At 74.5% G+C, this 110,604-nt stretch carries 107 protein-coding genes, 1 pseudogene and 1 CRISPR repeat array (1 of these 109 only partly in view); of the genes and pseudogenes, 53 read left to right on the top strand and 55 right to left on the bottom strand.

The genetic code is table 11. The features are described from left to right. Positions 1–2,852: the 5' portion of an ABC transporter permease gene (locus tag ACH5AR_RS16365; protein WP_396302078.1), read on the bottom strand. The gene continues 472 nt to the left of window position 1, outside the view; only the first 2,852 of its 3,324 coding nucleotides appear in the window; its start codon is at positions 2,850–2,852; its stop codon lies beyond the left edge, outside the window. Between the two features lie 539 nt (positions 2,853–3,391). Here ACH5AR_RS16365 and ACH5AR_RS16360 point away from each other — a divergent pair. From ACH5AR_RS16360 to ACH5AR_RS16350, 3 genes are read left to right on the top strand one after another with little or no spacing between them, the layout of a single operon-like run. Further along, positions 3,392–4,885, top strand: a complete 1,494-nt coding sequence (locus ACH5AR_RS16360; RefSeq protein WP_396302077.1) for an amidase — start codon at positions 3,392–3,394, stop codon at positions 4,883–4,885. Next, positions 4,882–6,087 carry an MFS transporter gene (locus ACH5AR_RS16355; RefSeq protein WP_396302076.1) on the top strand — a complete coding sequence of 402 codons (1,206 nt, stop codon included), beginning with the start codon at positions 4,882–4,884 and terminating at the stop codon, positions 6,085–6,087. The genes ACH5AR_RS16360 and ACH5AR_RS16355 overlap by 4 nt, the downstream gene beginning before the upstream one ends. A 49-nt stretch (positions 6,088–6,136) precedes the next feature. Further along, a complete protein-coding gene (locus ACH5AR_RS16350; RefSeq protein ID WP_396302075.1) occupies positions 6,137–6,829 on the top strand; it encodes a FadR/GntR family transcriptional regulator in 693 nt (230 codons plus the stop codon). A gap of 67 nt (positions 6,830–6,896) precedes the next feature. On the opposite strand, the gene ACH5AR_RS16345 is transcribed toward ACH5AR_RS16350, so the two are convergent. The 12 genes from ACH5AR_RS16345 to xylA form a co-directional block, all read right to left on the bottom strand. Then, positions 6,897–8,738 (bottom strand): complex I subunit 5 family protein, encoded by a 1,842-nt coding sequence (locus ACH5AR_RS16345; RefSeq protein ID WP_396302074.1) that lies wholly within the window; start codon positions 8,736–8,738, stop codon positions 6,897–6,899. Positions 8,739–8,744: 6 nt separating this feature from the next. Next, the gene (locus ACH5AR_RS16340; RefSeq protein ID WP_396302073.1) at positions 8,745–9,089 is read right to left on the bottom strand and encodes a sodium:proton antiporter; all 345 of its coding nucleotides are present in this window, start codon (positions 9,087–9,089) and stop codon (positions 8,745–8,747) included. Further along, positions 9,086–9,826, bottom strand: a complete 741-nt coding sequence (locus ACH5AR_RS16335; RefSeq protein ID WP_396302072.1) for an MnhB domain-containing protein — start codon at positions 9,824–9,826, stop codon at positions 9,086–9,088. The genes ACH5AR_RS16340 and ACH5AR_RS16335 overlap by 4 nt, the downstream gene beginning before the upstream one ends. Beyond that, positions 9,823–10,095 carry a Na(+)/H(+) antiporter subunit B gene (locus ACH5AR_RS16330; protein ID WP_396302071.1) on the bottom strand — a complete coding sequence of 91 codons (273 nt, stop codon included), beginning with the start codon at positions 10,093–10,095 and terminating at the stop codon, positions 9,823–9,825. Before ACH5AR_RS16330 ends, ACH5AR_RS16335 begins: the two co-directional genes overlap by 4 nt. Continuing rightward, positions 10,092–10,379, bottom strand: coding sequence for a monovalent cation/H(+) antiporter subunit G (locus ACH5AR_RS16325; protein ID WP_396302070.1), 288 nt, complete (start codon positions 10,377–10,379; stop codon positions 10,092–10,094). Before ACH5AR_RS16325 ends, ACH5AR_RS16330 begins: the two co-directional genes overlap by 4 nt. Then, positions 10,379–10,636: a monovalent cation/H+ antiporter complex subunit F gene (locus ACH5AR_RS16320; RefSeq protein ID WP_396302069.1), complete on the bottom strand. Its 258-nt coding sequence runs from the start codon at positions 10,634–10,636 to the stop codon at positions 10,379–10,381. The genes ACH5AR_RS16325 and ACH5AR_RS16320 overlap by 1 nt, the downstream gene beginning before the upstream one ends. Next, positions 10,633–11,079 (bottom strand): hypothetical protein, encoded by a 447-nt coding sequence (locus ACH5AR_RS16315; protein ID WP_396302068.1) that lies wholly within the window; start codon positions 11,077–11,079, stop codon positions 10,633–10,635. Before ACH5AR_RS16315 ends, ACH5AR_RS16320 begins: the two co-directional genes overlap by 4 nt. A 177-nt stretch (positions 11,080–11,256) precedes the next feature. Next, positions 11,257–11,433, bottom strand: a complete 177-nt coding sequence (locus tag ACH5AR_RS16310; protein ID WP_396302067.1) for a hypothetical protein — start codon at positions 11,431–11,433, stop codon at positions 11,257–11,259. Between the two features lie 5 nt (positions 11,434–11,438). Then, positions 11,439–11,612: a CsbD family protein gene (locus tag ACH5AR_RS16305; RefSeq protein WP_396302066.1), complete on the bottom strand. Its 174-nt coding sequence runs from the start codon at positions 11,610–11,612 to the stop codon at positions 11,439–11,441. A gap of 108 nt (positions 11,613–11,720) precedes the next feature. After that, positions 11,721–12,320, bottom strand: coding sequence for a DUF6328 family protein (locus tag ACH5AR_RS16300; RefSeq protein WP_396302065.1), 600 nt, complete (start codon positions 12,318–12,320; stop codon positions 11,721–11,723). Between the two features lie 76 nt (positions 12,321–12,396). Further along, a complete protein-coding gene (locus ACH5AR_RS16295; RefSeq protein ID WP_396302064.1) occupies positions 12,397–12,720 on the bottom strand; it encodes a plasmid stabilization protein in 324 nt (107 codons plus the stop codon). A gap of 170 nt (positions 12,721–12,890) precedes the next feature. After that, on the bottom strand, positions 12,891–14,063 hold the full coding sequence (xylA, locus tag ACH5AR_RS16290) for a xylose isomerase (RefSeq protein ID WP_396302063.1): 1,173 nt from the start codon (positions 14,061–14,063) through the stop codon (positions 12,891–12,893). A 95-nt stretch (positions 14,064–14,158) separates the two neighbouring features. Between xylA and xylB the strand changes: the two genes are divergently transcribed. Both xylB and ACH5AR_RS16280 read left to right on the top strand, forming a co-directional pair. Next, complete coding sequence (xylB, locus tag ACH5AR_RS16285) at positions 14,159–15,589, top strand: xylulokinase (RefSeq protein ID WP_396302062.1); 1,431 nt, start codon at positions 14,159–14,161, stop codon at positions 15,587–15,589. 72 nt (positions 15,590–15,661) lie between these two features. Continuing rightward, the gene (locus ACH5AR_RS16280) at positions 15,662–16,819 is read left to right on the top strand and encodes an ROK family protein (protein WP_396302061.1); all 1,158 of its coding nucleotides are present in this window, start codon (positions 15,662–15,664) and stop codon (positions 16,817–16,819) included. 178 nt (positions 16,820–16,997) lie between these two features. On the opposite strand, the pseudogene ACH5AR_RS16275 reads toward ACH5AR_RS16280, so the two are convergent. From ACH5AR_RS16275 to ACH5AR_RS16250, 6 genes and pseudogenes are all read right to left on the bottom strand, one after another. Beyond that, positions 16,998–17,663: pseudogene (locus ACH5AR_RS16275) on the bottom strand (glycoside hydrolase family 11 protein); the annotation flags it as partial. A gap of 526 nt (positions 17,664–18,189) precedes the next feature. Further along, positions 18,190–19,197 carry a LacI family DNA-binding transcriptional regulator gene (locus tag ACH5AR_RS16270; RefSeq protein WP_396302060.1) on the bottom strand — a complete coding sequence of 336 codons (1,008 nt, stop codon included), beginning with the start codon at positions 19,195–19,197 and terminating at the stop codon, positions 18,190–18,192. A 115-nt stretch (positions 19,198–19,312) separates the two neighbouring features. Beyond that, on the bottom strand, positions 19,313–20,770 hold the full coding sequence (locus tag ACH5AR_RS16265; RefSeq protein ID WP_396302059.1) for a GH1 family beta-glucosidase: 1,458 nt from the start codon (positions 20,768–20,770) through the stop codon (positions 19,313–19,315). 40 nt (positions 20,771–20,810) lie between these two features. Then, complete coding sequence (locus ACH5AR_RS16260; RefSeq protein WP_396302058.1) at positions 20,811–21,668, bottom strand: carbohydrate ABC transporter permease; 858 nt, start codon at positions 21,666–21,668, stop codon at positions 20,811–20,813. Positions 21,669–21,674: 6 nt separating this feature from the next. Beyond that, a complete protein-coding gene (locus ACH5AR_RS16255) occupies positions 21,675–22,649 on the bottom strand; it encodes a carbohydrate ABC transporter permease (RefSeq protein WP_396302057.1) in 975 nt (324 codons plus the stop codon). A gap of 77 nt (positions 22,650–22,726) precedes the next feature. Further along, positions 22,727–24,094 (bottom strand): extracellular solute-binding protein, encoded by a 1,368-nt coding sequence (locus tag ACH5AR_RS16250; RefSeq protein ID WP_396302056.1) that lies wholly within the window; start codon positions 24,092–24,094, stop codon positions 22,727–22,729. Positions 24,095–24,373: 279 nt separating this feature from the next. On the opposite strand from ACH5AR_RS16250, the gene ACH5AR_RS16245 reads away from it, so the two are divergent. After that, positions 24,374–25,405, top strand: coding sequence for a LacI family DNA-binding transcriptional regulator (locus ACH5AR_RS16245; RefSeq protein WP_396302055.1), 1,032 nt, complete (start codon positions 24,374–24,376; stop codon positions 25,403–25,405). 46 nt (positions 25,406–25,451) lie between these two features. Here ACH5AR_RS16245 and ACH5AR_RS16240 read toward each other — a convergent pair whose 3' ends face one another. The 3 genes from ACH5AR_RS16240 to ACH5AR_RS16230 all read right to left on the bottom strand — a co-directional run bounded on the left by ACH5AR_RS16240 (position 25,452) and on the right by ACH5AR_RS16230 (position 30,480). Further along, entirely contained in the window at positions 25,452–27,020 is a 1,569-nt protein-coding gene (locus tag ACH5AR_RS16240) for a cellulase family glycosylhydrolase (RefSeq protein ID WP_396302054.1), read from the bottom strand. Positions 27,021–27,079: 59 nt separating this feature from the next. Further along, complete coding sequence (locus ACH5AR_RS16235; RefSeq protein ID WP_396302053.1) at positions 27,080–29,065, bottom strand: glycoside hydrolase family 6 protein; 1,986 nt, start codon at positions 29,063–29,065, stop codon at positions 27,080–27,082. Between the two features lie 407 nt (positions 29,066–29,472). Continuing rightward, positions 29,473–30,480, bottom strand: a complete 1,008-nt coding sequence (locus ACH5AR_RS16230; RefSeq protein ID WP_396302052.1) for a LacI family DNA-binding transcriptional regulator — start codon at positions 30,478–30,480, stop codon at positions 29,473–29,475. Positions 30,481–30,686: 206 nt separating this feature from the next. Between ACH5AR_RS16230 and ACH5AR_RS16225 the strand changes: the two genes are divergently transcribed. From ACH5AR_RS16225 to ACH5AR_RS16210, 4 genes are all read left to right on the top strand, one after another. Beyond that, positions 30,687–31,976, top strand: a complete 1,290-nt coding sequence (locus ACH5AR_RS16225) for an ABC transporter substrate-binding protein (protein ID WP_396302051.1) — start codon at positions 30,687–30,689, stop codon at positions 31,974–31,976. Next, entirely contained in the window at positions 31,973–32,869 is an 897-nt protein-coding gene (locus tag ACH5AR_RS16220) for a carbohydrate ABC transporter permease (protein WP_396302050.1), read from the top strand. Before ACH5AR_RS16225 ends, ACH5AR_RS16220 begins: the two co-directional genes overlap by 4 nt. Beyond that, positions 32,866–33,687, top strand: a complete 822-nt coding sequence (locus ACH5AR_RS16215) for a carbohydrate ABC transporter permease (protein WP_396302049.1) — start codon at positions 32,866–32,868, stop codon at positions 33,685–33,687. Before ACH5AR_RS16220 ends, ACH5AR_RS16215 begins: the two co-directional genes overlap by 4 nt. Before the next feature lie 83 nt (positions 33,688–33,770). After that, positions 33,771–36,092: a beta-glucosidase gene (locus ACH5AR_RS16210; protein WP_396302265.1), complete on the top strand. Its 2,322-nt coding sequence runs from the start codon at positions 33,771–33,773 to the stop codon at positions 36,090–36,092. Between the two features lie 423 nt (positions 36,093–36,515). On the opposite strand, the gene ACH5AR_RS16205 is transcribed toward ACH5AR_RS16210, so the two are convergent. From ACH5AR_RS16205 to ACH5AR_RS16185, 5 genes are all read right to left on the bottom strand, one after another. Next, on the bottom strand, positions 36,516–37,178 hold the full coding sequence (locus ACH5AR_RS16205; protein ID WP_396302048.1) for a transglycosylase family protein: 663 nt from the start codon (positions 37,176–37,178) through the stop codon (positions 36,516–36,518). Between the two features lie 310 nt (positions 37,179–37,488). After that, positions 37,489–39,186 carry an immunity 49 family protein gene (locus ACH5AR_RS16200; protein ID WP_396302047.1) on the bottom strand — a complete coding sequence of 566 codons (1,698 nt, stop codon included), beginning with the start codon at positions 39,184–39,186 and terminating at the stop codon, positions 37,489–37,491. A 166-nt stretch (positions 39,187–39,352) separates the two neighbouring features. Next, positions 39,353–39,838, bottom strand: coding sequence for a universal stress protein (locus ACH5AR_RS16195; RefSeq protein ID WP_396302046.1), 486 nt, complete (start codon positions 39,836–39,838; stop codon positions 39,353–39,355). Positions 39,839–39,843: 5 nt separating this feature from the next. Next, a complete protein-coding gene (locus tag ACH5AR_RS16190; protein WP_396302264.1) occupies positions 39,844–41,100 on the bottom strand; it encodes an SLC13 family permease in 1,257 nt (418 codons plus the stop codon). 154 nt (positions 41,101–41,254) lie between these two features. Next, complete coding sequence (locus tag ACH5AR_RS16185) at positions 41,255–41,758, bottom strand: hypothetical protein (RefSeq protein ID WP_396302045.1); 504 nt, start codon at positions 41,756–41,758, stop codon at positions 41,255–41,257. A gap of 525 nt (positions 41,759–42,283) precedes the next feature. Between ACH5AR_RS16185 and ACH5AR_RS16180 the strand changes: the two genes are divergently transcribed. Genes ACH5AR_RS16180 through ACH5AR_RS16155 form a run of 6 tightly spaced genes read left to right on the top strand, consistent with a single transcriptional unit; the run spans position 42,284 to position 45,331 of the window. Continuing rightward, positions 42,284–42,628, top strand: coding sequence for a methylated-DNA--[protein]-cysteine S-methyltransferase (locus ACH5AR_RS16180; protein ID WP_396302044.1), 345 nt, complete (start codon positions 42,284–42,286; stop codon positions 42,626–42,628). Between the two features lie 49 nt (positions 42,629–42,677). After that, positions 42,678–43,169: an RNA polymerase sigma factor gene (locus ACH5AR_RS16175; protein WP_396302043.1), complete on the top strand. Its 492-nt coding sequence runs from the start codon at positions 42,678–42,680 to the stop codon at positions 43,167–43,169. Continuing rightward, positions 43,166–43,783 (top strand): methylated-DNA--[protein]-cysteine S-methyltransferase, encoded by a 618-nt coding sequence (locus tag ACH5AR_RS16170; protein ID WP_396302042.1) that lies wholly within the window; start codon positions 43,166–43,168, stop codon positions 43,781–43,783. Before ACH5AR_RS16175 ends, ACH5AR_RS16170 begins: the two co-directional genes overlap by 4 nt. After that, positions 43,780–44,547, top strand: a complete 768-nt coding sequence (locus tag ACH5AR_RS16165) for a 2OG-Fe(II) oxygenase (RefSeq protein WP_396302041.1) — start codon at positions 43,780–43,782, stop codon at positions 44,545–44,547. The genes ACH5AR_RS16170 and ACH5AR_RS16165 overlap by 4 nt, the downstream gene beginning before the upstream one ends. Further along, entirely contained in the window at positions 44,544–44,810 is a 267-nt protein-coding gene (locus ACH5AR_RS16160) for a hypothetical protein (protein WP_396302040.1), read from the top strand. The genes ACH5AR_RS16165 and ACH5AR_RS16160 overlap by 4 nt, the downstream gene beginning before the upstream one ends. 5 nt (positions 44,811–44,815) lie before the next feature. Further along, complete coding sequence (locus ACH5AR_RS16155; RefSeq protein WP_396302039.1) at positions 44,816–45,331, top strand: hypothetical protein; 516 nt, start codon at positions 44,816–44,818, stop codon at positions 45,329–45,331. 146 nt (positions 45,332–45,477) lie between these two features. On the opposite strand, the gene ACH5AR_RS16150 is transcribed toward ACH5AR_RS16155, so the two are convergent. From ACH5AR_RS16150 to ACH5AR_RS16140, 3 genes are all read right to left on the bottom strand, one after another. Next, positions 45,478–46,443 (bottom strand): alpha/beta hydrolase, encoded by a 966-nt coding sequence (locus ACH5AR_RS16150; protein WP_396302038.1) that lies wholly within the window; start codon positions 46,441–46,443, stop codon positions 45,478–45,480. Positions 46,444–46,660: 217 nt separating this feature from the next. Continuing rightward, positions 46,661–47,533, bottom strand: coding sequence for a hypothetical protein (locus ACH5AR_RS16145; protein ID WP_396302037.1), 873 nt, complete (start codon positions 47,531–47,533; stop codon positions 46,661–46,663). Further along, complete coding sequence (locus tag ACH5AR_RS16140; protein WP_396302036.1) at positions 47,526–48,038, bottom strand: SigE family RNA polymerase sigma factor; 513 nt, start codon at positions 48,036–48,038, stop codon at positions 47,526–47,528. Before ACH5AR_RS16140 ends, ACH5AR_RS16145 begins: the two co-directional genes overlap by 8 nt. A gap of 236 nt (positions 48,039–48,274) precedes the next feature. On the opposite strand from ACH5AR_RS16140, the gene ACH5AR_RS16135 reads away from it, so the two are divergent. Continuing rightward, on the top strand, positions 48,275–49,039 hold the full coding sequence (locus tag ACH5AR_RS16135) for a hypothetical protein (RefSeq protein ID WP_396302035.1): 765 nt from the start codon (positions 48,275–48,277) through the stop codon (positions 49,037–49,039). A gap of 163 nt (positions 49,040–49,202) precedes the next feature. On the opposite strand, the gene ACH5AR_RS16130 is transcribed toward ACH5AR_RS16135, so the two are convergent. From ACH5AR_RS16130 to ACH5AR_RS16120, 3 genes are all read right to left on the bottom strand, one after another. After that, positions 49,203–50,681, bottom strand: a complete 1,479-nt coding sequence (locus tag ACH5AR_RS16130) for an aminotransferase class I/II-fold pyridoxal phosphate-dependent enzyme (protein WP_396302034.1) — start codon at positions 50,679–50,681, stop codon at positions 49,203–49,205. A 616-nt stretch (positions 50,682–51,297) separates the two neighbouring features. Continuing rightward, complete coding sequence (locus ACH5AR_RS16125; RefSeq protein ID WP_396302033.1) at positions 51,298–51,690, bottom strand: hypothetical protein; 393 nt, start codon at positions 51,688–51,690, stop codon at positions 51,298–51,300. An 89-nt stretch (positions 51,691–51,779) separates the two neighbouring features. After that, on the bottom strand, positions 51,780–52,010 hold the full coding sequence (locus ACH5AR_RS16120; protein WP_396302032.1) for a hypothetical protein: 231 nt from the start codon (positions 52,008–52,010) through the stop codon (positions 51,780–51,782). A gap of 399 nt (positions 52,011–52,409) precedes the next feature. Between ACH5AR_RS16120 and ACH5AR_RS16115 the strand changes: the two genes are divergently transcribed. Both ACH5AR_RS16115 and ACH5AR_RS16110 read left to right on the top strand, forming a co-directional pair. Next, positions 52,410–52,613 carry a cold-shock protein gene (locus ACH5AR_RS16115; RefSeq protein ID WP_388020480.1) on the top strand — a complete coding sequence of 68 codons (204 nt, stop codon included), beginning with the start codon at positions 52,410–52,412 and terminating at the stop codon, positions 52,611–52,613. 323 nt (positions 52,614–52,936) lie between these two features. Next, entirely contained in the window at positions 52,937–53,638 is a 702-nt protein-coding gene (locus tag ACH5AR_RS16110) for a type 1 glutamine amidotransferase domain-containing protein (protein ID WP_396302031.1), read from the top strand. A 17-nt stretch (positions 53,639–53,655) separates the two neighbouring features. On the opposite strand, the gene ACH5AR_RS16105 is transcribed toward ACH5AR_RS16110, so the two are convergent. Continuing rightward, positions 53,656–54,243, bottom strand: coding sequence for a TetR/AcrR family transcriptional regulator (locus tag ACH5AR_RS16105; protein WP_396302030.1), 588 nt, complete (start codon positions 54,241–54,243; stop codon positions 53,656–53,658). A 90-nt stretch (positions 54,244–54,333) separates the two neighbouring features. Here ACH5AR_RS16105 and ACH5AR_RS16100 point away from each other — a divergent pair, with 90 nt between their 5' ends. Together ACH5AR_RS16100 and ACH5AR_RS16095 are read left to right on the top strand one after the other, a co-directional pair. Continuing rightward, entirely contained in the window at positions 54,334–55,593 is a 1,260-nt protein-coding gene (locus tag ACH5AR_RS16100; RefSeq protein WP_396302029.1) for an NADH:flavin oxidoreductase/NADH oxidase family protein, read from the top strand. A 287-nt stretch (positions 55,594–55,880) separates the two neighbouring features. Further along, positions 55,881–56,561: a phosphatidylserine decarboxylase gene (locus tag ACH5AR_RS16095; RefSeq protein WP_396302028.1), complete on the top strand. Its 681-nt coding sequence runs from the start codon at positions 55,881–55,883 to the stop codon at positions 56,559–56,561. A 1,151-nt stretch (positions 56,562–57,712) separates the two neighbouring features. Here ACH5AR_RS16095 and ACH5AR_RS16090 read toward each other — a convergent pair. After that, entirely contained in the window at positions 57,713–58,480 is a 768-nt protein-coding gene (locus ACH5AR_RS16090; RefSeq protein WP_396302027.1) for a helix-turn-helix transcriptional regulator, read from the bottom strand. 124 nt (positions 58,481–58,604) lie between these two features. Here ACH5AR_RS16090 and ACH5AR_RS16085 point away from each other — a divergent pair, with 124 nt between their 5' ends. From ACH5AR_RS16085 to ACH5AR_RS16070, 4 genes are all read left to right on the top strand, one after another. Further along, positions 58,605–59,156 carry a DUF2231 domain-containing protein gene (locus ACH5AR_RS16085; protein ID WP_396302026.1) on the top strand — a complete coding sequence of 184 codons (552 nt, stop codon included), beginning with the start codon at positions 58,605–58,607 and terminating at the stop codon, positions 59,154–59,156. 27 nt (positions 59,157–59,183) lie between these two features. Next, a complete protein-coding gene (locus ACH5AR_RS16080) occupies positions 59,184–59,636 on the top strand; it encodes a hypothetical protein (protein ID WP_396302025.1) in 453 nt (150 codons plus the stop codon). A 577-nt stretch (positions 59,637–60,213) separates the two neighbouring features. After that, entirely contained in the window at positions 60,214–62,706 is a 2,493-nt protein-coding gene (locus ACH5AR_RS16075; RefSeq protein ID WP_396302024.1) for a molybdopterin oxidoreductase family protein, read from the top strand. After that, the gene (locus tag ACH5AR_RS16070) at positions 62,703–63,194 is read left to right on the top strand and encodes a hypothetical protein (RefSeq protein ID WP_396302023.1); all 492 of its coding nucleotides are present in this window, start codon (positions 62,703–62,705) and stop codon (positions 63,192–63,194) included. Before ACH5AR_RS16075 ends, ACH5AR_RS16070 begins: the two co-directional genes overlap by 4 nt. Positions 63,195–63,488: 294 nt before the next feature. On the opposite strand, the gene ACH5AR_RS16065 is transcribed toward ACH5AR_RS16070, so the two are convergent. Together ACH5AR_RS16065 and ACH5AR_RS16060 are read right to left on the bottom strand one after the other, a co-directional pair. Next, positions 63,489–63,665: a hypothetical protein gene (locus tag ACH5AR_RS16065; protein WP_396302022.1), complete on the bottom strand. Its 177-nt coding sequence runs from the start codon at positions 63,663–63,665 to the stop codon at positions 63,489–63,491. 152 nt (positions 63,666–63,817) lie between these two features. After that, on the bottom strand, positions 63,818–64,243 hold the full coding sequence (locus ACH5AR_RS16060) for a DUF2690 domain-containing protein (RefSeq protein ID WP_396302021.1): 426 nt from the start codon (positions 64,241–64,243) through the stop codon (positions 63,818–63,820). Between the two features lie 389 nt (positions 64,244–64,632). Here ACH5AR_RS16060 and ACH5AR_RS16055 point away from each other — a divergent pair, with 389 nt between their 5' ends. Further along, positions 64,633–65,244 carry a hypothetical protein gene (locus ACH5AR_RS16055; protein ID WP_396302020.1) on the top strand — a complete coding sequence of 204 codons (612 nt, stop codon included), beginning with the start codon at positions 64,633–64,635 and terminating at the stop codon, positions 65,242–65,244. 584 nt (positions 65,245–65,828) lie between these two features. Here the strand turns inward: ACH5AR_RS16055 and ACH5AR_RS16050 are convergent. After that, positions 65,829–66,833 (bottom strand): pirin family protein, encoded by a 1,005-nt coding sequence (locus tag ACH5AR_RS16050; RefSeq protein ID WP_396302019.1) that lies wholly within the window; start codon positions 66,831–66,833, stop codon positions 65,829–65,831. Positions 66,834–66,882: 49 nt separating this feature from the next. On the opposite strand from ACH5AR_RS16050, the gene ACH5AR_RS16045 reads away from it, so the two are divergent. Further along, positions 66,883–67,371 carry a carboxymuconolactone decarboxylase family protein gene (locus ACH5AR_RS16045; RefSeq protein WP_396302018.1) on the top strand — a complete coding sequence of 163 codons (489 nt, stop codon included), beginning with the start codon at positions 66,883–66,885 and terminating at the stop codon, positions 67,369–67,371. Positions 67,372–67,615: 244 nt separating this feature from the next. After that, complete coding sequence (locus ACH5AR_RS16040) at positions 67,616–68,866, top strand: serine hydrolase domain-containing protein (protein WP_396302017.1); 1,251 nt, start codon at positions 67,616–67,618, stop codon at positions 68,864–68,866. 108 nt (positions 68,867–68,974) lie between these two features. On the opposite strand, the gene ACH5AR_RS16035 is transcribed toward ACH5AR_RS16040, so the two are convergent. Continuing rightward, entirely contained in the window at positions 68,975–69,727 is a 753-nt protein-coding gene (locus ACH5AR_RS16035) for an acetoacetate decarboxylase (RefSeq protein ID WP_396302016.1), read from the bottom strand. 156 nt (positions 69,728–69,883) lie between these two features. On the opposite strand from ACH5AR_RS16035, the gene ACH5AR_RS16030 reads away from it, so the two are divergent. From ACH5AR_RS16030 to ACH5AR_RS16005, 6 genes are all read left to right on the top strand, one after another. Continuing rightward, positions 69,884–70,765 (top strand): 3-hydroxyacyl-CoA dehydrogenase family protein, encoded by an 882-nt coding sequence (locus ACH5AR_RS16030; RefSeq protein ID WP_396302015.1) that lies wholly within the window; start codon positions 69,884–69,886, stop codon positions 70,763–70,765. A 240-nt stretch (positions 70,766–71,005) separates the two neighbouring features. Next, positions 71,006–71,770 carry a hypothetical protein gene (locus ACH5AR_RS16025; protein ID WP_396302014.1) on the top strand — a complete coding sequence of 255 codons (765 nt, stop codon included), beginning with the start codon at positions 71,006–71,008 and terminating at the stop codon, positions 71,768–71,770. A 179-nt stretch (positions 71,771–71,949) separates the two neighbouring features. Then, complete coding sequence (locus ACH5AR_RS16020) at positions 71,950–72,555, top strand: TetR/AcrR family transcriptional regulator (RefSeq protein WP_396302013.1); 606 nt, start codon at positions 71,950–71,952, stop codon at positions 72,553–72,555. An 85-nt stretch (positions 72,556–72,640) separates the two neighbouring features. Beyond that, positions 72,641–73,930, top strand: a complete 1,290-nt coding sequence (locus tag ACH5AR_RS16015; protein WP_396302012.1) for a GNAT family N-acetyltransferase — start codon at positions 72,641–72,643, stop codon at positions 73,928–73,930. Positions 73,931–74,241: 311 nt separating this feature from the next. Beyond that, positions 74,242–75,582 (top strand): threonine--tRNA ligase, encoded by a 1,341-nt coding sequence (thrS, locus tag ACH5AR_RS16010; protein WP_396302011.1) that lies wholly within the window; start codon positions 74,242–74,244, stop codon positions 75,580–75,582. A gap of 185 nt (positions 75,583–75,767) precedes the next feature. Beyond that, positions 75,768–76,049, top strand: a complete 282-nt coding sequence (locus tag ACH5AR_RS16005) for a hypothetical protein (RefSeq protein WP_396302010.1) — start codon at positions 75,768–75,770, stop codon at positions 76,047–76,049. Positions 76,050–76,101: 52 nt separating this feature from the next. Here ACH5AR_RS16005 and ACH5AR_RS16000 read toward each other — a convergent pair whose 3' ends face one another. Beyond that, positions 76,102–76,545, bottom strand: a complete 444-nt coding sequence (locus ACH5AR_RS16000) for a VOC family protein (RefSeq protein ID WP_396302009.1) — start codon at positions 76,543–76,545, stop codon at positions 76,102–76,104. Between the two features lie 82 nt (positions 76,546–76,627). Between ACH5AR_RS16000 and ACH5AR_RS15995 the strand changes: the two genes are divergently transcribed. After that, positions 76,628–77,128 (top strand): MarR family winged helix-turn-helix transcriptional regulator, encoded by a 501-nt coding sequence (locus ACH5AR_RS15995; protein ID WP_396302008.1) that lies wholly within the window; start codon positions 76,628–76,630, stop codon positions 77,126–77,128. A gap of 104 nt (positions 77,129–77,232) precedes the next feature. On the opposite strand, the gene ACH5AR_RS15990 is transcribed toward ACH5AR_RS15995, so the two are convergent. Beyond that, positions 77,233–77,871: a C40 family peptidase gene (locus ACH5AR_RS15990; protein ID WP_396302007.1), complete on the bottom strand. Its 639-nt coding sequence runs from the start codon at positions 77,869–77,871 to the stop codon at positions 77,233–77,235. 253 nt (positions 77,872–78,124) lie between these two features. Between ACH5AR_RS15990 and ACH5AR_RS15985 the strand changes: the two genes are divergently transcribed. Continuing rightward, positions 78,125–78,856 (top strand): hypothetical protein, encoded by a 732-nt coding sequence (locus tag ACH5AR_RS15985; protein ID WP_396302006.1) that lies wholly within the window; start codon positions 78,125–78,127, stop codon positions 78,854–78,856. Continuing rightward, on the top strand, positions 78,853–80,157 hold the full coding sequence (locus ACH5AR_RS15980) for a nucleotidyl transferase AbiEii/AbiGii toxin family protein (protein WP_396302005.1): 1,305 nt from the start codon (positions 78,853–78,855) through the stop codon (positions 80,155–80,157). Before ACH5AR_RS15985 ends, ACH5AR_RS15980 begins: the two co-directional genes overlap by 4 nt. 51 nt (positions 80,158–80,208) lie before the next feature. On the opposite strand, the gene ACH5AR_RS15975 is transcribed toward ACH5AR_RS15980, so the two are convergent. Beyond that, positions 80,209–81,483 (bottom strand): hypothetical protein, encoded by a 1,275-nt coding sequence (locus ACH5AR_RS15975; protein ID WP_396302004.1) that lies wholly within the window; start codon positions 81,481–81,483, stop codon positions 80,209–80,211. A 316-nt stretch (positions 81,484–81,799) separates the two neighbouring features. On the opposite strand from ACH5AR_RS15975, the gene ACH5AR_RS15970 reads away from it, so the two are divergent. Further along, positions 81,800–81,982 (top strand): hypothetical protein, encoded by a 183-nt coding sequence (locus tag ACH5AR_RS15970; protein WP_396302003.1) that lies wholly within the window; start codon positions 81,800–81,802, stop codon positions 81,980–81,982. 31 nt (positions 81,983–82,013) lie between these two features. On the opposite strand, the gene ACH5AR_RS15965 is transcribed toward ACH5AR_RS15970, so the two are convergent. The 3 genes from ACH5AR_RS15965 to ACH5AR_RS15955 all read right to left on the bottom strand — a co-directional run bounded on the left by ACH5AR_RS15965 (position 82,014) and on the right by ACH5AR_RS15955 (position 84,450). Further along, on the bottom strand, positions 82,014–82,646 hold the full coding sequence (locus ACH5AR_RS15965; RefSeq protein ID WP_396302002.1) for a peptidase inhibitor family I36 protein: 633 nt from the start codon (positions 82,644–82,646) through the stop codon (positions 82,014–82,016). A 134-nt stretch (positions 82,647–82,780) separates the two neighbouring features. Continuing rightward, a complete protein-coding gene (locus ACH5AR_RS15960; RefSeq protein WP_396302001.1) occupies positions 82,781–83,617 on the bottom strand; it encodes a DUF4389 domain-containing protein in 837 nt (278 codons plus the stop codon). A gap of 200 nt (positions 83,618–83,817) precedes the next feature. Further along, on the bottom strand, positions 83,818–84,450 hold the full coding sequence (locus ACH5AR_RS15955; RefSeq protein ID WP_396302000.1) for a hypothetical protein: 633 nt from the start codon (positions 84,448–84,450) through the stop codon (positions 83,818–83,820). A gap of 156 nt (positions 84,451–84,606) precedes the next feature. On the opposite strand from ACH5AR_RS15955, the gene ACH5AR_RS15950 reads away from it, so the two are divergent. Together ACH5AR_RS15950 and ACH5AR_RS15945 are read left to right on the top strand one after the other, a co-directional pair. Further along, the gene (locus ACH5AR_RS15950) at positions 84,607–86,004 is read left to right on the top strand and encodes a BTAD domain-containing putative transcriptional regulator (RefSeq protein WP_396301999.1); all 1,398 of its coding nucleotides are present in this window, start codon (positions 84,607–84,609) and stop codon (positions 86,002–86,004) included. 136 nt (positions 86,005–86,140) lie between these two features. Next, on the top strand, positions 86,141–87,523 hold the full coding sequence (locus ACH5AR_RS15945; RefSeq protein ID WP_396301998.1) for a M14 family metallopeptidase: 1,383 nt from the start codon (positions 86,141–86,143) through the stop codon (positions 87,521–87,523). Between the two features lie 102 nt (positions 87,524–87,625). Then, positions 87,626–88,322: direct repeats of the CRISPR family, unit length 28 nt; unit sequence GGCTGACCCCCGCGGGTGCGGGGAGGAG. 86 nt (positions 88,323–88,408) lie between these two features. Here the strand turns inward: ACH5AR_RS15945 and ACH5AR_RS15940 are convergent. From ACH5AR_RS15940 to ACH5AR_RS15930, 3 genes are all read right to left on the bottom strand, one after another. Beyond that, positions 88,409–88,876, bottom strand: coding sequence for a nitroreductase family deazaflavin-dependent oxidoreductase (locus ACH5AR_RS15940; protein ID WP_396301997.1), 468 nt, complete (start codon positions 88,874–88,876; stop codon positions 88,409–88,411). Between the two features lie 108 nt (positions 88,877–88,984). After that, complete coding sequence (locus ACH5AR_RS15935) at positions 88,985–89,356, bottom strand: fic family toxin-antitoxin system, toxin component (protein WP_396301996.1); 372 nt, start codon at positions 89,354–89,356, stop codon at positions 88,985–88,987. Further along, positions 89,353–89,595, bottom strand: coding sequence for a plasmid mobilization protein (locus ACH5AR_RS15930; protein ID WP_396301995.1), 243 nt, complete (start codon positions 89,593–89,595; stop codon positions 89,353–89,355). Before ACH5AR_RS15930 ends, ACH5AR_RS15935 begins: the two co-directional genes overlap by 4 nt. Positions 89,596–89,908: 313 nt before the next feature. On the opposite strand from ACH5AR_RS15930, the gene ACH5AR_RS15925 reads away from it, so the two are divergent. The 4 genes from ACH5AR_RS15925 (at position 89,909) to ACH5AR_RS15910 (ending at position 94,468) form a co-directional block, all read left to right on the top strand. After that, positions 89,909–90,652, top strand: a complete 744-nt coding sequence (locus ACH5AR_RS15925) for a ScbR family autoregulator-binding transcription factor (protein WP_396301994.1) — start codon at positions 89,909–89,911, stop codon at positions 90,650–90,652. Positions 90,653–90,993: 341 nt separating this feature from the next. Next, a complete protein-coding gene (locus ACH5AR_RS15920) occupies positions 90,994–91,914 on the top strand; it encodes a BTAD domain-containing putative transcriptional regulator (protein WP_396301993.1) in 921 nt (306 codons plus the stop codon). A gap of 76 nt (positions 91,915–91,990) precedes the next feature. Next, entirely contained in the window at positions 91,991–92,749 is a 759-nt protein-coding gene (locus tag ACH5AR_RS15915; RefSeq protein ID WP_396301992.1) for a TetR family transcriptional regulator, read from the top strand. A 927-nt stretch (positions 92,750–93,676) separates the two neighbouring features. Beyond that, positions 93,677–94,468 carry a putative protein N(5)-glutamine methyltransferase gene (locus tag ACH5AR_RS15910; RefSeq protein WP_396301991.1) on the top strand — a complete coding sequence of 264 codons (792 nt, stop codon included), beginning with the start codon at positions 93,677–93,679 and terminating at the stop codon, positions 94,466–94,468. A gap of 75 nt (positions 94,469–94,543) precedes the next feature. Here ACH5AR_RS15910 and ACH5AR_RS15905 read toward each other — a convergent pair whose 3' ends face one another. Beyond that, the gene (locus tag ACH5AR_RS15905; protein WP_396301990.1) at positions 94,544–94,972 is read right to left on the bottom strand and encodes a PPOX class F420-dependent oxidoreductase; all 429 of its coding nucleotides are present in this window, start codon (positions 94,970–94,972) and stop codon (positions 94,544–94,546) included. Positions 94,973–95,181: 209 nt separating this feature from the next. Here ACH5AR_RS15905 and ACH5AR_RS15900 point away from each other — a divergent pair, with 209 nt between their 5' ends. Both ACH5AR_RS15900 and ACH5AR_RS15895 read left to right on the top strand, forming a co-directional pair. Continuing rightward, positions 95,182–95,628 (top strand): hypothetical protein, encoded by a 447-nt coding sequence (locus ACH5AR_RS15900; RefSeq protein WP_396301989.1) that lies wholly within the window; start codon positions 95,182–95,184, stop codon positions 95,626–95,628. 70 nt (positions 95,629–95,698) lie between these two features. After that, positions 95,699–96,202 (top strand): DinB family protein, encoded by a 504-nt coding sequence (locus tag ACH5AR_RS15895; protein WP_396301988.1) that lies wholly within the window; start codon positions 95,699–95,701, stop codon positions 96,200–96,202. A 59-nt stretch (positions 96,203–96,261) separates the two neighbouring features. Here the strand turns inward: ACH5AR_RS15895 and ACH5AR_RS15890 are convergent, their stop codons facing one another. Then, positions 96,262–97,692, bottom strand: coding sequence for a pyridoxal phosphate-dependent decarboxylase family protein (locus ACH5AR_RS15890; protein ID WP_396301987.1), 1,431 nt, complete (start codon positions 97,690–97,692; stop codon positions 96,262–96,264). A gap of 264 nt (positions 97,693–97,956) precedes the next feature. On the opposite strand from ACH5AR_RS15890, the gene ACH5AR_RS15885 reads away from it, so the two are divergent. The 3 genes from ACH5AR_RS15885 (at position 97,957) to ACH5AR_RS15875 (ending at position 101,772) form a co-directional block, all read left to right on the top strand. Next, positions 97,957–99,327: a cytochrome P450 gene (locus ACH5AR_RS15885; RefSeq protein ID WP_396301986.1), complete on the top strand. Its 1,371-nt coding sequence runs from the start codon at positions 97,957–97,959 to the stop codon at positions 99,325–99,327. A gap of 123 nt (positions 99,328–99,450) precedes the next feature. Then, the gene (locus ACH5AR_RS15880; RefSeq protein ID WP_396301985.1) at positions 99,451–100,449 is read left to right on the top strand and encodes a pentalenene synthase; all 999 of its coding nucleotides are present in this window, start codon (positions 99,451–99,453) and stop codon (positions 100,447–100,449) included. 123 nt (positions 100,450–100,572) lie between these two features. Continuing rightward, on the top strand, positions 100,573–101,772 hold the full coding sequence (locus tag ACH5AR_RS15875; RefSeq protein ID WP_396301984.1) for a cytochrome P450: 1,200 nt from the start codon (positions 100,573–100,575) through the stop codon (positions 101,770–101,772). Between the two features lie 57 nt (positions 101,773–101,829). Here the strand turns inward: ACH5AR_RS15875 and ACH5AR_RS15870 are convergent, their stop codons facing one another. Continuing rightward, on the bottom strand, positions 101,830–102,750 hold the full coding sequence (locus ACH5AR_RS15870) for a transglutaminase-like domain-containing protein (RefSeq protein ID WP_396301983.1): 921 nt from the start codon (positions 102,748–102,750) through the stop codon (positions 101,830–101,832). A 197-nt stretch (positions 102,751–102,947) separates the two neighbouring features. After that, positions 102,948–103,574 carry a hypothetical protein gene (locus tag ACH5AR_RS15865; protein ID WP_396301982.1) on the bottom strand — a complete coding sequence of 209 codons (627 nt, stop codon included), beginning with the start codon at positions 103,572–103,574 and terminating at the stop codon, positions 102,948–102,950. 51 nt (positions 103,575–103,625) lie between these two features. Between ACH5AR_RS15865 and ACH5AR_RS15860 the strand changes: the two genes are divergently transcribed. After that, positions 103,626–103,799: a hypothetical protein gene (locus ACH5AR_RS15860; protein ID WP_396301981.1), complete on the top strand. Its 174-nt coding sequence runs from the start codon at positions 103,626–103,628 to the stop codon at positions 103,797–103,799. 140 nt (positions 103,800–103,939) lie between these two features. On the opposite strand, the gene ACH5AR_RS15855 is transcribed toward ACH5AR_RS15860, so the two are convergent. From ACH5AR_RS15855 to ACH5AR_RS15845, 3 genes are read right to left on the bottom strand one after another with little or no spacing between them, the layout of a single operon-like run. Further along, positions 103,940–104,764: a carbohydrate ABC transporter permease gene (locus tag ACH5AR_RS15855; RefSeq protein WP_396301980.1), complete on the bottom strand. Its 825-nt coding sequence runs from the start codon at positions 104,762–104,764 to the stop codon at positions 103,940–103,942. Then, on the bottom strand, positions 104,761–105,699 hold the full coding sequence (locus tag ACH5AR_RS15850) for a carbohydrate ABC transporter permease (protein WP_396301979.1): 939 nt from the start codon (positions 105,697–105,699) through the stop codon (positions 104,761–104,763). The genes ACH5AR_RS15855 and ACH5AR_RS15850 overlap by 4 nt, the downstream gene beginning before the upstream one ends. After that, a complete protein-coding gene (locus tag ACH5AR_RS15845; protein WP_396301978.1) occupies positions 105,689–106,978 on the bottom strand; it encodes an extracellular solute-binding protein in 1,290 nt (429 codons plus the stop codon). The genes ACH5AR_RS15850 and ACH5AR_RS15845 overlap by 11 nt, the downstream gene beginning before the upstream one ends. A gap of 266 nt (positions 106,979–107,244) precedes the next feature. Between ACH5AR_RS15845 and ACH5AR_RS15840 the strand changes: the two genes are divergently transcribed. The 3 genes from ACH5AR_RS15840 to ACH5AR_RS15830 form a co-directional block, all read left to right on the top strand. Continuing rightward, a complete protein-coding gene (locus ACH5AR_RS15840) occupies positions 107,245–107,961 on the top strand; it encodes a flavodoxin family protein (protein ID WP_396301977.1) in 717 nt (238 codons plus the stop codon). Between the two features lie 345 nt (positions 107,962–108,306). Beyond that, the gene (locus ACH5AR_RS15835) at positions 108,307–110,028 is read left to right on the top strand and encodes an insecticidal delta-endotoxin Cry8Ea1 family protein (protein WP_396301976.1); all 1,722 of its coding nucleotides are present in this window, start codon (positions 108,307–108,309) and stop codon (positions 110,026–110,028) included. 267 nt (positions 110,029–110,295) lie between these two features. Further along, positions 110,296–110,604, top strand: a 309-nt coding sequence (locus ACH5AR_RS15830; RefSeq protein WP_396301975.1) for a hypothetical protein, incomplete at its 3' end; no start/stop codon positions are given.

Genomic DNA, 110,604 nt, shown 5'->3' with positions numbered 1-110,604 from the left:
CGGACGTCCTGGGATCCGGCGACGGCCCGCAGGGCGGCGGCGGCCCGGGCCGGGACGGCGTCGCCCGGCCCGGTGGCGGGCAGCCACCACTCGGCGTGGCCGCCCAGCACCCGGCCCTGCGCGGCCAGCAGCCGCGCGGTGGTGGCGAGGTCGATCACCAGGGCGTCGGGGCCGGTCGCGGGCAGGGCCTGGACCACCCCGGTGACGGTGACCGGGACGAGCGTCCCGCCGAACGGCACCCGGAGGTCGTCGCCGGCGCGGGCGCCGACGAGCTGCAGGTAGCCGGGGGTGGCGACGGCGGACACGGTGGCCGGGGCGTCCGTGCCCGCGATGCGCAGGACGGCGGGCACCGGGCCGGCCAGCCCGGGCTGGGGGGAGAAGCGGACGGTGAACAGCCGTTCGGCGGCGGCCGGTTCGGGCCGTACGGCGACCGGTGAGGGCCTACCGGGGCTTCGGTCCCACCCCGCGGCCGGCCCGCCCTGCCAGGAGAGGCCGGCCGGCACCGGGAGGTCGGTGGCGGGTCCGTCGGTGCTGTCCGAGACGGCCAGCCGGTGGACGGCCAGCGCGCTGTCGGCCCGGGCGCCGAAGGAGACGGTCGCGCCGACCAGGGCCAGCGGCGCGGCGACGGAGCCCCTGGGGGCGTCCACCAGCGCGTCCAGCGGGGCCGAGACGTGCTGCCCGCTGCCGGTGCGCAGACCGGTGAACGGCACCTTGTGGACGTAGCCGAAGCGGTCCCGCAGCAGGAGGGCCAGTTCGGGCGGGGAGAGCGTCTCGGCCTCCTGGTCGACGGTCAGGTCGGCGTCGATCCGCAGGGGGCGGCCGGGCAGCGGCACGCCGGCCGCCGGGCCGGTCGGGGCCGGTTGGGCGAGCCCGCCGAACAGCTTCGCCCGGTCGGCGCCGTCGAGCAGGTCCGTACGGAGCGGGACGCGGTCGGCGAGGGCCGCGGAGTCCACCGCGAGCACCTGCCCCCGGCCGTTCGGCAGCACCTGGTCCTCGCGGTCCACCGGGACCAGCCGGTCGCCCCCGGGCAGTGCGCCGTAGCGGCCGCTCTGGCCCATCAGCGTGCTGTGCGATCCGGAGATGCGCAGGCCGCCGGCGGTCTCGAAGGAGGCCTGGTCGCGCTGGGAGGTGGTCCAGGTGGCGTGCTGGCCGAGCGCGAGGACGCCGGTGGCCACGGCCATGACCAGCAGCAGGACGGGGCCGGTGGCCCGGGCGGGCTGACGGGCCAGCTGCCAGCCGACCATCGCGGGGCCCAGGCCCCTGCCCCGGGCGGCGGCCCGGGCGCCCAGCCGGGCGGCGACCGGCAGCAGCCGCAGCACCAGCAGGGTGCCGGCGCACAGAGCGAGGGTCGGTGTGGCGACGAGCAGCAGGTCCACCCCGAGGCGGCCGGAGGAGTCGACGGACAGCCCGCCGCCGTACTGGTCGAGCTGCTGGTAGGCGAGCACGGCCAGGACGAGCACCGCGAGGTCCCCGCCGTCGCGGACGATGCCGGAGACCACCGCCTGGCGTCGGCCGGCCCGGCGGCGCAGGGCGGCGCCGGCGCCGCGCAGCAGGCGGGGGACGGTGGCCGGCACGATGCAGCCGAGGGCGCAGAGCAGGGCCACCGGCCAGAGCGTCCAGCGCAGTTGGGCGTCCAGGGCGACCTGGTGGGACCGGCCCAGGCCCGCCAGGACTCGGACCAGGAACGGGGCGAGCAGCGGTGCGAGCAGCGCGGCCGGGAGGGTGAGCAGCAGCGACTCCAGGGCGGTGAAGCCGCCGAGCCGGGCCCCGGAGGCGCCCCGGGCGGCGAGCAGTTCGTTCTCCTGCTCCTGGCGGGCCGAGATCAGCCGGACCACCAGCAGCAGGGCCGCCCCGGCGAGGACGGCGAGTTGCAGCGCGCCGATCAGCAGGGTGGACCGGCTGACCAGCAGGCTGGCCGACAACTCGGCCATCACGTCCGGGAGTTCGGTGGTGGCGGCGAGGCCGGAGGCCTTCCGCAGGCCGTCGCCCAGGCTCCGGGCCCGGGTGCCGACGGCCTCGGCCGCGCTCTGCTCGACCCCCGCGAAGTCGGCGTCGAGCAGCCAGCCGCGGCTGCCCTGCGGCAGGCCGCCCGCGGTGAAGGCGCTCTGGTCCACCATCAGCGGGCCGTAGGTGGTGAAGCCGCCGGTCTCGACCTCGTGGCCGCCGACCGGGTCGATCCGCCAGTACGGGGCGAACGGGTCGACGGCCCGGTAGACGCCGGTGACGCGGACGGTCAGCGGCGTGCCGCCGAGCCGCTCGGTGAGCCGTACGTCCGCGGGCAGCGCCTCGGCGGCCAGGCCCAGCCGGGTCAGCGCGGTCAGGGGTACCGCCACCTCCGGGGCGGCGGAGCGGGCGGGCCCGGTGGCGGCGCCCGGCCAGGCGCCGGCGACCAGGCTCACCCGGGTGCGGTCGAGGTCGGCGAGGACCGTCAGGTCGGCCTTGGCGACGGTGGGGCTCCCGACGGTGGGGCTCCCGGCGGCGGGGCTGCCGGCGGTGGGGCTGCCGGTCTCGGGGGCGCCGGCCGCTGCCTGGTCGCCGCCCGGCAGGCCGTAGGAGCGGCTGCGCAGCAGGGTGTCGGTGCGCACCGGCAGGTCGCCGAAGAGCTTCTGCCGGTAGGCGGCGAGCGCCCCCTCGTCCTGCTGCCGCTGGTCGAGGCCGTGTTCGGTGGTCACCACCACGACGGTCCGGGCATGGCCCGCCCCCTGGAGCGCCTGCCGCAGGCCCGCCCGGCCGACGCCGCCGTTGAAGGTCACCAGGGCGGTCAGCACCGCCGTGGTGATCAACACCGTCAGCAGGACGGCCGCGGCCAGCGGCAGTCGCCCACGCAGTCTGCGCACGACGAAGCCGAACATCACATTCCTCCCCCGGTCGGGTCCCCGGTCGCGGAGCCGACCCGTCCGTCGATGCGGCCGGGCGGACCTCGGCCACGGACGGACGCCCACGGGCGCACCGACGCAGTGATCACCGGCAGCAGGTCGCCGGATAGCGGACGATGCTGTCAGATTCGATCCGCGAACGGAAGGGATGTGCGCCCTTTGCGTAAGCGATGAGCGGATTCCCCGAATTGGCCGCGTCCGGGAGGTGGGAGAATCCCCGGAAAGGCCATGGACACTTCACAACTGTGGCCTTATGAAGGGCCGTTGAGCTGGGAATTCCCCTTTCCGGCACATTTCTGCCCGGCCTGTTGAACCCGTGCGGCCGGCTATCCGTTGTGCCGCTCTCCGCGGGCCGCGTTTTCGTCCCGCGAATGCGGTCCGCCGCATCCGGGTGGCGGCTCCCGGGGTGTGGGCGGCCGGGTGCCCGGCGGCTCGGGTAAGGCTTGCCTTGCTTCGCACTCCCGGCCTCCCCTAGGGTGAAGTCCTCAGAGGACCTGAAGACCTGAGGAGTTTCCGTGACCGACCTCCATGCCCTGACGCTCGCCGAACAGGCCGCGGCCGTCCGCCGCCGCACCGTCTCCCCGACCGAACTGGTCGACCACCACCTGCGCCGCATCGACGAGGTGGACGACCTGCTGGGCGCCTACCGCACGGTCGACACGGCCGGGGCCCGCCGGGCCGCCCGTGCGGCCGAGGCCCGGCTGGCCGCCGCCGGGGAGCGGGACGGCGCCGGGCTGCCGCCGCTGCTCGGCGTGCCGCTGTCGGTGAAGGACACCTGGCCGGTCGCCGGGCTGCCCTTCACCGCGGGCTCCGCGGCCTTCGACGACCGGATCGCCCCGGCGGACGCCGCCGTGGTCGGCGAGCTCCGGGCGGCCGGTGCCGTGCTGCTGGGGACCACCACCGCGGCCGAGTTCGGCTGCTCCTCCTACACCGAGACGGCGTACGCCACCGCGCGCACCCCGTACGACCCCGGCCGCGGTGCGGGCGGCTCCAGCGGCGGCGCGGCCGCCTCGGTCGCGGCCGGGCTGGCGGCGGGGGCCCTCGGCAGTGACGGCGGCGGTTCGATCCGCATCCCGGCCGCCGCCTGCGGGGTGGTCGGCCTCAAGCCCGGCCGGGGCCGGGTGACCCCGGCCCCCGGGACGGATGCCTTCGGGCTCGCCACCGCCGGCCCCCTGGCCAGGACGGTGCCGGACGCGGCCCTGCTGCTGGACGCGATGGCCGGGAGCGTCCCGGGCGACGGCAGCACCCTGCCCGTCGTGCCGGCCGACCACTTCCGCTCCTGCGCCGGACGCGAACCCGGCCCGCTGCGGATCGGGGTCCTGCCGCGGACCGACGGCTGGCACCCCGAGGCCGCACTGGCCTGCCGACGCACCGCCGACCTGCTCGCCGACCTCGGCCACCGGGTCGAGGAGGCGCCGCCGTTCGACCCGGACGAGTACGTGCCGGACTTCACCGTGCTGTGGAGCGTCCTGGCCGCCGCCGTGCCCGTCCCGCCGCAGCGGGAGGACCGGCTGCTGCCGCTGACCCGCTGGCTGCGCGCCGAGGGGGCCCGGCACAGCGGGGCCCGGCTCCACGCGGCGACGACCTCGCTGGCCGCCACCGCCCGTTCGCTCTGCCGGCGCTACGACCGCTTCGACGCGGTGCTGAGCCCGACCACGGACCGGCCGCCGCTGCCGGTCGGATCGCTGACCGACCCGGACGCCCCGGAACGGACCTACGCCCGGATGCTCGCCGCCACCCCGCGCACCCCGCTGGCGAACCTCACCGGCCTGCCGTCGATCAGCCTGCCGCTGCACTGGACGCCCGACGGACTGCCGATCGGGGTGATGCTGACCGCCCGGCTCCACCAGGAGGGCCTGCTGCTCTCCCTCGGCGCCCAGCTGGAACGGGCCCGGCCCTGGCACCACCACGCCGCCCGGCAGGCGGCCGTACTGGAGCGGGCCCGGCAGGCGTCCGGGGCGGCGCAGGCCCGTCCGGCGGCGGCGCGGCCCGAGGGGAGCACCCGGTGAAGCGCGGTCGGCTGGCCTTCCTGACCGGCACCCACATCGTCAACGACCTCTACCAGGGCGCCGTTCCCGCACTGCTGCCGTTCCTGATGTCCCACCGGCACTACAGCTACACCGCCGTCTCCGGCATCGCCCTGGCCGCGAGCGGCCTGTCCAGCGTGGTCCAGCCGCTGTTCGGCCTGCTGGTCGACCGCCGCCGGTGCACCTGGCTCATCCCGGCCGGCATCCTCACCGCCGCGGCCGGGATCACCGGCGCCGCACTCGCCGGGAGCTACCCGCTCACCTGGCTCTGCGCCGCCCTGGCCGGCCTCGGCATCGCCGCGTACCACCCGTCCGCGACCAACCAGGCCCGGGCCGCCGGCGGACAGTCCCAACGGGCGATGAGCCTCTTCTCGGTCGGCGGCACGCTGGGCGCCTCGCTGGCGCCGGCGCTGGTCACCCTCGTGGTCGGCTCCTACGGCCTCGCGGGCGGCTGGCTGCTCGCCGTCCCGGCCCTGGTGACCGCCGCGCTCTGGGCCCTGCGGGGCCGGTGGCGACGCCCCCGGGGCCGCGCTCCGGTGGCCCCGCCGGCCGCCCGGCCCGCGGCGGCGAGCACCCACCGGGACGACTGGCGGGCCTTCGGGCGCCTGGTCGCCGCGACCGTCGGCTGGTCCGTCCCCTACGTGACGGTCACCTCGATGCTCGCCCTGCACATCCAGCGCGACCTGCACGGCTCGACGGGACTCGGCGCCACCGCCCTGACCCTGCTCACCCTGGCCGGAGCGGCCGGCACCCTGCTCGGCGGGTGGCTGGGCGACCGCCACGGCCGGCTCACCCCGATCCGCACCGGGTACCTGCTGGCCGTCCCCGCCCTCGCCGCAGTGGCGTTCGCACCCTCCAGCGCGGTCGCCGTGACCGGTGCCGTGGCGTTCGGGCTGGCCATGTTCCTGCCCTTCGCCCCGCAGGTGACGCTCGCCCAGGACTACCTGCCCACCCGGCCGGGGACCGCCAGCGGGCTCACCCTCGGGCTCGCCATGTCCGTGGGCGGCCTGGCCGCACCCCTGCTCGGCCGGCTGGCCGACGCGCACGGCCTGCGCACGGCGCTCGCCCTGGTCCTCGGCGTCCTCGCCGTCGCACTCGGCTGCGCCCTGCGCCTGCGCGACCGGGTGCTGCCGGAGCCGGCACCGGGGCAACTGCCCGAGCCGGTCGGCGGAACCGTGGGCTGAGCTGGGACGGAGCGGAAGGACGGTGTCGGCAGGACGATAGGGTCATGCCATGACTGTTCGCCCGGTACGCCATCGCTCATTGGTCGAGGAGGCCGTCGCCGAGCTGCGCCGGCTGATCGGCACGGGGGAGTGGGCGGTGGGGGCGAAGCTCCCCAACGAGGTCGAGCTGAGCCGGCTGCTCGGCGTCGGCCGCACCACCTCGCGCGAGGCGGTGCGGGTGCTGATCGCCGACGGCCAACTGCACTCCCGGCAGGGCTCGGGCACCTACGTCGCGGCGGCCTCCCCGGTCTCGGAGTTCGACCGGGAGCTGCGCCGTGCGGAAGCCCACGACGTGTACGAGGTCCGTGCGGCGCTGGAGGTCGAGGCCGGCCGGCTGGCCGCCCGGCGGCGCACCGGCGAGGACGTGGCCGCGCTGCGGGCGGCGCTGGCCGCCCGTGACGCGGCCACCGACCGCGTCGCGTTCGTCGAGGCGGACCTGGAACTGCACCGCCTGGTGGTACGGGCCGCACGCAACCCGGTGCTCACCCGCCTGTTCGACTCCTTCGTCGACGCGCTGCGCCAGGCGGCCGACTTCCTGGTGTCCGACGACCGCCTGCACGGCGGTGCGGAGGAGGAGGGCATCTCCCGCGCGCACCACGCCCTGGTCGAGGCGATCGCCGCGGGTGATCCCGACGCCGCGGTCGAGGCGACCCGCGCCAACCTGGACCGCACCCTGGAGGGCTTGCGTCCCCGGGAGGCCTGAGCGGTCGGGCCGGTGCGGCGGGGCCGGCCCGGAGCCGGCCCCGGGAAGCGGCGCTGCGGCGGCGCGGTCAGAGCTGTGCGGTGATCGTCACCACCAGGGCCGCCAGGCCCACGGCGAGCCAGGCCACGTAGTCGCCCAGCAGGCCGGAGTGCAGGCGGCGCAGCGGCAGGACGACGGCGCGGTGGAGGCCGCCGGTGCCGCGCCGGGGGCGGCGGCGGACGGCGGTGGCGGCGAAGCCGACGGCGAGCAGGGCGGAGAGCACGCCGAGCCACGCACCGGCGGGCGTCCACCAGGCTTCGGGAGCCGGCGGTGCGGGGGGCGCGGCCCGTCCGAGGGCGTCGGCGAGGTAGCCGGCGCGGTCGGTGAAGGCGGCGGCGCCCGCGGCGAGCGCCCGGCCGACGCCGGGCAGCACGCCGACGGCCAGGCAGCCGGCCAGCAGCAGCCCGGGGACCAGCACCATCGGCGGGGGCAGCCGCCGGCCGGGCTCGCGGATCTCGGGCTCCTCGCCCTCGCCGGTGGTCGCGGCCACCTCGGGGTGCTCCTGCGGCGGGGCGCCGTACCCGCCGAAGACCCGCAGCGCCGCCCGCAGCACCGCACCGCCGGTGAGCGCCGACACCAGCACGAACACGGCCGGCAGCCAGGGCAGTTCGCGCCCGGCGGCCTCCTCGGCGACGGCCTTGCCGAGGCCGGTGCCGAACGGCGGCAGCCCGGCCAGGGCCAGCGCGCCCAGGACGAACAGCAGCCCGGTGGCGCGCAGTTCGCGGGCCCGGCCGTGCAGCCCGTGCTCGTCCACCGAGCCGTACCGGTCGAGCAGCACGCCGGTGAGGCCGAACAGCGCGGCCTTGGCCCCGGCGTGGCCGGCCACGTACACCGCGGTGCCGGCCAGCCCGGCCGGGGTGAGCACGGCCGCGCCGGTCAGGAACAGCCCGACGTGGCCCACGGTGGAGAAGGCGAGCAGCCGCTTCAGGTGCCGCTGCTGCCAGCACATCACGGCGCCGACCAGGGCCGTCAGCACCCCCGCGGCCAGCAGGGTGTCCCGTACGACGGTGTCCGGCAGGCCGCCCGCCCCCGCGAAGACCACCCGGTGGATCCGGGCGGCGCCGTACACCCCGAGCTCGACCATCACGCCGGACAGCAGCATGCACACCGGGCTCGGGGCGACGGCGTGGGCGTCCGGCAGCCAGAAGTGGAACGGCGCCGCGGCGGCCTTGACCAGCGGGCCGGCCAGGACCAGGACGAAGGCGAGGACCAGCAGGGCGTCCGGGCCGCGTCCGGGGGAGGCGAGGCGGTCGAGTTCGGCGCCGATCCGGGCCAGCCCGAGCTCGCCGGTGCGGGCGTAGAGCAGGCCGATGCCGAGCAGGGAGAGGTAGGCGGCGGCCGAGTTGACCACGCCGAAGGCCATCGCGCCGTGCAGCGGGCGCGGGTCCTCGATCCGGTAGCCGGTCAGCGCGTAGGCGACGGCGCCCATCAGCTCGAAGAAGACGAAGGCGTCGAAGAGGTCGCCGGTGAGCGCGAAGCCGCACATCCCGGCCTCGAAGAGCAGCAGCAGGGCGGGGAAGAGCCCGCCGTGTTCGCCGGAGGGCTCGTCGAAGTACCGCCAGGCGTAGCAGAGCACGCCGAGCACGAGGACGGCGGCGAGCAGCGCGAGGCCGCTGCCGAGGCGGTCGGCGACCAGCACGATGCCCACGCCGCTGCCCGGCGTCCAGCCGCCCAGCCAGGAGACCGCCCGGCCGTCCGGGCCCGTCCGCGTCCACAGCAGGGCGAGGAAAAGAACCTCGGCGGCGGCGAGGGCGGTGGCGAGCGCGTCCCGGCCGGGCCGGGGCAGCCACCGGCCCGCGACGGCGGTGGCCGCCGCGCCCAAGAGGGGGACGGCGACGGCCAGCGGCAGCAGGTCGGAGGCGGGGAGCACCGGTCGTCAGCCCCGCAGCCCGGTGAGTTCCTCCGGGTCCACCGTGCCGTGGCGCTTGCGCAGCTGGATCACCAGGGAGAGGAGCAGCGCGGTGACGGTCGCGCCGACCACGATGTCGGTGAGCGTCAGCGCCTGGACGACCGGGTCCACCACCGGGGCGTCGGTCGGCAGGTCGGAGAAGACGGGGGCGGTGGCGTCGCGGCGGTAGCCGACCGCGAGCAGCAGCACGTAGGTGGAGGACTGGGCGACGGCCAGGCAGCCGACCGCCTGAACGAGGTTGCGGCTGGTCACCAGGCCGTAGAGGCCGGAGAGCAGGATCCACCCGGCGACCAGGTAGGGGAACACGCTCATGCCCGCTCCCCCCGGGGGACGACCTCGACGGCCTGGTCCAGGAAGTGGGCGAGCAGCACCACCACGCCGGAGGCGACCTCCACCCCGACGGCGGCGTTGACGACGGCCACCAGCCCGCTGGAGGAGAGCTGGTTGAAGGTGCCGAGCGGCAGGGTGTTGGCGAGGTAGCCGGCGCCCTGGACGAGGCCGACCAGGCCGAGCGCGGCGAAGGCGCCGGCGGCCAGCGCGTCCGCGACGTCCAGGGCGGCGAGGGGGCGGACGCGTTTGAGCACCCGGTAGTCGGCCGCGACGTACGCCAGGTGCAGGGCGGTGGCCAGGGCGACCCCGCCCTGGAAGCCGCCGCCGGGGCTCAGCGCGCCGTGCGCCACCAGGTACCCGCCGGTCAGGGCGGCGACGGGCAGCAGCGCGGCGCCGAACAGCCGGGTGGTGGGCAGGGCGGGTTCGGCGGCGGCCCGGCGCTTGCGCTCGTCCCGGGCCAGCCGCAGCAGGATGCCCGCGCCGAGCACCGAGCCGAACAGGATGGACTCCTCGCCGAGGGTGTCGAAGGCCCGCTGGTCGAAGTTGACGGAGGAGACGATGTTGGCCGTGCGCCGCTCCAGCCCGGCGGCCACCGCGCGCTCGCCGTACGGGTGGTGGGGGCCGCCGAAGCCCGGGAGCTCGCCGGCGGCGGCGATCAGGGCGGCGGCCAGCACCGAGGCGGCGAGGAGGAAGAGCCCGAGGCGGGTGGGGCGGCTCACTCGGGGCGGTCCGGGCGGTGTTCGTCGGTGTGCTCCTCGCGGCGCACCCGGCGGACGGTCAGCAGGATCAGCAGCGGGGTGATGGCACTGCCGACACCGAGCTGGGAGAGCGCGACGTCGGGGGCCTGGAGCACGGTGAAGAGCAGGGCGAGGCTCAGTCCCAGCAGGGCGAGGACGACGGCCTGCCGGGCCGGATCGCGGGTGAGCGCGGCCGCGGTGGCGGTGGCGGCGGTGAGCAGCAGGGCGGTCACGACCAGGGCGTCGGTCATCGGCGGGCCTCCGAGCGGCGGGTGGCCCGGGCCACGGCCATGGTGGTGACGGTGCCGCCGGCGGCCACCAGCAGGCCGATCACCAGCAGCTTGACCGCCGCCCGGCCGGGCCCGGTGTCCACGGCGAGGGCGAGCGCGACCAGCGGGGCGCCGATCACGGCGGCGGGGGAGAGGGCGTGCAGGCGCAGGTAGCGGCCGGGCAGCGCGACGAGCGCGACGGCGGAGAGCAGCAGCGCGGCGGTGCCCGCCCAGAGCAGCACCAGCGCCACGGCGTGCCGGCCCATCAGCGCTCCTCGCCGGCGAGGAAGCGGGTGAACACCAGTGTCCCGGCGGGCGCCAGCACGGCCAAGTCGAGGGCGAGGTCGGTGTAGGACGGGCGGCCGAAGCCCTGGGCGAGCAGCAGCAGGACGACGGAGGTGGCCACGGCGGCGAGGTTCAGCCCGGCCAGCCGCCGCTGCGTGCGGCCGGACAGCCCGAGCAGCAGGCACGGGGCGAGGGCGCCGACGGCGAGGACGGCCGCGGCCAGCAGCCAGGCGTTCACTCCGCCCCCTGCGCCAACGCCCGCTCCAGGGAGGAGACTTCACGGCCCAGCGTGTGCACCAGTAGGGTCTGGCCGTCGACGTCCACGACGTAGGCGCCGGGGGTCGAGGACAGCAGGGCGGCCGCCCAGGCCGGGCCGGTGCCGGGCGCGAGCCGTACGGCGCGGAAGCCGGATCGGCGGTGGGCGGGGGAGAACACGGCGCGTGCCAGCCGGCCGGTGTCGGCCAGCAGCGTGCCCGGGAAGGCCCGCAGGGCCGGGGCGAGACGGGCGGCGCCGCCCGGGGCGGCGCCGGAGGCGCGCCGGACGGCCACCGCGCCGAGCGCCCCGAGGACGGCGACGGCGGCGCCCACGGCGGTTTCGAGGGGGGTCACCGAGCTGATGAACACGAGGTTCAGCAGGAGGAGCAGCCCCCACCACATCAGGAGTTCGGCCGCCGTCCGCATCTCGCTCCCCTGTCCCCGCCTCGGTACCGCGCCGCGGCTGCGGCGAGCGGCCCAGGTCTACCGTCCGGGCGGGGGCGGCGTCCCGCGCGCAACGCCGTTGCGCGCGGGATCGCCGTGGGGGACCACCCGTTCGCCCGAGTGCGGCGACGGAACCTGTGATGATCGGTCCGGGGCCGCTCAGTCGGGTGGCTCGTGCGGTTCCGGTTCGTGGGCCGGCTCGCTGTCCTGGGTGGCCCCCTCCTCGGGCTTCTGGTCGGACGGCGGAGGCGGTGAGCCCTCGCCGGTCATCCGGGACTCCGGTGTCTCGACCGGCACCGGGGGGTCCTTCGGGACGGGCTGGTCCTGGTCGGTCATCCCGTTCAGTCCTTTCCGGCGTCCTTGACCTTCTCGGCGGCCTGCTTCAGGTCGCTCTTGAGCTGCTTGCCCCGGCCTTCGGCCTCGACCCCGCGGTCGCCGGACGCCCGTCCGACGGCCTCCTTGGCCTTGCCCTGAGCCTTCTCGGCGGCGTTGCGCAGCTTGTCCTGGGCACTCATGGGGTGACTCCTCTCGGTCTGGGCGTTTCGTGTGCTGTGCCTCGTCTGCCCCGGTCCGGGCGTTCCATGCCGGATCGGGACGGTCGGGCGGGTGGCGGCGGGCCCCGCTCAGGGCGTGCGGCCGGCCGGGTCGGCCCCGCCGGAGCCCGAGGGGCGGGAGTCGGGGCCGGGGCCGTCCGGCGGCGGCTCGGAGCACTGGTCGTCGTGCCGGTGCAGGTGCCGGACGGGGATCAGCAGCCAGCAGGAGACGAACCAGAGCATCACCGCCGCGGTGATCCCGGCCGCTGCCGCCGCCGAGCCCGTTGCCGTGCGCAGCAGGAGCAGCAGGGCGGAGCCGATGGTCAGCGCGAGGAGCATCAGCCCGACGGCCACCAGTCTGGCGGCCGCGTCCACCAGTTCGGGCTTCAGCCGGTGGCCGGCGAAGACCCGGTGGTAGGCCACCGGCGCCGCAAGCGCTCCGGTCGCCAGCGCTCCGAGGACGACCGTGGTCACGTACAGTCCCCGGTCGAAGCCGCCGAGCTGGGCGAAGCGCGGCATGAAGACGATGCTCAGCAGGAACCCGAAGAGGACCTGCGAGCCGGTCTGGGCCACCCGCACCTCCTGGAGCAGGTCGGTCCAGCGCCGGTCCGCCCGCTCGTCGGGGGACTCCCGCCGTCCCGTCCGGGGGTGGGGCGCGCCGGCCCCGCTTCCGGTGTCCGGTGCCGCCACGGTGACCGCCTCGCCTCCTGTTCCTCGACCGCTCCGGCCGGTCATGACCGGCCGGAGCGGGTGGCGCCGGGGTGGCTCAGCGGCCGAGCGCGTGGGCCAGCTCGCTCTTGTTCATCGTGGAGCGGCCCTTGATGTTGCGCTGCTTGGCCTCGTTGTACAGCTGGTCGTACGTCGGGCCCTGCGCGCCCCGGTGCGAGCGCTGCCCGCCACGCCGTCCCGAGGAGATGTCGTGGGTGGAGCTCCGGCTGGCGGTCTTCGACTCGCCGTGCCGGGCCCTCTCCTTGTTGACCGTCCGGGCGGCGATCTCCTCGGCCCGCTTCTTGTTCTCGCCCCGGTCGAGCGCGCTCTCCTTGATGTGCTCGTACTGGCGCTCCCGCTTGGGGCTGGATCCGCGAGGCATGCCCGTTCCTCTCGTCCGTGGTCGATACGTGGGCGCGGGTACCCGGCCGGGCGGCGGGAAAACGGGGGAGCCGTACGGATTCCGGCGGTGAGCGCCCGCACGGCTCGGCCCCCGTCGGTGCAGCGGGCGCGTCGGTGCAGCGGGCGCGTCGGGAAAGCGGGCGCGTCGGCTCAGCGGGCGCCGAGGAGGTGCTCCAGGGCGAGCTGGTCCAGCTGCTCGAAGGCCATGCCGCGCCGGGCGGCGGCGTCGACGTCGAACTCCTCGAAGGCGGAGCGGTCCGCGAGCAGCCCGGCCAGGCCGTCCCCGGCCGTGGGCAGCGCCAGCTCGGGCAGCCGGGAGGCGGCGAGCGCCGCGCGCACCTGCGGGTCGGCCCGGAAGGCGCGGGAACGCTCGGCCAGCAGCAGGTAGTTGCGCATGCAGCCGGCCGCCGAGGCCCAGACGCCGTCGAGGTCCTCGGTGCGCGGCGGCTTGAAGTCGAAGTGCCGCGGGCCGTCGTAGCCGGCCGACTCCAGCAGATCCACCAGCCAGAACGCCTGCCGGAGGTCCCCCGCGCCGAAGCGCAGGTCCTGGTCGTACTTGATGCCGGACTGGCCGTTGAGGTCGATGTGGAACAGCTTGCCGTGCCACAGCGCCTGGGCGATGCCGTGCGGGAAGTTGAGCCCGGCCATCTGCTCGTGGCCGACCTCCGGGTTGAGGCCGACCCGCTCGGGGCGCTCCAGCGCGTTGATGAACGCCAGCGCGTGGCCGACGGTGGGCAGCAGGATGTCGCCGCGCGGTTCGTTGGGCTTGGGCTCGATCGCGAAGCGCAGGTCGTAGCCCTGCTGGTCGACGTACTCGCCGAGCAGGTCGAAGGCCTCCTTCAGCCGGTCCAGCGCGGTGCGCACGTCCTTGGCCGCGCCCGACTCGGCGCCCTCGCGCCCGCCCCAGGCGACGTAGACGGAGGCGCCGAGCTCGGCGGCGAGGTCGATGTTGCGGATGGTCTTGCGCAGCGCGTAGCGGCGCACGTCGCGGTCGTTGGCGGTGAAGGCGCCGTCCTTGAACACCGGGTGGGTGAACAGGTTGGTGGTCGCCATCGGGACCTTCAGCCCGGCGGCGTCCAGCGCGGCGCGGAAGCGCTGGACGGTCTGCTCGCGGGTGGCCTCGCCCGCGCCGGAGGGGATCAGGTCGTCGTCGTGGAAGGTGACGCCGTAGGCGCCGAGCTCGGCCAGCCGGCGCACCGTCTCGACCGGGTCGAGGGCGGGGCGGGTCGCGTCGCCGAACGGGTCGCGACCCTGCCAACCGACGGTCCACAGACCGAAGGTGAACTTGTGGGCGGGGGTGGGGGTGAGGGTGTCGCTGGGCATGGAGCGGCTCCGGAACAGTGCGGAGGGGGTGTTTGTCAGGGCTCTCAACAAATTAGTATGCCGGGACCTGAGAAGGAACCCCTCCGGAGGAACGCATGGCTGAGCAGCGTGTCGTGATCGGCTTCGACAGCTCGACGCAGTCCACCAAGGCCCTCGCCGTCGACCTCGACACCGGCGCCGTCCTGGGCCGGGGCCGCGCCCCGCACACCGTCAGCACGGGCGCCGGCCGCGAGAGCGACCCGGAGCAGTGGTGGGAGGCGCTCGGCCTGGCCGCCGCGGCCACGGGCTGGGCGCAGCGCGCGGCCGCCGTCTCGGTCGCCGGCCAGCAGCACGGCCTGGTCACCCTCGACGCGGCCGGCGCGCCGGTCCGTCCGGCGCTGCTGTGGAACGACGTCCGGTCCGCGCCCCAGGCCGCCCAGCTGCGGGCCGCGATCGGCCCCGCGGAACTCGCCCGCCGCACCGGCAGCGTCCCCACCGCCGCGTTTACCGCCCCCACCTGGGCCTGGCTGCGCACCCACGAGCCCGCCGCGGCCGAGCGCACCGCCGCCGTCCGCCTGCCGCACGACTTCCTCACCGAGCGGCTGACCGGGCAGGCGGTGACCGACCGCGGCGACGCGTCGGGGACGGGCTGGTGGGGCCCGGACGGCTACGACGCGGACCTCCTCGACCGCATCGGCCTCGACCCGGCCCTGCTGCCGAAGGTCCTCGCCCCGGGCGAGCGGGCCGGCACGGTCCGCCCGGGCACGGCGCTGCGCGAGGGGGTGCCGGTGGCGGCCGGCACCGGCGACAACATGGCCGCCGCCCTCGGGCTCGGCCTGCTCCCCGGGCAGCCGGTGCTCAGCCTCGGCACCTCCGGCACCGTCTACGCCGTCGGCCCCACCAGGCCGGCCGACCCGACCGGCACCGTCGCGGGCTTCGCCGACGCCCTCGGCGGCTGGCTGCCGCTGGCCTGCACGCTCAACTGCACCCTCGCCGTCGACCGCTTCGCCGCCCTGCTCGGACGCGGGCGCGAGGAGGTCGAGGACGGCGGCACCGCGGTGGTGCTGCCCTACTTGGACGGCGAGCGCACACCGGACCTCCCGGGCGCCTCCGGCCTCGTCCACGGGCTGCGCCACGACACCACCCCGGGGCAGCTGCTCCAGGCCGCCTACGACGGCGCCGCCCACGCCCTGCTCGCCGCCCTGGACGGCGTGCTGCGCGCCGCCGGCGCGGACCCGGCCGACGACGCGCCGCTGCTGCTGATCGGCGGCGGCGCCCGCGGCCGGGCCTGGCAGCGGACCGTGCTGCGGCTGTCCGGCCGGGCGGTCCAGGTGCCCGAGGTGCGGGAGCCGGTCGCGCTCGGCGCCGCCGCCCAGGCCGCCGCGCTGCTCACCGGCGAGCCGGCCGACGCGGTGGCCCGCCGCTGGCGCACGGCCCGCGGCCCGGTGCTGGAGCCGGTGCGCAGGGACGAGGAGGCGCTGGCGCGGATCGGCGGTACCCTGCGTCGGGCCGGGGCCTTGCAGGGCGCTCCGGCCGAGGACCGGTAGGAGGAGCGGCGCGTGACGGTGGTCGGCAGGACGGGCGGGAGCGCTGCGCTCGGGCCCGCGTCGCAACAGGACATGCGCCGGCAGAACCTCGCGGTGGTCCTCGGCGCGGTCGCCGCGCACAGCCCGCTCTCCCGCGCGGACGTCGCCGGGCGCGTCGGGCTGACCAGGGCGGCCGTCTCCTCGCTGGTCGACGAGCTGATCGGGCGCGGTGCGCTCACCGAGGCGGCGGCCACCGCCAGCGGACGCCCCGGCCGGCCCGGACGGGCGCTGGCCGTGAGCGGCCGGGGCCCGGCGGGCCTGGGCCTGGAGATCGGCGCCGGCCACCTCGGCGCGTGCGTGGTGGACCTGCGGGGCGAGCCGCGGGTGTGGCGCCGGGTGGAGCGCGCCACCGCGGGCCGGCCGGCCGAGGACGTCCTGGCGGAGGCCGCCGCCCTGGCCGCCGAGGCGCAGGAGGAGGCCGCCGCCGAGGGGCTGCGCGTCGACGGCCGGATCCTGGCCGTGCCCGGGGTGGTGCCGAACGAGCCCGGCGGACTGGTCGAGCGCGCGCCCAACCTCGGCTGGTCTCGGGTCCGGATCGCCGACCACTGGCCGGACGCGGACACCCTGCCCGAACCGGAGAACGAGGCCAACCTCGGTGCGCTGGCCGAGTACTGGAGCGCCGAACGGTCCGTCGAGACCTTCGTGCACGTCTCCGCCGCGGCGGGGATCGGGGCCGCCCTGGTCATCGGCGGTCGGTTGTTCCGCGGTGCCCGGGGCTTCGCCGGCGAACTCGGCCACCTCCCCGTCCACCCGGACGGCCCTGTGTGCGCCTGCGGTGCCCGCGGCTGCCTGGAGCAGTACGCCGGCGAGGCGGCCGTGCTGCGCGCGGCCGGTCTCGCGCAGTACGGCGGGGGCGACGCGGTCGCGCTGCTGGCCGAACGCGCGGGCGCCGGGCACCCGCCGACGCTCGCGGCGCTGGACCGCGCCGGGCGAGCCCTGGGGCTCGCCCTCACCGCCGCCGTCGACCTCGTCGACCCGGAGGGCCTCGTCCTCGGCGGCGCCTACGCCGACCTCGCCGACTGGCTGCTGCCGTCCGTGCGCGCGGAGTTGGCCGCCCGGGTGACGGTCCGCCCCTGGGCGCCGCAGGCGCTGCGCCCGTCCGCGCTCGGCCGGCGCGGGCCGCTGCTGGGTGCGGCGCTGACGACGGTCCGCCGGATCATGGCGGACCCGACGCTGCTGCCGGCCGGCTGACCGGGCCCTGAGCGTGCGGCCGGCCCCGGGCCGGCGTCCCGTGCTGGGCCCGCGGCCGGTCCCGGGCCCGCGTGCTCGTGCTGGGCCCGCGGCCGGTCCCGGGCCCGTGACACGGGGCGCGCGGGGGTGCCGCGTGCCCCGTGTGGCGGCTCACCCGGGGGTGTCAGTGCTGGTCGGCGCCGCCGGCCAGCGCGGGGGAGGCCACCGTGATGTCGGAGCTGCCGCTGCTCTGGTAGCCCTCGGTGGCCAGGATCTCGTAGTTCATGGTGCCGAGGTTCATCCCGGACCGGGACCACGCGTCGAAGTGGTTCCCGACGGTGATGGTTCCGCCGGTCCGCTTGGCCTGACGGACGCTCCAGTACTGGTTGAAGGTCTTGATCCCCTCGATCGAGGGGGCGTTGTAGCGCGTCGTCTCGTAGATGTCGTAGACGCCGCCGTCGCTGGTGACGGTGCCCTTGTAGGTGCCCGTGGGCTTGTAGGAGCCGTAGTTGTCGACGACGTAGTACTCGACCAGCGGGTTGGTGCTCCAGCCGTAGAGCGCCAGGTAGGCGTTGCCGTTGGTGCTCCACGTGCCCGAGTAGGTCACCGGGTTGCGCGAGCCCCTGCTCCAGCCCTTGCCGGCGACGAAGTTGCCGGCGTTGGTCCAGGAGGTGCCGTAGTGACCGCCGCCGTTCAGCGACATGGAGACGGCGCCGCTGCCCTCGGTCCAGAAGGAGAAGAAGTAGCCGCCGTCGGTGCCGGTCTGGTTCGTGGTCACGGTCGCGGCGTCGGCGGTGCCGGGCAGCAGCAGGACGGCCGCGAGGGCCGGCACGAGGAGGGGCGTCCTGCCGACAGTCCGCCGCAGGCGGCCGGTCTCGCGGCTCTTGGGGTGGGGAGATGTCACGGGGGTCTCCGTCCTGACGGTGCGTGGGGGTGTGGGGTACGGCCCTGCGCCGCCGGTGGCCGCGAGCGGATGGGTGGCGGGGGCGACGCCGTGGCGCGGCGCAGGGGGACGCCGACGGGCCGTCGCCTCCGCTCCTTCCGGGGCGGGTCGGCGACCGGTGGCCCTGGCCCGGGTCCGGACCGGGGGCCGCGTACGTGTCGACGCCCCGACAGTGTTGGTTCGGCCGCATCCGGCTGTCAACGCTTTCGGCAGTGGTGGCGAAACTGTCGGCCGCTCCCGGATCGGTCCGGTCCGGGGAAAGCCCTGGTCATGGGCTCAGGGGAGGGGCCGGCGCGCGGGGAGGCCGCCGTTTCCCGGCGGGTCGGCGGTAAGTTACACGGGGCTGGATCATTCGAAACTTTCGGTGTACCGGCGCCCTTGCCCCGGCGCCCTTGCCCCGGCGCGCTTGCCCCGGCGCGCTTGGCCCCGCGCCCGTGCCCCCGGCGCCTCAGCCCGACGCCCGGACGACCAGGCGGGTCGGCAGCACCACCGAGTCGCCGGGCCCGGGGCGGCGCAGCAGCAACTCCAGGGCGCGGGTGCCCAGTTCCTCCACCGGCTGGCGGACCGTGGTCAGGCCGGGGCGGCAGCGCGCCGCGACGGGCGCGTCGTCGAAGCCGATCAGGGCCACGTCCTCGGGCACCCGCAGGCCGTGCCGCCGCAGGGTCCGCAGAGCGCCCGCGGCCATCTGGTCGGAGGCGGCGAACACCGCGTCCAGCTCCGGCCGTTGGTCCAGCAGCCACTGCATCGCGTGCTCGCCGGAGGCACTGCTGAAGTCGCCGTACGCCACGGCGGGCCGGACGGCGGGCGCGGCCGCCGCCGCCTGCTGGTAGCCGGCCAGCCGGTCCGCTCCGGCCGCGGTGTCCGGCGGCCCGGCGATGGTGGCCACCGAACGGTGGCCGGACGCGCACAGGCGCCGCACGGCCTCCCTGGCACCGCCCAGGTTGTCGGCGTCCACGAAGGCCACCGTGCCCGCCTCCGGCGGCCGGCCCAGGGACACCACGGGGACCCTGGCCGCGTGCAGCAGCCGGACGAGCGCGGTGTCCCCCCAGGGGCCGACCAGCAGCACGCCGTCGACGTGGCCGCCGCAGAGGTAGCGCACCAGCGGGGGCCGGCGGGAGCGCCGGGGCACCGTGAAGACGGCCAGCTCCCGCTCCGCGCCCGGCAGGGAGCGCCGCAGCCCGGCCAGCAGCCGCACCGGGAAGGCGTCCGTGTGGTACTGCAGCGGATCGGCGAAGACGACGACGGCGACCACGCCGGTCACCCGGGTGCTGGGTGCCCGGCGGCGGACGTACGCCAGCTCGCTCGCCGCCCGTTCGACCCGGGCCGCCACGTCGGTGGAGACCCGGGCGGAACGGTTCAGCACCCGGGAGGCGGTCGCGATGGAGACCCCGGCCCGACGGGCGACCTCGGCCAGTGTCGGAGCGGGGGTGCCGCCGCTGGGGAAGGGCAGGGACATGGGGGCCGTCCTGGATCGGTCCTCGACACGGGAACCCCGAACCCGTAGCGCACCGGCCACCCCACCGCTGCCAGCTTCGTCGGCCGGGCAGCCGGCGTCAAGGGATCCGACGCGCTCAGCCCGCCAGGTCGGGCAGCGCGCCCCGGCGGATCACCTCCGCGTACCAGCGGGCGCTGTCCTTGGCGGTCCGCGCCTGGGTGGCGTAGTCCACGTAGTACAGGCCGAACCGCTTGGCGTAGCCGTACGCCCACTCGAAGTTGTCCATCAGCGACCAGAGGAAGTACCCCCGCACGTCCGCGCCGGCGGCGATCGCCCGGCGGACGGCGGCGAGGTGGCCGTGCAGGTAGTCGATGCGCAGCGGGTCGTGCACCGCGCCCTGGGGCGTCGGCCGGTCCTCGAAGGAGGCGCCGTTCTCGGTGACGATCAGCGGCAGCCCGGGGTGTTCGCGGTGCAGCCGCAGCAGCAGGTCGCTCAGACCGCTCGGGTCGATGGGCCAGCCCATGCCGGTGCGCGGGCCCGGCGGGCGGTGGAAGAGCACGTCGGCGCAGCCGGCGAAGGGGGACTGGGCGCCCTCGCCGTGGCCGGCCTCGCTCGCGGCGCCCGGGTCCGCTCCCTCCGGCAGGGCCGAGACCACGGTGGGGGAGTAGTAGTTGACGCCGAGCAGGTCGATCGGCCGGCCGATCACGGAGAGGTCGCCGTCGTGGACCAGCGCCGGCCAGTCGACGAGGTGCTCCGTGTCGGCGAGCAGGTCGTCGGGGTAGCCGCCGTCCAGCATCGGCCCGGTGAACACCCGGTTGCCCACCGCGTCGATCCGGCGGGCGGCCTCGCGGTCGGCGGCGGAGCCGGTGAGCGGCCGTACCTCGTGCAGGTTGAGCGAGACGGTGATCCGCGCGTCCCGGGGCAACGCCGTGCGCAGGGCCTCGACGGCGAGGCCGTGGCCGAGGTTGAGGTGGTGGGCCGCGCGCAGGGCGTCCGTCCAGTCGGCCCGGCCCGGCGCGTGCACCCCGGAACCGTAGCCGAGGAAGGCGGAGCACCAGGGCTCGTTGAGGGTGGTCCACAGGCCCACCCGGTCGCCGAGCGCCTGCGCCACCAGGGCGGCGTAGTCCGCGAACCGCTCGGCGGTGTCCCGGGCGGGCCAGCCGCCGAGGTCCTCCAACTCCTGCGGAAGGTCCCAGTGGTAGAGCGTCACCGCGGGCTGGATGCCGTGCTCCAGCAGCTCGTCGACCAGGCGCCGGTAGAAGTCCAGGCCGGGGCCGGCGGCGGGCCCGCGCCCGGTCGGCTGCACCCGGGGCCAGGACACCGAGAACCGGTAGGCGCCCAGGCCCAGTTCGCTCATCAGCCGGACGTCCTGCCGGTAGCGGTCGTAGTGCTCGGTGGCGCGGTCGCCGGTGTCTCCGCCGGCCGTGCGCCCCGGGGTGCGGCTGAAGGTGTCCCAGATCGAGGGGGTGCGCCCTCCGACGTCGACGGCCCCCTCGATCTGGTACGCCGCCGTCGCGGCTCCCCAGAGGAAGCCGGCGGGGAAGGCGGAAGTGGCGGTGTCGGCCGGGGACGACCCGGTCCGGGTGGAGGTCATGGCTGGCTTCTCCGATTCTGTGCTGTTGGTTGACGGTACGTCAGTTCTTGACGGCGCCGGCCGTGATGCCGCCGACGACCTGCTTGCCCAGCAGGGCGAACACCAGCAGCAGCGGTGCCGTCCCGATCAGCGAGCCGGTGAGGATGACGGCCTGGTCGGAGTCGTACGAGCCGCCGCCGAGGCCGGCCAGCGCGACCTGGACGGTGGGGTTGCTCTGGCTCAGCGCGATCATCGGCCAGAAGAAGTCGTTCCAGGACTGCACGAAGACCAGCATGCCGAGCACGGCCATCCCGGGCCGGGCGATCGGCAGCACCACGCTCCACAGGATGCGCAGGCTGCTCGCGCCGTCCACCCGGGCCGCCTCGACCAGTTCGATCGGCAGTGCCTCGGACAGGAACTGGCGCATGAAGAACACCCCGAAGGCGGCCACCAGGTTGGGCAGGATCACCGACTGGAGCTGGTCGGTCCAGTGCAGGTCCGCCATGATCTGGTACAGCGGGATGACGCTCAGCTGGGCGGGCACGGTCATCGTCGCCACCACCAGGCTGAGCAGGGCGTTGCGGCCGCGGAAGGGCAGCTTGGCGAAGGCGAACCCGGCGAGCGTGGCGAACAGCACCGTACTGGCGGTCACGCAGCTCGCCACCACCACCGAGTTGAGCAGCGCCCGGCCCATGTGGACCTGGTTCCAGGCGATGTCGAGGTTGTGCCACAGGTTCCCGCCGGGCAGCAGGGGCGGCGGGGTCTGCGCGATCCGGCCGCCGGAGGTCGAGGCGCCGACCAGCGTCCAGTACAGCGGGAAGAGGGACAGGACGGCGGTGAGGACCAGCACCGCGTACGTGAACGGTCCGGCTCCGGTGAGCCCCCGGGCTCCGGCGCGGCGTCCGAGTCTGACGGCCATCGGTGCTCAACCCCCGTTCCGGGCGCGGCGGATGCGGACCAGGGCGAGGTTGAGCGCGCCGATGGCCAGCAGGATCAGCAGCATCGTCCAGGCCACGGCGGCGGCCCGGCCGAGGTGGAAGGCGTACCAGCCCTGGTCGTACAGGTACAGCCCGAGGGTCTGGTACTGGTGGGCCGAGCCGCCGCTGTGGCCGGTCGCCCCGCCGCCGAACAGCAGGGGCTCGCCGAAGAGCTGGGTGGCGCCGATGCCGGAGACCACGACGGTGAACAGGATGGTGGGCCGGATCGACGGCACCGTGACGTGCCGGAACTGCTGCCAGCGGCCGGCGCCGTCGAGAGCCGCCGCCTCGTACAGGTCGTGCGGGACGGCCTGCATGGCGGCGAGGTAGATCAGGGCGTTGTAGCCCGTCCAGCGCCAGGTGACGATGACGGAGACGGCGATCTGGGAGCTCCAGGTGCCGCCCTCCCAGTCGACGTGGCCCAGGCCCAGCTGCCCCAGCAGCCAGTTGATCATCCCGTAGTCCCGCCCGAACAGCAGCGTGAAGACCAGTGTCGCCGCGGCGATCGAGGTCGCGTAGGGCGCGAGCATCGCGATCCGGAAGAACGCCCGGCCGCGCAGGCGGTAGTTGAGCAGGTGCGCCAGGCCGAGGGCCATCATCAGCTGCGGCACGGTGGAGAGCACGCCGATGGTCAGGGTGTTGCGCAGTGCGTTGCGGAACAGGTCGTCGTGGAACAGCCGGGTGTAGTTGTCGAGCCCGCGCCACTGCATCTGGTCCGAGGTCTGGAGGTCGACGCTGTGCAGCGACACCCAGCCGGTGTAGAGGAGCGGGAACAGGCCGAACGCCAGGAAGCAGAGGAAGAAGGGCGCGACGTACAGGTACGGGGAGGCCTTCACGTCCCACCGGTAGAGCCGGGAGCGCCAGGTGCGCGGTGGGGGAGCGGGGCGGGGCGGGGCGGTGGCCGGGGCGGCCTGGTCGAGCATGCTGGTGGACCTCTCTGGGGAACGGGGCCGTCCGGGCCCGGCCCGGCGGGGCCGGGGCGGACGGCCGGGGCCGACCGTCAGCCGCTGACCTTGTCGTCGATCTCCTTGACCGCGTTGCTCCACGCCTTGGCGGCGTCGCTCTGGTGCTGCTCGATGCTGAGCAGGGCGCCGTTGGTGAGGGTGTCCTTGACCAGGCCGTCCCACTCGCCGATCACGGTCGGCTGGATGGACTGCGCGGTGGCGGCGTAGATCTGGCCGGTGGGGGTGTCACCGAAGAAGTCGAGCTTGGCGTTCTGCACCTGCGGCTGGTTCAGCGCCTTGAGGTTGGAGGGCAGGTTGCCGACCTTGGCGAAGACCTTCGCCTGCTGCTCGGGCGCGGTGAGCCAGGCGGCGAGGGCCGAGGCCTCCTTCTGGTGCTTGCCGGCCTTCGGCACGGTGAGGAAGGAGCCGCCCCAGGAGCCGGCGGCCGGGGCGGTGGCGATGTCCCACTTGCCCTTGTTGGCGCTGCCGGACTTGTCGGCGACGATGGCCGTCATCCAGGACGGGCAGGCGACCGTCGCGAAGCCGGAGTTGGCGAACGCCTGGTTCCAGGGGGTGTCGAACTGCTTGAGGCCGGCGCTGATCCCGGCCTGGATCGCCCCGGTGGACAGCTCCCAGGCGGTCCTGACGCCGGCGCTGTTCTTGTAGTCCAGCTTGCCGCTGCTGTCGTCGTACTGGATGGGGCTGGAGGAGACCACGGCGTTGAACAGGCCGCCGGCGGAGTCGATGAAGAAGGTCCCGGCGGGCGCCTTGGCCTGGTACTGCCTGCCGGTCTCGACGAACTTCGACCAGTCGCCCTGCCAGAGCTTGGCCACCTGCTCGCGCTCGGTGGGCAGCCCGGCCTGCTGGAACAGGTCCTTGCGGTAGCAGATCGCCATCGGGCCGACGTCGGTGCCCAGGCCGATGGTGCGCCCGTCCGGGGCGGTGGCCTGCTGAGACTTCCACGGCAGGAAGTCGGCCTTGGTGACGCCGTCCGCCGTGCCGAGGTCGACGAACTTGGCCGCCTGCTTCTTCACCACCTGGGCGATCCGGCCGACCTCGACCGCCTGGATGTCGTCGAGGCCGCTGCCGGAGGCGAGGTGGGTCTGCAGGGCGGGGTAGTAGTCGGTCTCCTGCTGGACGCTGTGCTCCACGATGGTGACGCCGGGGTGCGCCTGCATGTACTCGTCGTAGAGCCCGGCCTCCTTGTAGCCGAAGGTGCCGTAGTCGCCGACGGTGAGGGTGATGCTGCCGCCGGAGGCCGCGGCGCCGGTCGAGCCGCCGCCGGAGGAGCAGCCGGCGACGAGCAGTGCGCACAGGGCCGCGGTCGCGGTGCTCAGCAACCGAGTGCCCGCCCGGCGGCGGGCGGGGGGTGCGGAGGGCAGGCTGGCGGCTCTGGTGCCGGGGGCGGTGCGGGTGTTCCGCATGGCGGATCTCCTTGTCCGGGGGTGGTCCGTGGCTGCGGCGCGCGCGAGGGGCGGCCGGGGGTGTGCGGAGCTGGGTGGAGCTACGTGGAGCCGGGTGGAGCCGGGTGGAGCCGGGTGGAACGCCGAGTGGGAGCGCTCCCACTGGATGTGGGAAGATTGCTTCGCCGCGCGGGGAGTGTCAAGGGCGTGCCTCGGCTCCGTTACCGGACCGTGTCGTCCGCCGCTTCCCGGCGCGGCTGCCGCCGTCACCGCCGTCCGCCGTCCGCCGGGAGAAGGATCATGAGCAGAGCCGAGCCGCCGCCCGCCGCCCGCCCCACCCTGGAGGCGGTGGCGGCGCGGGCCGGAGTGGGCCGGGGTACGGTCTCCCGGGTCGTCAACGGCTCGCCCAAGGTCAGCGCGAAGGCCCGCGCGGCGGTCGAGCAGGCCATCGCGGAGCTCGGCTACGTCCCCAACCAGGCGGCCCGCTCCCTCGTGACCTCCCGGACCGACGCGGTCGCGCTGGTCATCCCCGAGAACGTCGCGAAGCTGAGCTCCGAGCCCTACTTCGCCGACATCATCACCGGGGTGTCCGCCGAACTCGCCGAGTCCGACCTTCAGTTGCTGCTGGTGCTGGTGCGCGACGAGCACGAGCGGGAACGGCTGACCCGCTACCTCACCGCCCGCCGGGTGGACGGCGTCCTGCTGGTCTCGGTGCACGAGGACGATCCGCTCCCCGAGCTGCTGGAGCGGCTGGAACTGCCCGCCGTGCTGGGCGGCCGACGCTCGGTGCAGGAGCCGCTGAGCTACGTGCACGCCGACAACGCGGGCGGCGCCCGGGCGGCCGTACGGCACCTGCTGGCCCGGGGCAGCACGGCCATCGCGACGGTGACCGGGCCGCTCGACATGGAGGGCGCCGCGGCGCGCCTGGCCGGCTACCGGCAGGCGCTCGCCGAGGCCGGGGTGCCCGTCGACGAAGGGCTGGTCGCCCACGGCGACTTCACCGAGCGCGGCGGGCGCGAGGGCATGCGGGAGCTGCTCGCCCGCCGGCCCGGCCTGGACGCGGTGTTCTGCGCCTCGGACCTGATGGCGGCGGGCGCGCTCCGGGCGCTGCGCGAGGCGGGCCGGCGGGTGCCGCAGGACGTCGCCGTGATCGGCTTCGACGACTCCGTGGTGGCCCGGCACACCGAGCCTCCGCTCACCAGCGTGCGCCAACCGACCGAGGAGATGGGGCGGTTGATGGTCCAGTTGCTGCTCAAGGAGATCGCCGAGCCGGGCCGCTTCCGGCGGCAGCTGGTCCTGCCGACGGAGCTGGTGGTGCGGGAGTCGGCATGACCGGGCCCCGTCCGGCGGGCGCCGCCGGACGGGGCCCGGTCATGCCCTAGAGGCCGGCCAGGTGGGCGCGGTAGCCGGCACCGAAGGCCGTCGGGGTGCCGTCGTAGGAGCTGATCAGGGCCGGGCCGCTGGAGCAGTTCCAGGTGTTCCAGGTCCAGCCGAGGTAGGAGACGCCGTGCCGGTCCAGCCAGGGCAGCAGGGTGTCCAGGTAGCCGTGCGCGCAGTCGTTCTCGCCCAGCTCCCCGGCCACGACGGGCACCCGGGCCGCCAGCGGGGCGATCTGCGCGTCCCAACAGGAGGCGTTGGCACAGGCGTTGAAGTTGTACGAGTGCCAGGACGCGGCCAGGTTGTGCAGGGGGTCGCTCGGCTGGTAGGCGGCCCACTGGCTGAGGTCGTTGGCGTACTCCAGGCCGCCCAGCAGCAGGACGTTGCTCGCGCCGGTCGAGCGCACCGCGTCCACCATCGCCTGCATGCCGGCGACCTGGTACCCGATCCCGGGGCAGCTGCCGCCGTCCCGCCAGCAGGCCCAGCCGCTGGCCGCGCTGCCGGTGGCACGGGACGGGTACGGCTCGTTGAACAGGTCGAGGACGGTCGCGTCGTCGCCCTTGAAGGTCTGCGCCACCGAGGTCCAGAACGGCAGCGCGCCGGCCGCGTCCGGCATGGGCTTCTGGCAGGTCGCGTTCGCGTCGGAGCAGCCGGCCGACGGCCCGGTGTACGCCCCGTCGCTCCAGTGCAGGTCCAGGACGGCCACCAGGCCGTTGCGGTGCAGCAGGTCGACGTAGCCGCGCACCGCGCCGATGTAGGCCGCACCGGCGTAGGCGGGGTCGACGTTGGCGTGGCCGAGCCAGCAGTCCTCGTTGAGCGGCACCCGGACGGCGTTGACGCGCCAGGACTTCATCGCGGCGACGGAGGCCTGGTCGGCCGGGCCGTCGAAGATGCCGTGGCCCTGGACGCACATGAACTCGGCCCCGGAGCGGTTCACCCCGTGGAGGGCGATCGGGGTGCCGTCGGCCGTCGCCAGCGTGGTGCCGGCGACGTGCACGGCGGGGGCGGAGCCGTTCTGCGGGGGAGTGGAGGTCGCCGTGGGGCTCGCGGTGGCGGTGGGGCTCGCCGAGGGGCTCGCCGAAGGACTGGGCGAGGGGCTCGACGGGGACCCGCAGGTGGTGCCGTTGAGGGTGAAGGTGGTGGGGGCGGTGTTGGTGCCGGTGTAGGCGAAGTTGGCGCTGGTGGTGTAGGAGGCGCCGGGGGCGATGGTGGGGGCGTAGGCGGGGTTGGTGACGGTGACGTTTCGTCCGGTCTGGGTCCAGGTGCCGTTCCAGCCGTTCTGGAGGGTCTGGTCGCCGGTGTGGGTGTAGCCGAGGGTCCAGCCGTTGACGGGGGTGGTGCCGGTGTCGGTGATGGTGATGTCGGCGGTGAAGCCGCCGCCCCAGTCGTTGACGGCGTAGCTCACACCGCAGGAGAGGCCGGCGGCGGGGGCCGCCGAGGCGGTGAGGGGGAGCACCGCCAGGGCGGCGCAGGCGGCGGTGGCGGCCGCGAGCGCCGCGGTACGGGGGCGGGCGGCGAGCAGGCGGCTGCTGCGGGCGGGGACGGTGCGCGGAGGGACGGTACGGGGCATGCCGAGCTCCTCGGAGGTGGGGGGCCGGGGCCGCCGACGCGGCCCCGGCCGGGGGGAGGTCAGCTCGCGGTGCAGGTCAGCGACGGAGCGGTGTTGCCGCCCGAGTAGGTCGCCTGGAAACCGAAGCTGGTGGTGGCGTTCGGCGCCAGGGCGCCGTTGAAGGCCTGGCTAGCGGCCGTCACCGCGCTGCCGCTCTGGCTGGTGGTGGCGTTCCAGCTGTTGGTGATCTGCTGGTTGCCACCCCAACTCCAGGTGACCTTCCAGGACTTGGTCGTCGTGCTGCCGGTGTTGGCGACCGTGACGGCGGCCGTGAAGCCGTTGCCCCAGTCGTTGCCGACCGTGTAGGTGGCGGAGCAGCCGCTGCTGCCGCCGCCCGCTGCCGCCGTGGTGGCGGTCACCGCGGCGGAGGCGGGCGAGACGTTCCCGGCCGCGTCCTGCGCCGTGACGGTGTACTGGTAGGAGGTGGCGGGGGAGAGCCCGGAGTCGGTGTAGCTCGTGCCCGTCACGGTCGCGACCTTGGCACCGTTGCGGTGGACCGCGTAGCCGCTCACGCCCGCCGGGCCGGTGGAGGCCGTCCAGCTGAGCGACACGCTGCTGCTGGTGGTACCGGTGACGGCCAGTCCGCTCGGCGCGCTCGGGCCGGTGCTGCCGGAGCCGCCGAACGCCGGGTAGGCGTTCTGCACCAGCTGCCGGAACTGGGTGGCGAACCACTGGCCGGCCGGGACGTTCTCACCGGGGATCGCGTCGGTGGGGTAGGTGTTGCCGTTGCCGTCGCTCTGGGTGCCGTTCGGGTCGCAGTGCGGGTCGCCGTGCGGGTGCGAGGCGGTCGGGTAGTCGCCGTCCGACTCGCCCGGCGGCTTGACCCAGAGGAAGGCGATGATCGGGTTGCCCGCGCCGTACGGCTGGGCCTGCGGACGGGCGCCGATGCCGGCGCCGTTGATGTTGCACCAGCTGCCCCGGAAGTGCTTCTGGTCGACCTTGTTGGCCGCGACGTAGGCGTTCACCGTGCCGGGGGCGGAGTTGAGCGCGGTGGGCCGGGCGGGGCCGCCCCAGCCGTTGCGGGAGGTGTCGACCAGCATGCCGATGGTGCTCGGGAACCCGTTGGACACCAGGGTGGCGTGCATCGCGGTGTCGTAGTGGTACTCGTCGAACGCGGGGTTGTACTGGTAGAAGTCGGCCGACTTGAGCGGCTGGCCGCCGACGGTGAGGTCGGCGTCGGGCAGGAACGGCTCGGAGAGCGGCGTGGTGTTGGCGGTGTCGCTGACGAAGCCGTCGATGCTGGCGAACCCGGCGGTGGTGGCCCGGGCGACCTTGGCGAACTCCTTGCCCGCCGGCTCCATGTTGTTGGACCAGCCCAGCCAGCCCGCGTGGCCGATGTCCAGGTAGTTGTACACGTTGGGGATGGCGTGCAGCTTGTCGAGCGCGTACTCGACGCCCGCCTCGTAGTACGGGGCGGCGGTGGCGCAGGCCGACTTGGACATGTTGGTCACGGTGTTGGGCAGGGAGTCCGGCTCGATGATCGCCGCGATCCGGATCCCGGCGTACTTCGGGTCGCCCAGGACGGCCGCGATCGGGTCGATGTACTGCGTCCGGTACGTCGCCAACCCGTCGGCCGTGGCAGGGAGTTCGCCGTTGGAGGCGAGCGCGGCGCAGTCCCGCCCCGGCAGGTCGTAGACGACGACCTGGAAGACGACCGGGGTGGATCCCTGCTGCTGGGTGAGCGCGTTGTCCAGGTGGGCCCGGAGGCCGAGGTGGGTGGCGTCGCCGGCGATCGCGCCGATGTGGTCCATCCAGACGGCGGTGGGGTTGGCGGCGACCTGGGACTCGAGGGCGCCCAGGGCGCCGCCGTCGGAGGCGGCCTGGGCGTTGACCTTGGCCGTGTAGTCGGGGTTGAGATAGCCGGTCGCACCGGCGAAGGGGTTGGCCACGTGGACGGTGGCCGCGTGCGCGGGGGTGGCGGCGCCGATGCTCGGCAGCAGGCCGGTGGCGCCGAGCAGCGCGGCGGCCGCCGCCGTGCGCAGGCGGCGCAGAACGGTCCGGGGCACCTGCGGCTCCTTTCGGATGGGTGGGGATTCCTGGCGGGATCGCGGAACTCGGGTGGGAACGCGCCCATATGGCGCGCGGCGATCCCTTTCACATCAAGCCAGGGTGTGCGAAAGGCCGTCAATAGCTGCGGGAGCGCTCCCACGAGCCGCTGTAACTTACACGCCGCCGCGCCGGCCCCGCCGGCCCGCCGCCGCCGGGCGACGGGCCCGGCCCCGGTCCGCTACGGGCCAGAGCCCCGGCCCGCTGGTGCGGACCGGGGCTCTGGCCGTGCGCTGCGGCATCGGGGCTCGTGCCCTGGGCGGCGGCGGGGGAGCCGGTTTCCGAAACGCCGACGAAACCTGCCGCCGCCCGGTGGCGCACCCGGGCCGCGCGGGCGGAGGGCTCGACGGCCCCCGCCGCCTCCGGCTCAGCCGCCCGTGCGCGGCGGGGCGGTGCTGCTGCGCTCGACCAGGCTGGTGGCCAGGTCCACCCGGAGCGTGCCGGGCCGCGCCCCGCGGGCCAGGTCGATCACCAGGCGGGTCGCCGTCTCGGCCATCTCGGTCAGCGGCTGGCGCACGGTGGTCAGCGGCGGGCCCACCCAGCGGGCCAGCGGCAGGTCGTCGAAGCCGACCACGCTGAGGTCCTCCGGAATGCGCAGCCCCAGCTCGCGGGCCGCCTCGTACAGGCCCAGCGCCTGGAGGTCGTTCCCGGCGAACACGGCCGTCGGCCGGTCCGGCAGGCCGAGCAGCTCCAGGCCGAGCCGGCGTCCGGACTCGTGGTGGAAGTCGCCCTCGCGGACCAGCCGGGGGTCGTACGGGATCCCCGCCATGTCGAGCGCCGCCCGGTAGCCGTCGGCCCGGGCCCGGCCGCACATCATCCGGGCCGGGCCGCCGATCAGCCCGATCCGGCGGTGGCCGAGGTCCAGCAGGTGCCGGGTGGCGGCGAGGCCGCCGTCCCAGTTGGTGGTGCCGACGGCGGGCACCTCCTGGCCCGGGTCGCCGGCCGGGTCCATCACCACGAAGGGGATGTCCCGGCGGGCCAGTTGCTCGCGCAGCGAGCGGTCCAGGTCGGACAGCACCAGCACCACGCCGGTGGGGCGCCGGGCGAGCACGCCGTCCACCCAGGACTGGCCCGGGCCGTTGCGTTCGGCGGACTCGGAGAGCACGATGCTCAGGCCCTCCTCGCGGACCGCGTTCTCGACGCCGCGGATCACCTCCACCGCCCAGGCGCTCTCCAGCTCGTGGAAGACCAGCTCCAGCAGCGGGCTCGCCTGGCGGTTGCCGCGCCGCCGGTACCCGTGCCGGTGCAGCAGCTCCTCCACCCGCTCCCGGGTGGCCGGGGCGACGTCGGCACGCCCGTTCAGGACTTTCGAAACGGTCGGTGCGGAGACCCCTGCCTCCTGTGCGATCTCGGCGAGCGTGGCCGCTCTGTTCACGGGTTCCTCCTGCACCGCCCCTGCTGGGCGAACTCCGTCGTGGCTGGCTGTCGGGCACGGCCGCGGGCGGTCCGTACGCACGGATGCTAGCCCCCGGGCGGGCCGGGGCCGATCCCGTCCGCGCTCTTGACGGGCGGTCGGCCCGGCCCTAGGTTTCCCACAACATTCGGCAACTTGCTCGAAACATTCGAAGCAGAGGGCAGGATATGCGATCGAGAATCGCCGCGGTCGCCGCGGTCACCGCACTCGTCCTGGGCACGTCCGCCGCCTGCGGCTCCGGCAGTACCCCCGACGCCGGGGACGGGACGATCCACGTGCTGGTCTACGGGGACACCGGCAACAGGGTCGAGAAGCAGATCGTCGAGACCTTCAACAGCACCTCCAAGGTCAAGGCGGTGCTCGACACCGTCCCCGGCGCGGACTACCAGCAGAAGCTCCAGACCGTGATCAACACCCCGCGGGCGCCGGACGTCTTCTTCAACTGGGGCGGCGGCTCCATCCGACCGTTCGTCAAGGCGGGCCTGCTGCTGCCGCTGGACGGCTTCATCGCCAAGGACCCGGGCCTGAAGGACAACTTCCTGCCCTCGGTCTTCAACTCGGCGGTGATCGACGGCAAGGCGTACGGCGTGCCGATGCGCGGCACCCAGCCGGTGCTGCTGTTCCACAACAGGAAGGTGCTCGCGGACGCCGGGATCACCCCGCCGAAGACCTGGGACGACCTGGTCACCGCCGCCAGGGCCCTGAAGGACAGGGGCATCACCCCGATCGCCCTCGGCGGCGGCGACCAGTGGCCCACCCTGATGTGGTTCGAGTACCTCTACGACCGGATCGCCGGCCCCGGCCTGTTCCAGAGGGCGATCGGCGGAGACAAGGAGGTCTGGGCGGGCGAGGACAGCCGCAGGGCGCTGTCCACCCTCAAGCAGCTCGTCGACGCCGGCGCCTTCGGGAGCAACCACGACTCCGTGAAGTTCACCGACGGCGGCTCCCCGGCCCTGGTCGCCAAGGGCAGGGCCGCCTTCGAACTCATGGGCTCCTGGTACTACTCCACGCAGCAGGACGCCGACCCCGACTTCGCCAGGACCGGCCTCGGCTACTCCGCCTTCCCCTCCGTGAGCGGCGGCAAGGGCGACCCGGCCGACATCGTCGGCAACACCAACAACTTCTACTCCGTGCTGAAGAGGACCAGGCACCCGGAGGCCGTCGCGGCCTTCCTCAAGCTGATGTACTCCGACGAGTTCGTGAAGGCCCAGCTGGCCATCGGCAACCTGCCGACCACCACCGGCACCGCCGACTTCCTCGACCTCTCGGCCAGCCCCGGGTACGCCAGGGACCAGTACCGACTGGTCGAGGCCGCCCCCTCGTTCCAGCTCTCCTGGGACCAGGCCTACCCGCCGAGCGCCATCACCCCGCTGCGCACCGCCGTCCAGGAGTTCTTCAGCGGCAGGACCGACGCCGACGGCTTCATCAAGGCCATGCAGGCCTTGCCGGCCTCATGACGCGCCGCACCCGGCCGGGCGCGGAGGCGACCCGCCCGGGCCTGGTCTGGGCGCTCCCCGCCGCGGTGTTCTTCCTGCTGTTCGCGCTCACGCCGCTGCTGCTGGTCGTCGCGCTCTCCTTCACCAGCTGGGACGGCATCGGCGAGCCGCGGTTCAACGGCCTGGCCAACTGGAGCGCCCTGCTCGACGACCCGGTGATGCTCCGCTCCGTCTGGACCACCCTGCTGCTCACCGCCCTCGGCGTGGTGACCCAGACACCGGTCAGCATCCTGATCGGCGTCTGGGCCGCCGGGAAGCAGCGCAACCGGGCCGTGCTCTCGGCGGTCTACTTCGTGCCGCTGCTGCTCTCCGCCACGGCGGTCTCGGTGGTCTGGCGGGCCGTCCTCGACCCCAACTTCGGCGTACCCGCCCAGCTCACCTGGCTGTTCGGCGACGGCAACCTGCTCGGCACCCGGGCCGGGGCGGTCGCGGTGCTGACCTTCGTCGGCGTGTGGCAGTTCACCCCGCTGCACGCGCTGATCTACCAGGGCGGCGCCCGGGCCGTGCCGCAGGTGCTCTACCAGGCCGCGGCCGTCGACGGGGCGGGCAGGGTCCGGCAGTTCTTCCACATCACCCTGCCGCAGCTGCGCAACACCGTGATCACCTCGGTGGTCCTCATGGTCGTCGGCGGGCTGACCACCTTCGACACGGTGCTGATCCTCACCCAGGGCGGCCCCGGCACGGACACCACCGTCACCGCCTACTACATGTACCAGAAGGCCTTCAAGGGCTTCGACTTCGGGACCGGCTCGGCGGTCGCGCTGGTCCTCGTGGTGGTCGCGACCCTGATCTCGCTCGCGGTGGTCCGGATCTCCGGCTACGACCGGATGCGCGGCACGACGGAGGGCCTGTGACGAACCGACGCCCCAACGTCCTGGCCGGGTTCGGCTCCCTGGTGTGGCTGCTGCTCGTCGGCCTGCCGCTGTACGTGCTGCTGACCGCCACCTTCCGCACCCGCGCCGACTACGCCACCGGGGGCCCGCTGAGCCTGCCCGCCCACTGGACCCTGCGGAACTACCTGACCGACCTCTCCGGCGGCTTCGGCCGGGACTTCCTCAACACCCTGACCGTCACCGGCGGCGTGGTCGCCATCGTGCTGCTGGTCGTCCCGCCGCTCTCCTACGCCGTCGTGCGCGCCCGCGGCCGGGCGACCGGCTGGGTGTTCCGGCTGTTCCTGCTCGGGCTGGCGATCCCCGCCCAGGCCGTGATCGTGCCGATGTTCTACGTCATCAGCAAGACCGGACTGTACGACCACCTGATCGGCGTCGTCCTGCCGACCGCGGCCTTCTGCCTGCCGGTCTGCACCCTGGTGCTGACCGGTGCGATGCGCGACATCGGCCCCGAGCTGTACGAGGCGATGGCGGTGGACGGCGCCTCCCCGGCGCGGGTGTTCCGGCAGCTGGTGCTCCCGCTGTCCAGGGGCGGGCTGGCCTCGATCACGGTCTTCGCCGCCCTCCAGGCCTGGAACGGCTTCCTCTTCCCGCTGATCCTCACCCAGTCCGACTCCACCAAGGTCATCACCCTCGGCCTGTACGACTTCCAGACCGAACACGGCGTGGACGTGCCCGGGCTGCTCAGTGCCGTGGTGCTGTCCATGCTCCCCGTCCTCGTCGTCTACCTGTTCGCCCGCCGCGCCCTCGTCCAGGGCCTGACGGGAGTGGGAGGAAAGTGAACGGCCACCACCCCGAGCCCGCGCCCGCGTGGCGCGACACCACGCTCACCCCGGAGGCCAGGGCCGACGCCCTGATCGCCGCGATGACCCTGCGGGAGAAGACCGCCCAGCTCGTCGGCGTCTGGGTCGGCGCCGACCCAGACGGCGCCGAAGTCGCCCCGCACCAGCACGAGATGGAGCCGCCACCCGACCTCGGAACCCTCCTGCCGTACGGGCTCGGCCAGTTGACCCGGCCGTTCGGCACCGCCCCGGTCGATCCGGCGCTCGGCGCGCTCTCACTGCTGCGCACCCAGCAGCGGATCGTCGCCGCCAACCGCTTCGGCATCCCGGCCCTCGCCCACGAGGAGTGCCTGGCCGGCTTCGCCGCCTGGGGCGCCACGGCCTACCCCGTGCCGCTGTCCTGGGGCGCCGCCTTCAACCCGGAGCTCGTCCGGGCGATGGCCGCCGCCATCGGCCGCGACCTGCGGGCCGTCGGGGTGCACCAGGGCCTCGCGCCGGTGCTCGACGTCGTCCGCGACGCCCGCTGGGGGCGGGTGGAGGAGACCATCGGCGAGGACCCGTACCTGGTCGGTACCATCGCCACCGCCTACGTCCAGGGGCTGGAGTCGGCCGGCGTCGTCGCCACCCTCAAGCACTTCGCCGGGTACTCCGCCTCCCGCGCCGGGCGCAACCTCGCCCCCGTCTCGATGGGCCCGCGCGAGCGCGCCGACGTCATCCTGCCGCCCTTCGAGATGGCCGTCCGCGAGGGCCGGCCCCGTTCGGTCATGCCCGCCTACACCGACACCGACGGCCTGCCCTCCGCCGCCGACCGGGCCCTGCTCACCGAACTGCTCCGGGACGCCTGGGGGTTCACCGGCACGGTCGTCGCCGACTACTTCGCCATCGCCTTCCTCGCGACCCTGCACGGCGTGGCCGAGGACCGCTCCGAGGCCGCCGCCCTGGCCCTGGCCGGCGGGGTCGACGTCGAGCTGCCGACCGTCGACGCCTTCGGGCAGCCGCTGTTCGACGCGGTCGTCCGGGACGCCGTCCCGGAGCGGCTGGTCGACCGGGCGCTGCGCCGCGTCCTCGTCCAGAAGGTCCGGCTCGGGCTGCTGGACGCCGACTGGAGCCCGGTGCCGCAGGCCCTGGCCGGCGCCGACCTGGGCGAACCGGAGGCGCTGCGCGGCCTGGTCGACCTGGACCGGCCCGCCAACCGCGCGCTGGCCGCGGAGCTCGCCGAGCAGGCCGTGGTGCTGCTGCGCAACGACGGCCTGCTGCCGCTGCGCGGCCCCGCCCGGATCGCGCTGATCGGGCCGAACGCCGAGGAACCCACCGCGGTGCTCGGCTGCTACTCCTTCCCGGTGCACGTCGGCGGACAGTACCCGGGGACGCCCCTCGGCATCGAACTGCCCACGCTGCGCGAGGCGTTGGCGGCCGAATTCGCCGACAGCGAGCTGTGCACCGTGCGCGGGGTGACGGTCGACGGGGTGACGGCAGACGGGGGGACGGCCGAAGGGGAGGAGGCCGAGGGGATCGCCGAGGCGGTGTCCGCGGCCCGCCGGGCCGACGTGGTGGTGCTCGCGCTCGGCGACCGGGCCGGGCTGTTCGGGCGCGGCACCAGTGGTGAGGGCTGCGATGCCGTCTCGCTCGAACTTCCGGGAAGGCAGCGGCAGTTGCTGGAAGCCGTGCTGGACGCCGGCACACCCGTGGTGGTCACCCTGCTGGCCGGCCGGCCGTACGCGCTCGGGCGGGCCGTCACCGAGGCGGCCGGGATCGTCCAGTGCTTCTTCCCCGGCGAGGCCGGGACGGTGGCGCTCGCGGGCGTGCTCAGCGGGCGGGTCAACCCGTCCGGGCGGCTGCCCGTCTCCGTCCCCGCCCACCGCGGGGTCCAGCCCTCCACCTACCTGGGCGCGCGGCTGGCCCAGGCCGGCGAGGCCTCCAGCACCGACCCGACGCCCGCGTTCGGCTTCGGACACGGGCTCGGCTACAGCGAGTTCACCTGGTCCGGCCTGGAGGTGCGGACCGCCGAGACCGGCACCGACGGCGCGTTCCGGCTCGCCTTCCGGCTCCGCAACACCGGCGGCCGGGCGGGCACCGAGGTGGTGCAGCTGTACCTCCACGACCCGGTCGCGAGCGTCGTCCAGCCGGTGCAGCGGCTGATCGGCTACCGCCGGATCCCGCTGGACGCCGGCGCGGCCTGCCGGGTCGAGCTGACCGTCCCCGCCGACCTGGCCTCCTTCACCGGCCGCGACGGCCGACGGATCGTCGAACCCGGCGCCCTGGAACTGCGCATCTCCGCCTCCAGCACCGACCCCCGCCTCACCGTGCCGCTGCGCCTCACCGGCCCGGTCCGCCCGCTCGACCACACCCGCGAACTGCACCCGACCGTCACCGTCCACGCCCTCCCGCCGGCCCCCGCGCCGTGACGGAGGACGCCCCACAGGCGGGGACCGCCCTGCTTCGCGCCGGTTCCCACCACCCTGAGCAGCGGCTTCGACGTCGCCGCCGCCGACCGCTGCCTTGGCTGACGCGACCGTCGCCCGGGGCGAGCTTCCGGTCCTGGTCGCCTGCGCCGTCCCCGATCGGGCCGTCCGCGCCGGCCGGTCCGGCGGCGGACCGGGTCCCGGCGCCGACGGTGCCACCCGGACCGTCGCCTTCGCCGGGCAGCAGTGGCATCCGGCCGTCGTCCAGGACGCGCACCCGACTCACCCGTCGGCGGGAGCTGCATGGCTACCGCTCAGGTCGTCGGGACCATGGCCCGGTACCTGGCCGAGGCCGGGGTGAGCGGGGTGCACGCCGGGGCCCTCGGGTCGAGCCGCCGTCGGTACGGCCCGGTCCGCCGCGGGGCGTCAGCGCAGGGCGAGGACCTGGCCGGGCAGGAGCAGGTCGGGGTCGTCGCCGATGGTGTCCTGGTTGAGTGCGTAGAGGGCGGACCAGCCGCCGTGGGTGGCGAAGGCCCGGGCGATGCCGCCGAGGGTGTCGCCGGGCTCCACGGTCCAGCTGTCCGGGCAGTCGCCGTCCTCCGTGCAGAGCGGCGCGGGGGCTTCGGTGTGCGACGGCGGGGTGGCGGAGGTGTGGGGCCGGGTCTGTGCCGGCCGGTGGCCGCGGGCGTGCGCGGCCGGGTGGTCGCCGCCGTGCGCGGCACGGGCCCCGCAGGCCGGCCACGGGGCCAGGCCGCGGCGCTCGGCGAGGTGCTCGGCCACGGCGATCTGCTGTTCGCGGGTCGCCCGGTCCGCGCGCGGTGCGTAGGCGAGGCCGCCGTTCGAACGCCACGTCGCGCTGTCGAACTGGAGCCCTCCGTAGTAGCCGTTCCCGGTGTCGGCGTGCCAGCGCCCTCCACTCTCGCACCTGGCGAGGGCGTCCCAGTCCACTCCCGTCCGGACCCCCGTGCTCACCGCGGCGGCGGACGCCGTCGCCGCGCCGCCGCCGCCGCCGCCGACGACGGCGACGGCGACGGCGAGCAGGGACAGGAGGATGACGACCAGGCGGCGGGCCACACACAGCGGCGACATGAAGGCTCCGTACTCCGGGGACAGGGACCGGGCACCGAAGTGCCCCTCCCACCCATGCACCCGACGGCCCCGACAGCCGCGAACGAAGCGCCGATCTCGTTCGACCGGCGGCGCGACACCACTCGAACGCGCGCCCGGGGCCCGAACCGGCCGCGCGCCCGGGGCGTCGACCGCCGTGGAGCCGGTGCCGGCGCGCGCTTGTGGGCGCGGCGGGGACGGACCGGTGGCGGAGTCTCGTCAACGCCCGGCCACCTACGGGTGTCGCCCGCTGCTCGGCCCCCTGTCGTACGCCGCTGCCGCCGTCGGGCGGTCAGACTGCCGTCCCCGGTTCCCGGACACCCCCTCGGGCACGCCCGGCCGCCCGGAGCAGGCTCGGCGGGAGGTAGGGCGACCGGATGCGGACGGCCCAGCCGCGGCTGCGGCGGGCGTGGCAGGCGAGGCCGAGGACGTGGAGGCTGAGCGCGGCCCCGGGCTCGGTGTCACGGTCGGCGAAGGAGTAGTGGTCGCGGTGGGCTTCCAGGGCGTCCAACAGGGCGAGGTTGAAGCTGGTCTCGTCGCCCCGGACCAGCTGTGAGAAGAGGACGACCGGGGGCGCGAGGAAGCCGTGGCCCCCGGTGCGCTCCAGCTCCTTCAGGGCCCGCTCGGTGGCCGGGAGCGGGTCGGCTCCGCGCAGGTGGTCGTGCAGGGCGGTGCGGTACGAGGCGAACGGGAATCGGTCCTCGACGGCGATCGCCGGACCGGCCAGGACGAGCGGTTCGAGGTCCTCGGGGCTGCCGGTGACCAGGGCGAAGGACAGGGCCGTCTCCCACAAGGCCGGGCCGAAGTAGCTGTCCCGGCGGGCGAGGTAGCGCAGCGTCCGCCCGTCGATCGTCACCTCGGCCTCGGTGCCCGGCTCGGCGAGGGCGGCCCGGAACGCGGCGGCCCCCAGCTGGGAGCCGAGCCGCAGGCCGGCGTGCACGGCCTCGCTGGCGTCGGCGGACTCCGAGGCGTGGGCCGACAGGAGGCGGATCTGGTGCCGCAGGGCCGCCGTGAGCTCCCACGCGTCCTGCGGCTCGCCCTCCTGCGGCGTGATGGCCTCCCGGATGCGCCGCTCGAACGGCTCCGCGCCGTCCGGGCCGAGCGGTCGGGCCGGGCCCGGCCGGTCGAGGTCGACGGGCCCGGCGGCGAGCCGGGCCACGGCGTCGGGGCGCGGGTCGCGGCCCAGTGCCCGAACGCGCGGCCCGGGGGTCTCGAAGCCGGTGACGAGGGCGTGGGGGAGGTAGTCGGTGTCGACTGCCGGAGTCCAGCCGTGGGTGCGGTACGCGAGGGCGGCGAGGGCGATCGGGACGAGCGGCAGGAGGCTCGCCGGCCCGGTGCCGTACGGGCCGTGCTGGAGCAGCGTGAGGAGTGCGGCGTCGAAGGCGTCGCGGTCCCCGTCGGCCAGGGCGCGCAGCGCGCGCAGACCGGGCTGCGGTTCGGTGGAGGCGGCGGGGAGCCCGCTCTCCTCCTCGAAGAAGTGGGCGAGGAAGCCGTCGACGAGTTCGAGGTCGGGGGTGAGCGGCTCGGCCGGCATCAACTGCCGTGCCCAGCCGAAGGCCTCGCCGTGCGTGGGGACCTTGTCGGCGAGGATCGCCAGACAGAAGGCGTCGAGCCACTCACGGGCGGTGACCCGGTGGCGGGGATCGCGTTCCCGCCCGTGCTCGGCGTCGTAACCCATCCCGAAGTTCGGGTAGTCGAGGAAGACGCTGAAGCTGTCGCGAGGGTAGTAGGCGGCGAAGGAGACGGCGCCGGCGGCAGCCTCGGCGGCGTCCTTGAGGACGGCCTTGGCCTCGGCGGAGTCCAGGTCGGGCCGGATGGTGGAGAGGGCGCCGAGGTGGTCGAGGAAGGAGTCGGCGATCAGCTGCCACTCGGCCGTGGTCATCAGGCCGGCCCGGGAGTAGGAGTGGACCTGCCTCCCGATCCGGTTCGCGAAGTCCTCGCGGGCCTGCGCCACCCGCTCCCGGTCCACCTGGTGACGTTCGATCCGCACGGTCCAGCCCCCTTGATCATCGACTTGGACCCAGGGTAGACAACGGGTCGGACAGTGCGGTCCGCCGGGAGGCGCGGTACCTCTCCGGATGCTCCGGGACCCCCGACAGCCCAGGACGGAGCTGGGCAGGAAGCCGCCGGCGCCGACCGGTGCCCGCGGACGGGCCCTACCGGTGGGGCGGGGGCGGGAGGGTGTCGGTGCCCGGCGCCGGCTGCGGCCAGACCAGCAGCACCGGGCAGGGGGCGTGGTCGACGACGAAGCGGGCGGCGGGCCCGAGGCTGTGGGGCCCGAGCCGGGTGCGGTCGCCGTCACGGGCCAGGACGAGCAGGTCGGCCCCCTCCGCCGCGGCGACGACCTCGCGCTCGGTGCGGCCGCTGCGCTCCAGGCGGGTGCAGGGCCGCCCCAGCCGCTCGGCCGCCGCGTCCAGGAGGTGCCGCGCCGAGGCGGCGGCCAGGCCCTCCAGCCGGGTGCCGGGGTCGCGCTCGGGGTGCCCGCGCCCGAGCAGCCCGGCGAAGGCGCCGTGTGCCGCGCCGGGCACCTCCCGCCCGCTGACGTGGAGCAGCACGATCCCGGCGTCCTTCGGCGCGAGCGCGCGGGCGGCGTCGACGCAGGCGGGCCAGGTGCCTTCGGTGATCCAGACGACGACGGTCACGGTTGTCAGCCTCCGATGATCTGCAGGGCCCCCCACAGTGCCACCACGGCCAGCAGCAGGGCGGCGGGCACGACGAGGAGTCCGAGCCGGGTGAACTCGCCCAGGCCGATGTCGGTGTCGTGCTCGCGGACGATGCGCCGCCACAGCAGCGTGGCCAGGGATCCTGCGTAGGTGAGGTTGGGGCCGATGTTCACCCCGAGCAGCACGGCCAGCACCGCGCCGGCACCGGACGGCGCGGCCAGCGGCAGCAGCACGAGGGTGGCCGGCAGGTTGTTGATGACGTTCGCCAGCACCGCCGCCAGTGCTGCCGTGCCCAGCAGCGCGGGCAGCGCGGTGCCCTGCGGGACGAGGTGTCCGAGCGCCGCGGCCAGTCCGTTGTCCACGACGGCGCGGACCACCACGCCGAGCGCCAGCACGAAGGCCAGGAACGGCACGGCGGCCGCGCGCACGACCGCGACCGGGGTGGTGCGCCGCCGGAGCAGGGCGCGGACGGCGAGTACGAGCGCCCCGGCCAGGGCCGCCCACGCGGGATCGATCCCGAGCACGGAGGTGAGGACGAACCCGCCGAGCGTGCCGGCGACGGTGACGAGGGCGAACAGCGGCATCTCCGGCGGCGCCGGGTCGGCCGGGGCCGGGGCGCCCGCGTCCAGCTCGGTGGCGAAGAACCGGCGCAGCACCGCGTACTCGACGGCGATGGCCGCCAGCCACGGCAGTGCCATCAGGGCGGCGAACCGGGTGAAGCTCAGTCCGCTGGCGGCGAAGGCCAGCAGGTTGGTCAGGTTGGAGACCGGCAGCAGGAGCGAGGCCGTGTTCGACAGGTGGGTGCAGGCGTAGACGTGCGGCTTGGGCCGGGCGCCGAGCCGCGCCGCGGTGGCGAAGACCACCGGGGTCAGGAGCACCACGGTGGCGTCCAGGCTGAGGACGGCCGTGATCACCGAGGCGGCCACGAACACCTGCGCCAGCAGCCGGCGCGGCCGCCCGGCGGCGGTGCGGGCCATCCAGGCGCCGCAGGCGTGGAACAGGCCCTCGTCGTCGCAGAGCTGGGCGAGCACCAGCACGGCCGCCAGGAAGCCGACCACCGGCCCGAGCCGCTGCACCTCGGCCAGGGCGTCCGCCGGGGGGATCGCGCCGACCGCGATCACCAGCCCGGCCGTCGGTACGGCGACCACCGCCTCCGGCCAGCCCCACGGCCGTACCACCGCGCAGACCAGGACCAGCACCAGGAGGCCGACGGACAGGGCCTCGGCGAATGACGAACTCAGGGTCTGCTCCTCGCGGGTGACGGTGCCGGCGCACCGGATCGGGGACCGGATGCGCCAGGCCGCGGCAGGTCGGCGGGGCCGACGGTACACGCTCGTCACCTGGCAGGTGCAAGGTACCAGTGGCCCCGCGGGGCACGGCGGCGCGGCGGCCTGGTCACCGCTGGACCTCGGCCCGCGCCCTCTCGTCCGGCGTGCCGATGTCCCAGAAGCGGATGGTGCCGCGCGCCCCGGCGTAGGCGCCCGTACCGCCGGTGACGGCCATGTCGAGCGGGGCGCCCGATCCCTTCGTCCAGAGCGACTGCACCGTCAGGGAGCCGCCCTCGACTTCCACGGTGAGCAGGCACTGCGCCGTGATCCCTCCCTCGACGACCTGAACGAGCTGGCACGACCCGCCCCCGTGCCCGACGCTGCGGCCGTCCTGGACGGTGGTGCCGGAGTAGACGTCCAGATCACCCAGGCTCGGGCCCGCCGGGCCGAGGTCCACAGCCTCGTACTGGTCGTTCCGGACCTTGAGGTCGAGGACCTCGACGCGGCCCCGGCGCGGGGTCTCGGCGTCCGCGCTGCCCACGGCGGCGACCCCGATCGCGGCCGCGGCCAGCGAGGCGGCCAGCAGCCTCCCGACCGTCACGTGCCGGCCGCTCTTTCCCCTGGTGACCATGGTGGACCCCCTCCGTCGTGCACTCGGTGCGTCAACTGCCCCGACGCTACGACCTGCGGGCCGGTCCCTTCCAAGACCGATATCGCTATCGTTCCATGCCCCCGCGGACATGACCGACCCGTCCCGGTCGGCCACGGGGCCCGAGATCCTGCTACGTCTCGGCTCGATCTCCGACACCCGGAAGGCGCGGCCCGGGGCCACCGGCCGTCGGATCCGGCCGGGACGCCGCCCGGCGCTCGCGTCGGGCCCGCCGCCCGTCGCGCGTCCTGGCAGGGTGGTCGGCCACGGCGGGAAGTGCGATCTCACGTTTCGCGGGCGGCGACCGTCTACCGGGTGGAAAGAGACGAGAGGAGACGGAGATGGGCACCCGACACGTCGTGACCGAGACGTACCTCGGGCCGATCGATCGTCGCCAGGGACGGGACGATCACCGGTCGGTACTTCCGGCAGCACGCCCGCCGGCCCGCGCAGGAGGCGCTCGGCCCCGAGACCGGCGACTCGACGGACCCGCTGCTGGGCGAGGCGGTGCGCCGGCTGTGCGACTACCTCGCCGGGCGGCGCAGGCAGTCCGCCCTTCCGCTCGCGGCCGGGGGCGACGCGTTCCAGCACTCCCTCCGGGACACCGTGAAGAGCATCCAGTGCGGGGACACGACCATCAACGGCCGGATCGCCGAGCAGGTCGGCGACCGCGCCCTCGCGCAGCGGGTCGGACAGGCCGTGGGTGCGAACCCGCTGTGCGTCTTCGTCCCGTGCCACCGCGTCGTCGGCTCCACCGGAGCCCTGACCGGGTACGCCGGCGGGCTGAAGCGCAAGCAGGCGCTGCTGGAGTTCGAAGAGCCGCTCGCGGCCGACGCCGGGCGGTTGTTCTGACCGGGCGCCCCGCGTTCGCCACCGCACGTACGTCTTCCATGGGATGGACATGAAACAACCGTTCGAGAGCGTGGTCGCGCAGCACGGCGCGACCGTGCTGCGCGTGTGCCGGGTCGTCCTCGGCCCGCATGACGCGGATGACGCGTGGTCGGAGACCTTCCTGTCCGCCCTGCGCGCCTACCCCGAGCTGCCGGAGACGGCGAACGTGGAGGCGTGGCTGGTGACGATCGCGCACCGCAAGGCGATCGACGTGCTGCGGGCTGCGAAGCGGAACCCCCTGCCGGTCGACGAGGTGCCGGAGGCGCCGGCGGGGCAGGGCGTCGCGGACGGCGAGGCCGCCGGCCTCTGGGCCGCGGTGAAGGACCTGCCGCCGAAGCAGCGCCAGGCCGTCGCGTACCGGTACGTGGCCGGGCTGGCGTACGCGGAGATCGCGGAGATCCTCGGCGGCAGCGTCGAGGCGGCCCGCAGGGCGGCCGCGGACGGGCTGAAGAACCTCCGGAGACACTACCCGGGCGCGATCATGAAAGGAGCACGCTCGTGAGCGACCCGCACACCGATGACGACACGGCCGTCCTGCTGTCGACACCCGTGGACGCCGCCACCCTGAGCCGCCTCCACCGCCGTCTGGAGCAGGCCGCGGAGCAGGCCGGCCTGGTCGACGTCGCCTACACGACCGTCGACTCGCCCGTCGGCAGGCTGCTGCTCGCCGCCACCCCGAAGGGGCTGGTCCGGGTGGCGTACGCCGGCGAGGACCACGACCGGGTGCTGGAAGCCCTCGGCCACAAGCTCAGCCCGCGGATCCTGCGCGCCCCGAAGCGGCTGGAGGAGGCGGCCCGCGAGATCGACGAGTACTTCGCCGGACGCCGCCGGGCCTTCGACCTGACGCTCGACCTCTCCCTGTCACGCGGGTTCCGGCGCCTGGTGCAGACGCACCTGCCCGAAATCGGGTACGGCCAGACCCGCAGCTACCGCGAGATGGCCGAGCTCGTCGGCAACCCCAAGGCCGTCCGGGCGGTGGGCACCGCCTGCGCGACCAACCCGCTGCCGATCGTCGTCCCCTGCCACCGCGTGCTGCGCACCGACGGCACCCTCGGCGGCTACATCGGCGGGCTCGACGCCAAGACCGCGCTCCTGGACCTGGAGGCCGCGGCATGAGCACCACCCGGGCGGCCGCGAGGGCCGCCACGGAGGCGGCCGGGCAGCAGCAGGCGGACCGGTGGCACCGCCGGGTCGAGTCCGGCGACTGGGAGGCGATCACGGCGGAGGTCGACGAGTACGGCGGCGCGCTGCTGCCGCAGCTGCTGACCTCCGAGGAGGCCGCGGAGCTCAGGGGACTGTACGAGCAGGACGGCCTGTTCCGGAGCACCGTCGACATGGGCCGCCACCGCTTCGGCGCGGGCCAGTACCGGTACTTCGACACGCCGTACCCGGAGCCGGTCGAGCGGCTCAAGCAGGCGCTGTACCCGAAGCTGCTGCCCATCGCCCGCGACTGGTGGACCAGACTCGGCCGGCCGGCCCCGTGGCCGGACTCGTTCGACGAGTGGCTGCGGATGTGCCACGACGCCGGCCAGACGAAGTCCACCGCGATCCTGCTCCGCTACCGGGAGAAGGACTGGAACGCGCTGCACCGCGACCTGTACGGCGACCTCGTGTTCCCGCTCCAGGTCGTGATCAACCTCAACGAGCCCGGTGTGGACCACACCGGCGGCGAGTTCCTGCTCCTGGAACAGCGCCCGCGCGCCCAGTCCCGGGGCACGTCCACCCTGGTGCCGCACGGCCACGGGTACCTGTTCACCACCCGCGACCGGCCCGTCAGGTCCGCCCGCGGGTGGTCCGCGGCGCCGGTTCGCCACGGCGTGTCCGCCATCCGGTCCGGCGAACGCCACACCCTTGCCCTGGTCTTCCACGACGCGGCGTGAGCGAAGCGACGAACGGCACGGTGAGCGGGGCGACGAGTGACGCGACGGGCAGCGCGGTGAACGCCTACGCCCTTCCGGGCCCCGACGGACGGTTTGACTGCCCGTCCGCGTTGCGGGCCGTCGCCCGCGGCGGCCACGTGAGGCAGCGGGTCTTCTTCGCCGACGAGGCCACGGCGCTCGCCGCCGGGTACCGCCCCTGCGCCGCCTGCGGCAAGGACCGCTACCAGCGGTGGAGGACCGCCCGAGAGAACGGCCGATCATGAACCCCTTGACCAGCCCCCTGCTGACGGGGCCCACGAGCCACCACGCGGACCTGACGGCCACGGCCGCCGAGGTCGAGGCCCTCGTCCGCCTGGCCCGGGACCGCCGGGCCGACACCATCGCGATCGGCTCCGGCCGCACCCCGCACGCGCGGCAGACCGCGCGCCTGGTCGAAGCGGCCTGGGAGCGCGCGGGAGGCACGACCCTCGCCACCGTCACCTGGCCGGAGACCGGGGCCTCCTGGCTGCGCCACGCGACACGGTTCGCCGACGCGGCCCCCGACCTCTGGGTGATGACCGGCCCGGCGACCGGCTGGGCGCAGATGACCCGGCGGCTGCTGTGGTCGACCCGGTGGCGCCCTGGACGCACCCTGGCGACCGCCGGGATCGGCGATCCGCGCACGCTCGCGCTCGTCGGCCAGGTCAGTCTGAACGGCCTGGCCGGCGCGACCGCCCACGGCACCACCTGGCTCGTCGAGGACGACTCCCTCCGGTGCCCCGCCCGTCCAAAGGACAGGCCGTGACCGATCTGTCGTCGGGCACCGCCCCAACCGAGCGCCGATTCCCGGCCGTTGGGTCGAGGGGGCCTGCCCGCCGTACGCGGCGGACAGGCCCCCTCCGGCGCGTCGGCGGGGCGGGAGCCCGTCGGGCCGGACGCCCCGGGGCGGTGTCAGGCCCCCAGGGTGCGGGCGACCCAGGCGTTGCGGGCGGCGGTCATGGCCTGGGCGAGGGTGCTGTGGGGCGCGGCCAGGTCGAATCCGTGGAAGCCGCCGGGCCAGATGTGCAGTTCGGCCTGGACGCCCGCGTGCCACAGCGCGGTCGCGTAGGCGACGTCCTCGTCCCGGAAGACTTCGGCGGAGCCGCAGTCCACGAAGGCGGGCGGCAGCCCGGTGAGGTCGGTGGCGCGGGCGGGGGCGGCGTAGATCGACACGTCCTCGGTTCCGCGTCGCTCTCCCAGGAGCGCGGTCCAGCCCATGATGTTGCTGTGGCGGTCCCACACGCCGACCGCGTCGAACTGCGCCGAGGAGACCGTCCGGTTCCGGTCGTCGAGCATCGGGTAGATGAGCACCTGGCCGGCCAGGGCGGGGCCCCGCCGGTCGCGGGCCAGCAGCGTGATGCCGGCGGCGAGGCCGCCGCCGGCGCTCTGGCCGGCGACGATCAGCCGGTCCGGGTCCATGCCCAGTTCCCGGGCGTGCGCGGCGGTCCAGAGCAGCCCGGCGTAGCAGTCCTCGACCGGGTAGGGGTCGGGGTGCTCGGGCGCGAGCCGGTAGTCGACGGTGACCAGCACGGCGTCGTGCTCCACGACCCACGGGAGGACCTGGGGCAGGCCGGAGAAGCGGGTGCCGGAGACCATGCCGCCGCCGTGCGTGTGGTAGATCCCGGGGCCGAACCCCTCGTGGTCCTCGCGGGCGATCACCGAGACGGTGATGTCGTCGCCCAGGTACCCGGGGACGGTGACGTCGCGCCGGGTCAGGCCGGAGGCCGTGAGCATCTCGTCGGTGACCTGTCCCGGGTCCGATCGACGCATGTGCGGGATCATCTCCGCGGTCATGCTCGGCGGGATCTGATCGGCGAGGACCGCCAGGACGGTTTCCAGCTCCGGGTCGAACGCGGGGCGCGGGATGCTGATGGACACGGGGACTCCTTTCACCGCACCGCAGGGATCGCGGCACAGGTCAAGCGTCCGTCGGGGCCGTCGCGGCCGGAACCGCCGCCCGTCGCGGTCTCGGGCGGCGTTCCCCGCCATCCGCGCGCCTGGCCTGCGGAAACGGAACGGTCCGGGGAGGCACCCTGGGGGAGGGCGCCCACCCCGACGCCGCGCCCCTGGTCCGACGCGAATTGTCAGACACGCCCTAGCGACGGGTGCCCGTGGTGTCGGGCTGGGTCTTCTGGTTGTAGATCTCCTTGCCGGCCGTGTCGTAGGCGTGGATGTAGGGGGCGGGGGAGGAGGAGGGGGTCCGGTCGGTGGAGATGGCCGCGGTGTAGACGAACGCGCCGCCCGCCATGACGGCCGGGTACTGCGCCGGGTCGTCGCCGAAGCTGACGGTCACCTTGGCGACCTCGGAGGTGTAGTGCCCGGCGCCCAGCGAGAGGAGCTGCCCGGCGCCGGCCCGTGCGCTGAAGCTGTCGAAGTACTCGACCAGGTGCCCGGCGCCCCAGAGACGGTCGTTGATGAACGTCGCCGGGACGGTCAGGCTGGTGCCCTGGTGGCCCTTCGACTCGCACTGCACGTACGTGCCGGCGGAGTTGACGGCGACGACCACGCCATCGGTGTCCTGCGAGGCGAGGGGGGCGCGGACCGCGATCACCGGCTGGTACTGCGACGCCTCCGAGCCCAGGCAGGAGGCCAGGATCCGGGTGACGGCGCCGGCCTCGATCGGGGTCGTCGCCGTGCTGGTGACGGTGAAACCGGCCGGGGGGTGGGGGGAGGCCGACGAGGGGGAGGCCGACGCGGAGGGGGTGGCCGGGGGGCGGGGGGAGGCCGTCACGGAGGAGGCGCCCGTGGTGGTTGCCCGTCGTTGCGGCGCCGGGGAGTGCAGCACCGACGGGAGAGCCAGGCCCAGGACCGCCGCGGTGCAGGCCGCGGCAGCGCCCAGGGCGCGCCGGCGGTGGCGGCGCCGGTCGGCGCGTCGGCGGATCTCCGAGGCCGGCAGGGCCGGTGCGGGCAGCTGGGTGCCGAGCAGCTGCAAGCGGTCGCGGAGGGTGTCGTGAGTGGGGTCAGACACGGAGCTTTCCTTCCTCGCTGGTGGGGGTCCGCCCGGCGAGTCTGGCCGCGAGCGCGGCCCGGCCGCGGGCGAGGCGGCTCTTGACGGCGCTGATGCTGGCTCCGGTCTCGGCCGCGACCTGCTCGACGGAGAGGTCGCACATGTGGTGCAGGACCAGGGCGCTCCGCTGTGCCTCGGGCAGGTGGCGCAGCGCGGCGACCAGCACCAGGTGCTCCTCGCCGGGAGGCTCGGCGGTCGGTGGCTCCTGGCAGTGGTGACGTCCGGCCAGGTGCAGGCCCCGGGCCAGCCGCCGCCAGCGGGAGACGGCCAGCCTCCGGGCCGTCGTCCGGATCCATGCCTCCGGGGCGTCGTCCGGTTCGAAGGTGCGCCGTCGGTCCCACGCGCGGATGAAGGCCTCCTGGACCACGTCCTGCGCCTCGGACCAGTTGCCGGTCATCGCGTAGAGCTGCCCGGTCAGGCGGGAGAAGGACGCCGCGTAGAACGCGTCGAACTCCTGTGGCGTCATCAAGGGCCTCTCCTCCGGGGCTGTCCGTCAGCTCGTGGTCCGGGTGGCTCGCGAGCGCGGCGGGGGTGCCGTGTGTCACGGCGGAGCCTCCCGCCCTGTACGCACCGGCACCGCCTCGGGGTTGCGCTCGTTTCCTGTGTTCTGGATCACGAGCAGGGGGTGCGACCTGCCGGGCGCCGGACGGCGTACAGGGGCGCGGGCATCAACCGGAAGCCCGCAGGAAAGGACACGGATTCATGCGTATCCGCCCGATCATGCTCATCGCCGCCACCGCCGTGACCGTCGCGACCGCGGGGGGAGTGGCGGCCGCCGCCGGCGCCTCCACGCCCACCCCCGCGGCCCAGGGCACGCCCTCCGCCGCACCCGCCGCCCCGGCCGCACCCGCTGCCCCCGCCGCCCCGGCCTCCGACAGCGGCTCGTCCGTTGCCGGTGCGACCGCCACCCCGGCCGGTTTCACCGTCACCAGCACGGCGACGACCCCGATCGAGGCCGGCGCCGTCGCCCAGATCCTGGCCTCCTGCCTGGGCTCCGAGGCGTCGCAGTACCAGCCGGTGATCGCGGTCCGCGCCCCCCTCGCCTCGCAGGACACCGACGGCGTGGTCGTCGCCGTCAACTCCGCGGGCACGTACGTGCAGTGCGAGTCGAAGGGCCACCAGGGCAGCAGCCTGTCCGTCCCGGCGACGTTCATCAACGACCGTCTCTGGGGCGCCGGGCACCTGGTCGAGTACTTCGACAGCTTCAGCGCACGGGCCGGCGCCGGGCAGCTCCTCTCGCTGGGCGCCGGGCACTACACCTCCGAGGTCGCCAAGGTGACCGTCAGCTTCGGCGACGACCCGGCGCAGTACCCGGCTGTCATGGCGGGCGGTGCGTTCGTCTACACCGCGGCCATCTCCACCGACAAGCCCTCCACCCCGGCCCCCTACGTCCACGCCTTCGACGCGGCCGGCAAGGAGATCTACAACCAGAAGACCCAGCCCAACGTCAAGGGCGCCGTCCGCTAGGAACCGCCCCGGCCACGCGGCGGACGAGCACGTCCAGCGTGGCGATCGTGCAGCCGATCAGGAGGAGGACCGGGCCGCACCCGGCGGCCCGGTCCTCCACCCCGCACCCCGGCCGCACTGCCACCCCGAGGACGGCGGCGGCCGGCGCGGCGCACGCACGTGATCACGGACGCCGCTGCTCCTCGACCGCGACCCGGACGGTCTCCACGGTGTTGTCGGCCGCGTCCGGGACGACCATGCCCGCCTCGACGCCGCTGCGCAGGTAGCCGAGGACCGCGTCGTCGAGGCGCTCGCCGGGCACGGCGGCGGGGATGCCGGGCGGGTAGGGGGTGAGCATCTCGGCGGCGATCCGCCCGGCGGCCTTGGCGACGGGGACCTGCTCGGTGGGGCCGAAGAAGGCGTCGCGGGGCAGCATCACCTGTTCCAGCCGCAGCTGTGCCGGGTCGGGCACGTCGACCCGGGCGGCGGGACGCAGGGTGTCGGCGACGGCGACCAGCTCGGCCAGCGCGTCCAGCAGACGGCCGGTGGTCCCGGGGGTGTCGGCGTGGGTGAGCTGTGCGCTGATGCGGCGGTGGTCGCAGACGTGCAGGTCGATCTGGTGGCGGGAGCGCAGCCAGTCCCCGGCCCGGTAGCCGGTGGTGCCGAGCCCGGACACGTCGATGATCACTTGGAGGGGGTCGAGGTCGGCGGCGCGCTGCGGTCCGCAGAAGTCGTCGCGACCGTGGACGTGCAGCCCGTCCAGCTGCTCGATCCGATCGCGGACCTCGCGGGCCCGGTCGAGGGCCCGGTCGTAGAGGGCGCGGCCGTGCTGGACCATCTGGCGGCGCCAGCCGTCGAGGGCGGCGTAGACGAGGGTCGAGGGGCTGGTGGTGCCCAGCAGGTCCTCGCGCTGGCTGAGTACCGCCGGGTCGATCCGGTCGCCCTGGAGGTGGAAGACGGAGCTCTGCTCCAGACCGGAGCCCATCTTGTGCACCGAGGTGACGCACAGGTCCGCGCCGGCGTCCATCGCCCAGGTCGGCAGGTCGGGGTGGAAGGGCAGGTGCGCTCCCCACGCCTCGTCGACGATCAGCGGCCTCCGCAGCCCGTGGCAGGTCTCCGCGATGGCCGCGAGGTCGGCGCAGGTGCCGTACGGGGTGGGTGAGGTGACCAGCGCCCCGCGGGCGTGGGGGTGCTCCTCCAGGAGGCGGCCGAAGGCCGCCGCGGTGGGCGGATGGGCGAGGTGCAGGTCCGGATCCCACTGCGGGTCCACCCACAGCGGGCGGATGCCGGCCACGATCAGCCCCGCGACCACGGACTTGTGCGCGTCCCTGCCGACCACGAGGTGTTCGTGCGGGCCCGCGACGGCGAGGATGGCGGCCTTGACGGACAGCGAGCTGCCGCAGGTGGAGAAGAACGTGTGGTCGGCCCCGACGGCTTCGGCCATCAGCGCCTGCGCGTCCCGGAGGATGCCGCGGCTGGTGAGGCGGTCGTCCAGGCCGCCGGTGGCCAGCACGTCGGCGCGGAACACGTCCGGGCCCAGGACGGCTAGTACGCGTTCGTCGGCGCCGCGTCCCTGCTTGTGGCCGGGCGGGGTGAACGCGGTGTGCCCGTTGGCGTGGTAGGCGGCGAGTGCTTCCAGTACTGGTGCCTGCGACTGGTCCATGGCTCGCGGCTGCCCGCTTCCCCGGTTCGGAAACGGACGGGGGTGTCCGCGCACCGCAGCTCGACAGCGCCGCCCCGGGCGTGCGGGTCGAGCTCTGCCCGGCCGAGGCCGCCGCGCACGGCCCGGGCGAGGGGACCTCGTGGAGGTGTCCACCGCCCGGGGCTCCCTCCGGGGCCGCCTGCGGATCACCGCGATGCGTGCCGGCACGGTCTTCGTGCCTTCGACTACGGGTACTTCGACACCCCGGCCGGACATCGACCGAGCGGCCCCGCGGGCGCCCGTGCGGCCGACGAGACCACCCCCACACCGCCGGGGCCCGGCCTCCAGGCAACCCCTCTACAGGACCGCGGCCGCCCGCATGACCGTGGTCGGAGCGTCCGGCGGGGCCCCGCCCCGGCGCCCGCCACCACCGCCTCCGCGCCCGCCGGACCGGCGGCGGTTCCGCCCACCACCGGCGGCGAGGCCTGCGTCACGCCGTCCTGAGGTGCTTGCGCACCGCCGTCGCGCCCGGCCCGTCCGAGCACGGTGACGGCCCCGTCGACGCCGTGCGGGGGCCGACCGCCGTGCGGGAGCCGACCGGGCGGGGGAGCGGGCCCGGGGCGGACGGCGGTGCGGGTCACTGGTCGGTGTAGCTGAGGTCGCCCACGGTCCAGCTGCTGACGTCGGCGATGGCGATGCGGTACATGCCTCCGGTGTGCGGCAGCCCGTAGCTGCCCTGGAGGATCCGGGCGACGTGCAGGTGCAGGTGCGTCGGCCGGGCGCGGTGCGAGGTGCCGTCGCCGGGACCGCCGGAGTCCCGGCCGGCGGGGTTCGAGAAGAGCGCGGCGAAGGGCTTCAGGTGGTCGGAGGCGCTGAGGACCTCGGCGACGCGCTCGTGCCAGAGGCTCTCCGGCGCCAGGCGTCCGGTGATGACCGCCCCCGGAACGACCACGGTCAGGGGCATCTGGTTGCTGTGCTCGGACTCCACCATCTCGGCGATCTCGACGAGCAGTGCATCAGGGTTCGACATGCCCCCAGAGGATAGTTCCGGCCGCAGCCCGCGCGCACCCCGCCCCGGCACGCGTTCACCCTGGGCGACCGGAGACCGGCGCGGCCGGGTCAGAGCCTGTACATCGCGGTGTAGGGCTGGGGGACGCGTTCCTGCCGCGATCCGAAGTCGACGAGGACGGCGATGTCGCCGCCGCCTTCGACGCCGATGACCCGGCCGAGGCCGAACCCGTCGTGGGTGACACGGTCGCCGACGGCGAAGTGCTTGCGCGGCGCCGCCTCCGTCCGGTTTTTGAAGGGGCTGGTGGGCATGGGGCGGCGAGGTGCTGCGTAATTTTTCATTACCGCCAGTGTGCGCCGGGGAAGGCGGAATGGACACCCTTGCGGCGCGCCGGATTTTCGAGTCGCGCCGGCACCACGGTGGTCCGCGAACCGGCTTCCTTCCCGGTCGGCAAGGTCAACGGCTCTGCTGTTCAAGCGAGTTGGAGCCCTCCACGGCTCTGGCGGAGTGCTCGGCGGACGGGCTCCCGAGGAACGGATGTGGAATTTCCCCCCGTTTCGGGCGCAGGCCTGCTAGAGTCGAAGCAGTTGCAGTAGTGGTTCCCATGAACTTTGTGTGCGCCTGCCTGTGTTGCGGGCGCATTTTGTTCCCCCGGCTTCTCTCCGGGCGGGTTCTCCATGCGGCGTACCCGAAGTCCGTGATCCGCGTGCTTCGGACAGCCCCTTGAAGGAGATTTTTCTATGGCTAATGGCACCGTGAAGTGGTTCAACTCGGAGAAGGGCTTCGGCTTCATCGAGCAGGAGGGTGGCGGCGCTGACGTCTTCGCCCACTTCTCGAACATCCAGGCCAACGGCTTCCGTGAGCTGCTCGAGGGCCAGAAGGTCGAGTTCGACGTCACGCAGGGCCAGAAGGGCCCGCAGGCCGAGAACATTCGCCCGCTGTAGTACTGCCCGGCACCCGCCTGGCAGTGAGGGGCCCGCACCGCGCACACGCGCCGGTGCGGGCCCCTCGGCATGCCACGACGACACCCCGCCGCACCGAGCCGCCCGCCCCCCCGCGGGCAGGGCGGGGGTTGCGGGCGCTCCTCGGGCGCCCACACCGGATGTGCGACCCGTCACGGATCCGTGCCGCCCCCGCGGCGGCCGGTAGGACGGGGGGCGCCGGCCCGGAACCGTTCCGTTTCCCTTCCGTCCTCTGCCGGTGCACCCTTGAGGAGCCGCCTCCGCCGGCCGGAGGAACGGCCCGTCATCACCGGGAAGGCGAGAACATGACCCGAGTCCTCTTCGTCGTGACGGCAGCCGATCACTGGACGCTGAAGGACGGCACCAAACACCCCACGGGCTACTGGGGCGAGGAACTGGCGGTGCCGCACAAGGTCTTCACCGGGGCCGGATGGCAGATCACCATCGCGACCCCCGGCGGGAAGCGGCCCACCCTGGACAGGATCAGCATGGGCCGCACCGCCGGCCTTCCGGGCACCCTGCGGGAGGTCGCCGACTACCTCGCCACGATCCAGGACGCGTTGGCGGCCCCGGCCTCCCTCGGCGCAGTGGATCCCGACGACTTCGACCTGGTCTTCTACCCCGGAGGCCACGGTCCGATGGAGGACCTCTCCCACGACGAGGTGTCCGGGGCGCTCCTCACCGGGCAGCTCGCCTCCGGCAGGCCGCTGGGCCTGCTGTGCCACGGCCCCGCCGCGCTGCTCGCGGCCAGGAACGACGACGGCTCCTGGCCCCTCGCCGGGTACCGGGTCACCGCGCTGTCCAACGTCGAGGAGAAGCTGAACAGCTTCGGACGCAAGGCCCCCTGGTTCCTGGAGGACCGGCTGCGCGAGAGCGGCGCGCACTACGCCAAGGGAGCGCTCCCGCTCCTGCCGCACATCGAGGTCGACCGCACCCTCTACACCGGCCAGAACCCCGGCTCGGCCAAGCGGCTCGCCACCCGGATGGTGGCCGACCTGGCCGGCTGATCCGGCCGGGGATCCGCTCACCCCGCAGCCGGGGAGGCGGTGAGCAGCGCCCCGACGGCAGCACGGACCTGACGGGAGACCACGTCCGGGGTGGAGGCGTCGAGCTTGCCGTCCAGGTGCAGGAAGGCCAGGCCGTGGACGACGCCCCACACGGCGGTGGACAGGGCCTCGGCGTCGGAGGCGGGGAAGACGCCCTGGACGATGCCGCGGACGTACGACCGGAGGGCGGCCGTCGCCGCGAGCCGGTGCTCGTTCGCGGGGTCGCAGGGTTCGGCGAACATCACCCGGAACAGCGCCGGCCGCTCCAGCGCGAACCGGACGTAGGCGACGGCGACCTCGGCGAGATCGTCCGGGGTGCGCGGCGAGGGGCGGGCGGCCGCCAGATGGTCGGCGAGCTCGGTGTAGCCCTCGCCCGCGACGGCCGAGACGAGGGCGTCGCGGTCCGCGTAGTGGCGGTACGGGGCGGTCGCCGACACTCCCGCCCGCCGGGCCACGGCGCGCAGGGACAGCCCCGCGCTGCCGTCCTCCTCCAGGAGCTCCCGGGCGGCCCGCAGGCACGCGGCCCGTAGGTCGCCGTGGTGGTACGAGGCACTCGCTCGTGGCATGGGTCACCCTCTCCGATGTTTGCACTGCCTACATCGCCGCTTTAATGTGAACGATGTACACATCCTAGTCGTGGGAAGAGGAAGAACCACATGGCCGGCGAACTGTTCACCCCGCTGCCCCTCCGCTCCGGAGCGGTGCTGACCAACCGGATCGCGAAGGCGGCCATGGAGGAGAACATGGCCGGCGCCGGCCAGCTCCCGGACGCGCAGCTGACCGGGCTGTACCGGCGCTGGGCCGCCGGCGGCGCCGGCCTGCTGATCACCGGCAACGTCATGGTCCACGCCGAGGCGCTGACCGGGCCCGCGGGCGTCGTCCTCGACGAGGCCGCCCCCTTGGAGCCGTTCACGGAGTGGGCGAAGGCCGGCAAGTCCGCCGGCGGCGCGATCTGGATGCAGATCAACCACCCCGGACGCCAGGTCGCCTCCGACATGCCCGGCGTCGTGTGGGGGCCGTCCGACCTCGGCGTCGACCTGGGCAGGCGCAGCGGCCGCTTCGGCCGCCCGACCGCCATGACCGCCCAGCAGATCGGTGCCACCGTCCGCCGCTTCGCCGTCACGGCCGCCCGCGCCGAACAGGCCGGGTTCGACGGGGTGGAGGTCCACGCCGCGCACGGCTACCTGCTGTCGCAGTTCCTGTCGCCCCTGGTCAACAAGCGCACCGACGCCTGGGGCGGCTCCCTGGAGAACCGGGCCAGGATGCTGCTCGACACCGTCCGTGCCGTCCGCGCCGCGGTCTCCCCGTCCTTCACCGTCGCCGTGAAGCTGAATTCCGCGGACTTCCAGCGCGGCGGCTTCGACGCCGACGACGCCCGCCAGGTGATCGGGTGGCTGGCACCGCTCGGCGTCGACCTGGTCGAGCTCTCCGGCGGCAGCTACGAGAGCCCCGCCATGACCGGCCGCGCCACCGACACCCGCACCCAGGCCCGCGAGGCGTACTTCCTGGAGCTGGCCCGGGACTTGGTCGTCACCAGCCCCGTGCCGCTGATGCTCACCGGCGGCATCACCCGGCGTGCCACCGCGGAGCAGGTCCTGGCCGGCGGCGTCGCGGTCGTCGGCATGGGGACCGCCCTCGCCGTCACCCCCGACCTGCCCAACCGCTGGGCCGAGGGCGGCGAGGCCGACCGGCGGCTGCGGCCGGTGACCTGGAAGGACAAGCCCCTCGCCTCGGCCGCCGGCATGGCCCAGGTCCGCCGCCAGCTGCGCCGCCTCGCCCGCGGCAGCGAGCCCCGGCCGAACATCCACCCGGCGGTCGCCCTGCTCGCGGAGCAGCGCCAGCAGCGGCAGGCCCTGCGCCGCTACCGCACCTGGCTGCCCGCGCGGTTGAAGGCCGCGGCGGGCCGGGCCTTGTAGCCACGGGCCGCGCACGCGTCCTGGTCCCGCCGAGGCCGGGACGCCTGCGCGCGCCGACCGGGCCGAGCCGACCGGGCCGCGGCCGACCGGGCCGAGCCGTTCGGCGCGGGCCGAGGAGGACGGCCGCGGCCCCGGACGCGTGCGGCGGACGTGCCCGGGCGTACGGAGCGGGGACCCTCGGAGCCACCGGGGGTGACGGCCGCGGCGGTGCGTGCCCGTCGGTGCCGCGCCGGGCGGCCGGAACGGGCGGCACCTCCGGGTGCCCCGCGACCGGCCGGATTCCTACGATGGAGGCAGGGGCCGACGGGGGTGGCGGGGGCGGACACAACCCCGGCGCCGGCGAAGCTGAAGGACGAATCCGGGGAGCGGCTCGACTGGAGCTACATCAACCACGTGGTCTGCAACGAGGCCGTCATCGCGTGCAACTCCGACGACGAGAACGGGAGTACAACACGTTCTGGCTCAAGGGCCAGCCGTACGCCCTCGCCTTCCTCCTCGACTCCGCCCACAAGGGCCCCGACGAGCCGGACCCCAGCACCTTCCACGGCGGCACCGTCTACCAGGCGTTCCTCAGCGCCCTCAACTACCACCGCTGGCACAGCCCCGTCGACGGCACCGTCAAGGCCGTCCGCAACATCCCCGGCACGTACTACTCCCAGACCCCCGCCGCCCCGACGCGGCGACGAGATCGGCTCGTTCCACTACGGCGGCTCGACCCCCTGCCTGGTCCTCGGGCCGGACGTGGACCTGAAGTTCGTTCCCGAGAAGTTCCCGGGCGACTCCAACATCAAGATCAACGCGGAGGTCGCACGGCTGAGGTAGTGGTCCGTCCCCGATCGGACGCCGCTGACCGAACAGCCCCGATCGAACACTTCGGCCCGCGTGCCTGCGGCCCGGCCTCCGGGCCGCAGGCACGCGGGCTGCCGCTGGACCGGACGGCCGCCGACGGGCCGCCGGGGTGGTCCTGAACCCCCGGCATGCCTCTCCCACCCGGGGTATTCGTCCTCGACATCTCGACGCTCCCAGCTCAGGGGCATTTCACCGTCGAATTCCATGATCCGTCCGGATAAGTGGAAGCACCGCATCTGGACAGTCCGCACCGCCCCGACTACAGTCGGTGCGGGGCCTGCGGCAGCAGGAAAGACAATGTGGGGGCGGCACATCACCGTACGGCGGCCGAATGCCGCCTCGATTGGTGATTCACCACGCCTTCCGGAAATCGGTACCGATCGGTATGCCCATTTCCGGAAGTCGGCTCGCGGAAACGCCTGGTCATCGCGGCGCCACGCGCTGCGCCGACGCGCCCTCGGAGCCCCTCGTCCGCACCTCGCCCGGATCGAAGGAGAGAGGCCCTCATGCCCCTGTCAGCGGCTGACCTCGCGAAGCTCGGCGACACCCCGGTCACGATCCAGTCGGACTGCTACCCGAACATCTACCTGCGCATGGACGGGACGGGCGTCACCGCCTTCGCCGGCGGCGGCGCGGGAACGGTCAACTGCCAGTTCGGTACCAGCCCGTGGACGGCATTCCGGGTTCGGCCGCAGAGCAACGGTTCGTACGCATTCGAGTCGGTGGCCTTTCCCGGCGTGTTCCTGCGCATGGACGGTGCCGGAGTTCCGGACGGCATGGCCGGAGGGGGGAGCCGTCAACTGTCAGTTCGGCGCCTTCGAGTACGAGATGTACACCCTTCGTCCGCAGGCCAACGGTTCGTTCTCGTTCGAGTCGGCGACGGCATTTCCGAACCATTTCCTGCGCATGGTGGTCGGCAGTGGAGTGACCGCCGCCACCGGCCCCGGCGGGACGGTGAACTGCCAGGTCAACGCCAACGGTGGCGGGGACGAGAAGTTCTACCTCAACGTCGCCTGAGCACCTCCGTGGGCCGGGCCGCACCTGCCGGTCGAGGTCGTCGGAAACCTCCTGAAACCGCTGCGCGGTAGCGGTGTCGGCGGAGATCCGACGGCCTTGCCGGTCGCGGTGCGGGACGCGGTGAGGAGCGCGCTGGTGCCCGAGCGGACGTGGCCGTGACCGCGGCGCTCGGGCGCCCCGGGCGCCGTCGATCGCCGGCACGCTGCCGTCCGTGCCACGCCGGCTCCGGATCACCGCGCCGGCTGGGGCGATCTCACGGTGCCGTCGGGGGACGGGTGACGGGTCGGTGCGGATCCGTCGGTCCGGCAGGCTGGGCCGGGCGCAGTTGCACGCAGCATTCGCCGGGGCTGGGGGCCAGGACGGCCTCGATGCCGCCGATGTCGAGGCCGTCGACGTAGCCGGTGAGGAAGGCGTGGTTCATTCCGCAGACCAGGCCGGGTGCCTTGGCGGCCAGCGGGTGGAAGGGGCAGTTGCGCAGGCGCACCTCGGTGGGGGCTTCGCGGACCGGTTCGAAGCCGTACGCCTCCAGCATCCGCTCGCACAGGGTGAGTCCGCGTTCGGCGCCGAGGCGGCCCGGGCGGCTCAGTTCGCGTTCCGTCCGGCCGAGGTCCCGCCCGCGGCGTCCGGCTGCCTCGACCGCCGCCTCGGCCGCGCTCCGGTCGCCGGTCTCGGTGAGGACGGCCTCCAGCAGGAGGTCGGCCAGGAGTTCGTGGCGGCGGTCGGGGATGGAGACGGTGATCTGGGTGTCGGTCGGCTCGTACACCTTGGGCTGGCGTCCGACTTTTCGTACGCCGTCGGGCGCGCCGTAGCGGGCTCGCAGCAGGCCGGTGTCAACGAGTTTGTCGAGGTGGAAGGCGGCGAGCTTGCGGGAGATGCCGATGCTGGCGGCGGCCTCGTCCCTGGTCACCGGGCGGCCGGCGCGCCGGATGAAGGCGAACATGCGGCGCCGGGAGTCCTCCCCGAGCACGCTCACGGACTCGATCGCGTCGGTCGGGTCCGTCGTCGCTTCGTCACTGGGCACGCGCCCACGATAACTCCCACGAGTGATGCCAGGGGTGTTCACGGGGTTTCTTGACCGGGCTGGCTTGACGACACACCTGAATAACGACAAGGCTTGTTGGCGAAATCACGGAAGGGGCAGCGTCATGGCCAGCGAGCAGCAGCTGCAGGCGAAGCAACCGGTCAGCGCGGTGATGGCGGGCCCGTACGGGCACCCGTTCCACCCGATCCTGGTGACCGTGCCGATCGGTGCGTGGGTGGCGAGCCTGGTGTTCGACATCGCCTCGCACGTGGTGGACGACCCGGGCTTCCTGACCCGCGGCTCGATGTGGTTGATCGCGGTGGGCGTCCTGGGCGCGCTGGCGGCGGCGACGGTCGGCTTCCTCGACCTGCTGGCCATCCCGGCCGGCACCCGGGCGTTCCGCACCGGACTGATCCACATGACGCTCAACCTGCTGGTGACCGGCGCGTACACCGGAGCCTTCTTCTGGCGGCGTGCGGCAGGCACCTCGGGCAGCGTCGGCGCGGGGATGCTCGCCCTGTCCGCCGTGAGCATCGCGGTGCTGGGCGTCTCCGGCTTCCTCGGCGGCAAGCTCGCCTACCGCTACGGCGTGCGGGTCGCCGACGAAGCCACCCAGGCCGAGGGCTACACCACCCGCACCCCGCCGGGCCCCGGCGCCGCCGGCCCCTCCCACTGAACCGACCCTCACCACCCGGAGCAGTTCATGGACATCGCAGCACTCATCACCTGGCTGGTCACCGCACTCGGCGGCTTCTACATGCTGGGAGTCTGGATCCAGCGCGGGGGCGTACGGCAGCAGCGCACCGGTACCAGCCGCCTGCCCGCACCGGTGCTGTTCGCGCACTTCGCGCTGGCCGCCGTCGGTCTGGTGGTGTGGATCGTCTACCTCGCCGCCGACAAGACGGCGCTCGCCTGGACGGCCTTCGGGCTGCTGGTCCCGGTCGCACTGCTGGGTTTCGTCATGCTGCTGCGTTGGATCCCGGTCCACCGCGCCCGCACCGCCCCCGCCGCTGCCCGCACCGCCCCCGCCGCTGCCGGTGCCGATGCTCCGGCCGAGCGCCACTTCCCCGTCGCGGTCGTCCTCGGTCACGGCCTCTTCGCGGTGGTGACCGTCGTCCTGGTCCTGCTCACCGCCCTGGGCGTCGGTGGCAGCTGAGCTGAACCAGCACTCACGCCGCCGCGCAGTTCCTGAACGCCCTCGGCACATCCACCGAATCGGACGGCCTGCGCGGCCTGACCGCCCACCTCCCGCTACGTGACGACCGAGGGCGGTGGCGAGTGGTTCCCCGGCCACCCGGAGTTCCTTCGGCTGGTCAGCGAGGCGCGGGCCGAACGGGACGCGCTGGTCCTGGCATCCCCGACTTCGCCGAGCGCCTCGCGTCGCCGAGCGCCTCGCGTCGCCGAGCGCCTCGCGTCGCCGAGCGCCTCGCGCCGCCGACCCGACGGGCCCAGGAGCTCTCCTCCTCCCACACCAAGGGCGGTTGGCGCGTGACAGTCTCCGGCTGCGGCGGGGTCCTCTTGTCGTCGTGGGCGACAGCTTGCCCCCTCCCTCGGGCGTGGGTCCGCCGCCAGTCGCTGGGTAGGCCGGGGCGAGGTGAAGGACCGGCATCCGGTACGGCCGGCCGGCGCTGACCCAAGGGCGGCCGGGGGAGTGGTTCCGCGCCGGGCCGGGCGTGGCCCGGGAGGTTACGGGGAAGGCGTCCGGTCCGTTGCGGGTGAGAGGTTTGAGTGTCATGGATGCTTCGGTGGACCGGATTGCCGAGCCGTGGGGCGGGCGCACCCCGTACGGCCCGGGGCAGGAGTGGCCGGTGCGGGTGGACGCCCACCTGGCAGCTGGGGTGGAGCCGGCTTCGGTGCAGGCGTGGGTGCCCACGGCGTCGCTGCTGCACTCCAACGGTGACGCGATGGACATCGCGGTGGCCGACGGCCGGATCGTGGGGGTGCGCGGACGCGCGTCGGACCGGGTCAACCGGGGGCGGCTGGGCCCCAAGGACTTGTTCGGCTGGCAGGCGAACGCCTCTCCCGACCGGCTGACCAGGCCGCTGGTGCGCGAGGACGGCCGGCTCGTGGAGAGCGACTGGCCCACCGCCATGCAGCGCATCGTGGACCGCTCCAAGAGCCTGCTGGACGAGCGCGGCCCTGGGTCGATCGGCTTCTACACCACCGGCCAGCTGTTCCTGGAGGAGTACTACACGCTGACCGTGATCGCCCGCGCCGGGATCGGCACCAACCACCTGGACGGCAACACCCGCCTGTGCACCGCCACCGCCGGCGAGGCGCTGAAGGAGACCTTCGGATCCGACGGCCAGCCCGGCTCCTACACCGACGTCGACCACGCCGACACCATCGCCCTGTTCGGCCACAACGTCGCCGAGACCCAGAGCGTGCTGTGGATGCGCATCCTGGACCGCCTCGCCGGCCCGCAGCCGCCCCGGCTGATCTGCGTGGACCCGCGGCTGACCCCGGTGGCCCGCAGGGCCACGGTGCACCTGGCACCCCGCCCCGGCACCAACGTCGCCCTGCTCAACGCGCTGCTGCACGAGCTCATCCGCACCGACCGCATCGACCACGACTACCTGGCACGCCACACCGTCGGCTTCGACGAACTCGCGGCCCGGGTCGCCGACTGCACCCCGCAGTGGGCGGCCGCCATCTGCGACGTCCCCGCCGACCGGATCGGCGAGGCCGCCGAGATCCTCGGCAGCGCGCAGCGGCTGCTGTCGACCGTGCTCCAGGGCTTCTACCAGTCCCACCAGGCCACCGCCGCCGCCGTCCAGGTGAACAACCTGCACCTGCTGCGCGGCATGCTCGGCCGGCCCGGCGCCGGCGTCCTGCAGATGAACGGCCAGCCCACGGCCCAGAACACCCGCGAGTGCGGCGCCAACGGCGACCTGCCCGGATTCCGCAACTGGGAGAACGACGAACACATCGCCGACCTCGCGAAGGTCTGGAACGTCGAACCGCGCGACATCCCGCACTACGCCCCGCCCACCCACGCCATGCAGATGTTCCGCTACGCCGAGCAAGGCACGATCCGGATGCTCTGGATCAGCGGCACCAACCCGGCCGTCTCGCTGCCCGAACTCGGGCGCATCCGCGCCATCCTGTCCCAGCGACGGCTGTTCACCGTGGTCCAGGACCTCTTCCTGACCGAGACCGCGCAACTGGCCGACGTGGTGCTGCCGGCGGCCACCTGGGGCGAGAAGACCGGCACGTTCACCAACGCCGACCGCACCGTGCACCTGTCCGAGAAGGCCGTGGAGCCGCCCGGCCAGGCCCGCCCCGATCTGGACGTCTTCCTGGACTACGCGAGCCGCATGGACTTCCGTGACAAGGACGGCGCCCCCCTGATCGGCTGGCACGACCCGCAGTCGGCGTTCGAAGCCTGGAAACGCTGCAGCGCGGGGCGGCCCTGCGACTACACCGGCCTGACCTACGAGATGCTGCGCGCCAGCGGCACGGGTATCCAGTGGCCTTGCAACGAGCAGGCACCCGGCGGCACCGAACGCCTCTACACCGACGGCATCGCCTGGGCCGACGCCGACACGTGCGAGTCCTACGGCAAGGACCTCGTCACGGGCGCGTCCGTGTCCGAGACCGAGTACCGGGCCCTGAACCCCGCCGGCAAGGCCGTCCTCAAGGCGGCCGGATACCTGGCGCCGCACGAGCAGCCCAGCCAGGACTTCCCCCTCCAACTGACCACCGGTCGCACCGTGTACCACTTCCACACCCGCACCAAGACCGCGCGGGCGCCCCAGCTGGACGCCGCCGCCCCCGACGTCTGGGTCGAGGCCTCGGCCCATGACGCGCAGTCGCAGGGCCTCGCCGAGGGGGACCTGGTCGAGGTCGCCACCCCGCGCGGCAGCGTGCGCGGCCGGCTGCGGATCAGCGGCATCCGCCCGGGCACGCTGTTCCTGCCCTTCCACTACGGCTACTGGGACACACCCCAAGGACACCGGCCCGCCGACGCCCACGGGCGCGCCGCCAACGAGACCACCGTCACCGACTGGGATCCGGTCTCCAAACAGCCCCTGTTCAAGACCTGCGCAGCCCGCCTGACCCTCGTCGAACGCGGTCACGGAGCAGTCTCGCCGGCGCCCACCACCACCGCCTCGGCACCGGTCGGCCCGGCCCCGGTGCCCCCCACCACCGGCGGGCCCGACGCTCGCGCCACCCAGGCCACCGACGCCTCCCGGGGATACGAGGAAGACGAGGACCGGTCATGAACGGCATCACCTGGACCCTGCGCGCCCTGCACCACGGCGAGAGCGAGCTCGCCGCCGAACTGCTGACTGTCGCCCAGCGCCACCGCACCGAACACGAGATCCACCACGTCGCCACCGACATCGCCCACTGGTCCCGGATCCACGCCAGGAAGATCGCCGGGGCCGCCGCCCCCTACGGACTCCACCTCCACACGGCCGCTCCCCATACCCCGCACGGCATCGTGGCCGTCCTGCGCGAGAAGCTGGCCGAAGCCGTCGGCCACCGCCCCGAGCCCGGACTCCTGCTCCTGCGCGACCTGCGCCACCTGTACCTCGGCGCCTCGGAGAACTCCCTGCACTGGGAGATGCTCGCCCAGGCGGCCCAAGCGGGCAGGGAAACGCCCCTCCTGGACCTGGCCACCGCCTGCCACCCGCAGACCCTGCGGCAGATCCGTTGGACCAACACCATGATCAAGAACCTGTCCCCGCAGATTCTCACCAGCCTCTGACTGCCCTGGGCAGCGACGGCTCCCGCCGCCGTCCGCCAAGACCCCAGCGCGCAGTGGTTCCTGAAGCCGGCCCGCCCCCGGCCGCTGCGGTGCGCGGGCGGGGCGGGGCGGCTGCGGCCACGCCGAAGTGAACGCGGCGGCCATGGCTCTCCTGCCGGAATCACGGCGAGCTCGGCCGCCGGCACGTCGGGCCGGGCCGGACGTCGGCGATCGAACGCGTCATGATCTCGGCGACGGCCGCGGCCTCGGGCGGCCGCCCGTCCTCGGCCTGGGCGTCGGCTAGCCGTTCGGCGATCAGGTCGTCAGCTCGGCGATCCGGCCCGTGAGTTCGACGACTGCCCGCACCGGCAGCACCAGGCCGGTGTCCAACGGGTGAGACAGCTCGGGACCGGCTTGGTGGGCGACGACGTCCTCGATCGCCTCGGCCGCGGACGCCAGGTCGAGCAGCCGGGAGGCCGTCGAGCGGCTCACCCGGAATTCGGTGCTCGCGTACGCGGCACAGCCGCCGTATCCGAGGGCGGTCCACACCCGCGCCCGGTGGTCCGCGCCCACCCGGAGCTACGACGCCCTGGTGCGCTACGCCGCCGACCTCGACGCCTCGATCTCCGTGCCGACGGGTGGAATCAGTACCAGCCCGTGCAGGCGGAGAAGTTCGAACCGGAGTTCTTCGCGTAGCACGCGTGGGACTGGATGTTGACGTCGTTCACCATGGACGTGTGGACGTCGCTCCCGTAGGCGACGTTCACGCTGTCGGACTGGCCCGCGGTGTTCGAGACGTACGCCTCGGCGCCGACGGGGGCGTTGCTGATGCGGGCCCATGCGGCACGACAGGTCGCGCTGTAGCGGAGCTCCACCAGGGCGCCGTCCGCGGCCCGCGCGCTCTTGGCGGTGATCGCGTCGTTTCCGCAGCCGGTGCTCGACGGGTCCTTGTGGTAGCAGGAACTGCCGTAGCACGACGCGTTCGGGGTGGCCCGGGCGGTGGGGGACAGCGCGAGGAAGGCGGTTGCGGTCAGGGCGGCGGTGCTCAGGACGGCGGCGATCTTCTTCATCTGCGGCTCCTCGTGTGACGAGCGGGGCGAAGGTCGGACGTGCTCCGTGATCGGTGCCTGTGCCGGCGAACCTGGTTTCGTGCGCGATGACTCCCCGTGACGGCCAGGGAGTAGGGAGAAACAGTAAAGGGGTCGGCCGAGGCGAGGAACAGAGGGACGGGCGGTCTGGCGGGATCCCGCGTCGGTGGGACTCATTCCGGGCGCCTCCCTCCTGCCGTACCCCCTCGGGGGCGAAGCTGCGCTGAGGGTCTGTGGGCGCTTCGGGTGAGGCGTGGCGTGTCCGGGGCGGGGGTGGGGAACGGATGGCGGACCCGAAGCCGAGCACCGGAGGATCCCGTATGCGACCCGAACCAGCTCTTCACCCGAAGGCGGCGCTGAGGTGTGGTGCTGTGCTGCTGATGACGGTGGCCCCGGCGGCGGGGTGCGCGGCCGGCAACGGCGCGGAGACCTACCGGATCGGGCCGAACAGCGTGAACGCCGACATCGGGGACCTGAAGCTGCGGGACGTGCGGCTGGTCGCGGATGCGGGAGGTAGCGGCACCGCCTCGCTGGCGGCGTACATCCTCAACCCGGGCGGGGAGCCCGACACCCTGACGGCGGTCAGCCTGGAGGGCGGCGGGGCGTCCGCGGCGGGCGGGGCGGCTGTCGCCCTTCCGCCGGGGCAGCCGGTCCAGGTCGGGTCGCCGGGGCAGCCGCAGGTGCAGCTGCCGGGTCCGGTCAGCCCGGGCACCTACCGGCTGGTCGGCTTCACCTTCGCCCACGCCGGCCGCGGCACCGTCAACGCCTACGTCGTCGGCTCCGCCTCTGCGTCGGCGCAGCTGTCGACGGCTCCCACCGTGGGCCCCACGTCCGAGGCCTCCCCTTCGCTGGCCCCGGGAGGCGGCGCGCCCACCGCGGAACGCTCCGCCAGGCCCACGGACATCGCCTCGGGCGCGGCGACGCCCGCCGCACCCAGCAGCCAGGCTCCCGAGTCACCCGGCACACCCAGCAGCCAGCCCTGACCTGCCCCGCCACAGGGGCGACACGGGCGGCGCCACCAGGGCGCGCCCGGGCTGGAAGGTCACCGCCAACGAGCTGTACATCGCCTGCACCGACCTGGTGCCCACCCTGCGCGAACTCTCCTGAGGCGCGCCGGCGGTGACGCTAGACAGGCTGTCAGGGGTGTCGGTAAAGCATCCGGCTGCGGTCAGGAGCCAGACGCGGTCGACGAGGGTGGCGGTACAGGCGCGCTTGCCGTCGCCGATGTTCGGCTTGGCGGTGAAGGCGAGCGCGGGGTCGGTAGGCTGCGGTGCGGGTAGGGCCCCGCTGCTACCTGTCATGCGCGGTTCGAGGATGACGGCCCTGGCGGAGGGGGCGATCGACTGGCCGATGGGGGACAGCCGGCATGGTGGCTGTCTTCTCCGGCCCGCGCCGCGCCGTGGGTCAGCATCAGTCCGGTCAGGCGCTGTCGTGGACGGTCGAACGGTGTCACGCGTCGAGGGCGGAGGCGAGTGCCGGCAGGCCTGCTTCGGGGTGGGCGCAGGGGGGCTCCGGCTCGGGGGTGCGGCGGAGCCGGCCGCCGCACCACGATTGGCAAATGCCCAGGTCAGCGCACGTTTCCCCGGGGCTTGAGGGGGATTCCCGGGAGCTCCGGGGCGGGCAGGCGGTCGCCCGGGTAGCCCTCGACTGCGCCGAAGCGGTCGGGATTCGCGGAGCTCATCCACTCCTCGCGGGCTCGGGTAATGTCCTCGTGGGACCGCCCGATGAAGTTCCACCACATGACGATCCGCTCCTCGAAGGGCGTGCCGCCGAGGAGGACGAGGCGGGCGTCGGTCTCGGCGGTGTTGGTGAGGGTGAGGGCGGTGCGGCCGGGGGCGACGTAGCCGAGGTCGGCGGGGTGCAGCGGGGTGTCGAGGAGGTGGACCTCGCCGCTGTCCACCAGCAGGCCGTGCTCGAAGGCCGGGTCCACGTCGAGGGTGACGGTGGCGTGCGGGCGCAGGGTGAGTTCGGCGCCGAGCAGCGGGGTGAAGGTGGGGACGGGGGAGGTGTCGCCGGCCAGGGTGCCGAGGAAGACCCTGGCCTCGCCGCCGTCCAGGGCGACCGGGCGGGGCGCGTGGTGGTGGAAGTCGCGGCCGGTGTGCCGGTGCTCCTCGGGCAGGGCGACCCACAGCTGGACGCCGTGCAGGACGGTGGTGGCGGCGGTGGAGACCTCGGAGTGGGCGATGCCGTGGCCGGAGGTCATCAGGTTGACCTCGCCCGGTCGGACGTAGGCGTGGATGCCGAGGCTGTCGCGGTGCTCGATCTCGCCGGTGAACAGCCAGCTCACGGTCTGGAGCCCGGTGTGCGGGTGCGGGGCGACGTCCATGCCGCCGGTGCTCGCCACGTCGTCGGGCCCGTAGTGGTCGACGAAGCACCAGGCGCCGATGGTGGTGCGGGAGCGCTGCGGCAGGGTGCGGCGCACGGTCATCGCGCGGGGGCCGCCGAGCGGCACGTCCCGGGCGATCAGGACCTCGACCTGCGGGGCGGCGGCGGGCGTGCGGGCCGTGTCGGTCTCGGCGGTGCTCACGGGGGTCCCTCCCGGGTGGTAAGTAGTTCTATATTCAACTATCATGCCATGGCAGAGTGGCGGGCGACAGCAGTGATCAGCCTAGGGAGTCCAGGTGAGTGGTGTGGCGGCGGTTCCGGGGGACCGGCGGGTCTTCATCGACAAGCAGAGCCCCCAGGCGTACAAGGCCATGGTGGCCGCCGCCGAGGCGGCCCGTGAGGCCGCGGCCGCGGCGGGGCTGGACCGGCGGCTGATCGAGCTGGTCAACCTGAGGGTGTCCCAGATCAACGGCTGCGCCTACTGCCTGCACGTGCACACCCGGGCCGCGGTCCGCGAGGGCGAGACCGCCCAGCGCCTGGGAGTGCTCGCCGCCTGGCGCGACACCGAGGTGTTCACCGACCGCGAGCGGGCGGTGCTCGGCCTGGCCGAGGCGACCACCGCCCCGGCCGATGCGGCGCTCCAGGAAGCCGCGTACGCCGCGGCGCGCGCGGTGCTGAACGACGAGGAGATCTCCGCCGCGGTCTGGGTGTCGATCGCCATCAACGCCTTCAACCGGGTGTCCATCCTGAGCAAGCACCCGGTCCGCCCCGCCGCGGCCCGGTAGCGAGTGGCCGGTGGCCGGTGGCCGGTAGCCGGTAGCCGGTAGCCGGTTTGTCGGAGGCTGGTTGTCCGAGGCCGGTGGTCGGTGGCCGGGCACCGGGGGCGCGGCCTCCGCCGTCCGGTGGAGAGCCTCCGTTGGTGGGCGTACGGCCGCTTCCTCCCGGGGGAGGATGACGGGCCGTCATCGCGGCGGCGAAGCTGGGCGGCGAGGGCGAGGAACTGCTCGCCGACGGTGAAGGGGGGGTCGCATGGCACGTCGTACGCTTTCCGCGCTGGTGGGGGCGGTCTGCCTGGCACTGGCCGGGCCGGTGGTCTCGGCGGGTGCGGCCGAGGCCGCGGGCGGGCGGCCCGGCCCGGGCGATCCGCGGGCTGCGGCCCTGCGGGCGGTGACCGGCGCCGGCGCGGTAGCGGCGATCGCGGAGGTCAGGGACGGGAAGGGGGTCTGGCGCGGGGCGTCCGGCGTCTCCGACCTCGTCACCGGCGCGCCGGTCCGCCCGGACGGACGGTTCCGGGCCGGCAGTGTCACCAAGGTGTTCACCGCCACCACGGTGCTCCAGCTGGTCGGGGAGGGGCGGATCGGCCTGGACGACCCGGTCGAGCGCTACCTGCCCGGACTGGTCCCGAACGGCGACCACATCACCGTCCGCCAGCTGCTCGGCCACCGCTCGGGCCTGTGGGACTCCACCAACGAGAAGGGCGGGGTCTTCCCCGACTGGACGGACCCGGCAGTCGTCCGGGCCTGGCTGGACCAGGGCGGCCTGACCCGGTCCGTCACACCGGCCCAGGTGGTGGCCTCCTCGGTGGCGCACCCGCCCGTGTTCCCGCCGGGCGCCACGTTCGGCTACTCCAACGTCAACTACACCCTGCTCGGCATGGTCATCGAGAAGGTGACCGGGCGCGGTTACGCCCAGGAGATCACCGCGCGCGTCCTGCGCCCGCTCGGCCTCACCGGCACGTACTTCCCGGGCGCGGCCACGGGCATCCGGGGCCCGCACGCGCACGGCTACTGGACGCTGCCCGCGGGGCCCGGCCCGCAGGGCGGCGGCGACCGGGACATCACGGTGGCGAGCGTCACCTGGGCGAACTCGGCGGGCGAGCTGGTCTCCACCCTGAGCGACCTCAACCGCTTCGACAAGGCGCTGCTGGAGGGCCGGCTGCTGCCGCCGGCGCTGCTGAAGGAGATGGCCGCGACCACGCCGATCGTGATCGACGGCGTGCCGGCCTCGGTGGGCTACGGGCTGGGGCTGGCCCGCTGGGAGCTCTCCTGCGGCCCGGTCTACGGGCACGACGGCTCGGTGCCCGGGTACGGCACCCAGATGTGGAGCTCGGGCGACCGGCAGGTGACGCTCTCCGTCACCCCGCGCGGGGACGAGACGCAGGCCGTCGCGCAGCTCCAGGCGGAGGCCGGCTTCCTGGAGCAGGCCTTCTGCGGCACCGGGACCGGCACCGGCACGGCGGCGGCCGGTGGGCCGGCCGCCGCGCCACCGAGGCTGGGCTGACCGTCCGCTGAACGGGCGGCCGCACCGCTCCGGCCCGTCCGCGTGGGTCCTCGACGGCGCGGACGGACCGGAGCGGCGCCGTTTCGGGGGCCGCCCGCCCGGCGGGCTTCAGGCCGCGCGGCGCTGCTCCGCCAGGTAGTCGTGGACGGGCGTGGCGGGGGCGAGGGTGAGGTCGGTGAGGATGTGGCTGGCCGAGACGACCTCCAGGACGGGCAGGTCGGCCAGCGGCGCCATGACGTGCGCGGAGAGCTGGAGCCGGGCGGGGCCGGTCCAGGCCTCCTTGACGGTGACGTCGGTGATCCGGGTGCGGACCAGGTCGCAGACCCGCAGGCCGCCGGTGTAGTCGGGGACGATCTTCACCCCGTACGTGGGCACGGTGATCTGCTCGCGCGCCTCGGCCGGATCCAGCGGCTGCCACTTGTAGGCCATGGTCGCGGTGGCGACCCGCTGGCTGCCGTGGTCGAGCGTGCCGACCAGGGCGCCGGCCTCGCTGAACAGCCGGGGGCGGCCCATCACCTTGGGGTAGGCGCTCAGCTCCCGGCCGGCGGCGGTGGCCGCGAAGTTGTCCAGGTACATGGCGTGCAGGTACTCGCCCTCCTCGTCGCCGTACCGGACCGGCACGACCTGGCCGGCCTCGACGTACGGGCCGAAGCCGTCGACCTCGCCCATCTTCATGACCTCGAAGCGGACCAGGGGCTCGTCGATCTCCAGGGGTTCCGGGACGACCGCGCGCAGGGCCCGCGGGTCGGTCCGGTAGACGACGTTGAGGTACTCCCGGTCGGTGAAGCGGGTGGCGCGGGGCGGGTAGACGGGGGCGGTCAGCGGGGTGGCGGCGTGGCGGAGGATCTGGTCGGCGCGCATCGGGGGCTCCTTCTGGGGCGGTTTGCTCGGTCTCCTCAAACGGATACCATGTGTATCGGATACACCATGCATCCGATCGGGGATGGGAGGCAAGCGCGCGGGAGCCCGCGCCGGCCACCGCCCCCGGAGCGCAGCACAGCCAAGGAAGTGAGTTCGATGTCGTTCACCGTTCCCGACCCCACCGGCCGCCCCGTCGCCGTCGTGGGAGCCGGCACCCTCGGGCGCCGCATCGCCCTGATGTTCGCCACCGGCGGCGGGGAGGTCCGGATCTACGACCCCTCGGCCGGGCAGCTCGCGGCCGCCCGCGACTACGTCGAGGCGCAGCTGCCCGCCGTCGCCGCAGCGGTGGGCGGGGGAGAGCCCGGCGGCGTCACCGTCGGCGACGACCTCGCCGGGGCGCTGCGCGGCGCCTGGCTGGTGATCGAGGCGGTGCCCGAGCGGCCGGAGCTCAAGCAGCGGGTCTTCGCCGAGCTCGACCGCGCCGCCGAGCCGGACGCGATCCTGGGCAGCAACTCCTCGTCCTACCCGACCAGCCGCTTCGTCGACTGCGTGCGGGAGCCCGAGCGCCTGGTGAACATCCACTTCTACATGCCGCCGGCGCAGAACGCGGTGGACGTGATGTCCAGCGGGCACACCGACCGGGCCGTGCTCGACCTGCTGCTGGCCGAACTCCCGCGCCACGGGCTGTTCCCGTTCGAGGCGCGCCGGGAGAGCACCGGGTTCATCTTCAACCGCGTCTGGGCGGCCATCAAGCGCGAGTGCCTCGCCGTGGTCGCCGAGGGCGTCGCCACCGCCGAGGAGGTGGACGCCATGTGGTCCGTCAACACCGGCCTGCGCGGCGGCCCGTTCCGCGCGATGGACCAGGTCGGTCTGGACGTCGTGCTCGACATCGAGGAGCACTACGCCGCCGAGCGCCCCGAACTGCCCGCCGGCCCGCGCGAACTGCTGGCGGAGTACGTCCGGGCCGGCCGGCTCGGCGTCAAGACCGGGCGCGGGTTCTACGAGTACGGCACGGGAGACGGGGCGGCCGCGGCCTGAGCCGACGTCAGTCGGGCGGTCGCGGTCGCGGTGGTGGTCGCGGTGGTGGCGGCGGGCACGGGCGGTGGCAGCGCGGGCTGGGGGGACCGGACCCTGGGCGGGCGGCGGGCGGGCGTGCGCAGCCCCGGAAAACCGGTGGCACCCGGCGCCGGCCGTGGTGAGACTGCCCCGGTGATCCCCTCGCCGCTGCCTCCCGCCCCGGACCCCCGCGCCTGGAGCATCGCCCCGGACCATCCGGGAATGCAGGACCTGGTCGCCGGTCTGGAGGTGCCCGCCGGGGTGGCGATGGGCGTCATGAGCGCCCTGGAGACCTCCCGGGAGCTCATCCGGCACTCCTACTTCCGGTACGAGTTCGCCACGGTGGCCGTCACCCACGCGCTGCTCGCCCTGGAGCAGGTCCTCGCCGACCGGTTGGCCGCCGAGGAACCGCTCCGGGCGCTGGTCGGGCGGGCCGCCGCCGAAGGGCTCCTGGGGGCCGGATCCGCCGCCCGGCTCGACCCGTGCCTGCGGCTGCGCGACGCGCTCGCGCGGGGCGTCGTGGCGAGCGACGACGTTGACCCGAGCCGGGCCGTCGAGCTGGTGCGCGCCGTCTTCGACGCCGTGTCCGAGCTGCTCCCGGCCGCGGCGGCGGACACCTCCGCAGCGGCGGAGGCGGCCGACCGGACCACGGGCACGGCCGACGCGTTCGCCGACGGGGAGTCGGACCAGGCGCGGCTCGACAGGCTGGGGGAGGAGCACCGGCAGGCCCGGTTCCCCAGGGGCTTCCTCGCGGTGGAGGTCGCGGGGGTGGACCTGACCGTCCTCGACGACGCCGTCGGCAGCGCCGTGTACCGGGAGGGGCGCGGCGGGTTCGACAGCCGCAGCGTCTCCGACCTCTGGCACCGCATCGCCGACCTCGACACGGTGGTGCCGTTGAGCGGGGAGCAGTACGGCCGCGAGTACTTCGCCAGGCTCCGGACGCTGGCCGGGCTGGTGGCGGCGCGCCACCTCCCACCCGCGAGCTGAGCGCCGCGCTCCGTGCGCCGGCGCCGAGCCCCGAGCCCGTCGGGGCCGGTCCCCGCCCGGTCCGCCGCCCGGTCCGCCGGCTGGTCCGCCGGCCGAGGCCGCGCCCGCCCGCCCGTAGACTGGGCCGGGCCGCCCGGCGGCACCGCCGAGCCAGGAACGAGACCCGAGGACCGCAGTTCGTGCCCAAGTCACCCACGAAGCGGCGCCCGCTGACCGTCGCCGCCCTCAACGACAGCGCCCTCGCCCTGTTCACCGAGCACGGCTTCCACACCACCTCGATCCGCGACATCGTCGCCCGGGCCGGGCTCACCCGCGGCGCCTTCTACTCCAACTACCAGGACAAGGAACAGCTGTTCCTCGCCCTCTACGACCAGCAGATCGACAGGCTGCTCGCCGACCTGCGGACCGCCTTCGCCGACACCGGGCCCGGCCAGGACCTCCCCTCCCGGCTGATGCGCGAACTCGCCGAGCGGCGGCGGGAGGACGAGGGCTGGTTCCTGCTGTCCATGGAGTTCACCCTGCACGCGGCCCGCCACCCGGAGGTCGCCCGCCGCCTCGCCGAGCACGAGGCCCGGCTGGTCGACGGACTGGTGGAGCTGATCGAGCAGGCGCCGGAGCACACCTCGCAGGTCCGCCCGCGCGACCTCGCCCGGCTGCTGGTCATCCTGCACGAGGGCTCCACCGCGATGCGGCTGACCGAGGAGGCCCGGGGCGAGCTCGCCGAGTTCCCGGAGGAACTCCTCCACCGGGTCGTGGACGGGCTGTTCCACGCCGGCGCCGGCTGAAAGGGCCCGCCCGGGCCGCGGAGTTCCGCCCGGCGGCTGCGGTGCGTACGGTGATCCGCACATCGTCGGAAGAGGGGTGCGCGAGGTGGCGGGTACGGAACAGGGCGGCTCGCAGGCGGTGCTGACCACCGAACGGCTGGTGCTGCGTCGGTGGACGACGTCCGCGGCCGACCAGGAGCGGGCCTTCGACATCTACTCCCGCTGGGAGGTCGCCCGGTGGCTCGGCCGGACGCCGCGTGCCCTGGCCGAGCCCGGGGAGGCCCGGGCCCTCATCGAACGCTGGCGGACGAGGTCCGCCGACCCGCGCTACGGCGTCTGGGCCGTCGAGCGCCGCGACACCGGCGTCGTCGCCGGCACGGTGCTGCTGGTGCCGCTGCCGGACGGCGACGGCGAGATCGAGATCGGCTGGCACCTCCACCCCGACAGCTGGGGCCGGGGCATCGCCACCGAGGCCGCCCGGGCCCTGCTGGCCAAGGGCTTCGCCGACGGCCTGACCGAGATCCGGGCGGTGCTGGCCCCGGACAACGCCCGCTCCGCGGCGGTCTGCCGGCGCCTCGGGATGACCGCTACCGGGCTGACCGACCGGTGGTACGGCCGGCGGCTCGCGGAGTTCCGGATCGGCCCGGGCCGGGGCGAGCCGGGAACGGCGGACGTGACGCTCGACCTCTGGCGCCGGCCGCTCGCGGAGGTCCCGGCCGAGGTCTGGGACCGCACCGAGCTGACCGTGCTCATCCTGGCCGACACCGGCATCCGGGAACTCCCCTCCGGCATCGGCCGGTTGACGAGGTTGCGAACCCTCGACCTCGGGCACAACCGGCTCACCGCGCTGCCGGCCGAACTCTTCGACCTCACCGGGTTGCGGGACTTCCTCTATCTGCACGACAACGTGCTGACCGCACTGCCCGAGGCCCTGGGGCGGCTCACCGCGCTACGCCACCTCAACGTGGGCGAGAACCGGCTCACGGAACTGCCGTGCGGCGTCGGTCGGTTGGCGTCTCTCATCGAGCTGCGCGCGCAGCACAACCGGCTCACCGCGCTGCCGGAGTCGCTCGGCGGGCTCGGTGCGCTGCGCGAACTCTGGCTGCGCGGGAACGAGTTGACCGCGCTGCCGGACTCCGTCGGCCGGCTCGCCGAACTGCGCGAGCTGGAACTGCGGGACAACGCCCTCACCGAGCTGCCCGCCGTGCTCGCCGGGCTGCCGCGGTTGCGCCGCCTCGACCTGCGCGGCAACCGGATCACCGAACTGCCCGACTGGCTGGGCGGGCCCGGGGTGCTGCCCGCGCTGGAGAAGCTGGACCTGCGGTGGAACGGGGTGCGGCCGCCGGAGCGGCTGGTGGCGGCGCTGGCCGCGCGCGGGTGCGTGACGCTCTTCTGAGCCGCCGGGCTCCGCTGCCGCCGGGCTCCGCTGCCGTCGGCTCCGCTGCCGTTGGTCCTGCTGCGGTGGGTCCTGCTGCCATCGGCCCTGGCGCCGTCGGCCGCACCGGCCGCACCGGCCGGAAAAGGATCACCACCGGCGGTGCGGAGCTGCTACCGTGGAACGCATGAAGCGCGCTGCACTCGCCACGACGACGCCGGAGAGAGTCCCGGCGCGCTGACTGCTGACCTAGTCCGAAGCCCCGGGGCGAGTGCCCCGGGGCTTCGCCGTTCCCGGACCCACTCGCCCGCAGACCGAGTGGAGACCACCCCGTGCACGACCACCTCGCCCAGGACCGCCCCGCCCACGACCGCTCCGCCCAGGGCCGCCCCGCCGACCGCCGGGCGGCAGCGGCAGCCCACGGCCTCCCGGCGCACGACCACCGCAGGCTGGGCCGCGAACTGGACCTGTTCGACACCGATCCGCTGATGGGCTCGGGCCTGCCCTACTGGCTCCCCGACGGCGCCGCGATCCGGCACTCCCTGGAGGAGTTCATCCGCGGCCGCGAGCGCCGGGCCGGCTACCGCCACGTCTACTCCCCGGTGCTCGGCAAGCGCGAGCTGTACGAGATCTCCGGCCACTGGTCGCACTACCGGGACGACATGTTCCCACCGATGGAGCTGGGCTCCGAGGAGGTGGTGCTGCGCCCCAGCCTGTGCCCCCACCACGCGCTGATCTACCGCTCACGCTCCCACAGTTACCGGGAACTCCCCTTGCGCATGGCAGAGTTGGGCGGCATGTACCGCTCGGAGCTGTCCGGGGTGCTGGGCGGGCTGACCAGGGTCCGGGCGATCCAGCTGAACGACGCCCACATCTTCTGCACCCCGGAGCAGGCGGCCGACGAGGCCGTCGCCGCGCTCGGGCTGATCCGCGAGGCGCACCGGGCGCTCGGCGTCGTCCCCGTCCGCTACCGGCTCTCGCTGCCCGGCGCGGGCGGCAAGTACGTGGCGGACCCAGGGCTCTGGGAGCGCGCCGTCGCCCTGCTCACCGACGTGCTGGAGCGCTCCGGGGTGCCGTTCGAGGCGGCGGAGGGCGAGGCCGCGTTCTACGGGCCCAAGATCGACGTGCAGATCGCCGACGGTGCCGGGCGCGAGTTCACCCTCTCCACCGTGCAGATCGACTTCCACCAGCCCGAGCGGTTCGACCTGCACTACATCGGCGCGGACGGCGCCAAGCACCGGCCGGTGATGGTGCACCGCAGCGTGATCGGCAGCGTCGAGCGGGTGGTGGCCCACCTGATCGAGCTGTACGGGGGCGCCTTCCCGGCCTGGCTCGCACCCGTGCAGGTGGTGCTGCTGCCGGTCTCGGAGGCCGAGCTGCCGCAGGCCGAACGGTTCCGGCAGCGCTGCCTGGACCTCGGGCTGCGCGCCGAGGTCGCCGGCCCCGAGCACGGCAGTCTCGGCGCCCGGATCCGGGAGGCCCGGCTGGTGCCGTACCAGGCGGTGATCGGGGCGAGGGAGGCGGCGGACGACCGGGTCGCGCTGCGGCTGCGGGACGGCCGCCGACTGGATCCGCGGCCGGCGGAGGAGGCGTGGGCGCGGATCGGTGCGCTGGTGGCGGCGTGCGAGGCGGAGCTGTGGCCGCAGGGCGCTCCGGAGCCGTCCGGCCGCTGAACGCGGGGCGTTCGGAGGGGGCGCGGGGGCGGCGGGCCACCGGCTCCGGAGGCCGCCGCACCGGTGGCGTACGTACGACTAGTGCGGCGTGCGGTGTGTCGGCCGGGCCGGGGGGCGGCGGCCGCCCGTCGAATGGGCGGGCGGCCGAGTCCACCGCCGCCGTCCCACCCGCATGGAGGTACCCGATGCGCATCCCCCGCGGCCTCGCCGCTCCCGTTCTGGCCGGCTCGCTCGCCCTCGCCGGAGCCGTGGCCGCCACCCCGGCGGGCTCGGCCGAGCTCCGCCCGCTGCCGCTTCCCGCCGTCCGGTACTGCGCCGCCGTGCTCGGGCACGTCCCGGGGGCGGACACCGCCGCGCAGGCCGTCGGGCGGGCCTGCGCCACGGACTACCGGACCGAGCAACTCGCCCAGGCCGAGGGCCGGTTCGAGGCCTCGGGCGCAGCGGGTCGGCCGCTGCCGGAGGAGTAGGCGCCGGTCGGCGCCGTCCGGGGGAGCGGAGCCCGTGCGGCGGCGCGGGCGGTCAGTAGGACTGGAGCTCGACCAGCCGGCCGTCCGGGTCGCGCAGGTGGGCGGTGCGCAGGGTGGGGCCCCACTGCGGGCGGTCGGTGGCCGGTGCGGCCGGGGTGGCGCCGTGGTGCACGCAGAGGTCGAGGGCGGCGTCCACGTCCGCCACCCGCAGCACCAGCATCGCGGTGTCCCGCGCGGGCGCGGCAAGGTGGGCGGGCGGTGCGCCGAGCGGTGCGGCCGGTCGGGCGGCCGGCTCGGCGGTGCCGAGGGCGGCGGCCAGCGCGGCGCCGTCGAAGAGGGCCAGCAGCGCCTGGTCGCCGAGGTCCCAGTTGGCGTACGGGCCCTCGGGCGAGCCCTTGACCAGGGCGGCGCCGGTGAGCGGGGGCAGGACGGCGCGGTAGAAGTCGAAGCACTCGGCGAAGCGGGTGGCGAGCAGGCGGGGGTACAGGGCGTCCACGGGCGAACTCCTGGCAGCGGGCGAGCGGTTTCCGAATTAGTGGGTCGGCACCCACTATAGGGAGGGACCCTAGACTGGCGCCATGGCTTCCGAGCACCCGCAGCCCGCGCCCGGGCTCCCGCCGACCGGACTCCCCCCGACCCTGCTGGACCTCAGCACCTACCTGCTCTCCCGGATCGGCAGGACGGCGCGCGGCCGACTCGCCGAGCGGCTGGCCGAACGCGGCCTGCGGCTCTGGGACATGGCGGTGCTGGCCGCGCTCGCCGACTTCGGCCCGCAGGCCCAGCGGGACCTGGTACGGCGGCTGTCCATCGACCCGAGCGACCTGGCCAAGGTCGCCGACCAGCTCGCCGCCGCCGGGTACGTCGAGCGCGCCAGGGACCGGCTTGACCGGCGGCGGGTGTCGGTCTCGGTCACCGAGGCCGGACGGGCGCTGCTCGCCGAACTCGACACGCAGGCGCGGACGGTGCAGGACGAGGTGCTCGCGCCGCTGGACGCGGCGGAGCGGCGGACGCTGCAGGAACTGCTGCTGCGGGTGCACCACGGGGCGGCGGTGGGGGAGGATCGGCGCGGCGGCCCGTGATCGTGCTCGGCGGCCGGACACTGCGCCAGCGCCCGCCTCGGCCCGCCCCAGTGCCTCGGCCCGCCCCAGCGGCCCGGCCCGTGCCGCCCCGGCCCGCGGCCGGCTCAGGCGGCGGGCTGCCCCGGGCGGCGGGCACCGGCGAACTCGCCCGCCCAGCGCGGGACGTCGAGCACGTTCTCGACCCGGGCGACCAGGGTGCCGGTCCGCTCGGCGTGGATCATCGCGCCCTCGCCGACGTGGATCCCGACGTGGTGCAGCGGGGCGTCGGGCCGGGAGAAGAACAGCAGGTCGCCCGGGGCCAGCGCGTCGCGCGCCACCGGGGCGCTGAGGTTGAACTGCGCGACGGTGTAGTGCCCGAGCTCGACGGTGCCGTGACTGGCCCGGTACCAGCAGTAGAGCGACAGGCCGCTGCAGTCGAAGCCGACCGTCTTCTCGCCCATACACACGCCGTTCGACCAGCCGTTGTCCTCGTCGCAGAAACCGAGGCTCGCGCCCAGCCGGTCACCGCCGCCCCAGGCGTACGGCACGCCGAGCTGGCTCGCGGCCACGGCGGCGACCCGGCGGCCCAGCGCGGCGGCCGACAGCGACGGGGCCGACACGGGCGGCGCCTCGGAGACCGCCTCGGACGCCGCCTGCGCCGCCGGGCCGAGCGCCGGGACGAGGCCCGCCCCGAGCGCGAGGCCGAGCATGCGGCGCCGACGGACTCCGGAGGACTGGTCGCGGCCGGACGGTTGGGACTCCATGGCGGTGCCTCCCGGGGCTGGAGGTGGACGGGCGCCCGGGGGCGTGGCCCCGGCGCAGGAACCAGGATCGCGCGCCGACGGGCTGGTCCGCCATCACCCGCAGCGGTGAAATCGCGGACGCACCGGCCCGGAAGCGGAGCGGAGCTCGCCGGAAAACGGGTTGACGGTCGTTCGAGAGGGGCCAACGATGGCGGCGAACGTTCGCCCGGCCGTCGGAGGCCGGGCTGTCGTACCGCCTTGGCAGGATGCTCCCATGCTCGTGACCCGTTCCGACCGGCGCCGTGACGACCGGCCCGCGCCCCCCGACGTCCGGGGCGACTTCGAGGTGCACCTGACCGTGGAGCCCGGAGCCGCCGAGGCGCTGGCCGCCTGGGCCCGCGGCCACGGCGTGAAGTTCACCCACATCCTGCTGGCCCGCGGTGCGGCGCCCTCGCAGCCGATGCTCACCCTGCGCGCCGACGGCACGCTGGAGGAGGTCGCCGCGGCGGCGGCCCGGACGGCGGACCGGCTCGCCGCGGCGGGGTTCACCGTCCGCCGGGCGAAGATCGAGGCCGCGCCGTGGGCCCGGGGCGTCCCGGAGTCGGACGAGGACGCCCTGGCGCACGGCCCCGGCCGGTACTTCGAACACCACGTCAAGCTGCTGCTCCCGCGCCCGGCGCCCGGTGCGGACGCGGGCGGTGCCCGCCTCGCCGCCCTCACCGCCCTGGCCGTGCGGCACGGCGCGCACCTGTCGCGCAATCCGCGCCGGGTGCGCGCGGACGGCCGGTGCGAGTGGTTCGTGACCCAGCGGTGCCGCTGGGTCGGCCGGGACACCGCGGGCCGCCGACTGGACGCGCTGCTGCGCGCCCTGGCCGCCGACGGCCGCGAAGTGGCCTCGGTGGAGCGCGAGTTCGTGGTGCTGGACAGCCGTGAGGCGCTGGACGCGGGATGGATCGACGAGCCCGGGCACGGTGCCCGGCCGCACGGAGGAGAGGAGCAGCGATGACCGAGGGCCAGTCCCCGGTGCCGGTGGCGTGGGAGGCACTCCGGTACGGGCCGTGGGAGGGCGTCGTCCTGCCCCGGCAGCCGCCGTCCGAGAAGGTGCGCAAGGACCGTGGCCTGCCCAGGAGCGTGCGGCCGGTCGAGGATGACGGGGTCAGCCAGCAGCCGGTCTTCGACCCTGCGCTCGCCGAGTACCCCCGGGCCCTGCGCCCCAGCGAGCCGGCCTTCGCCGACCCGCGGCTGGCCGAACGCTGGTTCGCCGCCCGGCGCGAGGCGCTGGACACCGTGCTGTCCGCCGTCGCGGCCTCGCGGTGGGCCGAGCACCTGGTGCTGCGCGGCAGCGTCCTGCTGCGCGCCTGGTACGGCGAGCAGGCCCGGGAGCCGGGGGACCTCGACTTCGTCGTGCATCCCGCGGACTGGAAGCTGGAGGACAGGCGCACCGACCGCCTGTTCCGGGAGCTCGCCGCCGGCGCCGAACGGCTCTCCGGCACCGTGCGGCTGCACGCCGGCGAGGCGGTCAGCGACGAGATCTGGACGTACGACCGGGTGCCCGGGCGCCGGCTCGTCCTGCCGTGGACGGCCCCGGGCGTCCCGGGCGGGACGGTCCAGCTGGACTTCGTCTTCACCGAGCGGTTGCCCGTCCCGGCCCGGCGCTGCGAACTGCCGGGCGTGACTGGCCAGTTGCTCGCCGCGACGCCGGAGCTGTCGCTGGCCTGGAAGCTCCTCTGGCTGGTCACGGACACCCACGCGCAGGGCAAGGACCTCTACGACGCCGTCCTGCTCGCGCGCACCGTCGAGGTCTCCTACGACCTGCTCCGGGACGTCTTCGCGCAGTCCGACGCCTCCCTGCGGCTGCGGTCCCTCCTCCCGCGGGACCTCACCCGCCTCGACGTCGACTGGGAGGAGTTCGCCAAGGACTACCCGCGCTTCGCCGAGCCCGCCGAGGAGTACCTGGCCGAGCTCGTCGCGCTGCTCCACCCGACCTTCGCCGAACACGGAGAGTACGCGCTGCGCGCCCGCTGGCTGGGCCCGCTGACGGAGGAGCTGCGGCAGGTGCTGGCGCGGTCGGGCATGGGCGCCGTCCAGGAGTGGCTGTTCCGGCGCTACCTGCTGCCGGACGACGCCCTGGTGGTCACCAACGAACTGCTCGACGGCGACCTCGCCGCCGCCCACCGCACCGTCGCCGAGCGCTTCGCCGACGGGCGGGAGGCCAGGCTGCCCCGGCTCGCGGAGGCCGCCGCGCGGTACGCCGCCGAGCTCGCCGACGGCCCTCGGGCAGGCGACGGAGGGGACGGAGGGAGCTGACGTGCCGCCAGGGAGCCCGCACGCCCGGCGGCGTGGCGGCGCGCTCCGGGGTCAGTCGATGTAGTTGGCCGTGCGGTAGCCGCCGCCGGCGGTCCGTTCGACCTCGGCGGCGCCCCAGGTGTGGGGCACGGCGAGCTTCCAGCGGGCGCGCAGGACGGCGTGCTCCTCGCGGTTCCTGGTCACGTACCACTGGCCCATGCGGCACCAGGCCAGGGGCTCGTCGGCCTCGGTGGCCACCGCCCGCACCAGCTGCGCCGCGTGCCGGGCCACCTCGCCCTCCAGGGCCTCCAGGTACTGGTTCATCCGGTAGGTGGCCTGGTCGCCGTGCTGGAACATGGCGTGGTCGGAGCCGGGGGCCATGTGCAGCCGACCGTCCTTCAACACCGTCTGGCCGCTGCGCTCCACCTCTCCCGGTCGGGCGCTGCCCGCGATCCCGGCGTTGAGCCGGTTCAGCAGCTTGGCCTTCTCGGGGGTGGCCTCCGGGATCTGGCCGCCGCCGGTGCCGCCCCGCGCGGCGTAGACCTCGTGCAGGTCGTAGTCGCCGGTGTAGAGGTAGCGCTTCCAGTCCGGGTAGGTCTTCAGCTGCACCAGCTCCGGGCCGCCGTCCGGCGTCCCCACGGCGATCGGCACGTACTCCACGCCCCCGTCGGTCCGTACGATGTCGAGGGCCTGGACGGCTGGGGGCGGGGTGTCGATCCGCACGCCGACCAGGCCCTGGTCGTTCCAGTGGCCGACGAAGCCGCTCAGGTCGTGCTGCTGGAGCCAGGCCAGGACCTCCGCCGGGTCGCGCTGCACCTGGCCGGGCCCGGTGCCGTACTTCTTGGCGACGGAGGACGGCTTGATGGACTTCTCCAGGATGGTGTGCGGCTTGGGCCTGGCACCCTCCGCGATGCGCCGGATGGAGTGCTCGCCGGTCTCCCGGACGGCGATGGTGTACTTGTACTTCCGGCAGACCTCGGAGATGGCGGCCCAGTGGTCCTCCCACACGATGTTCCGCAGGTCGGCCGACCGTCCGCCCGAGGTGGGCTGCCCGTCGCGGGTGGTGGCCTCGCAGATCCTCAGCACGTTGTTCTGGTCGAGCTGGATCCGGGGCCGCCGCGGGGCGGGCGGGTCGCCCGGCGCGCGCTGGAGCCCGACGGCCGCCCGGCGGTCGTCGCGCCGGTCCGCGAGCATGCGCCCCGCCGCCGCGTTGCCGACGGTGCGCTGCAGGGCCGCGCCGCCCGTCGGGGGCGTCCCCTCGGAGTGTGGTCCGGCGCCGGGCCGTCGGGCCGGGCCCGCCTCGCGCTGGGGCTGTCCGGCCCGCTGCGGCTGGTCCTTCGCGTGCATGCTGCAACCTCCTCGGTCCGCTCCGACCTTTTATACAAGGGGAGTTCACCGATGGCGGGGGAATGTCCCGGCGCTGCCCGCGCGGTCCGGCCGGTCGGCCCCGGGGGCTACCCGGCGGTGCACTCCCGGACCCGGCCGCCGGCCGTGCCGACGGGCGGACGGCCGGACCGGACGGGGTGGAGGGCCGGACCGAACGGGGGTGGAGCGCGCCCGGGGGTGCCGTCCGGGCCGCAGCGTCAACCGTGTTTGACGCCCGGCGGGCCCAGGGTGCCGTGGCGGCAAGGAGGTTGGGCGTCGCACCCCTACCCTGGGGGCCATGAAGCAGCACATCGTCACGTTGGTCCTCGGGGGCCTTCTGCTCGGCATCGTCGCGTTCGGCGCCGGCTGGTACGCGGCGGACTCCCGGCAGACCGCCCCGGCGCCGACCTACATCACGGTGACGCCCGAGCCGGTCGCCACTGGCGCCGTCTCGCCCCCGGCCTCGGTCGGCGGCCGGTAGCTGCACCGGGCTCCCGGCGGACGGCCGGTGGCTACTGCCTGACCGCCCAGAAGCGGTCGGCCATGTTGTCGTACGCGACCGAGGCGGACAGCGACTCCGCGGGCTCCTTCCAGAGCATCTGCCACTGGCCGTCCCCCGGGTCGTTGTCCACGATCACCTCCAGGCCGCGTGCCGTGTTCACCCAGCTGCTCGCCTGGTCGCGGAAGCCGTAGTCGGCGAAGTACACCGCGGCGTCCTCGTGGAACAGGTTGAACTGGATCCGGCGGCCGCCCCAGTTCCGGTCGGCGTAGAAGCAGTAGAAGGAGGGCTGGCTGGCCGGGGTCGGGCAGTTCTTCCAGTCCGGGCTCCGGAGGGAGCGCCGGCTGTGGTCGCCGCTCCACGGCGGGGCCTGCGCCTGCCCGGGCAGCGGGAGCACCACCACCGTCCCGTCCGGGTAGCTGACCTCGTTGGCGGCGCTCTGCCGGCCTCCCCGGCCCGCGGCGAGCTGGACGTCCACCGCCCGCTGGAGCGCGGCGCGGTCGCCGTCGTCCAGGGCGGTGATGACGGCTCGCCGGTCTCCGGCCGGGGCGTGTGCGGCGGCGGCCTGGGCGCCGAGGGGCGCGGCCAGCAGGACGAGGGCCCCGACGGTGCGGACGAGGAGTCGGCGGAATCGAGAATGCGTCATATGCCAAACGTAGCCGTGCGCATACCGCCGGTAACCTGGCTTTCCCGATCAGGCGGCGTGCAGACGGAGGGGGTGCGCCGGTGCGTACGCGCCCCCGGATCGGAGGGACCTCCGGTGCGCGCGTGCCCGTGGCGTCAACGGGAGGGTGCGGGACGCCCGGCCGTGTCGGCGGGGCCCGGCACCAGGGGAGCGGTGACCTGCCGGGCCGGCGCGGTGTCCTCCTCGGTGGGGTCGTCCGAGTCCACCGAGGCGGTGACCGAGCTCGTCGCCGAGGAGGCCAGGCCGAGGACCAGGAAGAGGACCAGCAGGCCGCGCCCGCCGCCGCTCAGGACCAGCGGACGGGTGGCCGAGACCGGTCCGCCCGGCTCGCTGCCCGGCTCGTCCCCGAACAGGCGCTTGGGGTAGGCGGAGGTGAGCATCACCAGGTAGGCGGTGTAGCGCAGCCGGTAGCGCAGGACCGCGGCCGTCGCCTCGTACAGCGGCTGCGGCATCCGGCCGAGCACCAGCACCACCAGCCACAGGACGAACGACGCCGCCCACCACCCGGCGTACAACAGGCCCTGCACGATCGAGGCCGGGATGACGAGGACGATGCGGAACAGCACCGCGAGCCGGTTCAGCCCGCCCGGCCGCAGCCCGACCTGCACGGGGTGCTCCGGGGCCTCGAAGCGGAACGGCGGGTAGCGGTCCCCCGTGAGCATCAGGTACGCGGTGACCCGGGTGTCGTACGGGACGAAGGCGGTGAGGTAGGCCGCCGCGAAGCCCGGCAGCCGGCCGAGCACCAGTGCGCCGAACCAGCCGACCACGGTGACGAAGAACGCCACCACCGACAGCACCCACACCACCACGAACTGGGGGACCAGCAGCAGCGCGCGCAGCAGCACCGTCCAGCGGTTCTGCGGGCCGGGCGCCGGCATGTCCAGCACCGGGAGCCACTCACGGCTGACGGGGGCGGGGGGAGCCTGCCACATCCGGGCCTCCACGGTCTCGGGACGACGGGACCCGGCGGTCGGGGGGACGGCCGGGTCCCTCCGAAGATCGCAGCACCCCGGCCGCCGCGCGCGCCGCGCTGCGCCGGACGGGGCAGCGCGGCGGCGGCGCGGCGCGGCGCGGCGGGGCGGGGCCGGTGCGGTGGGACGGGTGCCGGGTGGGGGATGTGCGCCCGGCGTGGTCAGGAGATCTTCGCGCAGAGCGGCTCGGCGGAGCCCCGCCCGATGGTCACCGTCCGGTAGCCGGTGGCGCTGATGTCGATGGTGTAGTCGCCGTCGACGGTGTAGAGGTCGCGCGGCAGGTTGCCGCCGCCCGGGCTGACGCCGAGCAGGACCGGTCCGTGGGCGTGCCAGGTCTGGGAGCCGTCCGGGCGGTAGTCGACGACGGCCCGGCCTCCGGCGTCCGCGTCGTACCGGGCGCCGGTCGCGGTGTTGGTGAGCCGCAGCACGAGCGCGCCCCGGAACGCGGCCCGCCGCACGGTGGTGCCGTCGGGCGCGTACTCCAGGACCCGCCGCTGCACCTCGTCGACGACGGGCGCCATGTGCACGGGGGCGTCGCAGCGGGAACCGGCCGGGAAGTCGGCCGGCGGCGTCGGGGCGGGCTCCCAGCCGCCCCCGTGACCGGAGGCGGGCGCGGCGGGGGAGGCACCGGCGGGGGTGCTTCCGGCGGTGGGGGCTCCGGCGGGGGAGGCCCCGGCGGGAAAGGCCCCGGGGCCGGGTACGGCGCCGGCCGGGACGGCCGCCAGTGCGGCGAGGGCGACGGCGGTGACGGCGGCCAGCGCGATGGGCGCGGCGGTGAGCGGGGTTCGTCGCATGCTCGGTCCTTCCGATGAGGTGTCGGGCCTGGGCGGCCCCAGCGTGGCAGGCGCCGCTGACCGGATTCTCACCACGAGCGCGGCGCGCCCGCCGCCCGGGGATCGCGGCCCGGGGGGCTCCCCGTCCGGCCGTTCGGGCGCCTAGGGTGGCCCGCCATGGAGTTCCGACTGCTCGGCCCGTTCGAGGCCGGCCACGACGGCGAACCCGTCCTGGCCGGCAGCCGCCGCCAGGAGCGGTGCCTGCTGGCCGTCCTCCTGCTGGAGGAGGGCCGGGCCGTCACCACCGACCGGCTGATCGACCTGCTCTGGCACGGCCACCCGCCCGCCCGCGCCCGCGGCACCGTCCACACCTACGTCGGACGGCTGCGGGCCCGGCTGCGCCCGTACGCGGTGGTGATCGAGACCCGGCGCGACGGGTACGCCCTGCCGCCCGGCCGGCACGCCGTAGACGTACGGGAGTTCCTCGACCTGACCGCCCGGGCGGCCGCCACCGGCGACCCCGGTGAGCGGCTGCGCTGCCACGACCGGGCGCTCGCGCTCTGGCGCGGGCCGCTGCTGGCGGACGTCGCCGACGAGGACCTGCGCGAGCGGATCGGTCGGCGGCTGTCCGAGCTGAGGCTGTCCGCCCTGGAACAGCGGGCCGAGGTCCTGCTGGCGATGGGCCGCCACCAGCAGGTGCTCGCCGACCTGACCGTGCCCTCGGCCTGGCCGGCCGGCACCGCGGAACCGGCCGGCCAGGCCGAGGGCGCGGCCGGGCTCCTCGCCGACGACCTGCTCGCCCGGGAGCGCCTCGTCCTCGCCCTGATGACCGCCCTCTACCGGGCCGGGCGGCAGTCCGAGGCGCTCGCCCTCTACCGCCGCACCCGGTTGCTGCTGGTGGACGGCCTCGGCGTGGAGCCCGGCGCCGAACTCGCCGCGCTACACGACCGCATCCTGCGGGCGGACCCCCGGCTCGACCGCCCTCCGGCGCCGCTCTACGCGGTGCGGGTCGGCGACCAGTGGCTGCCGTGGAGCGCGGGCGGTCACCCGGCGCTGGAGTTCTGCAACACCTACGCCGGCTGGGGCGGCGCCCCGCTGCCGGGGGCGGACTGGCTGCGCGGCTACCCCGCGCTCGCCGTCTGGGCCGGCCACCACGACCTCGCCGACGAGCCGGTGGTCGAGGCACTGCTGCGCCGGGCGGCGGAGCGGCCCGAGGAGGCCGACGCCGTACTCGCCGACGCCCGCGCCTTCCGGTCCGCGCTCTACGCGGCGCTGACCGACCCGCAGGACGGCGCCGCCTTCGGCGCGGTGGCGGCGGTGGTCCAGGAGGCCGGGCGGTCCGCGGTCTTCACCCGGGGCGAGGACGGCCTGGCGCACTGGCGGCTGCCACCGGCCGTCGGCCTGCCGCTGCCGCTCCACGCGGCGGCCCGCTCGGCCGCCGAACTGCTCGCCGACCCGCGCCGGTTCACCGTCCGCCGCTGCCCCGGAAGCGGCTGCGGCTGGCTGTTCCTGGACGCGGGCGCCCGGCGGCGCTGGTGCAGCCTGGCAACCTGCGGGACCGTCCGGACCTCCTGAGCCCGGTGCGCCGTCCGCCCTGGGAGCCCGGCTTTCCCACACCTTGACGAACTCATGACACTGACGGACCATCAAGCTGGCGCGCGCCGAAGCTCCTCCACCGTCCCTCCCCACGGACCCCCACAGGAGGACAGTCATGCGACTGCCCCGCCGAGGGAAGCCCGCCGCGGCCACCGCCGTCCTGCTGGCCCTCGCCCTCGCCACCCCGATCACCGCCAGTGCCACCGGGACCACCGGGACCGCTGGGTCCGGCACCTCCGGCACGTCCGGCGCGTCCGGCGCCCGGACGGACACCGGCACCGTGCGGCAGTACCGGCTCGACGGCCCGCGCACTGTCGCCGAGCGCACCGCCGTCGCCGCCACCGGAGCGTCCGTCGACGCCGTCCTGCCGGACGCCGTCGTGGTCACCGCCACCGCCGCCGAGGCCACCCGGCTGCGCGCACTGGGCTGGTCGCCCGTCGCCCTGCCCGGCCCCGAGCACGGTGCCGGGCAGGGCGACGACGGCCTGGCCGGGCCGGTGTACGACTTCCCGCAGGCCGACTCCGGCTACCACAACTACGCCGAGGCCACCGCCGACATCGACGCCGTGGTCGCCGCCCACCCCGACATCATGAGCAAGCGCGTCATCGGCACCTCCTACGAGGGCCGGCCGATCGTCGCGGTGAAGATCAGCGACAACGTGGGGACCGACGAGGACGAGCCCGAGGTGCTGTTCACCGCCCACCAGCACGCCCGCGAACACCTCACCGTCGAGATGGCGCTCTACCTGCTGCACGAGTTCGGCGACAAGTACGCCACCGACAGCCGCATCGCCAACGCCGTCAACAGCCGCGAGATCTGGGTCATCCCCGACCTCAACCCCGACGGCGGCGAGTACGACATCGCCACCGGCCGCTACCGCAGCTGGCGCAAGGACCGCCAGCCGAACGCCGGCAGCAGGAACGTCGGAACCGACCTCAACCGCAACTGGAACTACAAGTGGGGCTGCTGCGGCGGCTCCTCGGGCTCCACCTCCAACGAGACCTACCGGGGCAGCGCCCCGGAGTCCGCCAAGGAGACCAAGGTGGTCGCCGACTTCGTCCGCAGCCGGATCGTGGGTGGCAAGCAGCAGATCACCGCCGCCATCGACTTCCACACCTACAGCGAACTGGTCCTCTGGCCGTACGGCTGGACCACCGCCGAAACCGCCCCCGGCATGACCGCCGACGAGCACGACACCTTCGCCGCCCTCGGCCGCGGCATGGCCGCGACGAACGGCTACACGCCCGAGCAGTCCAGCGAGCTCTACATCACCGACGGCGCGATCGACGACTGGCTGTGGGGCGCCCAACGGATCTTCGCGTACACCTTCGAGATGTACCCCGGCCCCAACGGCAGCGACGGCTTCTACCCGCCCGACGAAGTGATCGGCCGCGAGACCAGCCGCAACCGCGAGGCGGTCCTGCGCCTCGTCGAGACGGCCGACTGCGTCTACCGCGCGATCGGCAAGCAGCAGCAGTACTGCGGCATCTCCACCTGAGCGGGCCCCCTCGGTGCCGGCCGCGGGCCACCCGCGGCCGGCACCCGGCCGTCGGGCCGCGCATCGTCGCTGGCGCGGAAGGCCGGGGCACCGACCGCAGAGTGGCTGCCCTCGCGCGTGCGGGGAGGATGCCGCCAGGCCGAACGGGGCCAACAGGATCGGCGGCTGACCCCCGGGTGCGGGGAGGAGCTGTACCTGGAGTGCGCGCAGGTCCGCACGTGCGGCTGACCCCCGCGGGTGCGGGGAGGAGATCTCGGCGGCGTAGCGGCGGAACGTCCGCTGCGGCTGACCCCCGCGGGTGCGGGGAGGAGGGCGGACCGGCACTCCAGATCATGACCAACTACGGCTGACCCCCGCGGGTGCGGGGAGGAGGCCAAGGCGCCGACCGCGCCGACGGTGAGGGTCGGCTGACCCCCGCGGGTGCGGGGAGGAGGCCAAGGCGCCGACCGCGCCGACGGTGAGGGTCGGCTGACCCCCGCGGGTGCGGGGAGGAGACGAGGTACCACGCTGTCACACGGGCCTGCTGCGGCTGACCCCCGCGGGTGCGGGGAGGAGCGGAGCCACCCATGCCCGACCCCGTCCGCTACTGGCTGACCCCCGCGGGTGCGGGGAGGAGACCACCGGACAGGGCGTCGCCGCAGCCGAAGACGGCTGACCCCCGCGGGTGCGGGGAGGAGATATGCAAGCCAACGATGCCCAGACGCTGGTGCGGCTGACCCCCGCGGGTGCGGGGAGGAGGCCCCGAACCCCGGTCAGGGCGAGGGCGCGGGCGGCTGACCCCGGCGGGTGCGGGGAGGAGGCTTTGTGAGCTGGGGCGATGCGGGGGCTTTGCCAGTTCTTTACTGACCGGCGGAGTGCCCCGACACCCTGCCGCGCCCCCGAAGCTCAGTTCGTGCCCTCAGCCCCGGCCGCATGCCCGGGTTCGAGGACGAAGACCGGGATCTCGCGGTCGGTCTGCTCCTGGTACTCGGCGTACGACGGGTACGCCGCGACGGCGCGCTTCCACCACTGGGCCCGTTCGTCCCCGGTGACCTCACGGGCCGTCATGTCCTGGCGCCGGGGGCCGTCCTGAAGCTCCACCTGCGGGTCGGCCCTGAGGTTGGAGTACCAGGTCGGGTGGCTCGGGGAGCCGCCCTTCGAGGCCACCATCGCGTACCGCCCCTCGTGCTCGACGCGCATCACGGGGACCTTGCGGATCCTGCCGCTCTTCGCGCCGCGCATCGTGACGATGACGACCGGCAGGCCGGTGTCCCGAAGCGTCGTTCCCTGTGTGCCGCCCGAACTCTCGTACAGCTCGACCTGTTCGCGCACCCACTGCGCCGGACTGGGGTCGTACTCGCCCTCAAGAGGCATGGCCTTCACTCCGTTGTCGTGTACGGACGGTGTCGTGACCGCCCGGCACCAGTGTGACGGCCGATCCCGGCGCCGCACCGCACGACCGCCCGGCGCGGACGGGGGTGCTCAGCGGTACCAGGTCCGGATGGCGGCCGCGGTCTCCCGGACGTCGGAGGTGCCGGCGCGGATGCGGGAGGCCAGGTCAACGGCCTGCTTGGGCTCGGCGGTGACGATCACCCCGGAGGCGCTGAGGTAGGAGGCGGCGACCACGGCGGCGAAGTGCTCGTTGGCGGACTCCAGGGCCGGGACGCGGATGAGTTGGTGCATCAGGGCCGCCGCGCGCTGGTGCGCGCCCCCGTACACCGGGACCTCCATGACGGTGTCGGCGTGTCGGGCGACGGCGGCGGCGAGGGTGCCGTAGTCGGTGACGTCCGGATCGCTCGGCAGGAACTGGTGGGCGACGTCGAGCAGCCAGGCCCGGTCGATCCGGAGGATCACGCGGCGTCCGCCCCGGCCGTGCGGCTGCTGCGGGGGTAGGGCCCGAACTCCTCTTCGAAGGCCGGCCCCCAGGCCTGGGCGAAGTGCGCGGCGGCGGTCAGGAACCGCTCGCGCCGCTCGTCGGCCTCCTCGGCCAGCACCTTGCGGGCGTAGTCCGGCAGGCTCATCCCGGCGGCTTCCGCGCGCTGCTCCAGGGCTTCGTGCACGGTGTCGTCCAGTCGGACGTTCAGCTGCTTCATGCCGACGAGCGTAGCGGCCGGTAGGAGCTGCTACAAGGTTGAGAGGTCCCGGCTCGAAGGAGGGAGCGAGGAATGCACGGAAGAAACCGTTCGTTCGGTTTTTCGGCAGTCAACGATGGAAGGACGGGAGGGCGAGTTCTCGGGGCAGGCGGGACGTCTGGTCGTCAAGGGGGCGATGGGGCTTGACGGGGTGTGGGGAGGGGGAGTGGTTGGCGGGATTCCCTGGCATCGTCTTGTCGCCCGTGGGTGGGGCGCAGCTAAGATACGGGGTGTTTGGTTTTGTTTTCCGGGAGCTCAGGGCGGGGTGGTTTCGGTGGTACGGCAGGAACGGGCGCTCCGGACACGTCGGCTGATCCTGGAGGCGGCGGCTTCGGTGTTCGACGAGTTCGGGTACGAGGGGGCGACCATCGGTGAGGTGGTCTCCCGGGCCGGCGTGACACGGGGCGCGGTGTATTTCCATTTCGCCTCGAAGCGCGATCTGGCACAGGGCGTGGTGGAGGAGCAGTTCGTCCAAGACGGGGTTCCGGAACGGAGTTGCAAGCTCCAGGAGTTCGTGGACACCGGGATGGTCGTGGCGTACCTGATGCCGCGCGACCCGCTGCTCAGCGCGGGGGCCCGGCTGTCCCTCGGGCAGGACCTCTTCGACGATCTCGGCGGCGGCGCGATCCCCGGTTGGATCAGCCGGTTCGAGGCGCTGCTGGTCGCGGCCGCCGAGCGCGGCGAACTGCTCCCGCACGTCGTGCCGGCGGACACCGCGTGGCTGCTCGTGGCCGCGTGGACGGGGGTGCAGATCCAGTCCCAGAAGCTGTGCGGCCGGTCCGACCTGGAGGCGCGGGTGTCCGCGCTGTACCAGCACCTGATGCCGAGCATCGCGGTGCCGGGAGTGCTGGGCTCGTTGCAGATGGGGCCGACCCGCGGCGCCCAGGTGGTGGCCGAGGCCGCCGCGGCCCGCGCGGCGGCGGAAGGGGCCGCGGCGCAGGACGCCCCGGACGGCGCGGGCGGCAGTGACGGCGCCGTTTCGCGGGCCGCGGCGCAGGCGGGCGTCGGGGTGGGCTGAGCCCGAGGGCCGGCCTGGCGGGGGCCACTGGTCCGCCCGCTCGCCGGAAGCCGGGCGGACCCGGACGAATCGACGGACGGTGCATCGGCGGCGACGGGGCCAAGTGGCCCGGTGGCCGCCTTTGGCGTGCCCGGAGGCGGGCGCGACGGTCACGCGGTGTGACGGGATTGCGGCGAGCGGTGGCTGGCTGTCACTTCCCTCAAAACAAACAGCACGTTCGGTTTTGTATTGACAAACCGCGCGTCCTGTTTTTCACTGGTACCACTTGACCCAGGGTGTCGACCCGGGTGCCGGCCGTGGCGGAGGAGCCTGCGGCGTTCCGTGTGATTGGGGTGGTCATCGTGGAAATTCGGGTGCTCGGGGCGCTGGACGTCCGGGTGTGCGGGGTGTCGGTGGTGCCGTCGGCGCCGAAGCCGCGGCAGGTGCTGGGGCTGTTGGCGCTACGGGCGGACCAGGTGGTGTCGGCCGGGGTGCTGGCCGACGAGCTGTGGTCCGGCCGCCCGCCGCGCAGCGCACGCACCACCGTGCAGACGTACGTGCTCCAGCTGCGCGATCTCATCGACCGGGCGCTCGCCACGGCCGGTGCGGAGAAGGGGGTGTCCTGCGCCAAGGACGTCCTGGTGACCTCGCCGGGCGGCTACATGCTGAACAGCGGTGGCGGGCTGGCGGACCTCCGGGAGTTCGAGCGGCTGGCCGGCACCGGCTACCGGGCGATGGACGGAGAGGACTACCCGGCGGCGGCCCGGCTGCTCGGCGAGGCGCTCGCGCTGTGGCGCGGGGCGGCGTTCGCGGATGTCCCGGTCGGCGGCCAACTGGCCGTGGAGGCGAGGCGGTTGGAGGAGACCAGGCTCTGCGCGCTGGACCAGCGGATCGAGGCGGACCTGCGCCTGGGGCGGCACCGGGTACTGCTCGCCGAGCTCACCGTCCTGGTGGACCGCTACCGCACCCACGAGAGCCTGCACGGCCAGTACATGATCGCGCTGCACCGCTCCGGGCGCCGCGGCGAGGCCCTGGAGGCCTACCAGCGCCTGCGGAACACCCTGGTACGGGAGTTGGGCATGGAGCCCTCGGTCGGACTGCGGCGGCTCCAGCGCTCGATCCTGCTCGCGGGCCCCGAGCGTGCGGCGGATCGCCCGGCGGAGCGCGAGCCCGCCGCGATGGCCGTCGGAGCGCCCGCCGGAATGCCCGCTGCGGTGCCTGCCGGAGTACCCGGTGGGGTGCCCGTGGGCCCGGCGGCGGCCCGGCTCAGCCGGGTCGGCTGAATCCGCCGGCCGTCCGACGCGCGACGGCCGTGGTCTGGTCGGAACCTGCTTGTCGTTGTGAGGGGTTGTGGAACGGGTGGTCCAGGAGAGGTCGGAACGCACGCGTGGGCGGCTGGTGGAGGCGGGGGCGACACTGTTCGACCGTCGCGGCTACGCCGGTGCCACCCTCGGCGAGATCGCCGCATCCGCCGGGGTGACGAAGGGGGCGCTGTACTTCCACTTCGCCTCCAAGGAGGAGCTGGCCAGAGCGGTGGCCGAGCAGGCCGAGCACTCGCTGCGGTCGGCCTGCGCGGAGCTGCGCTCCTCCTCTCCGCTCCAGGGCCTGATCGACGCCGGGTACTGGCTGGTCGACGCGCTCGGAGCGGACCCGGTGGTCCGGGCGGCCTTCCGGCTCGGCCGCGAGGACGTCGGCGGGCAGGCCGGTGGGCAGGCTGTTGGGCAGGCCGGTGGGCAGACCGACGCGCAGACCGGTGGGCAGGCCACCGCGCTCGCCGCGCGGGAAACCGCCGAGCGGCGCCCCGACGGGGCCGACCCCCGGCCGTCGGTCCTCGCCGGGATGCGTGGCTTCCACGGCGTCTGGGCCGGGGTCGTGCGCGACCTGCTGGCCGCCGCCCGCCGCGCGGGCGAGCTGCGCGACCGCTCGGGCGGCCCCGGTCCGGAAACCCTGGTGGTGACCGCCGCCTGCGGCCTGGAGGTGGTGTTCGCCGACGGCTGCCCCGCCGGGGAGCGCGCCCGCCGGGTCGGCGCGCTGTGGGACTGGCTGCTGCCGTGCCTGGTCCCCCCGGGGACGGCAGGCGGCTACCGCACCCGGCCGCTGGTCCCGCAGCCGGCCTGAACCGGCCGGCGGTCACCGGCCCGCCCCGGCTCACCCGCCTCCCCCCGGCCCCGAAGGCACCGGGGCGGCCCGCCCCGTCGTCGCACGGCAGGGCCCGCGGGTGTCGACCGCCGATCGGCGTCCCGCCGCATCCCGCCGCGCGCCGCCGCACCCGGTCGGTCGGCAGGCCGCCGAGCGCCAGCGGCCCGGCGCCGGCCAGGCCCGGCGGCGCGCGGCGCCGACCGCATGCGCCGGTGTCCGGCAGCCCGCCGCCGCTCTTCGGCGGGGCCGGCTGGTGGCCCGGGCCGCCCGGGCGGGTGTGGTCCCCACCGCCCTGGGCCCGTGCCCCTGGGGCGGGCGGCGTCAGGGATCCGCAGGTAGCCGAGCGGAACGGCGTTCAGCGGCGGCACCAAACGGCCCTCGGTGGCGGGGCAGCCGCCAGCGGGTGGTCGCCCGGCCCGGGCCGGGCGGGGCTCCGCCGGTGGGGCAGGCGGAGCCGACCGCGAGGAGGCGGGGGTCGGCGGTGGCACCGGTGAGGGCCGGGCCTCCTGGAGCAGCGGCGTGCCGGTGGCCGGGACGCGCTCCGGAAAGCGGCGCGGCCGGGCGGGGGCGGGGGCGGCGGCCTGAGCGAGGGCCAGGCGGTACGTCCCCCCGGCCTCGTGCCCTCGCCCTCGTCCTCGTCCTCCCCGTGCCGCCGGAGGTGCGGCCTGGATCTTCGGAACCATTCCGATCACCCCTGCCCGGCGGGTGCGGTAGGGTGGCCGACGCCGAGTATGACCACGACTCAGGGAGGTGAGACCCATCAACGGAACGTCCGAGCGGGTGCTCCCGGAGCGCGGCCGTGCGGGCGCCTCGCGCGCGTAGCGCGGACGGCGCGCCGACGCGGTGCCGGCCCTTGACGGGAGCCCTGGCGGAACCAGCCCTCCCGTCTCCCCCCAAGGGGTTCTCTTGCCGGTCTTCTCCTCTGCCCCCCTCCGTTCCTCGGTAGCCTCCCGGCTGCGCGCCGCCGGGTGCGTGTTCGCCGAGGACGAGGCGCGGATCCTGCTCTCCGCGGCCTCCTCGGCCGCCGACCTCGCCGCCATGGTCCGCTCCCGAGCGGCCGGGCGGCCGCTCGAACACGTCGTCGGCTGGGCCGAGTTCGCCGGGCTGCGGATCGCCGTCGACCCGGGCGTCTTCGTCCCGCGCCGCCGCAGCGAGTTCCTGGCCGCCGCCGCCACCGCGCTGACCTCGCCCGGTGCGGTGGTGCTCGACCTGTGCTGCGGCAGCGGCGCACTGGGCGCCGCGGTGGCGGCCGCGGCCGCGTACCCGGTTGAGCTGTACGCGGCGGACATCGATCCAGCCGCCGTCCGCTGCGCCCGGCGCAACCTGGCCGGCGCCTCGGCGCGGGTCTTCGAGGGGGACCTGTTCGCCGCCCTCCCCGCGGACCTGCGCGGCCGGGTGGACGTGCTGATCGCCAACGTCCCGTACGTCCCGACCGGCGAGCTCGGGCTGCTTCCGCCCGAGGCGCGGCTGCACGAGGCCCGCCCGGCGCTGGACGGCGGGGCGGACGGGCTGGACGTGCTGCGGCGGGTGCTCGCGGAGGTGCCGCGGTGGCTGGCCCCCGGCGGAGCGCTGCTGTTCGAGACCAGTGAGCGGCAGGCGCCGGAGGCCCTCGCGGCGACCAGGGCGGCCGGGCTCGCGGCGGCGGAGAGCCGGCAGGAGGACCTGGACGCCACCGTCGTCACGGCGACACGGGGCTGAACGCCCTTACCGGAGAAGGAAGTTCGGAACGGCCCGGCCACCGCACCCCCGTGGCGGTGGCCGGGCCGGCGGCGGTCAGAGGTGGGTGCCGTAGACGTGGTCGACCGGGATGGTGAGCAGCACCCGCCGGTCGGCGACCATCACCCGGCGGTACTCGGCCCAGTCCGGGTGCTCCCCGGCGGCGCGGCGGTAGTAGTCCACCAGCGCCTCGACCTCCGGCCCCTCGGGGTCGGTGCCCGGCCCGGTGAGGGTGGCCACCCCCTCGACGGTGGCCCAGGAGCGGCCGTCCGGCGCGGTCACCTCCAGGCTGGCGCGCGGGTCGCGGCGCAGGTTGGCGGTCTTGGCCAGCCCGTCCCGGGTGGAGACCAGGACGGCGTTCGCCGCCCGGTCGTAGAACGGCAGCACCGGGGAGAGCTGGGGGCGGCCGTCCGCCTTGATGGTGGCGAGGATGCCGAGGCGGCTCTGCGCGAGCAGCGCGTACGGGTCGAAAGGAGTGGCGGTCATGGGAGCATCATCGGCCTTCACACCGGTGTGAGGGCAAGGCCTGCCGGGCGTGTTGGGCACGAGGACCCGCGGGACGGAACGGGGCGGGGCCGGGGCGGGATGTCCGGGAACCGGCCGCGGTGTCCGGTCCGAGCCGGTAGGGTCGATGGCGAGAACGGTGACGGTGCGTCAGCGAGCGGGCACCGTCCGAACCGAGGGGACGCCTCACGATGGCACGCGTACGCAAGCAGGTGGAACTGCTGGAGTTCGCCGACGACCTCCACACCGACGACGTCACCCCGCTGCAGGCCTTCCTGGCCGCCCGCCTGCGCGAGCTGGTCGAGGCCCAGGCCGAGGGGACCGGGGCCCGGTTCGCCGCCGAACGGCTGGCGCAGGTCACCGCGTCCGACTGCATCTTCCTCTCGGACGTCCTGGTGGCCTGGGAGGAGGTGGTCCTGGATGGCCGCAACGACGAGCCCGGCTGGACGCAGCGGATGCGCCAGGACGCCATGATCTGGTGGGAGCGGCTCTGCGTGACGGCGGCGGCGTTCCGCGACCACCCCGACCACCGCTCCCGCTGGCGCCCGCTGCCGTACATGAACCTCGCCCACGCGGAGGTCATGGCCGGTCTGACCGACCAGGCGGGCGGCGTGTACGGGCAGGGGCCGCACCCCTGAGCCCGGCCGGCCGGCGGGCCGGCGTGAACCCCGGGGCCGGTTGTCGGTGCCGGCTGCTACGGTCCCGCGCATGAGCATTCGTGTGCCCTTCATGGGCGGGGAGAAGGAGAGCCTCCGGGCGGCGCTGGAGCGGCACCGCGAGGCGGTGCTGTGGAAGCTGGAGGGGCTGGACGACGAGCAGCTGCGCCGTCCGATGACGCCCTCCGGGACGAGCCTGCTGGGGCTGGTGAAGCACCTCGGCGGCGCCGAACTCGGCTGGTTCCGGCAGACCTTCGGCCGCGAGACGGGGCCGCTGCCGTTCGACGTCGAGGCCGACGAATCCTCGGACATGCGGGTGGAGCCGCACGAGTCGACGGCGGACGTGCTGGCCTTCTACGCGCGGGCCCGGGCCGGCGCCGACGAGGTGATCCGGGAGCTGGCGCTGGACGACCGCGGCACCTCCTGGTGGGGCGACTCCGTCTCGCTGCGCTGGGTGCTGATCCACCTGACCACCGAGACGGCCCGGCACGCGGGCCACATGGACATCCTGCGCGAGCTGATCGACGGCCGGACGGGGGACCACGACCGGAGCTGACGCCCGCCCGCGCGGCCGTCCGCGCCCCGCCCTCGCCTCGGCGGGCCTCCGTGCGGCGCTCAGGCCGACAGCTTCCGGACGGCCCGGGCCAGCGCCCGCGCCGTCCGCCGGACGTCCGCCCCGGTGGTGCGCCAGTTGCCGAACGCCGCGCGCAGCGCGGGCCGCCCCGCGTACCGGGTCGGGGTGAGGAAGGCCTCGCCGGCCGTCGCGTCGGCGAGCGCGGCCAGCCGCTGCGGGGTCGGGTCCGCCGTCAGGGAGAAGCAGACGACGTTCAGCCGTACCGGGGCGAGCAGCTCCAGGCCGTCGATCCGCTCCACCTCCGCGCCGAGCGCCCGGGCGCCGGCCGCGCAGCGCTCGACGATCTCCCGGTGCCCGGAGCGGCCGTACGCCCGCAGGGTGAACCAGGCGGCGAGGGCGCGCAGCCGGTGGGAGTTCTCCGGCGTGAGGTGGACGAGGTCGGGCTGCCCGTCCCCGGGGTGCCCCGGGCCGGAGGCCGGCTCCGGGCCGAGGTAGGCGGCGGCGTTCCGGAAGACCCGCGCCTGGAGATCCGGGCGGCGGGTGAACTGCACGGCGCTGTCGTAGGGCACGTTGAGCCACTTGTGCAGGTCCACGCAGACCGAGTCGGCGAGGTCCAGCCCCGCGACCAGTTCCGCGTGCTCCGGCGACAGCGCGGCGAAGGCGCCGAACGCGGCGTCCACGTGCAGCCAGAACCCGTACCGCTCGCGCAGCGCCGCGACCGCGCGCAGGTCGTCGAAGTCGACGGTGTTGACCGTCCCGGCGTTGGCCACCACCACGCACGGCCCCGGCGCCCCGGCCAGCTCCCGCTCCAGCGCGGCCACGTCCACCGCCTCCCGGCCCGGCAGCGCGGGCACCGTCCGCAGCGCCGTGCGGCCCAGGCCCAGCAGCGAGAGCGCCTTGGCGACGCTGGAGTGGGCGGTGGCCGACAGCACCCGGACCGGCCCCAGCGCGCCGGCCCCGTCCTCGGCGACGTCCACGCCGAGCCGCTCGCCCAGCCATTCGCGGGCGATCGCCAGGCCCACCGTGTTCGACATCGTGGCGCCGCTCACGAAGGTGCCGTGGTGCGCCGCCGAGAGCCCGAACAGCTCGCGCAGCCAGCCGACCGTCTCCCGCTCCAGCTGCTGGCCGGCCGGGTCCAGCGAGGAGTTGGAGTTCTGGTCCACGGCGGAGGTCAGCCAGTCGCCGGCGAGCGCGGCGGGCGTCACCCCGCCGGTCACGAAGCCGAAGTAGCGCGGCCCGGCGCTCGCCGACAGCCGTGGCTCCCAGCGCTCGGCGAACTCCACCAGCGCGGCCCGGGTGCCGCCGGCCGTCTCGGGGAGCGGTGCGCCCCGGCCGGGGACGGCCTGTTCGAGCAGGGCCCGGTCGACCACGGGGCGTTCGTCGAGCCCCTCCAGGAAGGCGAGCGCGCGCTGCCGGGCCTCCGCCAGAAGCTCGGGCAACCGGCCGAGGTCGTCGGCGAGTTCGGGGTGCATAGGGCTTCTCCGTCGGTCGAACGTGCGGTGCGGCGAGGCTATCCGCGGGCCCCGGACGGCGTCCCGGTCCAATGCGGTACGGGTGGCCCGGAACGCCACGGGAGGTGGGGGAATTTCGGCCGTTCGGCTCAAAACCACTGCGGCGGCGCATTTCAGCCGGTCCCTTGACCGCTCCGGAGGCGGCGGACGATGATCACCGTGCACCGCGATCGAGTGAACGTTCCCGTTCGGGCAGGTTTTCGCATGTCAGGGAGGTGCAGGGCCGTGCGTACCACCACCGCTCCCGGGGCGGCGCCCGTGGCACGGGGGAGGGTCCCGCTGCTCGGCCACCTGCCGCAGCTCGCCGTGAAACGGGTGGAGTTCCTGCAGTCGATCCGGGCCCAGGGCGACATCGTCAGGATATTCCTGGGGAATCGGCCGGTCTTCGTGCTGAACTCGCCGCAGGCCGTCCACGAGGTCCTCCTGACCCAGAGCCGGAAGTTCGGCAAGGGCCTGCTGTTCGACGTCGCACGGCCTTTCATCGGCAACGGCATCATCACCTCCGAACGCGAGGTCCACCTCCGTCAGCGGCGCGCCCTCCAGCCGGCCTTCCGCCGGGACGGAATCGCCGCGTGCGTCGCCACGATGACCGGCATCGCCGAGGAGCAGGTGTCGTCCTGGCGCCCCGACGAGGTGATCGCGATGGACCTGGTGCTGCGCCGGATGATGACGGCCATGCTCGTGGCGACGCTGTTCAGCACCGGGCGCCCGGACGGTGCCGCCGCCGTCGCCGAGCTGGGCGAGCGCGTCGCCGAGCACCTGACCACGGTGATGCGCGGGGTCTTCGTGGGCACCCTGCTGCCCGCGCGCGTCGCCTCCTCGCCCGCGTTGGGGCACCGCAGGTACCTGGCCGCGGCCGGCGCGCTGCGCGACCTCGCGGACACCGCCGTACGGCAGGCCCGCCGGGATCCGGCCGGCGGCGGCGACCTGCTGTCGACCATGTTCGCCCCCTCCCCGGGCAACCCGGACGGGATGACCGACGCCGAGGCCCGCGACGAGCTGCTGTCCCTGCTCATGGCTGGTGCCGAGACCACCTCCACCACTCTGGCCTGGGCCCTCCACGAGCTCGGCCGGCGCCCGGAACTCACCCGCCGGATCAAGGCCGAGTGCGACGCCCTGCCCGCCGACGCCCCGCCCGGCGTGGCCGCACTGCCGTTCACCGACCGCTTCCTGCGGGAGGTGCTCCGGCTGCACCAGCCCAGCTGGCTGCTCATGCGGCGAGCCCTGGAGCAGGTGCGGGTCTGCGGGGTCGACCTCCCGCAGGGCGCCGAACTGATCTACAGCGCGCTGGCGATGCACCGGGACCCGGCCCACTACCCGCACCCGCTGCGGTTCGACCCGGACCGCTGGCTCGACCGCACCGAGAAGGACCTGCCCCCGGGCGCCTACGTCCCGTTCGCCCTGGGCAACCGCCGGTGCATCGGGGACCACTTCGCGATGACCGAGATGCTGGTCGTCCTGCGGGCGGTCGTGTCCCGGTGGCGACCGCGCCCGGCTCGCGGCTACCGCGTCCGGCCGGTGGCCCACGCGCTGATCCGGCCGGACGCGCTGCCGATGCGCGTCTCACCGTGGCCGACCGGCCGACGGACTGGCTGACTGACCGGCTGACCGACTGACCGACTGACCGGCCGACCGGCTGACCGACGGACTGGCCGGCTGGACGACCGATGTGCCGACCGACCGGCCGAGTGACCGGCCCCGTTCCTGGAGGTGCGCCCCATGACATCCACGGCAGAGCCCCCGGCCCTGGAGCCCGCGGCCCAGGACCCCGACAGCCTTCCCTTCCCGCGCCGGATCAGCCCGGACCACCGGGCCGCCCACGACCGCCACCTCGCCTGGCCGGAGTCCTTCGGCTTCCTGGCCACGGAGGCGGAGCGGGCCCACCACCTCAAGGGCCAGTTCCCGCTGATCGCGGCCATGTTCTACCCGAACGCGACCGGGAGCGAACTGGACATCGGCGTCGACCAGCAGAGCTGGTACTTCCTGTTCGACGACGCGCTCGACGAACGCTGGGGCGGCTCGCCAGAGCGGGTCCGCCACCTCGTCGGGCTCGTCCGGGAGGGTGTCCACGGCGAGGCGTCCCCGCTGCCGCTGGCCGCGGCCTTCGCCGACATGCGGCGGCGCAGCTGCCACGGCATGCCCGGGGACTGGATCCGGCGGTCGGCCGCGCACTGGGCCTCCTACCTCGACCACCACGTCCACGAGGCGCGCAGCCGCGGCACCGGCATACCCCTGCCGCTGAGCGACTACCTGCGCGTGCGGCGCCACACCATCGGGGTGGCGCCCGTCATCGACCTCGCCGAGCGGCTGTCCTCCTGCGTCCTGCCCGACCACCTGTACGCGCTGCCGCACCTGTCGGTCATGCGCGAGATGACCAAGACCTTCATCATCTGCGACAACGACATCGTCTCGCTGGAGAAGGACGAGGCCCTCGGCGAGCGGAACAACCTGGTGCTCTGCCTGGAACGGGAGCACGGGCTCTCCCGGGCGGAGGCGCTCGACCGGGCCCGGCGCCGCCGCGGCGAGGCCCTGGAGCTGTTCACCGGCGCCCACCGCGCCCTGCTCGGCGCCACGGCGACGGACCACCTCACCCCGGCCGAGCGGGACCTGCTGCACCGCTACTGCACGGAGGCGCTGCAGACCACCCTCCGCGGCGCCCACGACTGGCACCACGCCTCCACCCGGTACCACGCCGCGGAGACCGCCCCGCACTCCTAGCTAGGGCGTGTCTGACAATTCTCGCCGGGTGCGCGGCGTGGTCCGACGCGAATTGTCAGACACGCCCTGGACCGTTCCACGACCCGCGTGCCCGGGACCGACCACCGTTGAGGAGCCCGCACCATGCCCGACCGCCGCCCGGCGTCCTTCGTCGCCTCCGAACGGGACCGGACCTGCCCGTTCGACCCGTCCCCCGACCTGCGCCGGATGCGCGAGCAGGACGGCCTGCCGCGGCTGCGGGTGTCCCACCCGGTGCGCGGCGAGATCGACGCCGTCGTCGTCACCCGGTACGGGGACGTCCGCGCCGCCTTCGCGGAGGACCGCCTGGCGACCGGCAACGGCATCGACCCCTCGCTGCCGCGCACCCTGTTCAACCACCCGGGCTTCCTGCCCGCCTACAGCGGCCCGGAGCACGCCCGGCTGCGCCGGATGCTCACCGGGAGCTTCACCGTCCGCCGGGTCGAGGGGCTGCGGCCCGCGATCGAGGCGATCGTCTCCGAGCACCTGGACGCCATGGCCGAGCACGGGCCGGTCGTCGACCTGGTCGAGGCGTTCGCCCTGCCGATCCCCTCGCTGGTGGTCTGCGAACTGCTCGACGTTCCGTACGGGACCAGGGCGATGTTCCAGCGCTGCGCCCAGGTGATCATGGACGGGACCGCCGACGCCGGTCAACTGGTCGCGGCTTCCGCCGAGTTGAACGAGGCCATGGCCGGCATCGTCGCCCGCAACCGGGCCGCCCCCGGGGACGGGGTGCTGGGCGAGGTGGTGCGCCGCCACGGCGCCGAGCTCACCGACGAGGAGCTCGTCGGCTTCGGCACCACCCTCCTGGTCGGCGGGCACGAGACCACCGCGACCATGCTCGCCCTGAGCGTGCCGGCCCTGCTCCGCCACCCGGAACAGCTCGCCGCCCTCCGGGACGACCCGGAGGCGGCCGCTCCCGCCGTGGAGGAGCTGCTGCGCCATCTCGCCATCCCCGCACCGCTGTTGCGCACGGCCGTCGCCGACGTCGAGGTCAACGGCCACCGGATCGCCGAGGGCGAGCACGTGCTGCTCTCCCCGCTGACCGCGAACCGCGACCCCGAACTCGTCCCGGACCGCCCCGACGACCTCGACCTGCGCCGCCGCCCGGTGGCCCAGCTGTCCTTCGGCTTCGGCGCCCACCAGTGCCTCGGGCAGCAACTGGCCCGGCTGGAGCTGAGGATCGCGCTCCCGGCGCTGCTGCGGCGCTTCCCCGGGCTGCGGCTGGCCGTCCCGGAATCCGAGCTGCGCTTCCGGGAGGGCTCGACGGTCTACGGCGTGCAGGCCCTGCCGGTCACCTGGTGACCGGCAGGGGGCGCGGGCCCGCCCGTCGGGGCGGGGCCGGGGGTGCGTGGTGGGGGGTCAGCGCAGGGTCACCTCGCGGGGGCCGTTGAAGGGGGCCAGGGACAGGACGGTCTTCGGGGTGCGCAGCGCGTCGTGCTCGGTGAAGAGGCGGCGGACGGCCGGGAGGTCGACCGGGCCGACGGTCAGGTGGGCGACCTCGTCGTACGGGGCGTGGGGCGTGTTGGTGGAGCCGGTGCCCCAGGTGTCCCAGAGCAGGGTCTCGACCTTGTTCAGCGCGGCGAGGTCCAGCCGGGTGGAGTGGGCGACGAACCACTCGCCGTTCAGCGGGCCCTCCTCGGGCGGGTGGACGCCGAAGGCGGCGGCCGCGGCGCGGTCGGCGCGGACCGTGCGCCAGGCCCGGCCGGCCACCAGGAAGCGGTCGCGGGGGACGTCCATCGGGTCGAAATCCGCCTGACAGGCGGCGGCGACCCTCGGGTCGGCCAGCTGCGGGTCGGCGAGCAGCCAGCCGCGCCGGTCGTCCCAGTACTCGGTGGCCACGTGGTCGCAGTGGAAGCCGTCCGGGCCGAGGTAGTCGGCGAAGCCGCAGCGCAGCCGGGCCGGCACGCCGACGTGGCGGAGGAAGGAGCAGTGCAGCAGCGCGAGGTCCCGGCAGACGCCGACGAAGCGGTCGGCGGGCGCGCGGGGGTGGCCCAGCGGGGCCGGGTCGCGCTCGGTGATCAGGCCGAGGATGTCGTCGAGGTAGCGGGTCTCGGCGTCGTGGTGGAGCCGCTGCGCCGGGATGTGGTGGTGGAACATCCGGCCTTCGAGGCGATGGATGATCAGGTTGCGGGCGATCCGGGCGAGTCGGGCGGGGTCCTTGGGGAGGTCGGCGTAGCGGGGGAGGTGGGCGCCGGGGTCGGAGAAGACGCTCTGCCCGAGGTAGAAGGCGGGGAAGTCGGCGGAGGGCACGGGGGAACTCCCATGGGGCTTCGGCCGCATGATCGATGGCTGGGCCGCTGGTGCTCACCGTGGCAAATTTTGGGGGCGATTGTCCAGAAGAGGCCGACGGGCGGCGGTGGTTGGGCTCCTCGGGACCGTCCCGGCGGTCGGGATCGTTCGGACGGTTCCGTCCGTCGGGGCGGTCCGTCGGGGCGGTCCGGCTGGGTGGCGCGGGCGGTCCCGCGGGCCGGGGCGGTTCAGCGGCTCGGAGTGGGGACGGCGCCGCCCTCGGCGTGCGCGACCCGCACGCCGCCGGGCAGGGTGCGGGACCACGCCTCGCCGACCGGGGCGAGCCGGGCGGCGGGGAGCGGGTCAGGGCCGAGGCCGATCGGGAGGTGGACGCGGCCGTCGGCCGTCCGGTACGGGTGGGGCCAGGCGTGCAGCCCGGTGGCCCCGGCCTCCTCCAGGGCCGTCAGCAGGGCGCGGAGGCGGCCCCTGACGAGGCCGAGCGCCCCCTCGTCGGTGCCGACCACGGCCCACGCGGCGTGCCGGCGGTGCAGCGGGGGAGCGGCGAGCAGGGCGGGCCACGGGTCGGCCGAGGGGTCGCCCGTGAGCTCCCAGGCGCGGTAGAGCTCCTCGGTGAGCAGGTCGCGGACGTCGGGGCCGACCTGGGTGGTGCAGCTGCGCACCGGCGCGGACGGGGTGAGCACGGTGAGCGGCCCCGGGCCGGGCTGCGTCGGAGCGTCGGTGAGGGCGACGGGCCGGCGCCAGTCCCAGGCCGCCCAGGTCTCGGTGAAGCTCCGGAAGAGGTCGCGCCCGGGGTCGTCGGCCGCCGCCAGGACGGTCCGCGCGGCCAGCACCGACCACATCCGGAGCACGACCACGCCCTGGAGACCCTCGACCTCCGCTACCGCACGCCCGGCCTCGCCGAGGCGGTGGACGTCGCCGAGTTCATGGTCAACGTCGCCGACCTCGCGGCCCTGGACCCCCGCTCCTCCCGCAGCGCGCTGACCGCCTACGGCCGGGAGCACTTCGCGCGTCCCGGCGGCGGCTACGAGATCGGCCACATCCAGGACATGCTCGTCGTCCGCCGCGCCGGGGGCTCCTGAGGCGGCGGGGCCCGGCGGGCTGCCGGGCCCCGCCGGGGTGGGCCGCGCCGGGGCTGCCGGGCGGTGGGCTGCCGGGTGGTGGGGGCTGCCGGGTGGGTCGCGCGCTTTCGAGGGCTGATCCCTCGACCCCGTCCGAAGGCTCAGCCCTTCACCGCGCCGACGGCGAGGCCGGAGGCGATCCGGCGCTGGACGACGAGGAAGAACACCACGACGGGCAGCGCGGTCAGCGTGGCGCCCGCCATCAGGCCGCCGTAGTCGGTCCCGAAGCTGGTCTGGAAGGAGACCAGCCAGATGCTGACCGTCTGCTTGTCCGGGCTGGACAGCAGGACGTAGACGAGGACGTACTCGTTCCAGGCCTGGACGAGCGCGAAGACGGAGGTGGCGACGATGCCGGGCGCGAGCAGCGGGAGCACCACCCGGCGGAACGCGCCGAGGCGGCCGCAGCCGTCGACCATGGCCGCCTCCTCGAGCTCCACGGGGATCCCGGCGATGAAGCCGCGCAGCATCCACACCGTGAAGGGCAGCGTGAACACCAGGTAGGTGAGGACCACTCCGCCGAGGCTGTCGGTCATCCCGACGTCGTTCAGCAGCAGGTAGACCGGGATGATCAGCGCCGTCAGCGGGACCATCTGGACGACGAGGATCACCATGACGAAGGCCCTGCGCCCGGCGAAGCGGAAACGGGCGAGCGCGAAGGCGGCGAGGACGCCCACGACCAGGGACACCAGGACGGTGCCGAGGCCGATGACGGCGCTGGAGCGGACGTTGGCCCAGAAGGTCTCCGAGCCCAGCGCCCTGGCGAAGTTGCCCAGCGTGGGCCGGCCCGGCCAGAACCTCGGCGGCAGGCTGAGGACTTCGGTGGCTGGCCGGAACGCCGTGAGCACCATCCAGTAGACCGGGAACCCGACCACCGCGGCGACGAGCAGGCCGAGCAGGTCGTGGCGCAGCGAACGCCGCCGTCTCATTCGACCTCTCCCGTCCTGAGCATCCGGCGCAGGTACACGACCGAGCCGGCGAGCAGCAGCACGACCGTGACGAGCGCGATCGCGGCCCCGGTGCTGTACCGGTTCACCGCGAAGGACTCGATGAAGGAGTAGACGCCCAGCAGGTAGTACTCGCGCTCGGGCTGGCCGCCGCGCATGATCCAGATCTGGTTGAACGTGCCGGAGTTCCAGATCGCCATCAGCGTGGTGACCATCAGCAGGACCGGTCTGATCACCGGGAGGGTGACGTGCCGGAAGACCTGGAACGGCCGGGCGCCGTCGAGCACCGCGGACTCCTCCAGCTCGGGCGGCACCTGCGCCAGCGCGGCCCGCAGGGTGACGGCGGCGAACGGCAGCGAGCCCCACACCACGACCGCGACGATGACGGCGAAGCCCTGCAAGGGCTCGGTGAACCAGTTGTGCCGGGCCAGGTCCACCCCGGGGAGCCGGGAGAGCAGCCAGTTCACCACCCCGTAGTCGGCGTCGAAGAGCCAGCGGAAGACCGCCCCGGCGACCATGACCGGCATCGCCCACACCGTGACCAGCACGCCGGAGACGACGGCGCGCACCCAGGGGGAGACGCGGTGCGTCAGCAGCGCGACCGCCGTTCCGCAGACCACCGTGAGGACGACCGAGGCCGCGGTGAAGAGCACGGTGCGCAGCACCACCGTCCAGAAGAAGCCGTCACTGAGGATCCGGCGGAACTGCTCCAGACCGGCCCAGGGCGGTGCCGCGCCGCTGAACAGCTGCTCGCGGGTCATGTCCTGGAAGGCGAGGACGGCCATGTCCGCGAGCGGGTAGCCGAGCACCAGGACGAGCGCGAGGACGGTCGGGGCGATCAGCAGGTAGGGCAGCAGGTGCGGCGGCAGGAGCGACAGCAGGAGACGGCGGCGCCGCCGGCCCGGGTCAGCGCTCATTGATCACTTCGTCGATCCGCCGGTCCGCCTCCCGCGCGGCGTCCTGGACCGACGCCTTGCCGTTGGCGATCCGCTCCAGCATCTCGGGCAGGATGTTGGACTTCTCCGCGGACGTCCACCCGGGCGCGAAGGGGGTCATCCAGCCCCCGGTGGCCGCCGCCTGGGCGGCGGGCCCGTTGATGCCGCCGGCGGCGACCTCGGCCAGCTGGGCGGTGTTGTTGGGCAGGGTGTTCGCGGCGATCAGCGCCTTCTGCGACTCCCGGTCGGTGAACGTCCTGATCCAGTCGGCGGCCAGCTCCTTGCGGGTGGACTTGGCCGGCACGGCCAGGGTGGAGCCGCCGAGGAACGGCGGGAGGAGTTTGCCGGACGGGCCGGGGAAGGCGAAGGTGGCGAACCTGCCCTTGAGCTTCGGGTCCCCGCCGGAGCGCTCGTCGGCGGCGGCGTCGGCCTCCCAGGTGTTGCCGTAGAACACGCCCACGTGGCCCTGGCCGACGACGCCCGGCTGGTCGCCGTTGTCCTTCGCACGGTCGCCGACGTAGTACGTGTCGATCAGCCGCTTCCACTCGGTGAGCCCGGCGACGGACTGCGGCGAGGAGAGCGAGGCCTTCCAGCGGTCGCCGTCCTTCACCGCGATCTCGCCGCCGGCGTCCTTCACGAAGGCCATGGCCGCGTTCCAGTAGCGGCCGGGCATGTAGAGGGCCGAGAAGTTCGGGTCCTCGGGGCCGTAGGTCGCCTTCAGGCGGTCGAAGGCGGAGAGGAGTTCGGGGTACGTCCGTGGCGCGTCCGGCACGCCGGCGCGGGCGAAGTAGTCGGTGCGGTAGACGCCGACCCGGGCTCCGACGTAGTAGGGCACGCAGTAGGTCCTGCCGTTCGCGCGGCAGGCGTCGGCGAGCGCCGGCAGCCAGGCCTCGGACTGGTCGTAGCGGGCCGGGTCGAGGGGGGCGAAGGCGCCGTTGACGATGTAGTTGGTGGTCTCGCTGTTGCCCATCTCCACCACGTCGGGCACGTTGCGGCCGGCGAGCACGGCGTCCAGCTTCTGGTTCTTCGTCGTCCACTGCTGGTACTGGACCTCGACCTCGACCCCGGGGTGGGCCTTGGCGAAGCGCTCATTAGTGGACTGGACCAATTCCGGCCAACTCTCCTGGGCGTCCACCGCCAGCCAGACCGTCAGCCTGCCGCCGCCCGCCGCGCCGTTCCCCGCTCCGGAACCGCATCCGGCCACGGCCAGGGACAGCAGAAACGCGAGGACCGGGGGGCGAAAGCGCGCGCGAATGGCCATGGAGTCTCCAAGTTCTCGGTGGGGGTACCTTTCTGACTACCCGTCGGGCATGTGCGGCGAGCACGGTCGCCGACATTCGACCGGAAGGCGACGCCCGGTGGGGCCGGGGTGGCGCCGTCCCCGGCGGCCGTCCCCGACCGCCCGTTCGGTCCAACCCGGTCAGGCCGGCGGCCCAGCCCGGCGCGCGCCCGCGCCGTCCGGCTGGTGGGCTGGGCGGGGGGAGTCCGCCGACCGACCGGCCTCCCGTGCCCACTCAGGAGGAAGCGGTGCCGGACCCGACGACGACGTACACCGACCTGCGCGCCCTGGTGATCAACTGCACCCTCAAGCGCTCCCCGGAGCGCAGCCACACCCAGGGCCTGATCGACCTCAGCACCGGCATCCTGGAGCGCCAGGGCGTCGCCGTCGACGTCCTGCGCGCCGTCGACCTCGACATCGCCACGGGCGTCTGGCCGGACATGACCGAGCACGGCTGGGAGACCGACGAGTGGCCGGTGGTCTACTCCCAGGTCATGGCCGCCGACATCCTCACCCTGGCCGGCCCGGTCTGGCTGGGGGACAACTCGTCGGTGATGAAGAAGGTGATCGAGCGGCTCTACGCCTGCTCGTCGATCCTCAACTCCGAGGGCCAGTACGCCTACTACGGTCGGGTCGGCGGCTGTCTGATCACCGGGAACGAGGACGGCGCCAAGCACTGCGCGATGAACGTGCTCTACAGCCTCCAGCACCTGGGCTACACCATCCCGCCGCAGGCCGACGCCGGCTGGGTGGGGGAGGCGGGCCCCGGGCCGTCCTACCTGGACCCGGGCTCGGGCGGGCCGGAGAACGACTTCACCAACCGCAACGCCACCTTCATGACCTGGAACCAGCTGCACCTGGCCCGGATGCTCAAGGACGCCGGCGGCATTCCGGCCCACGGCAACCAGCGCTCGGAGTGGGACGCCGGCTGCCGCTTCGACTTCGAGAACCCCGAGCACCGGTGAACCGATAGCTCCGTCGTGCCCGGAGCCGAAGCTTGTTGCCGTAGGCCGGGGAAGGGCATCTCTCCGGCATGGGTGGGGTGCTTCGGGTTGAGCCGGTCCGCCTGGAGACGTTCACGGGGCTGCGGATGCGGTAGTTCGAGGGCCTGGTGGCGGGTGGTGCGCGAGCGGGGTGGCGGCGGGGCAGCGGCGCCGTAGGCCTGCCGCCACCCCCGCCCGTTCTGCTCCGATTGCTGGGTGGTTCAGGTGACTGGTGGCAGTCCGTCGTTTCGGGCGGGTCTCCGGCGGGATCTCTAGCCTCGGCAAGAGCCCGGCCCCCTTCCTTTCGCTCGAACGAGGTTGGAGATTATGAAACAGGAGACTTCTCAGAGCCGAAGCAGTGAGTTGGTCGATCCCGCCGGCGTCGTCCTGACACCGAGTGCGGAGATTAACAGTCCGTTTGGCTTCACAAATCCGACGACAGAGGATCAGGAAATCCTCAAGCAGCTCATCTGCTGGGCCGCCGGACAGGTGCCCGGCGTCGGCACCTACCTGGGCCTGATCGCTTCGATCGTCCTCCGAAAGATCTGGCCTACCGGTGGTGGCGCCAACAGCAGGCCTCTGGAGGAGCTTCTGGCGAAGATCAAGGCCATCATCGCGCAGGAGATCGATGGCCTCTGGCGCCGTATTGTCGCCGGTCAACTCGACGAGGTTCGACGCGCCGTCAACGAGTACAAGGAATGGGCGGCTAAGGCCCAACAGGGCGAGCATCAGAAGGGGAAGGGGCGGGAGAAGTACAAGTACGCTATCAATCTCATCAACACAAAGGGCGGCTGGTTCACGGAAGAATCCAACGAGCCATGGAAAACGCTCCCCCTTCTCGCTCAGTACGCGAACATGCATATCCTGCTGATGCGCGACATGGTCCATAATGCCGAGACCCTGGGCTTCTCCAGCGAGGACGTGAAGGACGCCAAGGATGCACTCAAGAAGTACGCGGGGAGCGCGACCCTGCCCGCCGGAGGGCCCAACTCCACGGGTGGGGTGTATGCGGCGCACGTGTACAACGCGTACTGGACCGGCGCAATGAAAATGAGGGACAAGAGCTGGTGGTACGCCCTCGAATACCAGCGGACGATGTACCTGGCAGCGGTCGACTACGCGACGATGTGGCCCGCTCTCAGCGACCCGGACCACAAGGTCGAAAAGGTGGAGAGAAAGCGATGCCTCCACCTGGGCCCGATCGGTTCCAGCGGTGACATCTCCGGCTGGTTCACGGAGAAGAGGTTCCCGATGGCGCTCGATGAGGGAGACCCCTACAGTCTGGACTACCTCAAGCTCAACGTAGGAAATGGCGGCGGGTATTTCGTTTACGGCATCGTCGTGTCGCACAACGGCGCCGAGCGGAAGGCTGCGGGGTCGGATGACAACGAGGGGAGGTTCTGGCACTACAGCCCCACGGGAAAAGACATCACCCATCTGTCCGTATACGGGCTCGACGGTTACAACCTCGGAGGCCTGGGGTACACGATCCGGGGTCAGAAGCAGGAAACCTCCTACGGGCTCAAGCATGTACATATCAACAAATTCAACATTGCCGGCCACCACCTTCGCGACGTAGCAGGGGCTCCGCGTCAATGGGGCTGCGGTCGAACCATTTTCACCTTCAAGCCTGACTCCGACTACATCAACCCGGAAAAGCCATCGCCCAACCGCGGAGAAATCTACGAAATCTACTCCGTGAGCACGGGGAAGGTGCTCCAGCAAGGCCGGCGCCGTCCCGACTCGCCCCCGAGGGCCGGACTGCAAGAGGCTGCCACTGGTGACGACGGCCGGTACTGGGAGTTCGTTCCGGCCGAACAACCGCCGGGCTGGCACATCCTCAACCGTGCGACTGGCGAAGCCCTGTGCGCGCGGGGAGGCGAGATCTCCATGGAGCGCGCCGAGTCCGGAACACTGCCCACCTGCTGGGTCCTGGAAGATCAAGACGACGGTACCTTCGCCCTTGTCGCGCCGGGGGTTGACGTCGCCTCCGCCCTGGGGGAGGACCACTGGCTGATCCTGCCCGCCGGTGCCCCGCCTGCAGAGTGACGTCCTCAGCCTCCGGGTCGGCCGGACGACAGTTCGGGTCCGGGCACCGCTTGCCCGGGCGGGCGGCGGGGGGGGGCCGGGGTGCGGGGCGGCGAGGCCGGGGTGCGGCGCGGTCGCGGTGACGGGCGCGGCGGTTCCGGTGGGCGCGACGGTTCCGGTGGGCTCGGCGGGGCAGGTGTCCGGTGCCGCGTCCGGTGTCGCCGGTCCGGGCGCCGGGCGCGGCGCGATCACTCCGGCCGCCGCCAGGCGCCGTACGTCCACGAGCGTGTGGAACGCCTGCCGGCCCAGCTGCCGGGCCAGATCGGCGGCGGTGCGGGTGCCGTCGATCCGGTCCAGCAGGGTCTGCTGACGGGCGGTGAGCCGGGGCGCGGCGGCGGCGTACGTCCGCACCAGCGGCGCGTGGTCGGGGCGCGGGTCGGGCCAGATGCGGTGCAGCAGGTCGCGGCGGCGCAGCGTCTCGCGCTCCAGCGCGGCGACCGGCACCGGCAGGACGGGACCGAGCCGGTGGGCGACGCCGTAGCGGAAACGGCCCGGGGCGCTGCTCGGGGCGAGGGCGAAGTACGCGGCGTCGTAGAG

Origin of the sequence: Kitasatospora sp. NPDC018619 (genome assembly GCF_044391605.1) — a bacterium.
Classification (GTDB): Bacteria; Actinomycetota; Actinomycetes; order Streptomycetales; family Streptomycetaceae; genus Kitasatospora.
Note: the sequence above shows the minus strand (reverse complement) of the source record. Positions and strands in the feature narration are given on the sequence as shown.

Excerpts from the sequence above, each read along its gene's own strand:
- ACH5AR_RS16350 (WP_396302075.1), top strand. The coding sequence starts at position 6,137 with ATGACTGTTCGCCCGGTACGCCATCGCTCATTGGTCGAGGAGGCCGTC.
- ACH5AR_RS16340 (WP_396302073.1), bottom strand. The coding sequence starts at position 9,089 with ATGAGCGTGTTCCCCTACCTGGTCGCCGGGTGGATCCTGCTCTCCGGC.
- ACH5AR_RS16330 (WP_396302071.1), bottom strand. The coding sequence starts at position 10,095 with ATGACCGACGCCCTGGTCGTGACCGCCCTGCTGCTCACCGCCGCCACC.
- ACH5AR_RS16325 (WP_396302070.1), bottom strand. The coding sequence starts at position 10,379 with ATGGGCCGGCACGCCGTGGCGCTGGTGCTGCTCTGGGCGGGCACCGCC.
- ACH5AR_RS16315 (WP_396302068.1), bottom strand. The coding sequence starts at position 11,079 with ATGCGGACGGCGGCCGAACTCCTGATGTGGTGGGGGCTGCTCCTCCTG.
- ACH5AR_RS16310 (WP_396302067.1), bottom strand. The coding sequence starts at position 11,433 with ATGACCGACCAGGACCAGCCCGTCCCGAAGGACCCCCCGGTGCCGGTC.
- ACH5AR_RS16305 (WP_396302066.1), bottom strand. The coding sequence starts at position 11,612 with ATGAGTGCCCAGGACAAGCTGCGCAACGCCGCCGAGAAGGCTCAGGGC.
- ACH5AR_RS16295 (WP_396302064.1), bottom strand. The coding sequence starts at position 12,720 with ATGCCTCGCGGATCCAGCCCCAAGCGGGAGCGCCAGTACGAGCACATC.
- xylA (WP_396302063.1), bottom strand. The coding sequence starts at position 14,063 with ATGCCCAGCGACACCCTCACCCCCACCCCCGCCCACAAGTTCACCTTC.
- xylB (WP_396302062.1), top strand. The coding sequence starts at position 14,159 with ATGGCTGAGCAGCGTGTCGTGATCGGCTTCGACAGCTCGACGCAGTCC.
- ACH5AR_RS16280 (WP_396302061.1), top strand. The coding sequence starts at position 15,662 with ATGCGCCGGCAGAACCTCGCGGTGGTCCTCGGCGCGGTCGCCGCGCAC.
- ACH5AR_RS16270 (WP_396302060.1), bottom strand. The coding sequence starts at position 19,197 with ATGTCCCTGCCCTTCCCCAGCGGCGGCACCCCCGCTCCGACACTGGCC.
- ACH5AR_RS16265 (WP_396302059.1), bottom strand. The coding sequence starts at position 20,770 with ATGACCTCCACCCGGACCGGGTCGTCCCCGGCCGACACCGCCACTTCC.
- ACH5AR_RS16260 (WP_396302058.1), bottom strand. The coding sequence starts at position 21,668 with ATGGCCGTCAGACTCGGACGCCGCGCCGGAGCCCGGGGGCTCACCGGA.
- ACH5AR_RS16255 (WP_396302057.1), bottom strand. The coding sequence starts at position 22,649 with ATGCTCGACCAGGCCGCCCCGGCCACCGCCCCGCCCCGCCCCGCTCCC.
- ACH5AR_RS16250 (WP_396302056.1), bottom strand. The coding sequence starts at position 24,094 with ATGCGGAACACCCGCACCGCCCCCGGCACCAGAGCCGCCAGCCTGCCC.
- ACH5AR_RS16245 (WP_396302055.1), top strand. The coding sequence starts at position 24,374 with ATGAGCAGAGCCGAGCCGCCGCCCGCCGCCCGCCCCACCCTGGAGGCG.
- ACH5AR_RS16240 (WP_396302054.1), bottom strand. The coding sequence starts at position 27,020 with ATGCCCCGTACCGTCCCTCCGCGCACCGTCCCCGCCCGCAGCAGCCGC.
- ACH5AR_RS16225 (WP_396302051.1), top strand. The coding sequence starts at position 30,687 with ATGCGATCGAGAATCGCCGCGGTCGCCGCGGTCACCGCACTCGTCCTG.
- ACH5AR_RS16220 (WP_396302050.1), top strand. The coding sequence starts at position 31,973 with ATGACGCGCCGCACCCGGCCGGGCGCGGAGGCGACCCGCCCGGGCCTG.
- ACH5AR_RS16210 (WP_396302265.1), top strand. The coding sequence starts at position 33,771 with ATGACCCTGCGGGAGAAGACCGCCCAGCTCGTCGGCGTCTGGGTCGGC.
- ACH5AR_RS16205 (WP_396302048.1), bottom strand. The coding sequence starts at position 37,178 with ATGTCGCCGCTGTGTGTGGCCCGCCGCCTGGTCGTCATCCTCCTGTCC.
- ACH5AR_RS16185 (WP_396302045.1), bottom strand. The coding sequence starts at position 41,758 with ATGGTCACCAGGGGAAAGAGCGGCCGGCACGTGACGGTCGGGAGGCTG.
- ACH5AR_RS16175 (WP_396302043.1), top strand. The coding sequence starts at position 42,678 with ATGAAACAACCGTTCGAGAGCGTGGTCGCGCAGCACGGCGCGACCGTG.
- ACH5AR_RS16165 (WP_396302041.1), top strand. The coding sequence starts at position 43,780 with ATGAGCACCACCCGGGCGGCCGCGAGGGCCGCCACGGAGGCGGCCGGG.
- ACH5AR_RS16140 (WP_396302036.1), bottom strand. The coding sequence starts at position 48,038 with ATGACGCCACAGGAGTTCGACGCGTTCTACGCGGCGTCCTTCTCCCGC.
- ACH5AR_RS16135 (WP_396302035.1), top strand. The coding sequence starts at position 48,275 with ATGCGTATCCGCCCGATCATGCTCATCGCCGCCACCGCCGTGACCGTC.
- ACH5AR_RS16130 (WP_396302034.1), bottom strand. The coding sequence starts at position 50,681 with ATGGACCAGTCGCAGGCACCAGTACTGGAAGCACTCGCCGCCTACCAC.
- ACH5AR_RS16125 (WP_396302033.1), bottom strand. The coding sequence starts at position 51,690 with ATGTCGAACCCTGATGCACTGCTCGTCGAGATCGCCGAGATGGTGGAG.
- ACH5AR_RS16120 (WP_396302032.1), bottom strand. The coding sequence starts at position 52,010 with ATGAAAAATTACGCAGCACCTCGCCGCCCCATGCCCACCAGCCCCTTC.
- ACH5AR_RS16115 (WP_388020480.1), top strand. The coding sequence starts at position 52,410 with ATGGCTAATGGCACCGTGAAGTGGTTCAACTCGGAGAAGGGCTTCGGC.
- ACH5AR_RS16110 (WP_396302031.1), top strand. The coding sequence starts at position 52,937 with ATGACCCGAGTCCTCTTCGTCGTGACGGCAGCCGATCACTGGACGCTG.
- ACH5AR_RS16105 (WP_396302030.1), bottom strand. The coding sequence starts at position 54,243 with ATGCCACGAGCGAGTGCCTCGTACCACCACGGCGACCTACGGGCCGCG.
- ACH5AR_RS16100 (WP_396302029.1), top strand. The coding sequence starts at position 54,334 with ATGGCCGGCGAACTGTTCACCCCGCTGCCCCTCCGCTCCGGAGCGGTG.
- ACH5AR_RS16095 (WP_396302028.1), top strand. The coding sequence starts at position 55,881 with ATGGAGGCAGGGGCCGACGGGGGTGGCGGGGGCGGACACAACCCCGGC.
- ACH5AR_RS16085 (WP_396302026.1), top strand. The coding sequence starts at position 58,605 with ATGGCCAGCGAGCAGCAGCTGCAGGCGAAGCAACCGGTCAGCGCGGTG.
- ACH5AR_RS16080 (WP_396302025.1), top strand. The coding sequence starts at position 59,184 with ATGGACATCGCAGCACTCATCACCTGGCTGGTCACCGCACTCGGCGGC.
- ACH5AR_RS16075 (WP_396302024.1), top strand. The coding sequence starts at position 60,214 with ATGGATGCTTCGGTGGACCGGATTGCCGAGCCGTGGGGCGGGCGCACC.
- ACH5AR_RS16070 (WP_396302023.1), top strand. The coding sequence starts at position 62,703 with ATGAACGGCATCACCTGGACCCTGCGCGCCCTGCACCACGGCGAGAGC.
- ACH5AR_RS16060 (WP_396302021.1), bottom strand. The coding sequence starts at position 64,243 with ATGAAGAAGATCGCCGCCGTCCTGAGCACCGCCGCCCTGACCGCAACC.
- ACH5AR_RS16050 (WP_396302019.1), bottom strand. The coding sequence starts at position 66,833 with ATGATAGTTGAATATAGAACTACTTACCACCCGGGAGGGACCCCCGTG.
- ACH5AR_RS16040 (WP_396302017.1), top strand. The coding sequence starts at position 67,616 with ATGGCACGTCGTACGCTTTCCGCGCTGGTGGGGGCGGTCTGCCTGGCA.
- ACH5AR_RS16035 (WP_396302016.1), bottom strand. The coding sequence starts at position 69,727 with ATGCGCGCCGACCAGATCCTCCGCCACGCCGCCACCCCGCTGACCGCC.
- ACH5AR_RS16030 (WP_396302015.1), top strand. The coding sequence starts at position 69,884 with ATGTCGTTCACCGTTCCCGACCCCACCGGCCGCCCCGTCGCCGTCGTG.
- ACH5AR_RS16025 (WP_396302014.1), top strand. The coding sequence starts at position 71,006 with ATGCAGGACCTGGTCGCCGGTCTGGAGGTGCCCGCCGGGGTGGCGATG.
- ACH5AR_RS16005 (WP_396302010.1), top strand. The coding sequence starts at position 75,768 with ATGCGCATCCCCCGCGGCCTCGCCGCTCCCGTTCTGGCCGGCTCGCTC.
- ACH5AR_RS15995 (WP_396302008.1), top strand. The coding sequence starts at position 76,628 with ATGGCTTCCGAGCACCCGCAGCCCGCGCCCGGGCTCCCGCCGACCGGA.
- ACH5AR_RS15990 (WP_396302007.1), bottom strand. The coding sequence starts at position 77,871 with ATGGAGTCCCAACCGTCCGGCCGCGACCAGTCCTCCGGAGTCCGTCGG.
- ACH5AR_RS15985 (WP_396302006.1), top strand. The coding sequence starts at position 78,125 with ATGCTCGTGACCCGTTCCGACCGGCGCCGTGACGACCGGCCCGCGCCC.
- ACH5AR_RS15980 (WP_396302005.1), top strand. The coding sequence starts at position 78,853 with ATGACCGAGGGCCAGTCCCCGGTGCCGGTGGCGTGGGAGGCACTCCGG.
- ACH5AR_RS15975 (WP_396302004.1), bottom strand. The coding sequence starts at position 81,483 with ATGCACGCGAAGGACCAGCCGCAGCGGGCCGGACAGCCCCAGCGCGAG.
- ACH5AR_RS15970 (WP_396302003.1), top strand. The coding sequence starts at position 81,800 with ATGAAGCAGCACATCGTCACGTTGGTCCTCGGGGGCCTTCTGCTCGGC.
- ACH5AR_RS15965 (WP_396302002.1), bottom strand. The coding sequence starts at position 82,646 with ATGACGCATTCTCGATTCCGCCGACTCCTCGTCCGCACCGTCGGGGCC.
- ACH5AR_RS15960 (WP_396302001.1), bottom strand. The coding sequence starts at position 83,617 with ATGTGGCAGGCTCCCCCCGCCCCCGTCAGCCGTGAGTGGCTCCCGGTG.
- ACH5AR_RS15955 (WP_396302000.1), bottom strand. The coding sequence starts at position 84,450 with ATGCGACGAACCCCGCTCACCGCCGCGCCCATCGCGCTGGCCGCCGTC.
- ACH5AR_RS15950 (WP_396301999.1), top strand. The coding sequence starts at position 84,607 with ATGGAGTTCCGACTGCTCGGCCCGTTCGAGGCCGGCCACGACGGCGAA.
- ACH5AR_RS15945 (WP_396301998.1), top strand. The coding sequence starts at position 86,141 with ATGCGACTGCCCCGCCGAGGGAAGCCCGCCGCGGCCACCGCCGTCCTG.
- ACH5AR_RS15940 (WP_396301997.1), bottom strand. The coding sequence starts at position 88,876 with ATGCCTCTTGAGGGCGAGTACGACCCCAGTCCGGCGCAGTGGGTGCGC.
- ACH5AR_RS15930 (WP_396301995.1), bottom strand. The coding sequence starts at position 89,595 with ATGAAGCAGCTGAACGTCCGACTGGACGACACCGTGCACGAAGCCCTG.
- ACH5AR_RS15905 (WP_396301990.1), bottom strand. The coding sequence starts at position 94,972 with ATGACCGCCACTCCTTTCGACCCGTACGCGCTGCTCGCGCAGAGCCGC.
- ACH5AR_RS15900 (WP_396301989.1), top strand. The coding sequence starts at position 95,182 with ATGGCACGCGTACGCAAGCAGGTGGAACTGCTGGAGTTCGCCGACGAC.
- ACH5AR_RS15895 (WP_396301988.1), top strand. The coding sequence starts at position 95,699 with ATGAGCATTCGTGTGCCCTTCATGGGCGGGGAGAAGGAGAGCCTCCGG.
- ACH5AR_RS15890 (WP_396301987.1), bottom strand. The coding sequence starts at position 97,692 with ATGCACCCCGAACTCGCCGACGACCTCGGCCGGTTGCCCGAGCTTCTG.
- ACH5AR_RS15880 (WP_396301985.1), top strand. The coding sequence starts at position 99,451 with ATGACATCCACGGCAGAGCCCCCGGCCCTGGAGCCCGCGGCCCAGGAC.
- ACH5AR_RS15875 (WP_396301984.1), top strand. The coding sequence starts at position 100,573 with ATGCCCGACCGCCGCCCGGCGTCCTTCGTCGCCTCCGAACGGGACCGG.
- ACH5AR_RS15870 (WP_396301983.1), bottom strand. The coding sequence starts at position 102,750 with ATGCGGCCGAAGCCCCATGGGAGTTCCCCCGTGCCCTCCGCCGACTTC.
- ACH5AR_RS15855 (WP_396301980.1), bottom strand. The coding sequence starts at position 104,764 with ATGAGACGGCGGCGTTCGCTGCGCCACGACCTGCTCGGCCTGCTCGTC.
- ACH5AR_RS15850 (WP_396301979.1), bottom strand. The coding sequence starts at position 105,699 with ATGAGCGCTGACCCGGGCCGGCGGCGCCGCCGTCTCCTGCTGTCGCTC.
- ACH5AR_RS15845 (WP_396301978.1), bottom strand. The coding sequence starts at position 106,978 with ATGGCCATTCGCGCGCGCTTTCGCCCCCCGGTCCTCGCGTTTCTGCTG.
- ACH5AR_RS15835 (WP_396301976.1), top strand. The coding sequence starts at position 108,307 with ATGAAACAGGAGACTTCTCAGAGCCGAAGCAGTGAGTTGGTCGATCCC.